Source organism: Ruegeria sp. D3, assembly GCF_056534465.1.
Genome location: NZ_JBQFPK010000017.1, coordinates 1 through 95,662 on the forward strand (window position 1 = coordinate 1; position 95,662 = coordinate 95,662).

At 56.0% G+C, this 95,662-nt stretch carries 83 protein-coding genes; 45 read left to right on the plus strand and 38 right to left on the minus strand.

The window, feature by feature from the left end; genetic code table 11:
• Nucleotides 1–85: 85 nt before the first annotated feature.
• Together ACR0DX_RS19695 and ACR0DX_RS19700 are read right to left on the minus strand one after the other, a co-directional pair.
• Nucleotides 86–973 (minus strand): FAD:protein FMN transferase, encoded by an 888-nt coding sequence (locus ACR0DX_RS19695; RefSeq protein WP_170356423.1) that lies wholly within the window; start codon nucleotides 971–973, stop codon nucleotides 86–88.
• Complete coding sequence (locus ACR0DX_RS19700; protein WP_170356424.1) at nucleotides 973–3,036, minus strand: 4Fe-4S binding protein; 2,064 nt, start codon at nucleotides 3,034–3,036, stop codon at nucleotides 973–975. Before ACR0DX_RS19700 ends, ACR0DX_RS19695 begins: the two co-directional genes overlap by 1 nt.
• A gap of 199 nt (nucleotides 3,037–3,235) precedes the next feature.
• On the opposite strand from ACR0DX_RS19700, the gene pqqA reads away from it, so the two are divergent.
• From pqqA to ACR0DX_RS19765, 13 genes are all read left to right on the plus strand, one after another.
• The gene (gene pqqA / locus ACR0DX_RS19705) at nucleotides 3,236–3,343 is read left to right on the plus strand and encodes a pyrroloquinoline quinone precursor peptide PqqA (protein WP_170356425.1); all 108 of its coding nucleotides are present in this window, start codon (nucleotides 3,236–3,238) and stop codon (nucleotides 3,341–3,343) included.
• 26 nt (nucleotides 3,344–3,369) lie between these two features.
• Entirely contained in the window at nucleotides 3,370–4,257 is an 888-nt protein-coding gene (gene pqqB, locus ACR0DX_RS19710) for a pyrroloquinoline quinone biosynthesis protein PqqB (protein ID WP_170356426.1), read from the plus strand.
• Nucleotides 4,254–4,982, plus strand: coding sequence for a pyrroloquinoline-quinone synthase PqqC (gene pqqC / locus ACR0DX_RS19715; protein WP_170356427.1), 729 nt, complete (start codon nucleotides 4,254–4,256; stop codon nucleotides 4,980–4,982). The genes pqqB and pqqC overlap by 4 nt, the downstream gene beginning before the upstream one ends.
• The gene (gene pqqD, locus ACR0DX_RS19720) at nucleotides 4,979–5,266 is read left to right on the plus strand and encodes a pyrroloquinoline quinone biosynthesis peptide chaperone PqqD (protein WP_170356428.1); all 288 of its coding nucleotides are present in this window, start codon (nucleotides 4,979–4,981) and stop codon (nucleotides 5,264–5,266) included. Before pqqC ends, pqqD begins: the two co-directional genes overlap by 4 nt.
• A complete protein-coding gene (gene pqqE, locus ACR0DX_RS19725) occupies nucleotides 5,263–6,357 on the plus strand; it encodes a pyrroloquinoline quinone biosynthesis protein PqqE (protein ID WP_170724818.1) in 1,095 nt (364 codons plus the stop codon). Before pqqD ends, pqqE begins: the two co-directional genes overlap by 4 nt.
• Before the next feature lie 149 nt (nucleotides 6,358–6,506).
• Complete coding sequence (locus ACR0DX_RS19730) at nucleotides 6,507–7,028, plus strand: DUF4142 domain-containing protein (protein WP_170356430.1); 522 nt, start codon at nucleotides 6,507–6,509, stop codon at nucleotides 7,026–7,028.
• A gap of 101 nt (nucleotides 7,029–7,129) precedes the next feature.
• Nucleotides 7,130–7,369, plus strand: coding sequence for a plastocyanin/azurin family copper-binding protein (locus ACR0DX_RS19735; protein WP_170356431.1), 240 nt, complete (start codon nucleotides 7,130–7,132; stop codon nucleotides 7,367–7,369).
• A gap of 139 nt (nucleotides 7,370–7,508) precedes the next feature.
• Entirely contained in the window at nucleotides 7,509–8,489 is a 981-nt protein-coding gene (bioB, locus tag ACR0DX_RS19740) for a biotin synthase BioB (protein ID WP_170356432.1), read from the plus strand.
• Nucleotides 8,486–9,619, plus strand: a complete 1,134-nt coding sequence (locus ACR0DX_RS19745) for an 8-amino-7-oxononanoate synthase (protein ID WP_170356433.1) — start codon at nucleotides 8,486–8,488, stop codon at nucleotides 9,617–9,619. Before bioB ends, ACR0DX_RS19745 begins: the two co-directional genes overlap by 4 nt.
• Entirely contained in the window at nucleotides 9,616–10,236 is a 621-nt protein-coding gene (gene bioD, locus ACR0DX_RS19750; protein ID WP_170356434.1) for a dethiobiotin synthase, read from the plus strand. Before ACR0DX_RS19745 ends, bioD begins: the two co-directional genes overlap by 4 nt.
• Entirely contained in the window at nucleotides 10,233–11,519 is a 1,287-nt protein-coding gene (bioA, locus tag ACR0DX_RS19755; RefSeq protein WP_480847122.1) for an adenosylmethionine--8-amino-7-oxononanoate transaminase, read from the plus strand. The genes bioD and bioA overlap by 4 nt, the downstream gene beginning before the upstream one ends.
• Nucleotides 11,516–12,136, plus strand: coding sequence for a pimeloyl-ACP methyl esterase BioG family protein (locus ACR0DX_RS19760; RefSeq protein ID WP_170356436.1), 621 nt, complete (start codon nucleotides 11,516–11,518; stop codon nucleotides 12,134–12,136). Before bioA ends, ACR0DX_RS19760 begins: the two co-directional genes overlap by 4 nt.
• Entirely contained in the window at nucleotides 12,133–12,891 is a 759-nt protein-coding gene (locus ACR0DX_RS19765) for a methyltransferase domain-containing protein (protein ID WP_170356437.1), read from the plus strand. The genes ACR0DX_RS19760 and ACR0DX_RS19765 overlap by 4 nt, the downstream gene beginning before the upstream one ends.
• Nucleotides 12,892–12,954: 63 nt before the next feature.
• Here ACR0DX_RS19765 and ACR0DX_RS19770 read toward each other — a convergent pair whose 3' ends face one another.
• Complete coding sequence (locus ACR0DX_RS19770) at nucleotides 12,955–15,744, minus strand: bifunctional aconitate hydratase 2/2-methylisocitrate dehydratase (RefSeq protein WP_170356438.1); 2,790 nt, start codon at nucleotides 15,742–15,744, stop codon at nucleotides 12,955–12,957.
• A gap of 139 nt (nucleotides 15,745–15,883) precedes the next feature.
• Nucleotides 15,884–16,729 (minus strand): Rossmann-like and DUF2520 domain-containing protein, encoded by an 846-nt coding sequence (locus ACR0DX_RS19775; protein ID WP_170356439.1) that lies wholly within the window; start codon nucleotides 16,727–16,729, stop codon nucleotides 15,884–15,886.
• Between the two features lie 160 nt (nucleotides 16,730–16,889).
• On the opposite strand from ACR0DX_RS19775, the gene paaA reads away from it, so the two are divergent.
• From paaA to ACR0DX_RS19800, 5 genes are read left to right on the plus strand one after another with little or no spacing between them, the layout of a single operon-like run.
• Nucleotides 16,890–17,885 (plus strand): 1,2-phenylacetyl-CoA epoxidase subunit PaaA, encoded by a 996-nt coding sequence (gene paaA / locus ACR0DX_RS19780; RefSeq protein WP_480847125.1) that lies wholly within the window; start codon nucleotides 16,890–16,892, stop codon nucleotides 17,883–17,885.
• A 3-nt stretch (nucleotides 17,886–17,888) separates the two neighbouring features.
• Entirely contained in the window at nucleotides 17,889–18,179 is a 291-nt protein-coding gene (gene paaB, locus ACR0DX_RS19785; RefSeq protein ID WP_170356441.1) for a 1,2-phenylacetyl-CoA epoxidase subunit PaaB, read from the plus strand.
• Nucleotides 18,179–18,943 carry a 1,2-phenylacetyl-CoA epoxidase subunit PaaC gene (gene paaC / locus ACR0DX_RS19790; RefSeq protein WP_170356442.1) on the plus strand — a complete coding sequence of 255 codons (765 nt, stop codon included), beginning with the start codon at nucleotides 18,179–18,181 and terminating at the stop codon, nucleotides 18,941–18,943. Before paaB ends, paaC begins: the two co-directional genes overlap by 1 nt.
• Nucleotides 18,944–18,945: 2 nt before the next feature.
• Complete coding sequence (gene paaD / locus ACR0DX_RS19795; protein WP_170356502.1) at nucleotides 18,946–19,407, plus strand: 1,2-phenylacetyl-CoA epoxidase subunit PaaD; 462 nt, start codon at nucleotides 18,946–18,948, stop codon at nucleotides 19,405–19,407.
• Between the two features lie 9 nt (nucleotides 19,408–19,416).
• Nucleotides 19,417–20,484 (plus strand): 2Fe-2S iron-sulfur cluster-binding protein, encoded by a 1,068-nt coding sequence (locus tag ACR0DX_RS19800; RefSeq protein WP_480847128.1) that lies wholly within the window; start codon nucleotides 19,417–19,419, stop codon nucleotides 20,482–20,484.
• Here ACR0DX_RS19800 and ACR0DX_RS19805 read toward each other — a convergent pair.
• Genes ACR0DX_RS19805 through paaI form a run of 3 tightly spaced genes read right to left on the minus strand, consistent with a single transcriptional unit; the run spans nucleotide 20,463 to nucleotide 22,832 of the window.
• A complete protein-coding gene (locus ACR0DX_RS19805; RefSeq protein ID WP_170356444.1) occupies nucleotides 20,463–21,089 on the minus strand; it encodes a TetR/AcrR family transcriptional regulator in 627 nt (208 codons plus the stop codon). The two genes, ACR0DX_RS19800 and ACR0DX_RS19805, sit on opposite strands and share 22 nt — an antisense overlap.
• A 4-nt stretch (nucleotides 21,090–21,093) precedes the next feature.
• Nucleotides 21,094–22,395, minus strand: coding sequence for a phenylacetate--CoA ligase PaaK (gene paaK, locus ACR0DX_RS19810; RefSeq protein ID WP_170356445.1), 1,302 nt, complete (start codon nucleotides 22,393–22,395; stop codon nucleotides 21,094–21,096).
• An 11-nt stretch (nucleotides 22,396–22,406) separates the two neighbouring features.
• Nucleotides 22,407–22,832, minus strand: coding sequence for a hydroxyphenylacetyl-CoA thioesterase PaaI (gene paaI / locus ACR0DX_RS19815; RefSeq protein WP_170356503.1), 426 nt, complete (start codon nucleotides 22,830–22,832; stop codon nucleotides 22,407–22,409).
• Nucleotides 22,833–23,202: 370 nt separating this feature from the next.
• Between paaI and paaZ the strand changes: the two genes are divergently transcribed.
• The 4 genes from paaZ (at nucleotide 23,203) to ACR0DX_RS19835 (ending at nucleotide 27,965) form a co-directional block, all read left to right on the plus strand.
• Nucleotides 23,203–25,242 (plus strand): phenylacetic acid degradation bifunctional protein PaaZ, encoded by a 2,040-nt coding sequence (paaZ, locus tag ACR0DX_RS19820; protein ID WP_480847131.1) that lies wholly within the window; start codon nucleotides 23,203–23,205, stop codon nucleotides 25,240–25,242.
• 83 nt (nucleotides 25,243–25,325) lie between these two features.
• A complete protein-coding gene (locus tag ACR0DX_RS19825; protein WP_170356447.1) occupies nucleotides 25,326–26,063 on the plus strand; it encodes a hypothetical protein in 738 nt (245 codons plus the stop codon).
• 131 nt (nucleotides 26,064–26,194) lie between these two features.
• Entirely contained in the window at nucleotides 26,195–27,058 is an 864-nt protein-coding gene (locus tag ACR0DX_RS19830; protein ID WP_480847134.1) for an SGNH/GDSL hydrolase family protein, read from the plus strand.
• Between the two features lie 22 nt (nucleotides 27,059–27,080).
• Nucleotides 27,081–27,965: an SGNH/GDSL hydrolase family protein gene (locus ACR0DX_RS19835; RefSeq protein ID WP_170356449.1), complete on the plus strand. Its 885-nt coding sequence runs from the start codon at nucleotides 27,081–27,083 to the stop codon at nucleotides 27,963–27,965.
• A gap of 33 nt (nucleotides 27,966–27,998) precedes the next feature.
• On the opposite strand, the gene ACR0DX_RS19840 is transcribed toward ACR0DX_RS19835, so the two are convergent.
• From ACR0DX_RS19840 to ACR0DX_RS19855, 4 genes are all read right to left on the minus strand, one after another.
• A complete protein-coding gene (locus tag ACR0DX_RS19840; RefSeq protein WP_170356450.1) occupies nucleotides 27,999–29,531 on the minus strand; it encodes a sensor histidine kinase in 1,533 nt (510 codons plus the stop codon).
• Nucleotides 29,516–30,208: a response regulator transcription factor gene (locus ACR0DX_RS19845; RefSeq protein ID WP_170356451.1), complete on the minus strand. Its 693-nt coding sequence runs from the start codon at nucleotides 30,206–30,208 to the stop codon at nucleotides 29,516–29,518. Before ACR0DX_RS19845 ends, ACR0DX_RS19840 begins: the two co-directional genes overlap by 16 nt.
• A gap of 12 nt (nucleotides 30,209–30,220) precedes the next feature.
• Nucleotides 30,221–31,747, minus strand: coding sequence for a DUF4153 domain-containing protein (locus tag ACR0DX_RS19850; RefSeq protein WP_170356452.1), 1,527 nt, complete (start codon nucleotides 31,745–31,747; stop codon nucleotides 30,221–30,223).
• 144 nt (nucleotides 31,748–31,891) lie between these two features.
• Nucleotides 31,892–32,269 (minus strand): DoxX family protein, encoded by a 378-nt coding sequence (locus tag ACR0DX_RS19855; protein ID WP_170356453.1) that lies wholly within the window; start codon nucleotides 32,267–32,269, stop codon nucleotides 31,892–31,894.
• A 277-nt stretch (nucleotides 32,270–32,546) separates the two neighbouring features.
• On the opposite strand from ACR0DX_RS19855, the gene ACR0DX_RS19860 reads away from it, so the two are divergent.
• The 3 genes from ACR0DX_RS19860 (at nucleotide 32,547) to ACR0DX_RS19870 (ending at nucleotide 36,713) form a co-directional block, all read left to right on the plus strand.
• A complete protein-coding gene (locus ACR0DX_RS19860) occupies nucleotides 32,547–33,590 on the plus strand; it encodes a zinc-dependent alcohol dehydrogenase family protein (RefSeq protein ID WP_170356454.1) in 1,044 nt (347 codons plus the stop codon).
• Nucleotides 33,591–33,714: 124 nt separating this feature from the next.
• Complete coding sequence (locus tag ACR0DX_RS19865) at nucleotides 33,715–34,728, plus strand: helix-turn-helix domain-containing protein (RefSeq protein WP_480847138.1); 1,014 nt, start codon at nucleotides 33,715–33,717, stop codon at nucleotides 34,726–34,728.
• Between the two features lie 365 nt (nucleotides 34,729–35,093).
• Nucleotides 35,094–36,713 carry a choline dehydrogenase gene (locus ACR0DX_RS19870; protein ID WP_170356456.1) on the plus strand — a complete coding sequence of 540 codons (1,620 nt, stop codon included), beginning with the start codon at nucleotides 35,094–35,096 and terminating at the stop codon, nucleotides 36,711–36,713.
• Nucleotides 36,714–36,777: 64 nt separating this feature from the next.
• Here ACR0DX_RS19870 and ACR0DX_RS19875 read toward each other — a convergent pair whose 3' ends face one another.
• The 5 genes from ACR0DX_RS19875 to ACR0DX_RS19895 all read right to left on the minus strand — a co-directional run bounded on the left by ACR0DX_RS19875 (nucleotide 36,778) and on the right by ACR0DX_RS19895 (nucleotide 43,225).
• On the minus strand, nucleotides 36,778–37,245 hold the full coding sequence (locus tag ACR0DX_RS19875; RefSeq protein ID WP_170356457.1) for an acyl-CoA thioesterase: 468 nt from the start codon (nucleotides 37,243–37,245) through the stop codon (nucleotides 36,778–36,780).
• Between the two features lie 138 nt (nucleotides 37,246–37,383).
• The gene (locus ACR0DX_RS19880) at nucleotides 37,384–38,442 is read right to left on the minus strand and encodes an acyl-CoA dehydrogenase family protein (protein WP_170356458.1); all 1,059 of its coding nucleotides are present in this window, start codon (nucleotides 38,440–38,442) and stop codon (nucleotides 37,384–37,386) included.
• Nucleotides 38,443–38,445: 3 nt separating this feature from the next.
• A complete protein-coding gene (locus ACR0DX_RS19885; RefSeq protein ID WP_170356459.1) occupies nucleotides 38,446–39,633 on the minus strand; it encodes an acyl-CoA dehydrogenase family protein in 1,188 nt (395 codons plus the stop codon).
• 2 nt (nucleotides 39,634–39,635) lie between these two features.
• Nucleotides 39,636–41,696, minus strand: coding sequence for a 3-hydroxyacyl-CoA dehydrogenase NAD-binding domain-containing protein (locus tag ACR0DX_RS19890; RefSeq protein ID WP_480847141.1), 2,061 nt, complete (start codon nucleotides 41,694–41,696; stop codon nucleotides 39,636–39,638).
• Between the two features lie 377 nt (nucleotides 41,697–42,073).
• Nucleotides 42,074–43,225, minus strand: coding sequence for a porin (locus ACR0DX_RS19895; protein ID WP_170356461.1), 1,152 nt, complete (start codon nucleotides 43,223–43,225; stop codon nucleotides 42,074–42,076).
• Nucleotides 43,226–43,713: 488 nt separating this feature from the next.
• Here ACR0DX_RS19895 and speD point away from each other — a divergent pair, with 488 nt between their 5' ends.
• Nucleotides 43,714–44,112, plus strand: a complete 399-nt coding sequence (speD, locus tag ACR0DX_RS19900) for an adenosylmethionine decarboxylase (protein ID WP_170356462.1) — start codon at nucleotides 43,714–43,716, stop codon at nucleotides 44,110–44,112.
• Here the strand turns inward: speD and ACR0DX_RS19905 are convergent.
• The 5 genes from ACR0DX_RS19905 to ACR0DX_RS19925 form a co-directional block, all read right to left on the minus strand.
• A complete protein-coding gene (locus ACR0DX_RS19905) occupies nucleotides 44,059–45,600 on the minus strand; it encodes a polyamine aminopropyltransferase (protein ID WP_170527346.1) in 1,542 nt (513 codons plus the stop codon). The two genes, speD and ACR0DX_RS19905, sit on opposite strands and share 54 nt — an antisense overlap.
• Complete coding sequence (locus ACR0DX_RS19910) at nucleotides 45,597–45,821, minus strand: DUF350 domain-containing protein (protein ID WP_170356464.1); 225 nt, start codon at nucleotides 45,819–45,821, stop codon at nucleotides 45,597–45,599. Before ACR0DX_RS19910 ends, ACR0DX_RS19905 begins: the two co-directional genes overlap by 4 nt.
• 176 nt (nucleotides 45,822–45,997) lie before the next feature.
• Nucleotides 45,998–47,299: a DUF4178 domain-containing protein gene (locus ACR0DX_RS19915; protein WP_170356465.1), complete on the minus strand. Its 1,302-nt coding sequence runs from the start codon at nucleotides 47,297–47,299 to the stop codon at nucleotides 45,998–46,000.
• On the minus strand, nucleotides 47,299–47,814 hold the full coding sequence (locus ACR0DX_RS19920; protein ID WP_480847145.1) for a DUF4178 domain-containing protein: 516 nt from the start codon (nucleotides 47,812–47,814) through the stop codon (nucleotides 47,299–47,301). The genes ACR0DX_RS19915 and ACR0DX_RS19920 overlap by 1 nt, the downstream gene beginning before the upstream one ends.
• A gap of 171 nt (nucleotides 47,815–47,985) precedes the next feature.
• Nucleotides 47,986–48,876 carry a LysR family transcriptional regulator gene (locus ACR0DX_RS19925; RefSeq protein ID WP_170356467.1) on the minus strand — a complete coding sequence of 297 codons (891 nt, stop codon included), beginning with the start codon at nucleotides 48,874–48,876 and terminating at the stop codon, nucleotides 47,986–47,988.
• A gap of 112 nt (nucleotides 48,877–48,988) precedes the next feature.
• Between ACR0DX_RS19925 and ACR0DX_RS19930 the strand changes: the two genes are divergently transcribed.
• From ACR0DX_RS19930 to ACR0DX_RS19980, 11 genes are all read left to right on the plus strand, one after another.
• Nucleotides 48,989–50,539, plus strand: coding sequence for a proton-conducting transporter transmembrane domain-containing protein (locus ACR0DX_RS19930; RefSeq protein WP_480847147.1), 1,551 nt, complete (start codon nucleotides 48,989–48,991; stop codon nucleotides 50,537–50,539).
• 14 nt (nucleotides 50,540–50,553) lie between these two features.
• Nucleotides 50,554–52,962 (plus strand): YbcC family protein, encoded by a 2,409-nt coding sequence (locus ACR0DX_RS19935; RefSeq protein ID WP_480847149.1) that lies wholly within the window; start codon nucleotides 50,554–50,556, stop codon nucleotides 52,960–52,962.
• Nucleotides 52,963–53,192: 230 nt separating this feature from the next.
• On the plus strand, nucleotides 53,193–54,224 hold the full coding sequence (locus ACR0DX_RS19940; protein WP_170356470.1) for an NADP-dependent oxidoreductase: 1,032 nt from the start codon (nucleotides 53,193–53,195) through the stop codon (nucleotides 54,222–54,224).
• Nucleotides 54,225–54,443: 219 nt separating this feature from the next.
• On the plus strand, nucleotides 54,444–56,501 hold the full coding sequence (locus ACR0DX_RS19945; RefSeq protein ID WP_170356471.1) for an adenylate/guanylate cyclase domain-containing protein: 2,058 nt from the start codon (nucleotides 54,444–54,446) through the stop codon (nucleotides 56,499–56,501).
• A gap of 124 nt (nucleotides 56,502–56,625) precedes the next feature.
• Nucleotides 56,626–57,678: a quinolinate synthase NadA gene (gene nadA / locus ACR0DX_RS19950; protein WP_170356472.1), complete on the plus strand. Its 1,053-nt coding sequence runs from the start codon at nucleotides 56,626–56,628 to the stop codon at nucleotides 57,676–57,678.
• 8 nt (nucleotides 57,679–57,686) lie between these two features.
• The gene (locus ACR0DX_RS19955) at nucleotides 57,687–59,249 is read left to right on the plus strand and encodes an L-aspartate oxidase (RefSeq protein WP_480847152.1); all 1,563 of its coding nucleotides are present in this window, start codon (nucleotides 57,687–57,689) and stop codon (nucleotides 59,247–59,249) included.
• Nucleotides 59,246–60,094: a carboxylating nicotinate-nucleotide diphosphorylase gene (nadC, locus tag ACR0DX_RS19960; RefSeq protein WP_170356474.1), complete on the plus strand. Its 849-nt coding sequence runs from the start codon at nucleotides 59,246–59,248 to the stop codon at nucleotides 60,092–60,094. Before ACR0DX_RS19955 ends, nadC begins: the two co-directional genes overlap by 4 nt.
• Before the next feature lie 402 nt (nucleotides 60,095–60,496).
• Nucleotides 60,497–62,047 carry a sugar ABC transporter ATP-binding protein gene (locus ACR0DX_RS19965; RefSeq protein WP_170356475.1) on the plus strand — a complete coding sequence of 517 codons (1,551 nt, stop codon included), beginning with the start codon at nucleotides 60,497–60,499 and terminating at the stop codon, nucleotides 62,045–62,047.
• A gap of 40 nt (nucleotides 62,048–62,087) precedes the next feature.
• Nucleotides 62,088–63,371 carry an ABC transporter permease gene (locus tag ACR0DX_RS19970; protein ID WP_480847155.1) on the plus strand — a complete coding sequence of 428 codons (1,284 nt, stop codon included), beginning with the start codon at nucleotides 62,088–62,090 and terminating at the stop codon, nucleotides 63,369–63,371.
• An 85-nt stretch (nucleotides 63,372–63,456) separates the two neighbouring features.
• Nucleotides 63,457–64,413, plus strand: a complete 957-nt coding sequence (locus ACR0DX_RS19975) for a substrate-binding domain-containing protein (protein WP_170356476.1) — start codon at nucleotides 63,457–63,459, stop codon at nucleotides 64,411–64,413.
• Nucleotides 64,414–64,527: 114 nt separating this feature from the next.
• Nucleotides 64,528–65,340 (plus strand): IclR family transcriptional regulator, encoded by an 813-nt coding sequence (locus tag ACR0DX_RS19980; RefSeq protein WP_170356477.1) that lies wholly within the window; start codon nucleotides 64,528–64,530, stop codon nucleotides 65,338–65,340.
• A gap of 105 nt (nucleotides 65,341–65,445) precedes the next feature.
• Here ACR0DX_RS19980 and ACR0DX_RS19985 read toward each other — a convergent pair whose 3' ends face one another.
• From ACR0DX_RS19985 to ACR0DX_RS20065, 17 genes are all read right to left on the minus strand, one after another.
• The gene (locus tag ACR0DX_RS19985) at nucleotides 65,446–66,582 is read right to left on the minus strand and encodes an NADH:flavin oxidoreductase/NADH oxidase (protein ID WP_170356478.1); all 1,137 of its coding nucleotides are present in this window, start codon (nucleotides 66,580–66,582) and stop codon (nucleotides 65,446–65,448) included.
• A 119-nt stretch (nucleotides 66,583–66,701) separates the two neighbouring features.
• Nucleotides 66,702–67,421: an FCD domain-containing protein gene (locus tag ACR0DX_RS19990; protein WP_170356479.1), complete on the minus strand. Its 720-nt coding sequence runs from the start codon at nucleotides 67,419–67,421 to the stop codon at nucleotides 66,702–66,704.
• A 2-nt stretch (nucleotides 67,422–67,423) separates the two neighbouring features.
• Nucleotides 67,424–68,257, minus strand: a complete 834-nt coding sequence (locus ACR0DX_RS19995; protein WP_170356480.1) for a sulfite exporter TauE/SafE family protein — start codon at nucleotides 68,255–68,257, stop codon at nucleotides 67,424–67,426.
• A gap of 3 nt (nucleotides 68,258–68,260) precedes the next feature.
• The gene (locus ACR0DX_RS20000) at nucleotides 68,261–69,010 is read right to left on the minus strand and encodes a DUF1028 domain-containing protein (RefSeq protein ID WP_170356481.1); all 750 of its coding nucleotides are present in this window, start codon (nucleotides 69,008–69,010) and stop codon (nucleotides 68,261–68,263) included.
• Complete coding sequence (locus tag ACR0DX_RS20005) at nucleotides 69,011–70,804, minus strand: gamma-glutamyltransferase family protein (RefSeq protein ID WP_170356482.1); 1,794 nt, start codon at nucleotides 70,802–70,804, stop codon at nucleotides 69,011–69,013. It abuts the gene before it with no gap.
• A gap of 15 nt (nucleotides 70,805–70,819) precedes the next feature.
• On the minus strand, nucleotides 70,820–71,683 hold the full coding sequence (locus ACR0DX_RS20010; RefSeq protein WP_170356483.1) for an ABC transporter permease: 864 nt from the start codon (nucleotides 71,681–71,683) through the stop codon (nucleotides 70,820–70,822).
• Between the two features lies 1 nt (nucleotide 71,684).
• Nucleotides 71,685–72,629: an ABC transporter permease gene (locus tag ACR0DX_RS20015; protein WP_170356484.1), complete on the minus strand. Its 945-nt coding sequence runs from the start codon at nucleotides 72,627–72,629 to the stop codon at nucleotides 71,685–71,687.
• 60 nt (nucleotides 72,630–72,689) lie between these two features.
• A complete protein-coding gene (locus tag ACR0DX_RS20020) occupies nucleotides 72,690–74,201 on the minus strand; it encodes an ABC transporter substrate-binding protein (protein WP_170356485.1) in 1,512 nt (503 codons plus the stop codon).
• Complete coding sequence (locus ACR0DX_RS20025) at nucleotides 74,198–75,295, minus strand: dipeptide ABC transporter ATP-binding protein (RefSeq protein ID WP_170356486.1); 1,098 nt, start codon at nucleotides 75,293–75,295, stop codon at nucleotides 74,198–74,200. Before ACR0DX_RS20025 ends, ACR0DX_RS20020 begins: the two co-directional genes overlap by 4 nt.
• Nucleotides 75,283–76,350 carry an ABC transporter ATP-binding protein gene (locus tag ACR0DX_RS20030; protein ID WP_170356487.1) on the minus strand — a complete coding sequence of 356 codons (1,068 nt, stop codon included), beginning with the start codon at nucleotides 76,348–76,350 and terminating at the stop codon, nucleotides 75,283–75,285. Before ACR0DX_RS20030 ends, ACR0DX_RS20025 begins: the two co-directional genes overlap by 13 nt.
• A 265-nt stretch (nucleotides 76,351–76,615) precedes the next feature.
• Nucleotides 76,616–77,230 (minus strand): rhodanese-like domain-containing protein, encoded by a 615-nt coding sequence (locus ACR0DX_RS20035; RefSeq protein ID WP_170356488.1) that lies wholly within the window; start codon nucleotides 77,228–77,230, stop codon nucleotides 76,616–76,618.
• Nucleotides 77,227–77,427 (minus strand): YgaP family membrane protein, encoded by a 201-nt coding sequence (locus tag ACR0DX_RS20040; RefSeq protein WP_170356489.1) that lies wholly within the window; start codon nucleotides 77,425–77,427, stop codon nucleotides 77,227–77,229. The genes ACR0DX_RS20035 and ACR0DX_RS20040 overlap by 4 nt, the downstream gene beginning before the upstream one ends.
• Nucleotides 77,428–77,492: 65 nt before the next feature.
• On the minus strand, nucleotides 77,493–78,134 hold the full coding sequence (locus tag ACR0DX_RS20045; RefSeq protein WP_170356490.1) for a Crp/Fnr family transcriptional regulator: 642 nt from the start codon (nucleotides 78,132–78,134) through the stop codon (nucleotides 77,493–77,495).
• Between the two features lie 134 nt (nucleotides 78,135–78,268).
• Entirely contained in the window at nucleotides 78,269–78,985 is a 717-nt protein-coding gene (locus tag ACR0DX_RS20050; RefSeq protein ID WP_170356491.1) for an MbnP family protein, read from the minus strand.
• 10 nt (nucleotides 78,986–78,995) lie between these two features.
• Nucleotides 78,996–80,162 (minus strand): cytochrome-c peroxidase, encoded by a 1,167-nt coding sequence (locus ACR0DX_RS20055; protein WP_170356492.1) that lies wholly within the window; start codon nucleotides 80,160–80,162, stop codon nucleotides 78,996–78,998.
• Nucleotides 80,119–81,417 carry a hypothetical protein gene (locus ACR0DX_RS20060; RefSeq protein ID WP_480847162.1) on the minus strand — a complete coding sequence of 433 codons (1,299 nt, stop codon included), beginning with the start codon at nucleotides 81,415–81,417 and terminating at the stop codon, nucleotides 80,119–80,121. The genes ACR0DX_RS20055 and ACR0DX_RS20060 overlap by 44 nt, the downstream gene beginning before the upstream one ends.
• A 280-nt stretch (nucleotides 81,418–81,697) precedes the next feature.
• Entirely contained in the window at nucleotides 81,698–82,492 is a 795-nt protein-coding gene (locus ACR0DX_RS20065) for a FadR/GntR family transcriptional regulator (RefSeq protein WP_170356493.1), read from the minus strand.
• 351 nt (nucleotides 82,493–82,843) lie between these two features.
• Between ACR0DX_RS20065 and ACR0DX_RS20070 the strand changes: the two genes are divergently transcribed.
• The 8 genes from ACR0DX_RS20070 (at nucleotide 82,844) to lpdA (ending at nucleotide 95,560) form a co-directional block, all read left to right on the plus strand.
• Nucleotides 82,844–83,893 carry a TRAP transporter substrate-binding protein gene (locus tag ACR0DX_RS20070; protein WP_170356494.1) on the plus strand — a complete coding sequence of 350 codons (1,050 nt, stop codon included), beginning with the start codon at nucleotides 82,844–82,846 and terminating at the stop codon, nucleotides 83,891–83,893.
• 114 nt (nucleotides 83,894–84,007) lie between these two features.
• A complete protein-coding gene (locus tag ACR0DX_RS20075; RefSeq protein ID WP_170356495.1) occupies nucleotides 84,008–86,071 on the plus strand; it encodes a TRAP transporter large permease subunit in 2,064 nt (687 codons plus the stop codon).
• 14 nt (nucleotides 86,072–86,085) lie between these two features.
• Nucleotides 86,086–87,273: an alpha-hydroxy acid oxidase gene (locus ACR0DX_RS20080; RefSeq protein ID WP_170356496.1), complete on the plus strand. Its 1,188-nt coding sequence runs from the start codon at nucleotides 86,086–86,088 to the stop codon at nucleotides 87,271–87,273.
• The gene (dld, locus tag ACR0DX_RS20085) at nucleotides 87,270–88,961 is read left to right on the plus strand and encodes a D-lactate dehydrogenase (RefSeq protein ID WP_480847166.1); all 1,692 of its coding nucleotides are present in this window, start codon (nucleotides 87,270–87,272) and stop codon (nucleotides 88,959–88,961) included. Before ACR0DX_RS20080 ends, dld begins: the two co-directional genes overlap by 4 nt.
• 162 nt (nucleotides 88,962–89,123) lie before the next feature.
• Nucleotides 89,124–89,846, plus strand: coding sequence for an acetoacetyl-CoA reductase (gene phbB, locus ACR0DX_RS20090; protein ID WP_170356498.1), 723 nt, complete (start codon nucleotides 89,124–89,126; stop codon nucleotides 89,844–89,846).
• A gap of 33 nt (nucleotides 89,847–89,879) precedes the next feature.
• Nucleotides 89,880–92,534, plus strand: coding sequence for a pyruvate dehydrogenase (acetyl-transferring), homodimeric type (aceE, locus tag ACR0DX_RS20095; RefSeq protein WP_480847168.1), 2,655 nt, complete (start codon nucleotides 89,880–89,882; stop codon nucleotides 92,532–92,534).
• A 27-nt stretch (nucleotides 92,535–92,561) separates the two neighbouring features.
• Entirely contained in the window at nucleotides 92,562–93,815 is a 1,254-nt protein-coding gene (gene aceF / locus ACR0DX_RS20100; protein ID WP_480847171.1) for a dihydrolipoyllysine-residue acetyltransferase, read from the plus strand.
• An 11-nt stretch (nucleotides 93,816–93,826) separates the two neighbouring features.
• Complete coding sequence (gene lpdA / locus ACR0DX_RS20105) at nucleotides 93,827–95,560, plus strand: dihydrolipoyl dehydrogenase (RefSeq protein ID WP_170356501.1); 1,734 nt, start codon at nucleotides 93,827–93,829, stop codon at nucleotides 95,558–95,560.
• The last annotated feature ends 102 nt before the right edge of the window (nucleotides 95,561–95,662 follow it).

The following is a 95,662-nucleotide window of genomic DNA, read 5'->3' on the forward strand; positions in this document are numbered from 1 at the left end:
CACATCTGGTCAGCGTCATGACCAAACGCGCCGTCCAAGCCTGTAGCTAAATCAAACGTCAGCCCTGAAAAAAACAGGGCTGACTTTAGGAGTAAAATACCGATACTTCGCCGCTTTCATGGGTGCAAATGGCTTTGGGATTGCCCTTTGAAAGCGATAGTATCTCTGCAATTTCACTAGCTGGGACATGGCACAACGCTGTGGAGAGCGCGTCGGCCATTGTTGCGTTTGCGGCTTCCACACTGACAGTCGACCATAGTGCAGGACGTTCGTTTTTTGCGTTCAGGATATGGAGATGAACAGGGCTCAAACGAAGCACAGAGGGGCTGGAAGTTGCGATAGCCCGATCCCGAAGCCTGACGGTTTGAACGATGCCATGCACCGGGTCTGAAACTCCCAGCCTCCAGATTCGGCCAGCGGCGTAATACTCACCGATATTTACCAGCACATTGGTCCAGCCTGCGTTCCGCAAAGTGTTGGCCACAAGGTCCGTGACAAAACCCTGAGCGATGCCGTTCAATGTAAGTTGCTGACCCTGCCCCAGAATAATTCTGTCTTCAGAGATCCGGACCCTATCCCAACCGATTAATTCTCGGGCAGCGTCAAGATTGCGACCGTTGGCGGCCGCCAGCCAAAGAGGTTGCACCGTGGGGTCAAACCGCCCCCCCGTCCGGCCATGTGCCCAATCACAAATACTTAACAACTCCAACATTTCCGGCGCTGGGTTCACTAATATCCCGGTTTGGTTCAGGCGAACCAAATCAGAGTCCGGCCGATACAGACTGAACAGAGACTCGGCCCGATCCAGGAGAGCCTGCACTTTAGTGATCGCAGACGCGGCTGCCTCAGGATTGGCATCGAAGGTCAGGCTGACTTCGGCACCCATTGCGTGACCACGCCACTGAGTCGGCTGAGCCGTAGCGGGAGCCCCAAGAGCCGCCGCTGATACGGCCAGGAATCGTCGGCGGTTCATCATTCTGCAGCAACCCTTCTGGATTGACGGCGTGCGGCTAGAATCAATGGGACACATTGGTTTCGGTCATCATGGATGGCAACGCAATCAAGACATTGGAAACACTCATTATATTGAATTTCCCCAGTCTGCTTAATAGCCCCGTACTTGCACTTGACCTTGCACAGTTGACACGGTGACCCGCATTCAGCTCGTCTTTCAATCCAATCGCGGCCACGAAGAAGGCCTCCAATCGCCATGACCGCCCCCAACGGACAAACATAGCGGCAAAACCCTTTGAACATTACCATGCCCAGAATAAGCCAAAAAATGGCATATGCGGCATAGTACCACTCGCGGATAAAGAAAGTAGTGATGGCGGTTTTGAAAGGTTCAACCTCAGCCACTTTGTCAACTTCGTCTGGGGCCAGAAACAGGACGCCAATCAAGCCACCAAGAATCACATATTTCAGCCATTTCAACCGTTGGTCCCACGCCCGCGATGGCTCGATCTGGGGCAAGCGGAGCGCTTTTCCCAGATGATGTGCAAACTCTTGAAGCGCGCCGAACGGGCAGAGCCACCCGCAGAACAAGCCCCTGCCCCAAGCGATTAACCCGGCAATCGAAACCGCCCAGATCAAAAGCGAAAACGGGTCGTACAGCAAAAACCCATAGCTGCCCCCGTCAATAGCTGTTCGGATAACACCCAACACGGTGACAATGGACAGTTGTCCCTGTCCCCACCAACCAATGAATCCCACGATGACCGCGAGAATAACGAGCCTATATGGTGTGAACAGCGGTTGCGCAGCAAAAGAATTCATCCGCAAACCGAGCGTCAGCACTAGACCGGCAAGCAATGCAGACAAAATGATCATGTCTGGCTGACGATTTCGCAGGGCCTCTAACCATGGTGGGGCGGGCGTGATCTGGACCGGACGCTCAAAGAACCGATCGGGCGTTACATGTCTCACTTCCAGTGTCACCGACCCCGTCTCGGGCTGGAACATGCCGTGTTCGCGAACGGCAAGAACCTTCAGAACCCACTCGCGTGAAGGATCAAAACCCAAACGACGGTCGGTGCGCAGGATCATTGCGGCGCCGTCTGGCATTCCATCGGCCAATTCGACAAGCAGATCGGCGTCGCGCAATGCGACCGGTAACCCGTCTTGCTCTGCAGAAATCCAATCGGGTGCTGTGTTTCGCACGAACTTTTCGCTGACCAGCCCATGACGCGCAGTTTCGATCAGAAGGATTGGTTCATCATTGTCGGAAATCTCCAGAAAACCCTGCAGCTCGTCGAAACTGTCTTGGGACAATGCCGCGCGCGCAATGGATTTGGGCCCCAGATCGACCACCCACAAATCCAGATAAGCCTCGTCCGGATAATCCTGTGCCTCGGGATCGTCATCTTCCCACAATGTCCCCTCAAAAAGGGCGTCGACATCTGAATTCTTTATGATCTTGTTGGTTGCGATTCCCTTAGCGACCAGATCCTCCCAGCTGAGGGTTTCGTCATAGTCTGGGTTCGGAAAAGCGGGTGGCGCGGTTGCCAACCCTTGCATCTTTTCGCGCGCAACGGCCAGCGCCGCCCCCATGACGGATTCATGCGCTATACGGACACTGGCCGTGGCCTTCGTTACGCCATCCAGATAAACTAGCTGTGAACCGGACGCGGCATCGCCGTACGGCGTACCAACAACGATCGAGTCCGATATGGACAGCCCTCCATATTGCTCAAAGAACTTGTGGAACGGTGCCTGACCCAAACCAGACACAAATATGGGTTCGTTATGTTCAATCAGCTGGACGTCCATGAACCGTCCTTCAAGATCCAAGACAACCAGCACGTTGATCGGGGCACCGGAGAACCCAGGCAAAGGCGCTAAGGGTTCAGTTTCAAACACATAACCCGCCTCGATTCCGCCTGAGTTCAACAGCGAATAAACCCCGTTTTCGTTGAGGCGCTCCCCCAGAGAAAACGGGGCGCGGATAAATGTCTCGATGCGTTCGCGCGGCAGCGGCTCGGCCGCAGCCATCAGGCTGCCGAGCATCAGCAGGATCATTGCTATAAACGCGCGCATGGCCGCAAGACTATAAGCCCATCTAACCCGACGACATTCGACAAAAGTCCTAAGCTGGCAATCTACGACCTAAAGCCTGTTGACCTCGGCCGAAATGGGTTCAAAACTACCGCTCGAACCGTACGACCAAAGAAGCATTTTCTGAATCTGGCCCGAGATGTACGGTCTCACCAACGCCAGTGATTTATGGGAGGTAGCAATGACCTGGAGCGCACCTAAGCTGAAAGAAGTAAATTGCGGCATGGAGATCAACATGTATTCTCCGTCCGAGGATGAAGGCCGCGAGCACGAGCGCGACCTGTTCTGATTACGTAAACGCAGCGGAGGCCCGAGGTGCATTTTCTGGTTCTTGGGGCTTCTGCAGGCGGCGGACTGCCGCAATGGAATTGTGGATGCCGGAACTGCGAGGATGCCCGTTTGGGAGTCATCCCGCCGTCTGGCCAATCATCTTTAGCGGTCTCGCCCGATGGTGAAAGTTGGAGCATACTGAACGCTTCACCTGACATCCGGCAACAAATGCTGGACTGCCCCAAACTACATCCCAGAACACTGCGCGATACGCCTGTGGCTTCGGTACTGCTGACAAACGGAGATATCGACCACATTGCAGGGTTGCTTAGCCTGCGTGAACAAACCCCGTTTTCGTTGTTCGCCACAGGGGATATTCTGAACGTGCTAGCGCAGAACCGTATTTTTGATGCGGTCAATCGCGACAAGGTTTTGCGGACCCCGATTTCACTTGATCAGGAATTCGCCCTGCAGCCCGGCCTCAGCGCGCGCTTGTTCGCCGTGCCCGGTAAAGTGCCGCTTTTCATGGAAGGTGATACCGTTCAAACCGATCTGATCGGAGAGCAAACAGTGGGCGTTCGCCTGACTGCAGGCGACAAGATTGCCTATTATATTCCTGGTTGCGCCCAAGTGACCCCTGCCCTGATGGATCAACTCTCGGACGCGGATCAGCTGTTTTTTGACGGCACGCTTTGGGACGATGATGAGATGATCCGCTCGGGAACAGGGGTGAAGACAGGGCAGCGAATGGGGCATATCTCGGTCAGTGGCCCGGACGGTTCGGTCGCGCAATTGGCCGGGATCGACGCGGCCAAAACCTTTATCCACATTAACAACACCAACCCGATGTTGCAGCCCGATGGACCCGAGCGCGCCTTTGTCGAATCTGCAGGCTGGACCATTGCCTATGACGGGCAGGAGATCACGATATGAGCCGCGAAACTCTCGAAGCACGGCTGCGCCAGATCGGGGCCGAGCGGTATCACGACCAACATCCGTTTCACCACCGGCTTCATAGCGGTCAATGCTCCCCGGATCAGGTGCGCGCATGGGTGATCAATCGTTGGGCATATCAGGCGGCGATCCCCATGAAAGACGCTGCTTTCATGTCGCGTTGTACCGACCCAGATATCCGCCGCGAATGGCGGTCCCGGATCGAAGATCACGACGGGGACGTGAAAGAGGGCGGCGGCATCCGACGGTGGCTGAAACTGGCCGAGGCGGTCGGGTTGGATCCCGACTACGTCGCCTCGGGGCGTGGTGTTCTGCCCGCAACTCAATTCGCCGTTGATGCTTATGTGCATTACGTCCGCGAAAAGCCAATGCTTCAGGCTGTAGCGTCCTCACTGACAGAACTGTTCGCCCCAAAAATTCATGAAAAACGGATCGAAGGTCTGCTCGAGCACTACGACTTCGCCAATGCGGACAGTTTGTCTTACTTCCGTAAACGACTGTCGCAGGCACCTAAAGATGTGGCTTTTGGCCTAAATTGGGTTTTGGATCACGCCAACACATCCGAGAAAGAGGATATGGCCTGCGACGCCCTTATTTTCAAAACCAACGTGTTGTGGGCACAGCTCGACGCGCTGTGGTCTGCCTATGTCGAACCCGGTCTGATCCCGCCCGGTGCCTGGCAACCCGGGGAAGGCATGAAATGACGCTGGTTTTCTCTGCATCGGACCGCCCTTATCTGCCGCGCGGCGTGCGGATTCAACGCGACGCAGTACGTGATCGCACCGTTCTGATGGCACCAGAGAAAGTGATTGAACTGGACGATATTGGCGTCGCAATCCTGTCGAGGGTCGATGGGCAAGCCCGGTTTGGCGATATCATCGCGGATTTGGCTGCTACATTTGGGGCTCCTGCCGAGACCATTGAGAAAGACGTGCAGCAGTTTTTACAAACTTTGCGCGGGCGTCTGTATGTGATGGTAAAGCCATGAGTATCGCACCGCCTATCGCACTGCTGGCCGAGCTGACCCATCGATGCCCCCTTAGTTGTCCCTATTGCAGCAATCCGGTCGAACTTGAACGCAAAGAGACCGAGTTGGACACCGACAAATGGAAAGATGTCTTCTCGCAAGCGTGTGACCTTGGCGTTCTGCAACTGCATCTGTCTGGAGGCGAACCAGCCTCGCGCCGTGATCTGGAGGACCTGACCCGTCATGCAGCCCAACTGGGTTTGTACACCAACCTGATTACGTCCGGCGTGGGATTGACACCCAAACGGCTCGATCGGCTTGAGGACGCGGGCCTGGACCATATACAGTTATCGCTGCAAGGCACCAACGCGGCACTTGCCGATCGGATCGGAGGTTATCGCGGCGGGTTCGACCGCAAGATGAAAATCGCCCGCGAAATCCGCGATCGGGGCATTCCGCTGACTCTGAACGCCGTGATGCACAGCCAAAACCTGGACGACCTGGATCGGACGATCGAAATGGCTGTCGACCTCGGTGCCCGCAGGCTAGAGGTAGCCTGTGTGCAGTTTCACGGGTGGGCCTTGAAAAACCGACACAATCTGATGCCGTCGTTTGAACAAACCTTGGCTGTGAAAAAAACGGTGGCGAAGGCCGCACAGCAACTGCAGGGCGTTTTGGCATTCGACTTTGTCCCGCCTGACTACTATGCAGATTATCCCAAAGCGTGCATGGGTGGATGGGGGTCAACCGGGCTGAACGTAACTCCGAATGGTACGGTACTGCCCTGTCATGCCGCACAAACCCTGAGCCATCTGCATTTCGACTCTGTAAGGGATCGGCATCTGAGTGACATTTGGTATGATAGCACGGCCTTCAATGCGTACCGAGGCACCGACTGGATGCCTGAGCCATGTAAAAGCTGCGACCGCAAAGAGGTGGACTTTGGCGGGTGCCGATGCCAAGCGCTGGCATTGGCAGGCGACGCGTCCGCGACTGATCCAGTTTGCCAAAAATCCCCAGAACACGCTCGGATCAAGGCGATTTTACAAAACGCATCGCCGCAGCAGGACCGCGGCTTTGTCTATCGAACACTGGACCCGACCCGGACTTGACCGCACGAGCACATAAAGTCCGGGTCACAACCGCGCGATAGTTCCTGTTCGTGGACGATCTGTCAGGTTATTCGGACGCCGAGCAATGTCGAATAACAAGAGAACGTCGATACTCGGAGATACAAACCATTCGCAATGGAGTATCTTTGATGAACCGCTTCTTCTCTGCCGTCGCCACCGCTTTGATCTTGTCAGTACCAGCCTATGCTCAGGACGTTTCTGGCATGAACGATCTGGAATTTGCTCATATCGCTTATACTGCTGATGTCATCGACATACGGTACGCTCATCTGGCGCTGGCGCTCTCGGACAACCCCGACATCCATGAATTCGCCAATACCATGATCCGCGACCACACCGCCGTGAACGAAGCGGCGCTTGGGTTGCTGAACAAACTCGGCGCGTCGGCGCAGGACAATGCCTTCAGCCAGACTCTCAATGCCAACGCGGAAGAGATCATCAACACGCTATCACAGCTACGCGGTGCAGAATTTGATGCGGCATATGCAGCAAATGAACTTGCGTACCATCAAGCGGTTAATGATCTGGTCGAGGGTAGCATGATCCCGAACATCGACAATGCAGAGGTCAAAGCGCTGTTTGAACAAGGCTTAGAGATTTTCAAGGCACATGAAGTTCATGCCGAAAAGATGGTAGAGTCGCTGAATTGATTCAGCGCTTGCTATCGCGACGTCAGGTTGTGACCCAAGCGGCTGCGTCAGCAGTCGCTTGTAACCTGCCCGCGCAAGCATCCCGAGCATCTGTACTACATATGGTCAGGATTCACCGATTTGAGTTTCAGCCCGCGCTGGTAAAGGTCCACATTGGAGATTGCATCAAATGGACCAATCTGGATATCGCGCCACACACAGCCACGGCTGACACACATGGCTGGGGCACGCAGGAGCTGTCTAAAGGTCAGAGTGCAGAAATCCTTGTAACCGAGGGTATGGAGCTTGAGTATTTCTGCGCCTTTCACCCCCATATGAAGGGCACCATTGAAATTATCTGATTTCAATACCGGTTTTACGTGATCAAATCTGCCTGAGATGGTCGGAAACCCGCCAAATGCCCGGGTTGAGACTTGTTATACAAATTTTTATCTATAAACATCCACATTAGCCTCAAGATGATGAGATTTTATCTATAAAATGACTGTTGCCACGACGAACTGGACCCGCGAAGACGCTCAGACCCTGCATGATCTGCCCCTTATGGACTTGATGTTTCGCGCTCAATCCGTTCACCGCACGCATTTTGATCCCAATAAGGTGCAGACCTCCAAGCTCTTGTCGATCAAAACAGGTGGATGTGCCGAGGACTGCGCGTATTGTTCTCAGTCCGCACGGAACGGATCAAAACTTTCCGCCTCCAAACTGATCGAGGTCGAACGTGTTCTGACCCAAGCTCGACAAGCCCGCGACGGCGGCGCAACCCGGTTTTGCATGGGCGCAGCATGGCGCGAACCCAAGGATCGCGACATGGATGCACTGGTTGCCATGGTCGAAGGCGTTCGGGCACTGGGAATGGAAACCTGCATGACGTTGGGAATGCTGGACGACAATCAGGTAATCCGTCTTCGCGATGCCGGGTTGGATTATTACAACCACAACATCGACACGTCGGAACGATATTACTCCGAAGTGATCACGACGCGCACGTTCTCGGATCGGATCGACACGATGAACCGCGTGCAAGAAGCTGGGATCAAAGTGTGTTCGGGCGGCATCCTCGGCATGGGCGAGGAAACGCAGGACCGCGTCGACATGCTGGTAACTCTGGCAAATATGAACCCGGCTCCGGACTCGGTCCCGATCAACATGTTGATGCCGCAAGAAGACACACCCTTGGCCGATGCCAAACCGATCGACCCTATTGATTTCGTCCGTGTGATCGCAACAGCTCGGATCATGATGCCAACCTCATATGTCCGATTGTCCGCCGGGCGCAGCGACATGAGCGATGAACTGCAGGCCATGTGTTTCTTTGCGGGTGCAAACTCGATCTTTGTAGGAGAGACCCTTTTGACGGCCGAAAACCCCGAAGAGGATACAGATGCAATCCTGTTCGCAAAACTCGGCATGCAGTCAGAGACCGTAGCAGGACAAAGCAGCAGGGAAGCGGCTGAATGAAAGCACATCATCGCCTTGACGCGATGCTTGGGACCCTCACGGAACGGCATCGCAGACGTAGCCTGACCGCAGCGCAGGGTTTAGACTTTGCCTCCAATGACTACTTGGGGCTGGCCCGGTCCGAGTTTCTGGCCGACGCCGCGCGCAACGCGCTTGCCCGCGAAGTGCCTGTCGGGTCGGGCGGATCGCGCCTGTTACGCGGCAACCACCCGGAACATGAGGCACTTGAGCAGTCAGCAGCCCGTTTTTTCCAGTCCGAGGCTGCTCTGTTCATGGGCGGCGGCTTTCAGGCAAATCAGGCAATATTTTCGACCCTGTCCGCAGCCGAAGATCTGATCCTTTACGATGCGCTTGTTCATGCCAGTGCACACGAAGGAATGCGTCTCGGCCGCGCTGAAACCCGGGCTTTCAAACATAATGACGTGGAAGAAGCCCGGCGTATCCTTGAGGAGTGGCGCGCGAAAGGCGGGACCGGACAAATCTGGATCGCCGTAGAAAGCGTCTATTCGATGCAAGGTGATCTGGCACCTCTGACAGCGCTAGCTGATATCGCTGTTGCGTTCGATGCCGTTCTGGTTGTCGACGAAGCCCATGCGACCGGAGTATTTGGACAGAACGGACGTGGGCTGGCCCATGGTTTGGAAGCAGAGCTTGTCACGCTGCACACATGCGGTAAGGGTTTGGGGGTTGCAGGCGGACTGATCTGTGGCCCTCGGGTGATGATTGACACGCTGATCAACCGTGCCCGACCCTTTATTTTCGCGACTGCGCCCTCTCCGCTGAATGCCGCGCTGCTGCAAGCTGTGCTTGAACAATTGCAATGTGAGGCGACTCTTACGCAGTCGGCCGTCTCCAGAATGCAATTCGCGCATGCCTGCGCCCGGCGCATCGGCCTGCCCAACGCCAACCTAAACAGCCAAATCATCCCGATTATCTTGGGCGATGACGCTTTGACAATGCGCATCGCGTCCGAGCTGCAAGCCCACGGGTTCGACGTTCGCGGAATTCGTCCACCGACGGTTCCACGCGGGACATCTCGCTTGCGTATCTCCGTCACCGGCAATGTCAGCGATGCAGATATCACTGCCCTTTTCGACATTTTGTCCAACCAGTTGAAAGCAGCCGCATGAGCGCCATTATCGTCACAGGAACTGATACCGGCGTTGGCAAGACAGTTTTTGCAGCTGGCCTGACGGCCGCACTTGGCGCGCGGTATTGGAAACCTGTTCAATCCGGCTTGGAAGACGCGACCGACACAGAAACCATACGCGCTTTGTCTGGCGCTGAAACTCTGCCCGAGGCGTACCGGCTATCCCTACCCGCTTCGCCACATTTGTCGGCCGAAGATATGGGCGTCGAAATCACGCTCGACCAGTTGGCACTGCCGCAGGTCGACGGCCCCTTGGTTGTCGAAGGCGCAGGCGGCGTGATGGTGCCGCTGAACCGTGAACATTTTTATCTGGATCTGTTCGCGCAATGGAAAGCCCCGGTTGTTTTGGTCGCCCGCACAGCACTTGGCACGATCAATCACACCAGCCTGTCCGTGATGGCGTTGCGGAACGCAGGATGCAATTTGGTCGGCGTTGCATTCGTGGGCGAAGCTGAACCGCCTGTCGAGCAGACCATTGCCCAGATGTGCTCGATCCGGCATCTGGGCCGGCTTCCGCATTTGCCATCATTGACACCCCAAACACTGTCGGACGCGTTTGAAGCCATCGACACCGCCACAATCCGGAGCGCTTTGTGACCCCGCTGGAATTTGACGCCAACCACCTGTGGCACCCGTACACGAACATCGCAAATCCCGGCCCGATGCATCTGATCACAGAGGCAGAAGGCGTCTGGCTGACCCGAGACGATGGGGCAAAAATGATCGACGCCATGTCTTCATGGTGGTGCGCTATCCACGGCCATCGTCATCCGGCACTGATCGCGGCGATGCAGGCGCAACTAGATCAAATGCCCCACGTCATGTTCGGTGGGCTGACGCATACCCCCGCGATCGAGCTGGGGCGGAAGCTGGTCGATCTGCTGCCTGATGGGCTAGACCGAATTTTCTACTGTGACAGCGGATCGGTTGCTATTGAGGTCGCACTCAAAATGGCGGTGCAGTACCAGATGGCGCAAAACCGCACCCAACGCACCGAGTTCGCCACCATTCGCGGCGGATATCACGGCGACACATGGAAAGCGATGAGCGTTTGCGACCCGGTCAACGGGATGCACGGCCTGTTCCGAGGCGCGCTGTCAATTCAGCATTTTCTGTCGCGTCCGAAAATCCGGTTCGACGAAGACTGGTCCGAAGACGACGATACCAACGGCCTCAATGAGTTAAAGGAATTACTGTCTGAACAAGGTGACAAGATCGCCGGGCTTATCCTTGAACCCGTGGTCCAAGGCGCAGGCGGAATGCATTTCTACCACCCCGAATGGCTGCGGCGCGCGCACGCGTTGTGCCGCGAGCATGACGTCTTGGTCATCTTCGACGAGATCGCTACGGGGTTCGGACACACGGGAAAACTGTTTGCGATGGATCACGCTGGGGTAGTCCCTGACATCCTGTGTCTTGGGAAAGCCTTGACCGGGGGGCACATCACGCTGGCAACGACGATCACGTCGCGGAACGTCGCACATCGTATCGGACAAAGCGAAGCCGGTGTTCTGATGCATGGACCGACCTATATGGCAAACCCGCTGGCTTGTGCTGCGGCTTGTGCCAGCCTCGATCAGATCTCGACCCGGGATTGGCAGGGGGAAGTTCAATCCATCACGGATCAGCTGACACAAGAATTGGCCCCCGCGCGAACCCTTCCCGGTGTTGCGGATGTTCGCGTGCTGGGTGCGATCGGTGTTATCGAGATGACATCGCCGGTTGACCCTTCGGTTGCACATCAACTGGCTCCGGAAGCGGGCGTTTGGCTGCGCCCCTTTGCACGCAACATCTATTGTATGCCGCCTTATGTAATTTCCTCGGACGAACTGAGCCGAGTAACACAGACCATGGTTTCCCTGGCCCGGGGACACTCATGAAAAAGCAATGGCTGGCACGCTCTGGCACGGCAGACTTGATCCTGATCTTTGGGGGATGGGCTTTGGGCTCTGCCCCGTTTCAACAGCTTTCCAGCGACCATGATCAACTGTTTGTCGACGATTATATCCGTCTGGACGACCCCCTGCATGAAACCTCAGACTATGATCGGGTCACACTGGTTTCATTTTCCTTCGGAGTCGTTTCGGCCGCCCATTGGGTGAACGACTTTAATGTCAGACCGACAAGGCTTGTTGCTATTGGCGGTACTTTGTACCCAGCAGATCCGCGCTGGGGCATAGCACCCGAGATGATTAGGGCAACTGCCGACAACTTGACCGAAGCGAGCTTTTCCAAATTCTGCCGCCGCGCGGGATTGGGCATGCCCGTCCCCATTCTCGACGTTCCTCAGGCCCGTGCTGAGCTAAACGCAGTTATCGCACGGGGGCCAGCGCCAGAGCTTTCGTTCGACCGTATCTGGGTTCCGCAGCGCGACCGGATCATTCCAACCTCTGCACAAGAAGCCGCCTGGAAGGACCAGGCAAGCGTGGTGCGCGGCGTGGATGCGCCACATGTCCCTTTTCATAAGGGTCAAAACTGGACGGAGTGGTGTTCATGACGTTTCAAGCCACAGATCGGGTGCAGCGCAGTTTCAGCAGAAGTTTTCATTCCTATCACGGAGAGGCCAGCCAACAGGCACGAGTCGCGGATCGTTTGGTGACAGCCCTTGGAGCGGCAGGCGCGCCTGAACGATTCAACAAAACGCTCGAACTTGGATGCGGCACAGGTCACCTTACTCGACGCCTGCTTGAAACCTTTGATTGTGGCGCTTTAACGCTTAACGACCTTACCCCCGCCGCCGCAGAAACCGCAAACCGTCATCGCGCCAAGTTTCTGTGCGGCGATGCTTCAAAAGTCAGCTTGCCGACGCAGCCTGACCTAATCGCGTCGGCCTCGATGATACAATGGCTACAGAACCCCGCAGAATTTCTGCGTCAGGCTGCCAACGAATTGTCGCCCGGTGGATGGCTTGCCATTTCCGGGTTCGGGCCATTCCAATACACCGAATTGGCACAGATTGGTTCGTCTGCGGCCGCACCTGGCCTGATGGATCACTCGGATATGGCGTCGGCCGTCACCGAGTGTTTGGAGGTCATCAATACCGGGGAAGCATTAGAGCGCGTGTTCTTCGCAACTCCAAGAGATGTCCTGCAGCACCTTCGGAAAACCGGAGTAAATGGCCGGGCCCAAAAACCATGGACCAAAGCCACGCTCAGACAGTTCAGCGATGACTATGAAAGGCTGCACCGGACTCCGGAAGGGGTCTGTCTGACGTATCACGCAACATGGATTGTTGCGCGCAAAGCGCGCTGAACGTCGAACTAGACAGGGGAAAAAACGGGCCGGATCACCAGTTTGGTGACCGGCCCGCCGTGTTTAGAAATGAGCCGAGCGGCTGTTGGCCAGTTTTTCAACCGGAGGCGCAAACCGGGTCAGGTCAATGCCTTCGACTGCGGCTTTGTACTCGTCGATCTTGGGCGTACGACCCAGAATGGCCGACAGCACCACGACCGGGGTCGAGGCCAGCAAGCTTTCGCCTTTCTTGTCCGGCGCATCGGCCACAACGCGGCCTTGGAACAGGCGTGTAGACGTCGCCAGAACCGTATCGCCTTTAGCGGCTTTCTCTTGGTTGCCCATGCAAAGGTTACAGCCCGGGCGTTCAAGATACAGGATGTTTTCGTACTCGGTGCGTGCCTTTTCTTTCGGGAACAGGTCGTCGAATTCGAAGCCCGAATACTTCTCGAGCACGTCCCAATCGCCTTCTTCCTTCAACTCATCGATGATGTTGTAGGTCGGGGCGGCCACCACCAGCGGGGCTTTGAACTCTACCTTCCCCGACACTTTTTCGAGGTTTCGCAGCATCTGCGCAACAATCTTCATGTCACCCTTATGCACCATGCAAGATCCTACGAAGCCCAGATCAACTTTCTTGTCACCACCGTAGAAAGATACCGGGCGGATCGTGTCGTGTGTATAGCGCTTGGACACGTCCGCATTGTTGACATCCGGGTCCGCGATCATCGGCTCGACGATCTGATCCAGATCCACGACCACTTCGGCGGAATACTTCGCGTTGTCGTCGGGACGCAGGGCGGGTTTTTCACCGGACTTGATCTCGGCAATGCGGGCATCCGCAATCGCGATCAACTTCTGCAGCATGCCACTCTCATGCTCCATACCTTTGTCGATCATGATCTGGATACGCGATTTAGCCAGTTCCAGAGAACCGATCAGAGTGTCGTCATCCGAAATACAGACCGAGGCTTTGGCCTTCATCTCGGCAGTCCAGTCAGTGAAGGTAAAGGCCTGATCCGCCAGCAGCGTTCCGATGTGCACCTCGATCACGCGGCCCTGGAAGACATTGTCGCCATGTTGTTCCAACATCTGCGCCTGTGTGGCGTGTACCACGTCGCGGAAGTCCATATGGTCCGCCATTTTGCCCTTGAAGGTCACTTTTACTGACTCGGGGATCGGCATCGAGGCTTCACCGGTCGCCAGTGCCAAAGCCACGGTGCCCGAGTCCGCGCCGAACGCCACACCTTTGGACATACGGGTGTGGCTGTCCCCACCGATGATCACCGACCAGTCGTCAACAGTGATGTCGTTCAGAACCTTGTGGATCACGTCGGTCATCGAATGATACACGCCCTTCGGGTCGCGACCGGTAACAAGGCCGAAATCATTCATGAACTTCATCAGACGCGGCGTGTTGGCCTGAGCTTTGGCATCCCAGACCGACGCAGTGTGACAGCCCGACTGATAGGCACCGTCAACACTGGGCGCCACAACCGTTGCGGCCATCGCTTCGAGTTCCTGCATGGTCATCAGGCCGGTGGTGTCCTGCGAACCGACGATATTGACCTTTACACGGACGTCCGAACCAGCGTGCAGGGTCTTACCTGGGGTCGCCCCAACTGCGTTCTTGTTAAAGATTTTCTCAACCGCAGTCAGGCCCTGACCTTCATGGCTGACTTCCTTGGACGGTGCAAAGACCAGCGGGGCCTCGACACCCAGCGTCTCGGCGGCCAAAGTCTGCAGTTTTTTGCCAAAGACAATGGCGTAAGAGCCACCGGCTTTCATGAATTCGACTTTTTGCGGAGTGAACGAGGCCGACACATCCACCAGCTCATCGCCATCTTCGCTCAGCAGTTTGTGGCTTTTGGTGTTGATCTTCAGAACGGTACCGGTCGCGACCGAATACTGCTCTTCAAGGATCGGGTTGCCGTCATTGTTCAGGATGGCATTACCGTCTTCATCGACCTTCTTGACCCAGTTCTTCAGGTCCAAACCAATACCGCCAGTCACGCCGACGGTGGTCAGGAAGATCGGGGAAATGCCGTTCGTACCCGCGACAACAGGCGCGAAGTTGACGAAAGGCACGTAGGGGCTCGCCTGCTTACCCGTCCACAGGGCCACGTTGTTGACGCCCGACATCCGAGACGACCCAACACCCATGGTGCCTTTCTCGGCAATCAGCATCACGCGCTTATCGGGGTGTTGCAGTTTCAGCGCCTCAACTTCTTGCTGCGCCTTGTCTGAGATAAAGCACTTGCCGTGCAGTTCCCGATCCGCGCGCGAGTGCGCCTGATTGCCGGGCGACAACAAGTCGGTCGAGATATCACCTTCTGCTGCAACATAGGTGACAACTTCGATCTCTTCGTCGATTTCGGGCAGTTTGGTGAAGAATTCAGCCTTGGCGTAGCTTTCCAGAATCTCTTTAGCGATGGGATGCCCGGCTTTGAAAGCCTCTTTCAAGCGATCTGTATCGGCGTCATACAAGAAAACCTGAGTCTTCAGGACTTCGGCTGCCTGCTCGGCAATTGCTGCATCTTCGCCCAAAGCAAGGTCCAACAAGACCCGCACCGACGGGCCACCTTTCATGTGTGACAAAAGTTCAAACGCGAAAGGAACCGAGATTTCGTCGACCACAGTGTGACCCAAGACGATTTCTTTCAGGAACTCAGCCTTTTCACCTGCGGCGCTCGTGGTTCCGGGCAGGGTGTTGTAAATGAAAAAGTTCAGCGAGTCCTCGCGATGCACGTTTCCGGCATCTTTGATCTGCTCAACGATCTCTTTGACCAGCGCGCCATCATCAATGGGCTTGGGGTGCAGACCCTGTTCTTTGCGCGTTTCAATTTCACTGAGGTAATCTGTGTAAAGGCTCATGGCGGTCCCGACGATTAGGCGTTAGAAGAAGCTTGAGACCCGGCAAAGACTGGTTTTCCAGACCCACAGGATGCTCTTTGTATGCGGCGGTATACTATTTTCCACTGAGGATCAATAGACCAAAGCAGTGGTTGTGGCGCTAACGGGTTTTGCCGCTTGATTTAAGGGACCGCGCCAGATCACTTAGTTGTGCATACAACTCCCCAGCTGTCGGGTGCCAACCAGCCACGACTCTGTTTTGTTGAGCAACGACGTCAGTATCCCCGCGTGCAGCGGGACCAGTCAACGCGACCTGTGGCCCCTGCGCGGCTACGTTTTCGCAAGTTCCGGTCAACAGCTTTTCATTCAGGCGTGCTGCCATATCCTCGGAAACGCCCGCTTCGGCCCACGCCTCACGCGCCAAGGCTTGCAGGACTACCGTGAAGTTATTCGAGATTACCGCAGCAGCATGATACAGGCTTTTCGCATCCGACCGGATGGAAAAGCACTCGGCGCCCAATTCTTCGAACAACGAAGCAGCGATCCCTGCCGCATATGGGTCACCTTCGATGCCACAAGGGACACAGGAGAATTGCGATGCTGCAGTTTCGGGATCTGAAAAGGAAAGCACTGGATGCGCACTCGCCAAACCCCACCCATATTCGTTTAAGGCATCCATTTGGGCGGCCGGGTAGAATCCACTACAATGTAGTGCAACAGGGCGCGATCCCTGCAACACACTATCTGGGTTCGAGTCGCTTAAGGTTCTGGCCACCTCGGCGATTTTCGTATCGGGTACGGCAAGTATCCAGATGTTTGCTGGCCGCATATCGGCCAAGTGCTCAACAGCCCGCGCGTTACGACCGAATGCGGCAGCATCCGTAGCGGATTTAAGACGACGGCTGCTTACATCCTGCAGAACATAAGACTGCGTTGCCGGCAATACACGAGCCAGTGTCTGGCCAACCCGTCCTGCCCCGATGAGATTAACAGTCGTATTGCCCAATTCTGAGCCCCCCCTTTATGGCGCACAACAGCTATTAAAATGATCGCCAATTATCTCAAAGGAATTGATCAAGCAAAATACGTTACAGTTTGCTTGTTGTTTTATTTTTCTGTAACATATTGATCAAGGCAAGCGGAATGGGTTTGAGGAGGACAAGGCCATGTACGCCCAAATGGTAAAATCAACGGGCAAAGGGGTGCAATCTCGTGACGAGATGAGCCCCGAAGATCGGGCATTTCAAGATCGCATCGACCGCGGTGAAAAGATCGAACCCAAGGACTATATGCCTCCAAGCTATCGAAAAACACTGATCCGTCAGATCGGCCAGCACGCGCATTCTGAAATTGTAGGTCAACTGCCCGAAGGCAATTGGATCACCCGTGCGCCCACTTTGGAACGCAAGGCCAACCTTCTGGCCAAAGTTCAGGATGAGGCAGGCCATGGGCTGTATCTTTATTGCGCCGCTGAGACACTGGGCGTCAGTCGGGATGAGCTGGTCGAGATGCTGCACTCCGAGCGGATGAAGTATTCGTCCATCTTCAACTATCCCACCCTGACTTGGGCAGATATGGGCGCGGTCGGATGGCTGGTTGATGGGGCTGCGATCATGAATCAGGTGCCACTGCAGCGCACCTCGTATGGCCCCTATGCGCGGGCAATGGTGCGCATCTGCAAAGAAGAAAGCTTTCACCAACGCCAAGGCTATCACATCATGATTAGGATGGCGAAAGAAGGTACTGACGATCAAAAGCGCATGGCGCAGGACGCTCTAAACCGGTTCTGGTATCCTGCCCTGATGATGTTCGGTCCGTCGGACAAGGACAGCGTACATTCCACCCAATCGATGGCTTGGCGGATCAAGATCAACACAAATGATGCGCTGCGTCAGAAATTCGTCGATGAAACCGTTCCGCAAGCCGAGTTTCTGGGCTTGTCAATTCCTGACGAGAACCTGCGCTGGAACGAAGAAACCGGGCATTATGATTTTAGTGAACCAGACTGGTCCGAGTTTTTCGATGTCATCTCGGGCAATGGCCCCTGCAATGCCGAGCGTCTGACCGCCCGCCGTAAGGCTTGGGAGGATGGCGCCTGGGTCCGTGATGCCATGCTGGCCCACGCACGGAAAGCCCAAAACAAATCCAAAGCGGCGGAGTAGTCGATGTCACACCAAAACGAATGGCCCCTGTGGGAAGTCTTTATCCGAGGCCAACACGGCATGAGCCACCGGCACGTCGGCTCGTTGCACGCGGCGGATGCCGAGCATGCCATACGGAATGCGCGAGACGTTTATACGCGCCGCAACGAAGGCGTCAGTATCTGGGTGGTCGAGGCTGAAAAGATCACGGCCTCCAGCCCTTCGGACAAAGGGCCTCTGTTCGACCCATCCCGCGACAAAGTTTACCGGCACCCCACTTTCTACGATATTCCTGACGAAGTTGGGAAAATGTGATGCACGCGGCGCAAAAACCACTGCTCGAGTTTCTGCTGAGACAAGGCGACAACGCTTTGGTTCTGGGGCATCGAACCTCGGAATGGTGCGGGGTCGCTCCGATTTTGGAAGAGGATATCGCGCTGGCCAATATGGCCTTGGATCAGATCGGGCAAACCCAGTTGTGGCTGGGATATGCGGCTGAGGTCGAAGGGGCCGGACGCTCTGCCGACGATCTGGCGTTTCTACGTGACGTTTATGATTTCCGGAATTTGCTGATGCTTGAGGTCCCGAACGGCGATTTCGGGCGCACTCAGATGCGGCAATTCCTGTATGACGCCTTTCAAGTACCATGGTTGACGCAACTGGAAAATTCCACCGACACCCGAGTGGCTGAAATCGCCGCAAAATGCTTGAAAGAGGCCCTCTATCACTTGGATAGGTCTTCTCACACGGTAATCGCCTTGGGGGACGGCACCGCGGAAAGCAACAAGCGCATGGATGAAGCGCTTACTTTCCTGTGGCCGTATAGTGGTGAAGTCTTTGTCGATGACGAAACCGATCATGCCATGGCGGCAGCGGGTGTCGCGCCATTGCCTTCAGAAATAAAACCTCTGTGGCTTGAAACCGTACAGACGGTGCTGGCGCAGGCGTGCTTGACTTTGCCGGAAGGCGACTATGCCCAAAAAGGAGGGCGAACCGGATTTCGACACACTGAACACCTGGGCCATATGCTGGCCGTGATGCAAACCCTTCAACGCTCGTATCCAGGCGCAACGTGGTGACGATGATGGCGGTGACCGAGGCTCAGGTCTGGGATTGGCTCGACACCGTGCCTGACCCTGAAATCCCAGTCATCTCGGTTGTGGATCTGGGCGTGATCCGCGAGGTGCAGGTCGCGCAGGACCATGTGACTGTGACGATCACACCGACCTATTCCGGCTGCCCGGCCATGGCTGTTATCGCGCTGGACATCGAAACCGAACTTGCAAAAAACGGCATCGGCAAGCTGGACATTCAAACCCGCATCGCACCGGCGTGGACGACTGACTGGTTATCCGAAAAAGGCCGCGCCCGACTGGAAGAATTCGGGATTGCCCCACCCCAAGCTGCGGGTGGTCCCAAACGATGCCCCCATTGCAAATCCAAGCGGGTAGAAAAAATCAGCCAGTTCGGTTCGACCCCCTGCAAGGCCCAATGGCGATGTCAGGATTGCATGGAACCCTTCGACTATTTCAAGTGTATCTGAGGTCCCAATATGACCAACTTCCACCCTCTGAAAGTCACCGATATTCAAAAGACCATCCGCGACGCCGTCGTAGTCACTTTGCAAGCTGAAAACGTGGCAGAGTTTGGTTTTGCACCTGGTCAGTACCTGACGTTCAAAAGGGATTTCGAGGGCGAGGAACTACGCCGGTCATACTCTATCTGCGCGGCACCGCATGAAGGCATCCTGCAGGTTGGGATCAAAAGTGTGGATGGCGGGGCGTTCTCAACATGGGCCAATACCGAACTGCAGGTTGGGGACGTAATGGACGCCATGCCTCCCATGGGCAACTTTCATGCCGCAGTCGAAGACGACGCGCCGCACTATCTGGCGTTTGCTGGCGGCTCGGGCATCACTCCGGTCCTGTCCATTCTCAAGACCGCCCTGTCCGAGGACGCGTCTACGCGGTTCACTTTGGTCTACGCAAATCGCACACCAAATACGATCATGTTCCGGGAAGAGCTTGAGGACCTGAAAAACCGCTACCTTCATCGGCTGAACATCGTCCACGTTCTTGAGGATGACAGTCAGGACATTGAATTGTTCAAAGGCCGGGTCGATCAAACCAAATGCGCCGATCTGTTTCGACACTGGATCGACATTAAATCGGTCTCGATGGCTTACATCTGCGGGCCCGAGCCAATGATGCTGGCCATTTCACAGGCGCTTAAGGATCATGGATTGCGAAAGGACCAAATTCGTTTCGAACTTTTCGCGTCGTCTCAACCCGGGCGCGCCAGAAAACGCGCTGTCTCAAAAGCCGCCGAAACTGGCGGTGTCAAAGGTCGCGTCACATTGGGCGGAGAAACCAGAAGCCTTGTCATACCTAAAGACACAAGCTTGCTGGAAGCGGCTTTGGCCGAAAACTTGGATGCGCCCCACGCCTGTAAAGCGGGTGTTTGTTCGACCTGCAAGGCCAAGGTCCTTGAAGGTGAGGTTGAAATGGTCGCCAACCACGCCCTTGAGGATTACGAGGTTGAAGCCGGTTTTCTTCTGACCTGTCAGTGCTTTGCAGTGTCAGAGAAAGTTGTTTGGGATTATGATGAGGCCGGGCATTGAACGTTGCTTAACACTCCGGGCAAGCCCGCCACGGTGAAACGGGCAACCGTTTTGGCATATCCTTCGCGATCAGCACGTGTCGCCTTTGGATGCCACATGTAATACCAGTTCAGCATTCCGAACACAGACATGGTCACCTCACGCAGCAGGCTGCCATCGTCTTGCAGCTTGCCACCACTGATCGCGTTCAGAATGTTGCTCATCTGCGCTACCATGTCTTTTTGATAGGCTTTAAGCACCTTCTGCATATGCTCGGGCAGCAGAGAGACACCTTCGCTTTGAATGGTGTGTTCGTAATCCATCCCTTCATAGGCCAGCAGATATTCGCGCAGGATCAGATGCAACTGTTCTTCGGGTGGATACCCGTCCAGATCAATTGCGGAGACGCGGTTCTTCAACTCGGACAGATAGGTATCCAGAATGTCGAACAGCAGTGCTTCTTTGCTGTCATAATAGTGGTAAATATTCGCCTTCGATATACCCGCGGCTTTGGCGACTTGATTCATCGAAGCCCGTGCGATGCCTTCATGGGCGAACACATTGGCAGCCACCGCGAGGATGCTCTGACGCTTCTTGTCATGGTCCTTAGCGATCGTCCGCGCCACGGGTTTACTCCTTTGGCCTGTTGTCAACTACTCGACGGGCTTTGCCCTGGCTGCGCTCGACACTGCCCGGAGCACCAACGTTCACCGATGCGCCGATCCCTATGGTATCTTTAATCTTCTTGGACAAGGCCCCGGCAATACCTTCGCGCATGTCCTCTGGCGCGCCGGTTTCAACGCGTACCGTCATATCGTCCATCCGGCCCGTGCGGGACAGCTCTATCTGGAAATGCGGCGCCAGATCCGGGGCTGCCAGAACAAGCTCTTCGATCTGGGTCGGAAAGACGTTCACGCCCCTGAGGATGATCATGTCATCGGATCGGCCGGTGATTTTCTCCATTCTCCGCATTGATCGCGCCGTTCCGGGCAAAAGCCGCGTCAGATCGCGAGTGCGATAGCGGATCATTGGCATGCCCTCTTTGGTCAGCGTCGTAAAGACCAACTCACCCAACTCGCCATCTGGCAACACTTCACCCGTCTCCGGGTCAATGATTTCCGGGTAGAAGTGGTCCTCCCAGATATGCAGCCCGTCCTTGGTCTCGACGCACTCATTTGCAACGCCTGGCCCCATGATTTCGGACAGGCCATAGATGTCGACTGCATGCATGTCGAAGGCATCCTCAACCTCTGCCCTCATTGCGTTCGTCCAGGGTTCGGCGCCAAAGATTCCCACATCCAACGTGGAATCGCGCGGGTCGATACCAGCCGTGTGAAACTGCTCCAGTATGTTAAGCATATAGGACGGAGTGACCATGATCGTGCTGGGTTTGAAGTCCTGTATCAGCATCACTTGGCGTTCTGTCATACCGCCGGAAACCGGAACAACCGTGCAGTTCAGAAGCTCGGCCCCGTAATGCGCGCCCAACCCCCCTGTGAACAGGCCATAGCCATAGGCGATGTGCACTATTTCTCCTGGTTTGGTACCGCTGGCCCGCATGGATCGCGCCACAAGTCCGGCCCAGTTATCAATATCTTTCGGCGTATAGCCCACCACTGTTGGTTTACCCGTCGTCCCGGATGATGCATGGACCCGCACGATTTCTTCCCGAGCAACAGCGAAAAGCCCAAATGGATAGTTGGCACGCAGATCGTCTTTGTGAGTAAACGGGAATTTCGACAGGTCGCTTAGAGATCGCAGATCATCCGGATGGACCCCCGCCGCGTCGAACCGTTGGCGATACATCGGAACGTTTTCGTAAGCGTGGCGCAGAGACCATCTCAGACGGTCCAACTGCAGGCTTCTAATTTCGTCGATGGAAGCAATCTCTATCGGATCAAGCGTGTTTCGGGCTGGTGTTAGGTCTTTCATAAACTCCTCCGCTATTCCTCGAACACGTGACCGTGCACCGCCCGAGAGCAACCGCGAAACACTGCTACAACTGTGTTCGTCTGATTGACCACTGTCACATCATAAATACCGCTCCGCCCAGTCAGGCTGACCTCGGTTGCTGTTGCGGTCAGGCGATCGCCCAACTGACCGGGCGCGATGTAGGTAATTGAGTTGTGTTGCGCGACCGTCGATTGGTTCCGGCTGTTGCATGCAAACGCGAATGCACTATCGGCCAGCATATAGATCACGCCTCCATGACAAATGCCGTGCCCGTTGGTGTGGTGCTTTTCTACTGTCAGCGTCAGAACCGCCTGCCCTTCATCCACTGCTTCGATCTGCATTCCCACCCAAGGACTTGCCTGATCATTACCCCACATCGTTCGGGCCGCCTGTTCCGCACGTTCCTTGGGCGTCATAACTGTACCCTTGGGCTTTTGGCCGTATTCGTCACCACTACGATACCACACGCGAAGGCGATGATCGTCTTGTCCTGACAGCCAAGCTGTTTACGGCATAGGCGACTGGTGCAATGTGCTGCTGCCTCGCCTCACTGATCAAAACGTTGTGCGCAGCATTCGCGCAATTCAAGGCATCGCGAAAGGTACGGTGCATTTCATTGGTAAAATTGCTCATCTGATCAGGTCGATTCACAGTGAACCCGTCCCAACCTGCGTGTCGCGTGGCAAGCACTGTATACTCCTTGATCTTAAGCAACCTTCAATTTAAACATTTCATAAACCGTCCGGTTGGTCAATTAATGAACGACACCATTGTAGAGGTCCCGAAATGGCAGTTCAGAACGTTGAAAGTTATGTAGCCGGTCATTGGATTGGCTGTGACAGCGCCGCGCGGGATATCCACTCGGCGGTGACCGGAGATTTGATTGCACGGGCAGGCAACAGTGCTTTGGACACCGAAGCCATGCTGGAATATGCGCGTGCCAAAGGCGGTTCGGCGTTGAGGGCCATGACTTTCCATGATCGAGCCCGCATGCTGAAGGCACTTGCGCTGCATTTGGGCCAGCACAAAAAGGCACTTTATGACGCCTCTTTCGCGACCGGGTCTACGCACAAGGATCACCTGATCGACATTGATGGGGGGATCGGCACGTTGCTGGTCTTTGCCAGCAAAGGTCGGCGTGAGATGCCAGATGATACGATCTATCTGGACGGCAATATCGAGCAACTGTCCCGCAGTGGAACCTTTTTGGGGCAACATATCTGCACCTCGTTGACGGGCGCCGCTGTCCACATCAATGCGTTCAATTTTCCGGTCTGGGGCATGCTGGAAAAGCTTGCGCCCACCTTACTTGCCGGGGTGCCGGCAATCGTCAAACCGGCGACAGCCACCTGTTACGTAACCGAGTTATGTGTTCGCATCATGCTCGAAAGTGGCTTGTTGCCAGATGGTGCAGTACAGCTGATCTCGGGCGATATTGGTGCTCTGCTAGACGACGTCGGATCGCAAGATGTGATCAGCTTTACCGGCTCGGCGCAAACGGCTCTTAAACTGCGTAGCACACCGAGCATTTTGCATAACGCAACCCGTTTTATTGCCGAGCAAGACAGCCTGAATGCCTCAATTCTCGGACCCGATGCGGAAGTAGGCACGCCCGAATTCGACCTATTCATAAAGGAAATTACCCACGAGATGACGGCAAAGGCTGGGCAGAAATGCACTGCCATTCGTCGGATTATTGCGCCTGAACCACAGGTCGAAGCGGTGATTACAGCGTTGCGGGAAACCCTTGAGCGGACAATTATAGGCGATCCCTCGGACACGGCGACGCAGATGGGGCCGCTGGTCTCTCAGGCGCAACGCCGGGACGTTTTGCAGAAGGCCGCCCTGATCGAGCAGGATGCGACTCGCGTATTTGGCCACCCAGAAAAGTTTCAGGTTTCGGGTGCGGACCGCAAAAAAGGCGCGTTCGTGCCACCCATGCTGTTTTATTGCGAGACCCCAGATACAGCGCAATACGTTCATGATGTCGAAGCCTTTGGGCCGGTTTCGACCGTCATGCCTTACCGCGATCTTGATCATGCCCTTCGCCTGACCAACAAGGGCAAAGGCAGCCTTGTTGCCTCGGTCATCACCAACGACGGCGACTTTGCCCGACAAGCCGCCTTGGGTGCGGGCGCGTTTCACGGGCGACTGTACTTCAACAACCGACAATCTATGAACGAAAGCACGGGCCATGGCTCTCCGCTACCGCACATGGTGCATGGTGGCCCAGGACGCGCGGGCGGCGGCGAAGAGCTGGGAGGCGTTCGGGGCGTACTGCACTACATGCAGCGCACTGCGGTTCAGGGCAGCCCCGATATTCTGACGCGGATTAACCGAAAATGGACGGCCGGCTCAGCAGAAGTCACCCGCGATGCCCACCCCTTTACCCGCACCTTCCATGAACTGGAAATAGGTGAGACATTACACACCGCGTCCCGAGAAATCTCTTTGGCCGACATTGAAACTTTCGCACATTTCACCGGCGATACGTTCTATGCACACATGGACGAAGCTGCCGCGAAGCGGAACCCATTTTTCCCGGGACGGGTTGCACATGGGTATCTGTTACTCAGCTTCGCTGCGGGGTTGTTCGTGCAACCAGATGAAGGGCCAGTTCTGGCGAATACCGGGCTCGACAATCTGAGGTTCCTTAAGCCCGTGCAAGCCGGAGACAGCATTCAAGTTCATCTGACGGTCAAGCAGAAAACTCCGCGCAACCAAGACTACGGAGAGGTTCGCTGGCATGTGACACTGACAAACCAGAATGGCGACCGGGCAGCCGAGTACGATCTTCTGACAATGAATGCATATTCCCGCGGTTGAGCATCGGTTTTCCGTGGCCACACAAGACATTGGCATGATATCCAATAGGCCAGCCTGCGAACCGGCCATTTGGAAACCTAGATTTGAATTCAGCCGAAAAACTGATTGAAGAACTTGTTGCGCTAGAACCGATCAAGACCTGGTCGCTGATCGTTACCCTTTTCGGTGACATGAATGGCAAAGAAATTACAGGCAAAGACTTGGGGCTGCTACTTGGTCGTGTTGGGATCAAAACCGAAGCCATGCGTGTCGCCTTGCACCGCCTTAGAAAAGACGGCTGGATCGAGTCAACAAAATCGGGGCGCGAAGTTACCTATCGCCTATCTTCACATGGCCTATCAGAAACCCGGGCCGCCCATGAGGATGTATATCGTCAAGACGCCAAATACCCCGAAGGCTGGGTAACCTGCTGGGTTCGTCAAGGATTCGCAGCGCCACCCTTATCGATTCCAATCGACAAAGCGCTGGTTCTGATGCCCGCCTCAGCTGCTGCCAAAGCCGAAAACGTCGTGACGCTAAAGTTTGATGACTACCCTCCGCCCGAGTGGTTCTCGAGCGGTCTTGTGCAGGACAATGTTCTACGTCAGGCGTCGCGCATCTTTGACCTTGCAGCTTCTGCCGAAATTCATCGCATGCAATCCTTGCCCCAAGCTGCGATACGACTGATGCTTTTGCACCACTGGCGGAAAATGGCACTGCGCCCTGCAGTATGGGCCCATATTTCCCTAAACCCAAAAGGACCGCTGGCACTGTGCCACGGCAGGGTCACCGATCTACTGTCCGCGTTGCCCAACTTGTCGCCCGAACGATTTTCCCGATAACTCACGTTCCAATCTGAGTGGCTCCGCTAACTGTAACCGGGTCTTGATTGGTATTTCATCGCCGGTTAGGCCATGTTTTACCGATCAGTTAGGATTTGGATGCACAGTTGGTTCTCATCGAAGGTAGCCGCGTGACACACATGGGACGATCAATCTTGCGCACTGCGCTTGTGGCGATACTGTCGCTGGGTTCAGTGCCTGCGCTGGCGCAACCCGACATTTTGGTGCTGGGCGACAGTCAGATCTCTTTTGGGGCAGGAAAGGAATACACCCGGTTCTTCCAAGACTTGCCACAACGCTGCAATATGACAGCAGAACGCACTCGGTTGCTGGAAAAGCTTGGCGCACGTCAAACGGCTGCGATCGGTGTACGGTCCACCTCGTTGCAATCTTGGACATCCGTCAGCGGGCCGACACGCGGTGCAATCTGCGATGTAGACAAGAAATTTGGTGTTAACGCTGGTGCCTATGGGATCGATGGAAACCCTGATCGTGTTTTCATCCAGATCGGAAAAGGTCCATCTTATCAGTTCTGCAAACCCAAACAGACCGCGTTTGAGGCTATGTTTGCCGAAAACTACTATGATCCTGGCTTGTTGGTCCTGACTTTTCTGGGCAACTCGGCCGATCGCTGGGCAAACTCACCAGAAGCGGTCGCACAGGATGTGTCCAAGACTCTGGCACAGGTGCCCAAGGATATGCCTTGCGTCTTTATCTCAAGCGCGCCGGTCTACCTCAAAAAAACAAATGACAAGCGGATGAAAGCTCAAACGGCCATTGCCCGAGCGTTCGAGCGTGCCGATGCCCAGTGTATCGCCGTCGAAGGGTTCAATGCAAAGACGCGCGCGGCCATTGAGGGCAAACCAAAATATTTTCGCCGCAACGAAGCCGGTCGTGTCAAAGATCCGCATCATCCAAGTCCGGCTGCAATTCGCCAGTTTTTGAAGATCAACACGGTCGATTTCTGCGATGCGATCTTCGAAGCCCTGAAATAGAGAAACCGCATAAGGGGGAAACATGCAGTTTCTGAACAAAGCCGCGGGCATGGCCATTGCCCTTCTTTTGCAAGCACTTCCGGTCAGTGCCGAGCCGTTTGACTCGCCTGAAATACTGATCATCGGGGACAGTCAGATATCGTTCGGCTCGGGGCCTGCATTCCTGGAGTTCTTCAGTAATATCAAAACTCATTGCAAACCGAACGCCGAGCAAAAGCAGCATCTTGAGCAACTTGGAAAAATGCGGGTCGGTGTAATCGGCGTGCGCTCCAGCTCTATACCATCGTGGACGGCACGATCTGGCAAGGGTAAGGATACGATCTGCAAGGTTGATCCCAAATGGCGGGTTAATGCGGGGGCTTATGGTTTCGTAAACAAGTCCGGCAACAAATACGTCCAGATTGGCGAAGGGCGCGACTACCAGTTTTGTGCAGCAAACACGTCCCCGCTGGAAGAGATGTTGCGCGACGATTACTACGACCCAAAGCTGATCCTGATGTCTTTTCTGGGCAATTCCGCCAAACGCTGGGCCAACAGCCCCGAGGCTGCAATCCGCGATGTTCAAAAGTTGAAAACCCAGCTTCCACCTGACCTGCCCTGCATTTTCATGACCACCGCCCCGGCCTACAAAAAGAAAATAGTAGACCTGAGGTTGCGGGCGCAAAAGAACCTAATGGACGCCTTCAAAACATCAGGCTTGCGTTGTTCGTTTGTGCCGGGATCCACGCCGGAAACTGTCGCCGCCAATCAAGGGAACAAAGAGTATTTTCGTCTGAACAAAAAAGGCATGGTGAAAGATCCGTATCATCCGAACGAAGCTGCAGCCAAAAACTTCTTTGCCCTAGAAATGGATCAGATTTGTACGGCGATCTTCACGCAAATTTCGCCGACGAAGGAACAAAGCTGAATCCTAATCGTGCTCTTTAGCGCGACAGTCGAGTCAGCCGAAGGTCAAGAGAAAACATGCCCCGCGACTGGATGGGTCCAGGCTTAGGCGTCCACCGATCGCCTCGGCGGTTGCCGTCACAATATTCAAACCCATACCCGTCCCACCACTGTTTCTCCGCGTGGTGAAAAAGGGCTGCATTATCTTTCCTGCATTCCCATCGCTAACCCCCGTGCCGTTGTCTGCAACGCGCAGGGTGGTCGCATCGCTGCCTTGACCTGCTGTCAGAACGATTTCGCTGGCGTCGTGTTGTTGTGCATTTTCAAGCAAATGCGTCAGTATAATCCTTAGCGTTTCTTCAGCCACGGGCAGAGGGAGATCTCCGTTTTCGACTTGCACCGAAAGGTTGGGAAAGGTCTCGGTCACGAAGGGAACGACATCATCCAGACGGCAACTTCCGGTCAAAGCACTTTGATCGGCAAGGCTGAACGCACGCATATGGGCCAGCAAGTCCTCCATACGCTTGCCGCCTTTATCTACGGTATCCAGAAGCTTGTTCCGTTGTTCCACAGTCAAGCTGTTGTCCCGCAGCAGCTCGGTCGCACCTTTGAGGGCAGTCAGAGGAGACTTCAACTCGTGCGTGACATGGGCGGTATAGGTTTTTAGCGCGTCTTGTTTGTTTTGCAGACGTGTAGTGAGAGACTGAAAACTCTGACTCAGCTCCTCAATTTCGCGGGTTCCTAAATGCTCTGGTGGCTCCCACGCGTCAACGCCATAGCCTGCCGACTGCGTCCTTTCTATCAAAAGGCGGATGGGCCGTGTGATAAAGCGCCAGAACACAAACCCGATCAACGCAGTGGACAAAGCCACGAATACGGCCGCTTTCGCCAAATTAAAGCGCTCGCCATAAAGAAATCGGAAGATATGGTTTGGGGTCCGGCTCAGATAGACAGCCCCGATCTGCGCCTCTTCTACGAACACCGGCATCGCAACAAACACGCGAACACGGGCTGCCCTGCTGAGTGTATAGACCGCAGGCGTTCTGTCCTCGCGCAGACGCGTTCGAGCGACCGACGAGATGTTCCCCTGCATAGCTTCCTGTACTTCGGCCACCTGCCCCAGATTCTCTCCGAGTTCGGCGGTTCCGGCGAAGACATTTCCGAACGTATCCAGAAACCGATACCCCACCAGCGTTTGCGTCTGTGCGCCAGCCGCGATCCGCGATAAAGGAGCCGCTATTTGCTTATAAACGCGGCCGGGGTCCAGCTGCATTGCCTGCGCATCAGGGCGTGGAGGCAAAACTGTTTCCCGATTTACAGACAATGCTGGAAAGACTGCCCGATCGACCGAAATCGCGCCGCGCTTGGGCGGATCAAGCCCTGCTGCCTCAGCATATAGCTCGGAATAGGTCGCCGAGAGGACAGCAGCTTGTGTCAGCAGGCTTTCTTCGGTTTGCTGGACCAACTGGCTGTCGTAAAATCGGAACAATGCCAGCCCCGCAAACGGCAGACACAGAACAATCGCTAGAACAAGCAAGACAACAGTCCAGAGCTTGGGACGTTTTCTAGGCTTTACCCCGCCTTGCATGGTCCCATCCTCAGGCCAACACCATGCACGGTGATAATTCCGTCGGTGCAGCCGGCTTGTGACAGCTTGGCGCGGATATTGCGAATATGACTGTCTATTGTTCGGTCCGACACGTGGATGTTGTAACCGTACAGCGCATCCACCAACTGAGGTCGGGACATAACGTGATCCGGTCGAGACATCAAAGTTGCCAACAACCGAAGCTCTGATCCTGTCAATACCACCTGCTCTGCGCCGTACAGGCACGAATGGCGACGCGCATCCAGATTCAACTTCCCTTGCACGAGGACTTGTTCGGCCGGGGTGGCTGGCGGGACGCTGCGTTTGAGGATGGCTTTGATACGTGCCACCAGTTCGCGCGGGGAAAAGGGTTTGGTCAGATAGTCGTCTGCTCCGATCTCAAGCCCGACGACCCGGTCAACCTCATCATCCCGAGCCGTAAGAAACAGGATCGGGACATCAGAGGACTTGCGAATTTCGCGACACACTTCAAGCCCGTCACGTTCAGGCAGGCCGATATCCAATACGATCAGTTCAGGTTGCTCTTGTCGAGCAGCGTCAAGTGCGGCCAAACCGTCACTGGCAAACATCGTTTGAAAACCCGCGTTTTCAACTGCAAACCCTGTCACTTCAAGAATGTCCGGATCGTCGTCGACGATGAGAATACGTGCGGGCATCAAATAGGGTCCTCAGCTCTGAGCCTGATAATAGGCTTGGATGCGCCACCTGCGAAAGCCCCATTCTCGCCAGTTGGAAATGGCATCCTGGGACATGAGATAGTCCAGTCTTTTACCGCAAATACGCTCGCCGGTTTTGGCTTCAAAAGCGTGTATGGCAGGGTATGCATCGGGACCTAATCCGCAGATGTAGTAGGTATCGCGAAGCGCCAGATCCTGACCGTGCGTCAGGTTATAGCCAGCGATCAGGTGCGCGAAATTGACAAAGCAGCAAACATAGACTGTGACGACAACGGTGGCCAGGCACCGTCGCAATAGCCAATCAACTCCCAACCCTCGATGAACTTGAATGACCGTCAGCACCAAGCCGATCAATACAAGGCCCATCCAGATAAAGGCGGCAACGCGCAGATAAGTTAGTGCATACGCCTCGACATACAGCATTAGGCGGAAGGCTGCGGTCATCACCAAAAAGATATTCTGAGCCAACCAAAGATAAACCAGATTCCGCAGGACCCTATCCTGCGCGATCATGCTGCGTGTCAACAGGACGAATACCCCTGCTAGCAATGCCGTCACGACCAAAGGATAGGCACCGCGATGGGCATAGGAAGCATAAGTCATACCATCGGGCAAGGCGACACCGCCGGTAAAAATCCCGATATCCATACCTGTCTGCACTAAGAACAACAGGTTGAACAAAAACAGCGAATTCCGAACAGAAAGAGGGTTGATCAGAAATGTAACCCGTCCGGGCCCGGCCCTCTGGAAAGAGGGTTTTTGCGCTCCGGAACCTAACCAAGACTTACTAAGGTTCAAACACGCCCAAACTTGAGACCCGATCAGACACCAGAACAAGACGCGCAACCAAAAATCGGCTGTGAACAAATGAGTTGGGTCCAACCCTTGCAGGTAGCCTTCCAGAACTGGGTTTGCGGCGGCCAGCAGCATCAGGAAAATGATGCCCATCATGAAGGGAAGCACGGCCGAAGATGCCTGACGACGAATGCCCTTGCCCATATCTGCCTCAGGCAAATCACGCAGCGCGGCCCAACTCAGCAACAAGTTTCCGATTGTAGGCAATCGTATCGCAACCCTAAAAAACAAGCGTTCGTTCAACGGCAATCCGTAGACCGACCACCCCACCAGCAAAACCAACCCGGCCAGACTAAATAACACCGACAAGAATTGCAGGTCGATGCACAACGGCAAATTGCACACTAGGGCAAAGCCCATGGCCCCGACCCGCTCGCGCCGATTGGTCCGAGGGGTCTTCAATGCCACTATTGCTGCCGAAAGGATCATCGCAAACACGGCAAGAGAGATTCCAATCGGCTGGTGCCAGAACAGCCAATCTGCCAGTGTCACCAAAACGCCAAGCAAAGGTATCTTGTGCCCCATTCCAAGTGAGGAAAACAGCGATTTATCGCTTTGCGCCCGTGGGGTTGTTTGCGCGGATGTTGTCTCTGACATGCTTAGCCACCACGCATCTCGTTTAAGGCTATCCGGCACTCCGTGGATTATCAGCTCCTGCCTCATTACGCGCCTCCTGATTGCGGTTGTTCTTCCCATCAGGTTGACAGACGCAATTGCAGAGCTGGGGCAAGTCCTGAACAGGTTTTGAAAGGCTATTGTGCAGATTTTGCGCACACCTTTGACGACTCCACCCAGTTGACCAAACGATCAGACCCAGCGACGGTCGCGTGTCGACCACCAGATACAAACCAACAGTAGGACTTGAATAACTAGGCGTAAGTTCAGCTGCCATTCGGTAGCAAATGGGTAAAGCTCAGGGTTCAGTGACATATGAATGTTGGCCGGGGTCACGGCCAATGTCAGTAAAATCAGACAATTCCCAGCCAGTTGGCGGGCTTGCGGCAATAGAATGCCAATCGCCCCCAAGATTTCCAGAACTCCTGACACGTAAACCACCGCCAACGGCCAAGGAACATAAGGTGGCGTAATACTTAGGAAGAACTCTGACACGACAAAATGCCCGATCCCGCCGCAAAAAAACCAAAGGAAAACGAGCAAAAGACCCAAGTAATAAAATCTGACCATGTTCCCCTCAGACTCGCAAGCGTATCGGTTGTCGGGAAACCGCCAGGCATTGGGGAACTCCAAGCTGAACCAAGTCGGTTTGAGGCAACGTCATTGTAGGTCCAAGCTGTTTGCGACAATGGCACAGGACCTATTTTCATCGATAAATGTCCGCAACCGGAGGCCACAGTAAATTGAACACCAAAACCACTGATCAAACGACGCTTGGCAGAGCTTTTTATCGCATGAAAACCTGACTACCATGCTGCCTGAGCAACCACTACCGCGGGACTGACCAATGAAAGCCGTTCTCTACGAAAATTTCTCGCAGCCTCCTAAGCTGGTCACAATAAGCGACCCCTCACCGAATGCAGATGGTGTTGTGATCCGCGTTGAGGCGTCGGGTGTATGCCGCTCGGACTGGCACGGTTGGATGGGGCATGACGACGATATCGAATTGCCACATGTCCCCGGCCACGAACTGGCCGGCGTTGTGGAAGCCACAGGCGTAAACGTCAAGAAATGGAAACCAGGTGACAGGGTAACAGTCCCCTTTGTCGCAGGCTGCGGCTCTTGCCCGGAATGCCACGCGGGACATCAACAAGTGTGTCTGGATCAACATCAACCCGGCTTTACGTACTGGGGCTCATTCGCCGAATATGTTGCGGTTCATCAGGCCGATCTAAACCTTGTTGCTTTGCCCGAGGGCATGGAATTTGCAACCGCGGCCAGTCTTGGTTGCCGCTTTGCGACGTCGTTTCGCGCCGTTGTCGATCAAGGGAAAGTCGGCGCAGGTCAATGGGTCGCCATTCACGGGTGCGGCGGGGTCGGTCTGTCTGCCGTGATGATCGCCAGCGCGTTGGGCGCTCAGGTCATTGCCGTGGATATTGATGACCGAAAGCTTGACCTAGCTCGGAACCTGGGCGCGGTAACCGCAATCAATGGCACCGGGACAGATGTCGCAGCAGAAGTTATCGAATTGACCCGTGGCGGTGCTCATGTCTCAGTTGACGCACTGGGACATCCGGCGACCTGCTTCAATTCCATCCAGAACCTACGACCCCGAGGGAAACATGTGCAGGTTGGGCTTATGCTGGGCGAACAAGCGCAACCTCAGGTGCCAATGGCAAAAGTTATCTCGAATGAGCTTGAAATCTTTGGCTCTCACGGGATGCAGGCCCATCGATACGGCGCGATGTTGGAAATGATCGCTTGTGGCAAGCTAGCGCCAGAAAAACTGGTAGGCAAAACGATCAACCTGTCTCAGGCGCCGCAGGCCTTGATGGAAATGGACCGCTTTCAGTCCATCGGTGCGACAGTCATCACTGATTTCGACCATTAACGCGACTAGCTCTTGTCGATAAAAACGGATTGTTATCACCAAGATTCTTGTGTGATCAGATAGATATAGGCCATAGTCTTGCTCAACCCGGTTGCGAACGCAGTGGAACCGAGTGGGAGGAGTTTTGAAAGAAAGGCATTATACAGCCGCAAAACTGAATGCGGCGCTTCGGGTATTGGATCGCTATCAGATTCAATCTGATGGTGTTTTCGAACGAACAGATATCGACCGAACTCGCTTAAAAGACACAGAGTATCGTGTCTCGCTGCGTCAGATCATCGATGTGCTGAATAATATCGCGCAGCAGCGCTGGCACCCCGAATTACCTTACGATATCGGAAGAAACCTCCACATCTCGGATTACGGGCTTTATGGATATGCTGTTCTAAGCAGCACAAGATACCGGGATACTGTAGATTTCGCGCAGAGGTTTCACTATCTTGCGGCGCCTACAGCCGAAATGTCCTTTGACTTTGATAAGGACAACCCCGGTTGGGAATTTGAACCGGTCTCGGTGATCGAACAATCGCCTGACTTCTATTCCTTTCTGACCAATCTGCAGGCCGGAATATTTGCCTCACTGCATCAGGACGTGATTGGTCAGGATTTCCAGTGCAATTTGCTTGAGTTGCGATACCCAAGGGACAGTTATTACACCATTCCGGCACACGCCGCAGATGTCATCAAATTCTCGGCTGAGAAGAACCGGTATAGTGTTCCTCCCAAATGGATGGACCAAAGATTGGAACTGGGAAACCGGATGACCTTTCAGCAAATCGTCCAGATTTGCGAACAGGAGTTGTCCGAATTGCTCAGCCGCGATGAGGGGCGCGTGTCTGGAGAAGTTCGAAAAGCGCTTGTTCAAAGCCTCTCTTTTGGGGCCAATATGGAACTGATTTCACGTCAGATTGGATTGACTAGCCGAACCCTGCGCCGCCATCTGAAACGAGAAAACACGACGTTCAGCGATATCGTCGATTCCACGCGGTCTGAACTAGCACTTCGGTATCTTCGGGATGCCGAACTCAGCACACAGGAAATCGCCTATGTGCTAGGTTTCTCAGATTCTGCCAGCTTCGTGCGCGCCTTCAGAAGGTGGGCAGGAAAAACACCGAAACACTATAGGGTCGGTTTCTGAAGGCGGAATCTGACGCTACGTTGTCCTCGATTGTCAATCTTATGACCCGATGTGGGGTTTACGCACTGGGGTCGACTGGCAATATTTTCCACTAAGTCGAAACATCCGCAGATCAGTCTTTCTGTTGGGTATCGAGTTGTTGCTGGCTAGGAGAGAGGCTGGGGCATCCGAGAAACGGCCGGAGGATAACTATGTAATTGCTACGAACAAAACCTCATCCAACAAATTGGCTTGGCTTTAAGAGTTTGTTCTTGCCGGGAAATCCCGAGTGGCGGGCGCACCCTGGTCCGAACCGGATCAGCTTATGCACTAATCCTCGCGCCACATATAACCCGCAAAAGAGCAGGTAAACTGGAAGGAAATCTATGCAGTTCGATTACGTCATAGTAGGTGGCGGCTCCGCCGGGTCGGTTCTTGCCGCACGCCTTAGCGAAGATCCGAAAGTTTCGGTTTGCCTGCTCGAAGCCGGCGGGGGTGGCAACGATATATTCGTACGTATGCCTATGGCAGTCGCAGCCATGGTCCCAAGCAAGCCGATAAAGATCAACAATTGGAGCTTTGAAACGGTCGAACAACCCGGCTTGAACGGGCGCAAGGGCTATCAGCCGCGCGGGAAGTGTCTGGGCGGGTCCAGTGCGATCAATGCCATGCTTTATGTCCGCGGCCAACGAGAGGATTACGATGCTTGGGCCGATCTGGGCTGCGAAGGATGGGATTGGGACAGTGTGTTGCCCTATTTCCGAAAAGCCGAAAGCAATGAACGCGGCGAAGATGACATGCATGGCGGCAGCGGACCGCTGCAGGTGTGTGACCAGAAATCCATCCATGTTTTATCTGAAGCCTTTGTTGATGCCGCCACGCAGTTGCAACATCGCAGAACTCGCGATTTCAACACGGGCGACAACGAAGGGGTTGGATTTTATCAGGTCACACAGTTCTTTGAAAAAGACAAAAACGGTGAACGCTGCTCGGCGGCCGCGGGCTATGTGTTTCCCAATGCCGACAGACCCAACCTTACGATTGTGACCCGCGCTCATGCACGTCGCGTCACCTTTGAGGGGAAACGTGCCACAGGCGTGATTTATCAACACAAAGGCCAAGACATTACGATTACCGCAAAACATGAAGTCTTACTTTGTGGGGGGGCCTTTCAGTCGCCGCAACTGTTGCAACTGTCTGGGATCGGTAATGGTGCAGATCTGTCCAAGTTGGGCATTCAGGTCAGACATGATCTACCGGGCGTCGGCCAGAATTTGCAGGACCACCTGGATTTTATTCTTGGCTACAAGACCAATCGGCACGACAACCTTGGGATCAGTTTGAGAGGCGGTATCCACATCGTCCGCGAAATCCTGCGGTGGCGCAAAGACGGAGTTTCTCTTGCCGCGTCACCCGTTGCCGAAGCTGGCGCATTCTTAAAGACCGATCCGGCGCTGGACCGGCCGGATATTCAGTTTCACTTTGTGCCAGCCTTACTCGACGACCACGGGCGCAAACAACATCTGGGACACGGCTACAGCTGTCATGTCTGCCAAGTACGACCGTACAGCCGCGGCTCGGTCTTTTTGCATAGCACGAACGAGCTGGCTGCACCGGGTATTGATCCATCTTTCCTGTCCGATCCTCGCGACATAAAAGTCATGGTCAAAGGCGCGAAGATGATGCGCGACGTCCTTGAGACAGAAACTATGACCCAACACCGAAAAAAAGAGATGTTCGGATCTGATAAATTGAGGACTGATGAAGATTGGGAAAACCACATCCGGTCTCGCGCAGACTCAATCTATCACCCCGTCGGCACTTGTAAAATGGGCGTGGATGAGATGTCGGTCGTTGACCCTGAACTACGCGTGCATGGGATTCAGGGGTTACGTGTAGTTGACGCTTCGGTCATGCCCAATCTGGTGTCCGGGAACACCAACGCCCCTACGATTATGATCGCCGAGCGCGCCTCGGATCTGATTAAGGCTGCCCGCGCAGCCTGATATCTGAGTCCAAAAGGCACTGGTCGAAACGCGGACCTGTGCCGGAACTCACTCGTGCATAATTCTAACGCTGAACCGAGACTTTCACGTCATAGGCCGTCTTGAATATCTCTGGCATTCGTGTGGGGCGACCGGTGCTCAGTTTGGTGCATACGTAGTGGGATTTTGCCCGCAGGATCGTTTTCATGTCTTGCAACCGGATCACCTGAAAAGACCGGCTGGCGCGCAACCGTTGGTCGTTGGCAGAGATCCAGTTGTAAACAACGATCTCATCTCCCAGAAAAGCAGACGCGATGTAGTCGATCTCGTGACGCGCGGCCGCCATGCCGCGGTCTAGCTCCAGGCAGGCACGTTCACCCAACCCCACGGCTCGCGTGTGCTCCCATACTGTCGCGTCCAGCCACTTCAAATAAACGGCATTGTTGACATGGTTAAAGCCATCGAGATCGTCTTTCGTTACGACAAAGCGTTTCCAAAACGCATCAGGACAATCTGACAAGGTCGACAGGTCTTGGTCGTGACGGGCATTCATGAAATAGCCTTTGCGTTCAAATAGGGTTCCAGACTTTTGTGGTAGAACACGTCAGGAAACAAGACCCAGTACCCGATAGTTTTGATACATCTTAGCTAAGCACCTACACGATGCCTTTACCCGCAGTCAAAACGCTGGTTACATCTCGATCACGCGCTGCAATTGCGCGTAGCGATCGCCCAGTTGATGGTCGATCATTACCAATCGTTTGGCATAATGTGATCCCGGGTATTCCCATGTCATTCCGATACCCCCATGCAACTGAATACTTTCTTCGGCGATCATGGTGCCTGCACGTCCAATGAGGTTTTTCGCCATGGCGACGTATTTTTCAGCTTGATCGGTTCCCAGCTTACTGGCCGCCAGAATAGTAATCGACCGACATTGTTCGATCTCGATTGCCATATCTACAGCGCGATGCTGCAACGCCTGAAAGCTGGCGATTGGGCGTCCGAACTGTTTTCGCTGTTTCAAGTATTCCACAGTCATGTCGACAAGAACCTGCATAACGCCAACCGCCTCGGCACAGAGTGCCAGACGGCCCGCATCCAAACTCGCTTTGATGCTCTGGGTTGCGTCTTCGACCAGACAGGTGGCCGGAGTATTGTCCAAAATCAACTCGCCTGCACCGCCACCGTCAATCATGGCATAGTCGATGGTCTCGGGCGTCTCGACCAGAAACAGCCCGATTTCCGCTTCGACACGCGCTGCCACCAGTACGCCATCTGCGCCGGGCAAGCCGTACACCACAGATTTTCGACCGTTCAGAACCCAACCCTCATCAGACTTGTCAGCACTTGCCCGGATCAAAGAAAGACCATCAGCATCCGGCTCGAACACCGCAAAGGCGAACCTTCTGGTGCCCATGATCATCTCATCAACCAACGTCTGCGCCCCGCAATCGGCAGCGACACGCGCGCTCATCAACGCGGCCAGCATCGGCTCGGGGCACAGGCCCCGTCCCAGTTCCTCGAAAACGGTGGCTATATCGAAACCAGTGCCACCGAAACCGCCTTTGTCTTGGGCCACAAAAGCGGCGATCAGGCCCAGTTCTGACAATTCCTCCCATTTCTCAGCAGAATGGTACGGAGCGGACGCAGTCGCTGCGGCCCGGACTTTGAAATCATATTGGTCCGCCAAATAGCGGCGCACAGTATCGGACAGCATCTGGCGGTCTTCGGTCAGGTTGAAATCCATGTGTCAGCCTCCAAAAAGATCTTTGGCGATAATGTTGCGCTGAATCTCGTTTGACCCACCAAAGATCGAAAGCTTGCGGTTGTTGAAGTAACTGGCTGCAGCACGCGCTGCTTCTTCGGGCACGGACAGCACGTTCTCTGGCAACTCATCTGCAGGGAATGGGGCAGCCGCAGACCCAAGCGCTGAACGGGTCAAGCTTAGAATTCGTTGGCGGATCACGGTTCCCTTGATCTTGAGCATCGAGCTTTGTGTTCCGGATGCAGCACCTTCTTTGGCCGCCGACAGCATACGCAGGTTCATAATTCTCAGCGCCTCGAGGTCAATTTCGACCTCGGTCATTTCCGCCGCAAACAACGGATCCTGGGACAATGGCCTGCGCCCCCGAACAAGGGTTTGGGACAGCATTTTCAGCTTATCAAGGTCGCGGGTGGAAAACCCGACACCCGCAATATTTGTCCGCTCATGTGTCAGAAGGTATTTGGCGATGGTCCAACCTTTGTTTTCCTGACCGACCAGATTGGCCACGGGCACATGCACGTCGGTAAAGAACACCTCGTTCACCTCGTATCCGCCTTCCAACAATCGGATCGGACGCAGTTCAACCCCCGGTGTGTCCATATCGACCAGAACGAAGCTGATACCTTCCTGCGGTTTCCCTTCATTCGACGTCCGCACGAGGCAGAAAATCTTGTTGGCATACTGCCCCAGCGTCGTCCATGTTTTCTGCCCGTTGATTACATAGGCGTCACCTTCCCGCACAGCACGGGTCTTGAGGCTAGCAAGGTCGGAGCCCGCGCCGGGCTCGGAATAGCCCTGACACCACCAATCTGAGCCATCCAGAATACGTGGTAAAATTTCAGCTTTTTGGGCTTCGGTTCCGAACTTGATCAGAACCGGCCCTAACATGTTCAGGCCGAAGGGAACTGTACGAGGGGCATTGGCCAGAGCGCATTCTTCCTCGAATATATGGCGCTCGACCGCACCCCACCCGGTGCCGCCATATTCCAAAGGCCACGTTGCAGCCAACCAGCCTTTTGTGTTCAGCTTCGCATGCCAATCTTCCATATCCGCTTTGCTTAAAGCTGCAGAATTACGGTTTTTTCGAACAAGATCATCAGACAGGTTATCATCCAGAAACGCGCGTACCTCTGCACGAAACGCTTCTTCTTCCGGGGTAAATCTCAGGTCCATGTTCACGCCCCTTTGTTAAGATCGCCGAAGGTTTTACCCGCTTCGGCCAGTTCGCGCAGCAGGTCTGGAACCTGCCAGTAGTAAGGGTCTTCTTGCGCGTATGCCTCAATGCGTTGCACCAGAACATCCAGCCCCGTCATATCGGCATATTGCATAGGTCCACCCCATACGCGCGGAAAGCCGTAACCGAATAGAAATACAGCATCTACATCAATGGGACGCAGGGCTATTTTGTCTTCAACAACCCGAGCGGCTTCGGACACCATCGCCGCCATGTATCGGTCGACAATTTCCTGATTGGTAAAGCTGCGCCGAGTGATCCCTTTGGCATCACGTTCAGCCTGCGCAAATTCGGCCACCGCTGGATTAACGCTGCGGGTTTTGCCGTCGTACAAGTAGAACCCTTTGCCTGTCTTGCGTCCGAACCAACCCTGTTCGCAAATACGGTCGGCAATCTCGACATATCGTTCCTGCGACGGACGGAAGGCAGCTTTGCGTTTCCGCGTGGCCCATCCAATATCCAAACCAGCAAGATCCGAGACAGCGAAAGGTCCCATAGCGAAACCGAACTCTTCCAACGCAGTGTCGATTTGATCAAACGGCGCCCCATCAAGATGCATGTAAGACGTTGATTTCAGGTAATGCGCCAGAATTCGGTTTCCGATAAACCCGTCACACACCTCGGCCCGAACCGCAATCTTTCGGAGTTTCTTCGCAAGTTTGAAACAGGTGGCGACCGTCTCGAGCGCGGTTTCTTTACCAACCACAATTTCAAGCAATCGCATGACATGCGCAGGTGAGAAAAAGTGCAAACCGATGACATTCTGAGGCCGCGTGGTCGTTGATGCGATTTCATTGACATCAAGATAGGAGGTATTGGTGGCAAGGATGGCACCGTGTTTGCAAACCTCATCAAGTTTTCCGAAAACCTCCTGCTTGACCTCCATGGATTCAAAAACAGCCTCGATTACAACGTCCGCATCTGCCAGCGCGGCCATATCCGTGGTACATGTCAATGCGGCCAAGGCCGTGTCCCTTTGTGCCTCGGTCAGTTTGCCGCGCTGGACGGCACCGGCAAGATTTTTGGTGATCGTATTGCGAGCGAAATCCACACGATCCTTTTCCATCTCAACCAGCGTAACGGGCATCCCGGCCAGAAGCATCGCCGTAGCAATGCCCGAGCCCATGGTACCACCCCCAATCACCCCGCCCGAGGTCAGCTCTCTTGCTTCGGCCTTGGCTTCGGGAATATGGGCAACTGCCCTTTCCGCGAAGAAGGCATGCTTCAGCCCTTTGTGTGCGTTGCTACCCATCGCTTCCACAAAAAGCTCACGTTCAATCTTTAGACCTTCGGCGAGCGGTAGGTTACTTGCTTCAGCAGCCTTTAAGGCGCGTTCAGCGACCTCACCGGTGATCTTGCCGCGAAAGGCGTCGATTTCATCAGCGCTGAGGCGGTTGTCCTGATCGGCAGTTGCGCGGGTTTTCAGGGTGCCGTCCAACACCTTTTGCCCTGCAGCCAACGCTACCGCTTCTGGATCACCCTCTTGCAGATCATCCAGTAACCCTGCATCCAGCGCGACGTTTGCCGATACCGTTTTACCAGAGGTGATCATTGTAAGCGCCGTTTGCCCATCAACCAGGCGCGGCAGGCGTTGCGTTCCGCCCGCACCGGGCAACAGGCCGAGGTTAACTTCCGGTAGGCCCAGTCGAAGACCCTTTATGCCGACCCGCGCGTGACAACTAAGCGCGATCTCAAGCCCTCCACCCAGTGTTGTTCCATGCAGAACGCATACAATAGGCTTGGCGCTGGTTTCCAGTATCTCACAGACTTCGGGCAAAACCGGCTGTTTCGGCGGCTGGCCGAACTCGCGAATATCAGCACCGGCGACAAAAGTCCGCCCCGCCGCATAAAGTACTATAACGCGAACGGTTTCGTCCCCGGCCAGATCACGGACTGCGTTCACCAGCCCGATACGCACACTATACCCCGCCGCGTTGACCGGCGGATTGTCGATTTTTACGAGCGCTAGGCCATTGTCTTTGCGTATTTCAACTGACGCCATGGGTTCCTCCTGATTTCACTCGCATACGCCCAAAGCCTCCGTTGCCTTGTGTGCTGTCATTGCGAGGTGTCAGCCCTAAACTTCTGCTGCATTCTGTCAGCACCCACAAAACAAGTTTTGGAGTTTCGACACCAGAGGGTTTCTCGTCAGTCACTGATTTAAGAAATGAAGAGCAGCGCGGCCAAAGGCACGAAAGAACCCGTGTTAATCGTGATCGGATTCAATACACCTTCAGTAGCTCCAGCGATAGCTGAAGCAGAGTAAGCAATTTTATCCGCGCAAAGCGCCTTGGGATAGTCCGGAAACAGGGCCTATATTCGTTCGATGTCATCCTTTTGCGGGCCAGTCAAAGAAGGGCCCGCAAACATGAATCGGCTTCAAAAGCGCCAGCGTGCGCCCAAGACGACTGTGGACAGGTCATCAAACTCATCGGATGAGTCGTCATAGGCATAATCCTGGTACGAGAAGTAAGCTTCCATATTGTACTGGTCGATTTTTTGGACGACACCAATGCCCCAGACCTCAGAATCCGAACCATCCGCGTTAAAATCTGAGCCGTCCCAGTAATGAAGCCCGACACCGGTTTTGCCAAAGTTGAACCAGTCGCCCTCGTAGCCGATTTTGAGATAGTAAAAACTGGGATCTGCCGAGGCATCATCGTCCACATCCCTCTCACCGATGGCGACCGCGAAGCTTAAGCCGTTATCCAACAGAACCGAGGCAGATCCAACAACGTCCTCACGCTTTTCGCTTTCACTGCCGCCTGCACCGCTGTTGCCGGATCCACGTACCTGATAGGCTAGTCCGGCAGCAACTTCGACACCGTTGGCAAACGTGTTTCGGTAGTAGGCTGCAAAGTCATAATAGTCGCGGTCATCGTTGAAATCTTCTTCCAACACGTTCTGGCCATAAGACAGACTGAACGAAAACCCATTAAACGACGGCGTGTCATAGCGCACCCGTGTGCGCCGCGCGCCATCAAAGTTATCGGTTGTTCCCGAGACCGTCGGCCCACTCAGAATGCCGCCATCGTCACGGAACAGGAAGGATGCGTTTGAATCCGCGGTGAACGAATACAAGACCAGAGCAACCAGCGACAAATCCTGTTCGGCGACACCGTCAGCGGCCATGCTACCCTGCCCGGCCGAGAAAGTGCCCCAGTCTCCCTCTAGGGACAAATCTACATGCCGAATGTCTTCGCGTGTCCAGCCGCTGAAGTCGTTGCCGTTCTGATCCGTTTCGGTCGAATTTGGCAAACCTAGTGCAGTTTCAAAGCGGAACCGGAACGTGTTGGCGCCGTAGGGTTGCTCAAGCCGCAGTCCAACACGGCTGTTGGAGGCGTCAAAGTCGCGAACATTGGTTTCGGTCTCTTCTCCGTCATCAACCGAGATGATAGCGGGGTTCAACTGTCCATACAGCACAACAAAACCGCCCGAGTTGTTATCGTACTTTAACTCGGCCGTAGCCGGCAGTGCAAAACCCAGAGCCAGAACGGCAGCCGAAGATATCAATCTGGTTTTCTGTGTCATCTGTCATTCCCTCATTTTTAAATATTGCAACGCACCGGATCACTTCTTCGTTTGTTGTCCGGTCAGTGTCAGAAAAAGGTGCGCAGCGGATGTGCAGATATGTCTTGTCTGAATTGCGGCTCCTCCGTGTTTCAATGAAACACCGCGCCTGCTTCAGAACTCCACTCGTTGCCGAAGCCACAGAGTTCCTGATACAGGCAACAGCTTAAATGCCGTGGCCCATTGCGCTGCTCCTGTGGGAATTTCCTCAGAGTCCCAACGGGCGACCGCATATTATATGCCTTCGAGTATTTACGTATTATGTTTTTTAGTTTCGTTTTGAGATAAGCTAACCCAAGCGCTTCCGGTGTGTCACGTGATTTTTCGACACGCCACGTCAGAGAAAATCGGACTTTGAAAACAGGCGACCGCTCGCCATGACCAGACATGCCCCCGAGCTAGGCAACCGGGGGTTTTCGTGGCCCGCTTTTTCCGTGTAAACGCAAGACATGATCAAGAAGAATCCCGTTGGGACGCACATACTATTGGACCATCATGGCGGGTCGAGGCTGACGGACTCCTCGTATCTAGAGAGCGCGCTGAAATCTGCGGCCCACGCTGCAGGGGCGACAATCCTTTCAAGCAGCTTTCACACTTTCGGAGGCCATGGCGGCATTACGGGCGTTCTGTTGCTGGCTGAGTCTCACATCTCGATTCACACATGGCCCGAGAAATCGTATGCCGCGATCGACATTTTTATGTGCGGGGGCACCTGTCCCGAACGCGCCGTCGACTGCCTTGCAGAATTGCTGCACCCCGAGAGTGTGGACATCACTCGTATTCACCGAGGTGCCTTAACGGAACCAGAAATCCCACCCGTCCAAATAGTAGCCGACCAAAGCATGTGACTGCAGCGTATTCGGATCAGCCGCGATACGCGCGGTATCGGCTCCGAATACCTGCGTTGCACGCCAAACATCTTCATCAAGATATCGCAACCCCGCCGGCAACAAGATCTTTCGGCCTGACACAGGCTCTGGCGAGGCCAACACAAACCCCCACTCACCGAAACTGGGCACGTAGCTGTGATAGGGCAAAACACTTAGCCCCTGCCCCGGTTGCTGAGGATTTCGGCTGGACTCGATCGTTCCAACAACGGACCAAAACGCCTGTCGGGCAAAAAAAGGTGAACCGGCTTGAGTCACAAGCATTCCTTGGGCGCTGAGACGTTCGACCAGAATGGAATAGAATTGCCTAGTATACAGGCGTGACAAGCTTATGGATTTCGGGTCAGGCAAATCTACAATGATCACATCATAAATCTTGTGATCCTGTTCCAGGAATTTCCACGCATCATTGCTTAGGATCGTTACGCGAGGATCACTTAAAGCATAATCATTCAAACTCGATAATGCAGGATGATCGCGAAACAACTCGGTGACTCTTGGATCAAGGTCCACCAAAGTGACATTGTGAACATCTGGGTAGCGGAGCACCTCTCTGACGGCCATTCCGTCCCCCCCGCCCAGAACCAGCACCTGAGCCCTGCGCGGTGCCAGGGCCATTGCAGGATGAACCAAAGGTTCGTGATACCGATGTTCGTCAAGGCTGTCGAATTGGATTGAGTGGTCCAGAAACAGCCGCACTCTGTCTCGATACCGCGTAACAGTAACCTGTTGATATGGAGTGTTTTCCGACAGGACTATGTCATCTTCAAACAACTCAGCCTCGGTTATGGAGACCAACCGTTCGGATTGCCATAGGCCCGCAACCGTGGCCAGCATGGCCAACGTCCAGACTGTGACTTGCCTGCGGGTCGCCAGCTCCCGAAACACCAGCAATGACAGCCCCGCAACCGCAAGATTTAACGCGCCGAATGCAAGACTTGCGGACATCAATCCCAAATGCGGAATAACCAACAACGGAAATGCCAGTGAGGCCACCAAAGCCCCCACGTAATCCACGCTCAACACGTTTTCGAAACGGAACTTTAGCGCCCCGATCTCCTCCAACACACGCGCGATCAAGGGCAATTCCATGCCCGACAAGATCCCGATCGCAACCAGTGCCGCGTACAAAGGCAAGGCCACCTGACCTATCCACGCGTAGTTCAGGAACAGAACCGGGGCCATGAAGCCACCGACAATGCCCAACAGAATTTGCGCCCAAACAAACCCCGAAAAGGCATGAGTAACAAAGCGCGACAGCCACGCGCCAACCCCCATTGCCGACAGGAAAATCCCGATAACCAGCGAGAACTGACGCACCGAGTCGCCCAGCAGATAACTGGAAAGAGTTGCGGCAATCAGCTCGTAGATCAGGCCAGCCACGGCCACCAGAAAGGTCGCCGCAAGCAACCAAACCGCCCGTGCCTGAACCGCCGGAGCGGGTGTCATGACAGGATGACAGCTGCGATGATAATTGAGACGGCCACGAATAGCAGACCGATCAGAATTGCCAGCGCAATGTTCTGGTCCTTCTCGATCTCGCGCACGATGGAAAACGGCGTCAGCCAGTCGATCACTTTCCAGACACCCCACATCAGCGAGACACCAAGAACAGTGTAGAAGATGGTGCTTACAATCTCGGCGATCTGAATCGCTGCCAGATATTCCATTGGTTTTCCCTTATTTTACACGACCTGTTCGATAATATCCGCCGCCACCGCTACCGACGCGAACCGAAGTATCCAAATCCCGGCTCTCGGCGCCATAGCCGTGCCATGCGACGTACCCCACTGAAGCGATTGCGGTGGTTGAAATGACAATAAAAATAGCTCGGAACAGGTTCACGTTAATCCTCATCCACCCAATCGGTTCCGGACCAACGGGCGCGCTGGTGCAGCCATTTACGTCCGAATTGCAGCAAGAACAACAACCCGAAGCCTCCGGCCAACGCAAGCGTCCACAAGCTGCTGGACAGACCGGAACGCACATTGATCGTGAGCTGGTTGAAAGGATAACTCGGAACCGAGGATGCTCCCGGCCCGGTCCAGACCCCTTGGTCGGGCACGTCCACTGTTAGTGTGTAATCGCCTGTACGTTCTGGCCGAAACGACAAGTTGGCGCGTCTTGTTCCTTCGCTCCATGATCCGTCGGCGTCGCGGCCCGAATAATACTCGATGGTCCGGCCTGCGAGGAAGACAGGAGTATCGTCTGGATCCAGCAATTCCAGATCCAGATACGCCCAGCTGTTGCGAACATCGGCCGAAAAAGAAATACGCGTAAGCTGACTGTTGGCTTCCAGCGGGAACGTGATTTCTGCGGGAAAATCCGCCCGTGTCAGGACATGCGCGCCCAGCACATCTTCACCCGTGCGGCTGGCAAAAACAAAGGACATGACAAGGCAGATGATCGCAAACACGCACGAGGCAACCAGTACAAAGCCAAAGTTCGGTCCGGCGACAAATGGCTCAAGCGGGTGAACGCGAAAAGGTTTCTGATCAAGCTGAACATCGAATGCGTCTTCGACTGTTTTTCTGGGGACATAAATCGAACGATAGCTCTCGCGTTCAGAGCCAGTCGTAGAAAATCCCAGCATCGCCGCATCAGACATCGCTGAGATGGTTGTGGTTTGCTCGCCTATTTCTGGCCGCCACGTGAATTCGCCTTCGACATAGGTGATCGAGCTTGTCGTCGTTTCGAAATAGACAAACCGCTCTCCATTTACGCGAACAATCGGCGGATATTCTGATATTTCCACTGCCTGCTCAGATATCCATCCTGGCCCACGGTGGCGTCGGGTAAACACCAAATGGCCAGCTTCCAGCGTTAGCCACGCATAACCATGTGTGGGCGAATAAAGCTGGTGATCAATCCACGTGTAAAACCGCCCGCCCCACCGCTCTGAGTGTTCAATCAACCCGATAATGGTGAAATCGACCCCATAGAGCGCGCCGGTCATCCCGATCGAAAACGGTGTCTTGGGACGCGTAAGTCCCTTGAACTGCCTGAGAGTTCTGTAGTTGTCCTGCGCGTCCAGTTCGCTACCGCAATAGGGGCAGATTTGTACCACGACACGACCGCCACCCAACACGTCCAGTCCTGCGCCGCAGCTCGTGCAGTTGATCGACAGTATCTCGGGGTTTCTGGTCATTACTGGCGCTCGACCTGTATGTCGAAAGGATCGTACCAGCGACCATAGAACCAAGCGGCGGGCTGACCCCAAAATTCACCGGACAGCAACGCTTCGTCACCGGCAGACGCGTTTACGAATTGATAGGTTTCTCCCACGTTCAGGGCTTCGTCGAACTGCCCGCGCAACGCGATACATTCGGCACTTTCCACTTCTGTCACCGTAAACGTCGCCGAGTCGAAGTATAATGTTTCGCCGGGTTTAAAGGGCGGTTGGTTCTTTGGCGCGTCGTCCGCCTGCAAACGGGTTTGCCGCACGACGTCGCCCTCGTCGACCGAAATCCAGCAGGTTTTTCCGGCTTCATTCACACCGCAGAACTCATCCCAAAACCCGCGACCGTAAGAATATCGGGCGTGACCAAGAATTCGGGTCGAAGTCCGGCCCATCACCACCCGATCGCCAACCCCGAATAAGAGTGGTGCATCATGCATCACGCCTTGGTCACCCGCGACCGAGGCCGTTTCGTCGTTCAGCATCAGCGTGGTTCCGCAAGACGGACAAACAACGACCTCAATCAACGTCAATGAAATCGGGCAGTCCGTCCCGCAATTCGGACAGTTCAAATTCTCCATACCGTCAAGTTGCTTATGGGTTGCCAAAGCGCAAGAACAGTCGGACAGAGCAAGATGACGAGTGTTGCTTTTTGATCAGGTCAGGAATGCAGAGCCGGAATTCTGCTCCAAAATCTGCTGCACCAAAGGATTTGCAAACCGCCTTCGTAGAGTGACCGCGTAGAACGTTTCCTTGATCCGGGGATGCTCTTTGGCCTCTTTCAATCGACCCGAAGTCAGTTCGTCTGTCACAACGATAGGCGCCACAAGCGCAAGGCCAATATCTTCGCGCGCGAGCAGTCGCATCATCGCCATATCATCCACCTCGGCGGCGATCTGTGGACGGATCGATAACCGGCTGGCCAGCGCGTCAAAGGCCGTTCGAACGCTGCTGTCAGTTGTCGGCAGAATAAACGGCTGTTTATGCAACAACTCGCGCAAAGGTGCATCAGACTGCAACCGTGCCGGAGTACCCACTATGCTGACCTCTTGCTCACCGATCGAGTGAATTTCGAAAGGGGTCAGACTGTCATCAGGGGGGGGCCTGTTCATCAAGACAAGGTCCAGATTGTGCGCCTCTAACCCCTCTAACAATTCGGTCGGGCTGCCCGATCTTAAGATCACCTCTACATCCATACGAGACAAGATGGGCCTTAAAAACCCAATCTGAAAGTTTCGTGACAGGGTCGCCAGCGACCCCACCCTAAGTGCCTTTCGGTTCTGAACTGTTCCTTCCATCGTGGCCACAAGCTCTTGCCCCGTGGCGAAAATCGCGTCTGCATGGTCCAGCGCGATGCGACCAGCCTCGGTCAATTGCAACTGCCGACCGCGGCGTTCAAACAAGGCGTGACCCAGACGTTCTTCCAGTTGTTTGATTTGTACAGAAAGAGCCGACTGAGACAGGTTCAGACGCTGCGCCGTGCGGGTCAGGTTACCGTCATGCGCAACGGCCCAAAAATATCGGAGATGGTGATAGTTCAATGGCATATTGTTCTATTTATTAGAACGTAATCTTACAAACAATGAATTTTTATTGTCACAAATTTTGTCCTATCTGCCGCAAAAGGCCCTTTGGCCGCGAAACAGAAGGAAATTGACTATGGCTTACGTTTTTTTGCCGCTTCTTGGCCCGCTCGTTTTACTTGGGGCAGCTTGGCTTGCGTCGCGGCAACCGGGAAAACGGCCGGGAAGCATAGCAGGTCTGACTGAAGTTGCCGCATTCGCGGCCTTTGTTTCCTCGATCCTTGCAACCATATTTCTGATGATAAACGGGCCCGGCACATCGGCATTGATCGGGATGTTCGGCGTCGGCCTCTCGGTTCACCTGGATGCGGTGAGTTCCGTGATGCTGCTGCTAGTCAGCTTCATCGGCTGGATCGTGATCCGCTATTCCAGAACTTACATGGATGGCGAAGACCACCAAGGTGCCTTCGCGGGCTGGATGTCAGTCACACTGGCGTCGGTTCTTCTATTGGTCATGTCCGGCAACCTTGTGCAGTTCTTCGTGGCTTGGGTCGCGACCAGCCTGGCATTGAACAAATTGCTGCTATTCTATCCGGAACGCGCCACCGCGCAGCGCGCAGCACGTAAAAAAGCCTTCGTTGCACGGCTAAGCGAGGCGACCTTGGCATTGGCTTTTGCGCTGCTCGTTGTCGCCACCGGGACTACAGACATAAAAACGATCCTTTCGGTCGTAGAACCAAACTGGCTGACGATTTCCGCTGCCTTTCTGATTGCCGTGTCTGCTGTCCTGGCTTCAGCCCAGTTCCCGCTGCATGGATGGCTGACCGAGGTTATGGAGGCCCCAACGCCCGTTTCGGCCCTGCTGCATGCAGGTGTCATCAATGCTGGCGGTCTGCTGCTAATACGTTTCGCCGACGTAGTGTTGCTTGCGCCGGGTGTGATGGCTTTGTTGGTCATGTTGGGAGGGTTCACCGCCTTGTTCGGCGGGTTGGTGATGCTGACTCAACCAGCAGTAAAGACATCGCTTGCATGGTCGACCATTGCCCAGATGGGCTTCATGGTCATGCAATGTGGCTTGGCGCTGTTCCCGCTGGCATTGCTGCACATTGTGGCCCATTCGCTGTATAAGGCACATGCGTTCCTAAGTGCGGGCGAAGCAGTACGAAACGTCGCTGCAATTCGCCGCCCCGGACCGATTGCCGTCCCAAGCGCGCGTAACGTGTTGTTGTCTTTTGTGATCGCGATAGCAATCTACGGACTTGTTGGCATGGTCGTTGGGTTTGACGGAAAGTCGGTTCAGGCCATTGCACTGGGAGTTATCCTGATTTTCGGCGTTGCTTATCTGTTGGCCCAAGGGTTTGCTGATGCTGCCCCACGCGCGTTGATGCAACGCACCGTCGCCTATGCTCTGGTCACTTCGGTCAGCTATTTCGCCCTGCAGGTCATCGCACAGAAACTGACTGCGGGAACCCTGCCAACTACTCCGGCCCCCGGCCCGCTTGAATGGGCGTTGATTATCCTCGCATTGATCAGCTTTGGCTGTGTTGCTGTGGCACAGGCAACGTTCCCCTTATGGGCCTCGCACCCAGCAGCGGCAGGACCAAGGGTTCACCTGACCAATGGTCTCTATGCAAATGCAGTTTTCGATAAGTTGCTGGACGGTTGGTCCAAGCGTTCGATCGTGTGAAAGGAACTTTCCTCATGTTTGCGAAACTTGAAACCTACCCCGCCCCTTTGTTGGAACTTGTGACCGAGGCCAACGACGCCTCCAAAGCGATCCCGCCCCTGTTCCCGCTTTCCTCCAGCGTTGCGGTGAACCCCTTTCTTGGCCAGATTGATGAGCCACTTTCTGTCACCGCGGCTCGCCTTGCACGGGTTGCCGGAACACGGATCACCCCTGCTCGCGAATACTGGAAAGCCAAATTTGAGAGCGACGAAATCTCGCAAGAAGATGTGCGCGCCGCTGTGTCGGCGGTTGAAGAGCAATTTAACGCACCAAGCCTGCAAGACGTACTGGACGCATTAGACACACCTCAGGACACGCCGCAGCCACTGGCAACCGTCGCCGAACTTGCTGCCGATGTTTCTGGTATTGATTGGCCTGGCTTGATCGAGGATCGCATCGGCGCCTGGGCTGCGGGTCATTTTGATCAGGGTCAGGCGCTCTGGCAGCAAGCCGATACAGGCGGCGTATTCCAGTCGTGGCGGGAATTCGCCACGCGTGACCTGACGCCTGAAATCCACGGTTTGAAAGGCTTTTGCGCCTTTGTCACTCGAACCAACAGGTCGCATTGGCGCGCCATAGGACGGGCGTCCGAGCGGTTGGGCGTCGACACTGAGGCCGCCAAAACGACGTTCCATCGCTGGTTGATAACCTTGGGAGGTTGGGCGCAGTACGGCCGGTATCATTTGTGGCAGGCCGAATTGGACGGACGCCCGGACAGCACTGTGGCCGAGTTGCTGGCCGTTCGCATGGTGTTTGATGAGGCGCTATATGACCTCTACCAAGACCAAATCGCCGCCCGTTGGGCCGAGGTCGTAGCCAAGCACCGCACACCCGTCACGCCGTCCAAGTCCGAGGTTATCGACGCTGTCCTGCAGGATGCAGCTGAACGCGCACAACAACGCGCTTTGGCTATTAAACTGAAAAAAAGCGAACCCGTCGCCTCCAATGGACGCCCTGACATACAGGCAGCGTTCTGCATCGACGTCCGCTCTGAGGTTTTCCGCAGGGCGCTGGAAGCGCAGGATGCCAAAATCGAAACCATCGGCTTTGCCGGGTTCTTCGGTTTGGCCAGCGCACACAAGGCCGCAGGGTCGGACGTGACCGAGTTCAGGGGTCCGGTTCTATTGAGAGCCGGGGCAACCTCGGAAGCTGTTGAACCTGTCAAAGCGGACTTGAACCGCCGCTACACGGCGCGCGCAAAACGCGCATGGGGCCGGTTCAAGCTGGCCGCCGTGTCGTCCTTTGCCTTTGTCGAGGCCACCGGCCCGGTTTATGCCGGTAAACTTGTGCGGGATTCGCTTGGTCTGGGTGACAAGGCCAAACCGGAACCGGCGCCAAAACTGGACCCTTCCCTAAGCTTTGAAACGCGGGTCGGTATGGCCAAGTCTGTTTTGTCGGCTATGTCGCTGACCCATAACTTCGCACGAATTGTCATGTTGGCGGGCCACGGTGCCGACGTCACAAACAACCCCCATGAAAGCGCATTGCAATGTGGGGCCTGTGGTGGCTACGCCGGAGATGTGAACGCTCGCCTTTTGGCTGGGTTGTTGAATGATCCAGACATTCGAAGCGGTCTTCAGGCTCAAGGGATAGATATACCCGAAGACACCATGTTCTTACCTGCGTTGCATCACACGACGACTGATATGGTTACTTTGTTCGACCAGGATTTACCATCAGGCACCGCAGCGGCAGAGATTGCGCAGCTCAAAACCTGGTTGGATGCCGCAGGGGATCTGTCCCGCGCAGAACGCGCGCAACGCCTGCCGCGTGCAAACGTGTCTGCAGCGGTTCTGCGTCGTGCACGTGATTGGGCTGAAACGCGGCCCGAATGGGGTCTTGCCGGGTGTCGTGCGTTTGTCGCCGCTCCACGTGACCGGACCAACGGCGCGGACTTGTCCGGGCGGGCATTTCTGCACAACTACAACTGGCGACAGGATGATGGGTTTGGCGTCCTTGAATTGATCATGACTGCTCCGGTTGTCGTGGCCGGCTGGATCAGTTTGCAATATTACGGTTCGACCGTTGCGCCCGACTTGTTCGGAGGAGGCAACAAGCTTCTGCACAATGTAGTTGGCGGTTTAGGCGTTCTGGAAGGCAACAACGGCGCCCCCAGGCCGGGCTTGCCATGGCAGTCCGTGCATGATGGCAACGGATTCCAGCATGATCCTCTGCGCTTGACGGTGGTCATCGAAGCCCCGCGCGAGGCGATGTCAAACATCCTGGCACGTCACCCTGACGTCAAAGCGCTTTTTGACAATGGGTGGCTTCACCTGATCGCCATGGATGACAGCGGACAACTGGCTTGGAGATACGACAGCGACCTTGAGTGGTCCCCAATCCGCGAAATTCCAGACACCTCAGGCGCAATCGCAGCAGAATAAGAACAGAGCAGCAAGACACAGTAATTTTGGCGGTTAGGTCCATTTGAAATTGGACTTAGCCAGCCTGTCTATTTTGCCTGGCTTGAAACAAGACGACGAGGGCAAAGAGGCTAAATATCCAGAGTATTCTTGGCCAGTCTCTGCCGGTTTCCCCTTTTACCTGCATTGTTTCCCTTGCACCTTGCTCGCTTAAGGTTTCTGGTGCGGGTAAATATTTGCAAGAGGTTCCAATGCCCCAAACATCCGACACCAACCGTCGTATCGTTCTTGCTGAACGCCCTGTTGGTCAGCCCGACGAAAACACGCTTCGGCTTGAAACCACAGATATCCCGTCACCGGGCGCTGATGAGATGCTAGTGCGAACGGTCTTTATGTCGCTCGACCCCTACATGCGCGGCCGCATGAACGACGCAAAATCCTATGCCGAGCCCGTCGAAATTGGCGGTGTCATGACCGCTCAGGTTGTGGCCCAAGTGATCGATTCGAACCTGGATGGGTACGAGGCCGGTGACTATGTCTTGAATATGAGCGGCTGGCAGGACTACGCGATTTCGAACGGAGAGCAGGTGGTCAATCTGGGCAAAACACCAGACAATCCATCATGGGCTTTGGGTATTTTGGGAATGCCCGGCTACACGGCCTATGCAGGTTTGTTGAAAATTGGCGAGCCCAAGCCCGGTGAAACCGTCGTTGTTGCAGCGGCTGCGGGACCGGTCGGAGCAACTGTGGGACAGATTGCCAAGCTTAAAGGATGTCGCGTCGTCGGCATCGCAGGCGGGCCGGAAAAATGTGCGCATGTTGTCCAGAACCTTGGCTTTGACGCCTGTATAGACCACAGATCCGACGATATGGCAGCTCAACTGCGCGATGCATGCCCAGATGGCATCGACGTCTATTTCGAGAATGTTGGCGGTAAGGTGCTTTATGCAGTTCTGCCGTTGCTAAACCCGTTTGCACGGGTCCCTGTCTGCGGAATCGTAGCGTGGTACAACCTGCCCGGTTTGCCGGAAGGGCCGGATATGGGCCCTGCGATCTTGGGCACCTTGCTGCGGATGAAAGTCAAAATGCAGGGGTTCATCATTTTCGACAATTTCGGCCCCGAGGTTTATCAGGAATTTGTACGAGACATGACAGGCTGGCTTAAGGACGGCTCGGTATCGTACAAAGAACACGTAGTGGATGGGCTGGAAAACGCGCCAGAGGCCTTCAATCAACTACTCGCTGGTGGTAATTTCGGCAAAATGGTTGTGAAGGTCGGCTGATTGGCATTCGAAAGCAGGCGTTGCGCCTTTGATGCGCAACGCCAGTAAACATCCGGCGAATTGTCGGCCGGTCGCCGTTTTGGCCGCTCACGTTTCCGCCAGTCGATATGGCATCAACCTAACAGATGCGTGAATTTTCGGGCGTTTAGCAAAGCAACCTTTGCGCTTGGCAAATTCTCAATCCAATACTGCTTTACCGGTCATTATTGTGGAGATGTGATGCGGATAAGTGTAGGCATCGCTGTATCTATCCTGGTCGCCGTGTCCATTGGCGTGTCAACTTTTATTGTTCATACACTTTGGTGGACAACGGCACGGGACAACAGCCGTATGCTGGCTGCTGAAATCAACACTCAGATCGCCAATACCGTCCGTATCGAGGTCGGCGCGACACTCAGCTCGGCCGAAGCGGCCTGGGCCGCAGTGCGCACCATTTTCGTGCAAAATGTCATCGCCACACGCCAGGCAGACAAGCGAGAATTCGTATTCCTGTCGCAACTACAAGCGCAGCCCAATATCTCGTGGATATTCTTCGGCTGGCCCGACGGCAATTTCTTCGCCTCGCACCGCCTTGGGGATGGCGGCCTTGAGATGGTCGAAATCGATAGGAACATCCGCGATCGGCAGTTGCGAACCGACCAATACATTTTCATTCCAGGTGACATCCAGTTCGAAGAGCGAAAATTCCGTGAAACAGAATATGATCCACGCGACCACGCCTGGTTCAATAACTTTATGAGCCTGAACTCATCGGGATGGATCGAAGCGCGGGATCTGCCAGGAAGTGAAAAAACGGTCTATGCTTATGCCGGTCCCATTGACGTCAACCGCGGGCGACAGGGTGTTCTAGCGGTCGCAATCGAAACCGACCGTTTGTCGCGGTTTCTTGCGACCTTACATCCGGGCGAGTTCGGAGCAGCCTATATTCTGGATGCTGATGGCAAGGTGATCGCCGTTCCCGACGCCATGGCAGATGAAACGACACCGGCCCGAATGGGCGAAGGCGAGTTGTACGAAGCCGCCATGATATCGGGCGAACGGCTTTTGGGTGACCCTGCCAAAAATCCTGCCGGCGGGGCAACGACCCGGGTTGTAATAGACGGCGTTCCCTATGCAGTTGCCCTGACCCCGTTGGGATTTTATGGCTGGCGCGTTGCTACCGTAATACCGGAATCCGCATTCCTGTCTGGGATCGACAAAACTCTGATCAACCTTCTTTATATTCTGATTGGAGTAGTCGTTTTCGCCACCGGGTTAGCCATCTGGCTGGTCCGTAGGGTTGTGGCGAACCCTTTGGCGCGGATCGCCGAAGACCTTAACAAGATCGAACGTTTCGATGTTGAGCGTATTTCACGCAGGCCCTCAAAGCTGTCAGAACTGGCTAACCTTTCTGCGGCAACGGCCAGTATGGCTGCGGGTCTGTCAGCGTTCCGAAAATATGTGCCAACCGATTTGGTTCGCATGCTGGTTGCCGAAGGCATCAAAACGCAGCCGGGCGGTGATATGAAGCAAATCTCGGTTTTGTTTTGCGATGTGACTGGCTTTACCGGACTGTCCGAGAAACTGGGCCCAGGAATTGTTCAGTTGATGGAACCGTTCTTCACCGCCGCTTCGGCCGCGATTGCAAGGCATGACGGCACTATCGACAAGTTCATGGGTGATGCAGTGATGGCTTTTTGGGGGGCACCACGTCAGGATAAAAACCACGCGGAAAACGCCTGTCGTGCGGCGCTGGATCTTGTCAAAACCGTCGACGCGGCAGGCATCAAGGACAGTCAGGGTATTCCTCTGCGGCTACGGATCGGGGTGAACAGCGGCGAGGCGCTTGTGGGGAACATAGGATCCGAACAGCGCCTGAACTATACGGCGATCGGCGATGTGGTGAATGTCGCAAGCCGACTGGAAGGCGCGAACAAAGTCTACGGCACCCTTATCCTGATCGGCCCAGAGACCCGACGCGAAGCCGGCGATTCTGTAATTGTGCGCGAATTGGATACGCTCACAGTGTTCGGCCGCAGCGAAGAGCTTGTGGTTTATGAACTGATTGCAATGACCGAAGGATACAACCCCTCACGCGATTGGATCGAGGCATATGAACGCGGCCTAACGCTTTATCGCGCCGGGCAATTCGAAAATGCCCTGTCAGAATTTGAAACCGCTGACCAAATCCGTGGCGGGGACCTTGCCTCGCTCGCGATGGCCGACAAAATGCGAGAACTTCTGGCAAGCCCACCCGCTGAGGGATGGAAGCCCGTAACCATCACTGAAAAATCCTAAATAAGTCAGCTGGTTCTACAGAAGCTGCAAAAAACAGCACATTTTCCTTTATTGACTGGTGTTCAATATAAACGAAATCCGATAGTCAGAGCGCCAAAAGATTGTAAGGCAGAAAAACAGCCCCGTGTTCGACCTACCCGCGCAGCGCGCGCACCTCTCCGAAAAATACGACCTGACCCCGTCGCCCGAGCTTGCCGCAAGCATGAGCGATATATATGACCGCATGTCGCGTGTGGTCTCACCGGCGGATTGGGCGATTTATGCGCCATATGTAAAGGCGATCAATGAACTCAAGGTAAACCGCAACGCGGTCATCTTGGGACACAACTACATGACGCCCGAGATTTACCACGGTATTTCCGATTTCGGCGGTGACAGCCTACAACTGGCGATCAAGGCCACCGAGGTCGAGGCCGAGGTGATCGTTCAATGCGGCGTTCATTTCATGGCCGAAACGTCCAAAATTCTCAGCCCCGAAAAAACGGTTCTGATGCCGGATATGGAGGCAGGGTGCTCTTTGGCGGAATCGATCACCGCCGAAGGCATCGCGGAAATGCGCCGCCGATATCCCGGTGCACCGGTTGTGTCCTATGTGAACACAACAGCCGAGGTAAAGGCAGCCTCGGACATCTGTTGCACCTCGTCGAATGCGGCACAAATCGTGGCAGCACAGGACAGTGAGACCGTCATCATGACGCCCGACCAGTATCTGGCGCAGAACGTGGCACGCGAAGTTCCGCAGAAAAACGTCGTGTGGTGGGAGGGCTCGTGCATCGTTCACGAGCAATATTCGGCCAGTGACCTGCGCGACTTTCGCGAATGGAACCCCGGAACCCGCTTGATCGCGCATCCCGAATGCCCGCCGGACGTGGTGGCCGAGGCCGACTTCTCGGGTTCAACCAGCGGTATCATCAAATATGTCACTGACGAAAAGCCAGAGAAAGCACTACTGATCACCGAATGTTCGATGGCGTCCAACATCGCGGACGAACTGCCCGAAGTCGAATTTGTCGGCCCATGCAACATGTGCCCCTACATGAAGAAAATCACGCTGGAAAAAGTGCTGTTCGCACTGGACACAATGACCGGTCAAGTCGAGGTCGACGCCCAGGTCGCCGAAAGGGCACGTCTTTCGGTTCAGCGTATGATCGACCTGTCGCGCCAGTTGGGCATTTGACACAGCAGATGCAAACCATCGAAACATCGCGAGTGGTTATCATTGGCGCTGGTTTGGCCGCCGTGTATGCGGCTCTCAAGCTGGCGCCCTGCCCGGTCGTGATGATTTCGCCTGAACCGCTGGGCTCTGGCGCAAGCTCAGCCTGGGCGCAGGGTGGCATCGCCGCCGCCATGGCGCGGACAGACAGCCCAAAGGCCCATGCGGACGACACGATGCGCGCGGGTGCGGGCTCGGTTTTGCGCGAAGTGGCCGAGGTTGTGACGCAAGCTGCGCCAGAGCATATCCTCGACCTTTCTGCGCTTGGCACCGGATTCGACCGTACTGCAAGCGGCGATTTTGTTCAGTCGCGTGAGGCTGCTCACTCCGCTGCTCGGGTTGTGCGGGTCAAAGGTGATCAGGCCGGGGCCGAGATTATGCGCGCGTTAATCAAAGCCCTGCGCGAGACACCTTCAATCCAGGTTATCGAGGGCGCGCAGGCCGTGGCGCTGGAAAGCGACGGCGCGCAAGTAACGGGCGTCTACCTTACAGGTGCACTTGGGTCTGGCCCGGCGCAGCTGCTGCTGCGCGGGGCCGCTTATCTTTTGGCAACGGGTGGATCTTCGGGCCTTTATGCGCAAACCACCAACCCAACGCGCATTCGCGGGCAAGGGATTGGTATGGCTGCCCGTGCTGGTGCGCGCATCGCGGACGCAGAATTTGTACAGTTCCATCCCACCGCAATCGACGTAGACTCTGACCCCACCCCGTTGGCAACCGAAGCACTGCGCGGCGAGGGGGCCGTTCTTGTCGACAAGAACGGGCATCGGTTCATGCCCGATTTCCACCCCGATGCCGAGCTTGCCCCCAGAGATACGGTTGCGCGGGCCGTTTATCTGCAAGCCAAAGTTGGCATGCGGCCAGCGCTGGACACGCGGGGCGCGATCGGTGCCGATATCAGCATTTTTTTTCCCGGTGTAACACGCGCCTGTATGCGTCATGGCGTTGACCCAACACGGGACCCCATCCCTGTGACCGCGTCAGCGCATTACCATATGGGCGGCGTAGAAACAGATTTGTTCGGGCGAAGTTCGTTGGCCGGGCTCTGGGCCTGTGGCGAGGCGGCGTCCACCGGGCTACATGGCGCCAACCGGTTGGCATCAAACGGGTTGCTTGAAGCTTTGGTGTTTGCCCGATCCTGTGCCCGGGACATTGCGGGCCAAATCACCGTGAAGAGCGCACCCGAAGTCGAAATCCGTTTGGCACCCTGCACAACTGACAATAAGCACGATTTGATGCTGTTGCGCCGCATAATGACGGAACATGTCGGCGTGGTACGGGAAGAAGCTGGCCTGAGCCAAGCCCTATCCGGAATTGCCGCGCTTGAGGCCCAGCACTTTAGGTCAGATCAGTTTCTCAACATGACCGCCACGGCCACCCTGATCGCCGCCGCGGCGCTGCAACGCCGCGAAAGTCGCGGCGCGCATTACCGGTCCGATTTTCCGGGTCCCAATCGTGGCCCCGGTCAACGATCCAGCCTGACACTGACGCAGGCGCTCACCTTGCGAGATCGCATAGCAAAGGACGCAGCATGACCCACCCCGCTTTGCCAGACATGATCCTGGAACCTCTGGTCCGGTCCGCGCTGACTGAAGATATGGGTACCTGTGGCGATATCACCACTCAGACCGTGATCCCTGCGGACGCCACCTATTCCGCACGGTTGGAGGCGCGTGAAAATGCTGTGGTTTCAGGGATGCAAGTGGCTGCGCTGGCGTTCCGTCTGGTCGACCCCTCGTTGCTCATCACAACCTACACCGAAGATGGCCAGAGCTGCGCCAAGGGCGACACACTGATGAAAATCCAAGGCCGAGCCGCCTCAATCCTGTCAGCCGAGCGCGTGGCGTTGAATTTCGCCCAGCGGATGATGGGTGTTGCAACGGCCACTTCGGAATTAGTGGCTGAAACCAAAGGCACCAAGACGCGTATCACCTGCACGCGAAAAACGACACCCGGGCTACGTCTGGTGGAAAAGCAGGCCGTGCTGCACGGCGGCGGTTTCAACCATCGCTTCTCGCTATCGGATGCAATTCTGATCAAGGACAATCATATCGCAGCCGCTGGCGGTGTGCGGGCTGTGCTTGATGCAACAAAAGCCCGCGCGTCGCATATGATGAAAGTCGAAATCGAGGTCGATACGCTGGAGCAACTGTCCGAGGTGATCCAGGTCGGCGGTGCTGACGTCGTGCTACTTGACAACATGCCGCCAGACGTTCTGACGAAGGCAGTCAAGTTGGTGGACGGCCGATTGGTGACCGAGGCATCGGGCAATATCAGCAAGGCTACAGTTGCGGCGGTAGCCGCGACAGGGGTTGATTACATCTCGTCCGGTGCTTTGACGCACTCGTACCGATCGATTGACATCGGACTGGACTTCTGAGCCGTTCGACACCCCCAAAGCTACCAAAAATTGTTTTTCAGCGCGCGCAAAGTCAGCCACATTCGTCGCGCTGACCCCGGATCAAGGGGCCGTCATTAACCGTTCGAAACGGCGATTCATGCCGACTCAAATGCGCTTGGAATAGGGAAGATTCTTAACGAACACGCCACCCGTTTTGCATGTAAAACGGTCGCTCAAGCGACCTGCAAACGTGGAAATGGCAGAGCCGATGGGTCTGTAGAGAGTCTTATAACCTTATATTTTTACACACTTTATTTGCACTCCATCCTACCTTCAAATTCAAATTCAAAAATACCTCTTGACGCTCTGTAGACCTACGTGGTTTCGTATATAAAACCGTTTTGCGGTAAATCGTTAAGATCAACGAAGGGAGGCGTTGTGATGGCGAAGCAAGAATCTGCTCTGCGCGCACAACAGGGAACGGAAAGCCAGGTTACGGTTTCCCTCAATGGCATCGGTATGTCATTTTCTGGTGTATCCGTTCTAAGGGATGTCGACCTGGTCATTGACGGTGGTGAAATTCACACGCTGATGGGCGAAAACGGTGCGGGCAAAAGTACGCTGGTGAAGATCATCAGCGGCGTGCAAAAACCCACATTCGGGACATTTCAGATCGACGGCGAAACCGTGGAATTTGATGCGCCAAGGGACGCTGAAAAGCATGGTATCGTCATCATGCATCAGGAACTCAGCCTGATCCCGGAAATGACCGTGGCCGAAAATGTTCTGCTGGGCCACGAGCCCCGGAAATTTGGGACGTTCATCGACCGCAAAGCGCTGCGGGAAAAGGCCAGCAAAGCGTTGGCCCGCTTTGGCTTCACTCTGGATATCGACACGCCGGTCAAGGATTTGCGTGTTGGCGAGCAGCAGTTGGTAGAAATCGCCCGTGCACTGCTGATGAATGCGCGCCTTCTGATCATGGATGAGCCGACCTCGGCTTTGTCGCAAGCCGAAGCTGATATTCTTATGGAAGTCGTCCGCGATCTGGCGCTGCAGGGTGTTGCGGTTGTGTATATCTCGCACCGGATGGACGAAGTGTTCGAGATTTCTGACCGCGTTACAGTTCTGCGCGATGGCAATCTGATCGGGACCCGGCTGGCCTCGGAAACCACTTCCGCCGAACTGATCAACATGATGGTTGGGCGCACGGTTGAAATCAATCCGGTCGAACGCCATGCACCGGCGACCGACGAAACCGTTCTGCAGGTGGCAAACCTGTCCGCCTGGGAAGGCAAGCGCAAAGTTCTGGATGATGTTTCCTTCGAGCTTAAGCGCGGAGAGGTTCTTGGGGTCGGCGGCCTGTTGGGCGCAGGCCGGACCGAACTGTTGGAAACTCTGTTTGGCGCGCGTGGCGCCAGCTATCAGGGCGAAATCACACTTGAAGGCAATAAACTAAGACCAACCAAACCCCAGGACGGGGTGCGCAACGGGCTGGCATTGATCACAGAAGACCGTAAAGGCAACGGCTTGATCCTTGACCGCTCGATTGCGTCCAATGTTGCTTTGCCGCTGATGCCGCTGCAATCGCGTTTTGGTCGGTTTTCCGAAGCTGAACAACGCAAGCAGGCTCTGACCGCGATTGAGACCTTGAAGGTTGCCGCAACCGGGCCCGAACATCCGGTCGGGAAACTCAGCGGCGGTAACCAGCAAAAAGTCGTGCTGGGCAAATGGCTTGCGACGCAACCGCAAGTATTGCTTTTGGACGAACCCACTCGTGGCATCGATATCGGTGCCAAAGACGAAATCTACGATCTGGTCGGACGACTGGCGGATCAGGGCATCTCGGTGCTGTTTGCCAGCTCGGAACTGTCCGAATTCATCGCTGTCTGCGACCGCATGATCGTTTTGTGTGAAGGCCAGTTGGCCGGTGAGCTTTCGCGCGATGAGATGACCGTTGATTCAATCAAGGCCCTGGCGATGCAGTTCCGCTGACTGCACACACCGTTAGAACTGGCCCAACCAGAGAAAAGACATGACCGTTATGGAACCCAATAGCCCGACAGTGAAACCCGAACGCCCCAGCGCGGCGACGTTAATGCGCCTGTTGGGCAAGACCAAACTATATTGGGGCCTGTTCGCTCTGATCCTGTTTGGGGCGCTGACCTCGCCGCTGTCGTCCAAAGGCAACAACATCTTTCTGTCGTTGGGCAACCTGACCGACATTTTGCGTCAGGTCTCAGTCACCGGGATTGTCGCGGTGGGCATGACCATGGTGATCTTCATTGCCGGAATCGACTTGTCTGTGGGTTCGGTCATGGCGTTGGGAACCGTGATCTGCGCCATGCTGCTGACGCAGGAAGGCTGGACGGCTGCCAGCTATTTCGGGGTTCCGGCTACCGGGATCGTACTGTTCGTCTGTATAGCAGCGCTGATCTATTTCGTGCAAAACAACCTGAGCCGCAGCTCGGACAATCCGACCGAAAGCGCGCCCTCGCGGATGCTCAGCCGTCTGGTCGCCGCCGCCATTGCCATCGGTGTAATGGTCTGGCTGGCCGGTCAAGTGATGCCTAAATTCGGCGTTCTGGCAGTGCTGATAGTTGTGCCCTGCATTGGGGCCGTGATGGGCACGGTGAACGGTGCGCTAATCGTATATGGCCGTCTGCAGCCCTTTATTGTGACACTGGCCATGATGGTGGGCGCGCTGGGTCTGGCCCGCGTGATCGCCGGGCAGGATACGGCCGTATATCCGGTTTATACAGGGTCGAATGCGACCGAGAATTTTGAAGTGCTGCGTGAACTGTTGTGGGGCGTCGTCCCTGTACCAGGCCTGTTCTTCCTGGGTGTGTTGCTGGTATTCTTCCTTGTCACACGCTTCACCACCTTCGGCAGCTATCTGATGGCCATCGGCGGCAATGAAGAGGCCGCGCGTCTGGCGGGCATCAATGTGGGCCGCAACAAGATCATCACCTATGCGCTGGCGGGTGGTCTGTCCGCGCTGGCCGGGGTGCTCTATGTGGCGCAGTTCCGTCAGGGTAAACCGGATGCGGGTCTTGGTCTGGAACTGGACGCAATTGCGGCCGTGGTCATCGGCGGCACCAGCCTGATGGGCGGGCGCGGTGCAATCATGGGGACGTTCGTTGGGGTGCTGATCTTTGGCTTCCTCAGCAACATCCTGCAACTCAACAACATCGACAGTAACACGCAGCTGGTGCTGAAGGGCATCATCATCGTGGTCGCCGTCCTGCTTCAGGAAGGGCGATTTGAAGAGATCTTTGTCATGGCGAAAGAGCGCCTGGGCAGAGGGAGGAGGCTCTGACCTGAAGGTCTTGGTGGACAATAGGTCAGAGCAATCAGAACGCGGGAACATTGGAGAAACCCGCATCATGACTAAGGAGTAGACTATGAAAAGAAGAACATTTGGCAAGGGCCTGATGGCCGCCACCGCGCTCGCAACCTCGTTTTCGGCATCCATGGTACTGGCCGCTGACAACTATGTGATCGGTTTCTCGCAAGTTACGACGGTTGAACCCTGGCGCGTCCAGTTCAACAAAGACCTGCGCGCCGAAGCGGACCAGCACGACAATGTCGAGCTGATCATCGCAGACGCCAACGACCGCACAGAAAAGCAGGTTGCAGACGTTGAAAACTTCATCCGTCAGGAAGTCGACGCGATCCTGATCTCGCCGAAAGAATCCGCTGGCCTGACCGGCGTGGTCGAGCAGGCAACCGACGCGGGTATCCCCGTCTTTGTTCTGGACCGTAACGTCGACACCGACAAATTCGTTCAATGGGTTGGCGGCGACAACGAACTGATCGGTCGTGAAGCTGGTAAATTCGCGGTTGAGCAGTTGGGCGGTGCAGGTAGCGCCAAAGGCACCATCGTTGAAATCTGGGGTGGTCTGGGTACGCAAGCCGCACATGACCGTGCCAACGGTTTCCACGAAGCCTTTGAAGGCGAAGACGGCGTAACCTTCCTGCTGGATCAGCAGTCGGGCGACTGGAAGCAGGATCAGGCGTATGACATCATGTCGACCGCCCTGCGCAACTACGAAGACATCTCAATGGTTTATGGTCACAACGACCCCATGGCCTATGGCGCATATCTGGCCGCCAAAGATGCTGGTCGTGCGGACGACATCATCTTCATCGGTGTTGACGCTCTGCCCGGCGAAGGCGTGACCTGGGTTGCAAACGGCGAACTGTCGGCCACCTTCCTGTACCCGACCCCCGGTGCAGAAGGCCTGCGTCAGGCACTGAAGCACTTGAAAGGTGAAGAAGTACCGAAATCGGTTGTTATGGGCACCGAAGCGATCACCTCTGAGAACGCTGGTGAAGTCCTGAAAAAGAACGGTCTATAAAAGACTGTTCAGGTCGGCACCCTTTCTCCTCCCTGTCGGGATGGTCGACCGGACACGCAGGGGCTTGCGCCCCTGCGGTTTTTTTTGAGAAAGCACCGATAAAAAGGAAACCCGATGTCCGAAGAAAAGACCAAGCTTCAGAAATACTCGGCTCCCGCCTTGGAAAAAGGGCTGGATATTCTAGAGTTTTTGTCGCTTTCGGATGTCTTTCCCACCCTGTCACAATTGGCGCAGGGAATTGGGCGTTCAAAAAACGAAATCTTCCGCATGATGATCGTGTTGGAAGAGCGCGGATATATTGAGCGTCAGGAAGGCGATTTGTTTCGCTTGACCGGTAAACTGGCGCTGTTGGGCGGAGATCGCACGGATAACAGCAAACTCGCCGAACTGGCCGAACCCTATATGGAACGTCTTGCCGAAGAAACCGAACTGTCCAACCACCTTTGGGTGCCCAGCGGCTCCGGCGATCTTGTCGTTATCAACAGTGTTTCGTCTTCGCAAAACTACGGTGTGACAGTGCAGGTCGGGTATAACAGCCCAATCTTCCCAACCTCAGCCGGGGTCTGCTTCCTGTCAGAACTGGAAACAAAAAAAGCGCGGCTGGAACTGCTGGAGAGACTTTCACCCGGCCATGGCGAGGAGCACCTGAACGAGTTCGCTGATCTGGCCGCAGCGTGCGAGGTTCAGAACTATGTCTCTTTAAGCAGCCCTGAAAGTCAGGCTATCAACGAGATTTCGGCTCCGGTGAGGCATGCTCCGGGCAAAGCGGTCATCGCAGCCCTAACCATTCCTCATTTCGCAACGGCCCTGATCGACAACCGAAGAGAAATGGTCGTTGACGCCCTGAGGTCAACGGCAGCACAACTGCAGGAAAGCATCGCGACCCGAATGCCATTGCCCCGATCGTCTTGGCATCAAATGATCTAAAGCAACCTTTCGAGGCTTCACTGAACCTTGTCCGTGCTTCTCAAGAACAAGCGCTGGAACATCAGCGGACGGAAGTTTCGCGGGTTCCAAAGCGGAAAATTCAAATTATCTCAGACCGAGTTTCGACAGCAAACGATCGCGTTTCATCAACCACCATCCTGACTCAACCGGCCACAAGGTATGGTCAGCGTTCCGCCCAAGCTGGCTTGCCGCGTGCAAGGGCCAGTTCGGATCATCAAGCAACTCGCGCGCGAGGGCGATCATGTCCGCGTCTCCGCGGTCGATCAACGTGTCGCACGCAGCGGCATCCCAAATAAAACCGACTGCCATAGTCGGAATGTTGGCCTCTGACCGTACCTGCGCTGCGAACGGCACCTGAAATCCGTGTTCGATGGTCATACGTTGCGGCCGGTCCTTACCTCCGATCCCGCCCGAACTGCAGTCGATAAGGTCTACCCCAGCTGACTTGAGCGCTATGGCGATGTCCACCGTGTCTTCCGGAGTAAGCCCATTGTCCATCCAATCACTGGCAGATAACCGAAAAGCAAGCGGCAGATCCTCCGGCAAGTTCCGACGGATTTCACGCGCGACCTCGACCGCAAAACGTGCCCGGTTCTCAGTGTTGCCGCCCCACTTGTCTTGCCTTTGGTTGGTGATTGGAGACAGAAACTGGTGCACCAGAAAGCCATGCGCGGCATAGACCTCAATGACTTTAAAACCCGCAGTTTTGGCCCGCTTGGCTGCTGCCCCAAAAGCTGAGATGACGGCCTGTATATCGTCGTCTGACATTTCGCGCGGCGTAGGCCATCCCTCGGCATAAGGCAAAGCAGACGGCGCCATAGCTGGCCACGCATGTTCGCTGCGAACCGCTGCGTCTTCATCGTCCAACGGCGTTTCACCATGCCAAGGTCGTCGCTCAGACGCTTTTCGACCTGCGTGACTAAGTTGAATACCCGGAACTGCCCCTTCGCGTGTTATAAAATCAGCGATCCTTGCCAAGGGCTCGATTTGGCTGTCGTCCCACAACCCAAGATCGCCCGGTGTCCGGCGCCCATCGCGCGTGACCGCTGTCGCCTCGGCATAAATCAGCGCTGCACCACCCATCGCAAACCGCCCCAGATGCACAAGATGCCAATCGTTTGCGAGACCATCTTGCGCCCGGTACTGACTCATCGGAGAAACCGAAACACGGTTTTTGAACGTCACGCCTCGCAATTCAAAGGCGCTGAAAAGTGAAGGCATTTAGGTCACTCCAACGGGTCGTAAATTATAATAGCTTCGGCCTTGCCCGCATCCTAAATGAATCTTGGACCAGCGAAGTCACATCTCCATGAGATCACATGCTGGTTCAAACCGTGAAATCACTCTTCAGCCAAATCTGAGAGGGTTTGGGTCTGCCCATATGTTCTCTCTCGCAGCATGGCATTCGAAACCGACAAAAGATGCGACTGCATGATTTCTGCTGCTGCCTGACTGTCGCGTGACGCAATGCTGCTGAACAGTTGCTCGTGTTGTTCTCCCAAACGGGTAAGGGTCGACGGTGAATATTGCGTTTCCCGTTGCCGTGTCCATTCCGCTTGCTTCCTGACCGCTCGGATCGAGTCGTACACAGTCAGAAACAACGGATTGTGGGCAAGTTCCGCGATTTTGTAGTGGAACACATCATCCGCAACCCCATAGGCTTGCGTATCCGCCGCATCCAACGTCGCGCGCATCAATTGTTCCAGCGTTCGCAGCTCTTTGACCGAGGCGCGTTGCGCTGCCAACGCCGCCAGCGCAGGTTCGATTTCCAAGCGGACTTCCATGACATCACGCGGCATTACCTTGGCCGCGACAGCCCGGAAGGGGCTTGCTCGAACAGCAGGTGGTGGCGACACAAACGTCCCCTGCCCGTGCCTGCGAAAAACGGTACCGTCTTCCTCCAACCGATCCAGAATACGTCGCATGCGGGCCCGCGTTACGGCCAGCGCCTCGGCCAAGGCTCGCTCTGGCAGCAGCTTTCCGTTTTTTAGGAACGCGCCGGATTCGATCCCTGCGCGCAATGCTGCGGTCAGCTCTGTGTCTGTTGGACAGGTCCCCAAGGTCAGAACGCTCCGATCAAGTCATAAAACATGCGCAGGGACGTAAGCATCAGGAACGCACCAAAAGCAAGCCGTAACGCACGTTGCGAAATGGTGTGTGCAATGCGGACTCCGACATGCGCAAAGCTGGTCGTCAGCGGAATGATCAACACGGCGGCAATCAAATTGACGTAGCCGATGGAAAAAGGGGGCAATCCCGTTTGCCCCAGGCCCGTGCCCGCATAAATCAAAGCTCCGGGCAGACCTATGACAAATCCGATCGCGGCGGACGTACCGACGGCACGACGTATATCGTAACCCAGAAAGTTCAGCACCGGGACACAAACCGTACCGCCGCCAATGCCCATCATCGCCGATATCCCCCCTGCGGCAACGCCCGTAGCCGCCCACACGCGTGGTGAAAAGCTGCGCGGAGGTCCATCTCCACCGGGCTTGCGAAAGATCATGTCCAACGCAACCAACGCTGCCACGGTAGCAAAGACAGCAACAAGGATGTAGCCACTGACCACTCCACCCAACAAGCCACCAATAACCACTCCGATCAAAATGGCGGGGGCCCAGCGTTTCAGCAGCGCCATGTCCAGCGCACCGCGTTTGTAGTGGCCCCAACTTGAAGACAGCGAAGTGAAGACAATGGTGGCCAGCGATGTACCAACCGCCACCTGCATGGTTAGCGCAGGATCACTGCCTGTCAGCGATAACGCAAAGTACAGCGCAGGAACGATGACAATCCCGCCTCCAACCCCCAACAGCCCGGCCAAAATACCGCCGAACACACCGGCCGCTGCGGCAATTGCGACCAGTGTTGCCAATGTGGAAAGGTCAATCCCGCCCATGCATCACTCCGGATCGGTGGCCAGTGAACGGCTAACCCGTCCTTCAGCCTGACGTTTGGCCTCGGCCTCGGCAATTGCGGCGTCCAATGCAGTGCGATCAGGATTGCCCGAGAAGTTCCGTTCACTCGGCATCGCCTCGGCGAAATGCAGATAACGCTCACCGGCTACGTCGTAGAGGCGTCTCAACTCGGCCAGCGGATCGGCATGGTCATCGCTGCGCATATCCAACCAGGAATGTGCCTCGCCCCGATTGATGACCAGACCGGCGGCTTGCTTGCCACGCCTGTCGCCACCTGCGCGCTCTCCTGCCTCCATCGCGGCCATCAGACGTTCGGGAAACGGCAGCGCGGTTTCAGAGGCATAGGTTTCAAAGGTCGCATCCACAACCTCTGGCCCAACCAGCATGTTGCCGGCGACTGAATGTGTTTGACCGATCCGGTGCCCCGCCCACTCGACGCAGGCCGACCCGGTATAGGCCGCAAAGTTGCCCTGCGCATCCATCAGATGCGCTTGTCGCGCATCGCGGCCGATATCACGAGCAACCAGATCATCCAGTACCGATTGCGCAGTTTCTCCGGCTTCAAGACGCCGCAACCCCTCGGTGCCCCAAACCGGGTTTGAGAATGCTTGCGAGGCTATGGCACAGTGCGGACCAACATTGGGCACACGCGCACCACAGGCAAAAAAGCGGCTGGCCACAATCAGGCCGATAGCACCGGTTTCTGGGTCTTTTGCAATCAAAGAATAGGTCATTTAACGTCCTACCGCATAGGCCTGCATCAAACGCGGCGTTGCCGCCGCGCGCATAGATCCGTCTTTTTCCCGCAAGGCCGCTGTCAAGCGTCCAACCGTCCAGGGATCAGCCACAGTGATCTTGTGGCCACGTGCGCGCAGATCCTCAATAACGGCATCGCCAAAGGTTGACTCGATCATCATCTCACCGGGCGCTGCGGCGCGCGGGTAGAATGACCCCTGAAAATGCATCGAATGGAACAGCGGCGCGTCCATGCATTCCTGCAATCCCAGCCCGAAATGCACGAACCGCAGGAACCAGATCAGTTGCCATTGATCCTGTTGATCTCCGCCAGGCGTCCCGAAGACCAGCTGGACGCCGTCCTTTTCAGCCAAACTGGGCGTCAGTGTCGTTCGGGGCCTGCGTCCCGGTGCCAGTGAGGTCGGCAGGCCGGGTTCCAACCAGAACATCTGTGCCCGGCTATTGAGCGGAAATCCCAGACCCGGAATGACCGGAGAGCTTTGCAACCATCCTCCCGATGGCGTGGCCGCAACCATATTACCCCAACGGTCGATCACATCCAGATGCACCGTATCGCCACGTTTTTCAGACAGGTGAGACATCGTCGGCTCGCCCGCGCTCGCTCCGGTTCTGGCCGAAAAGTCCTGCGTCGCGCGGGCGACATAGGCATCCGCCAAATGTTCAAACCCAGGGACGCGACCCGGGCGGTGGTCTTGCGAAGCATCTACGCCAATCATCGCACGACGTTCTGCGGCGTATTCGTCGCTCAGCAGATAGACCATTGGAATATCACTGTGATCGGGGTCGCCGTAATAGGCCTCGCGATCCGCATAGGCGAGCTTCATCGCCTCGATCACCGTATGGACGAACTCTGACCCGTTCGGGTCCATCGATCCAAGGTCTATCCCTTTGAGGATCGCCAAAGTTTGCAAAAGGACCGGACCCTGGCTCCAGGCATGTGTCTTGTGGACCGTCCAACCGTGGTATTCATAGGTCAGCGTGTCCTCATAAGTTGCCTCCCAATTCGCCATGTCAGCACGGGTCATGACCCCTGCATTGCGTTGACCTGAGACATCCATGACCTTGGCGTCGCTCAGGTAGTCGAAAATACGATCGGCGACGAATCCTTCGCGCCATACCCGTCGGGCGGCATCAATCTGTTCAGTGCGATCGCCATGCGCGGCTTCGGCATCAGTCACTATTCGCTCATAGGTCGCCGCCAGATCGGGATTGGCGAAAATACTGTGCGGCTCGGGCGTTTTGCCATCGGGCATCCAGGTTTCCGCCGAACTGGGCCATTCGTCTTCAAAAAAATCTGAGAGCCCGTCGATTGTATGTGCAACACGCGGCAGCACGGGATGACCATCCCGCGCATAAGCGATGGCAGGTTCCATGACGTCCCGCAGCGGTAGCGAGCCGTGATCGCGCAGCATAAGCATCCAGCCATCGAAAGCTCCGGGGATGACTGTGGCCAACAGCCCCGAACCCGGGATCAGGTTCAGGCCCAACCCTGTGTAATGTTCAATCGTGGCTGCGGCAGGTGCAGGCCCTTGGGCGCACAGAACCTGCGTTTTGCCAGTTTCGGCCGAGTGGAAAATGGCAGGCAAATCGCCTGCGGGCCCGTTCAGATGGGGTTCGACCACTTGCAGTGCCATCGCGGTGGTTACGGCAGCATCAAAGGCGTTGCCGCCTTTTTCCAGAATGCCAAAGCCCACAGCCGAGGCGATCCAATGGGTCGAGGTGACGACGCCAAACGTGCCTCGGATCTCGGGGCGGGTGGTGAATTCAGTCATTCTTAGTCTCCGAAATCAATGTTCGCGCGGGTCCAGCGCATCGCGCAGCCCATCGCCCAGAAGGTTGAATCCCAGCACCACAAGAAAGATTGCAATGCCCGGCCACATGGCCATCCACGGGGCCTGGTTGAGGAAGTTTTTCGCCGTGTTCAGCATCGAGCCCCAGCTGGGCGCAGGTGGCTGCTGCCCAAGGCCAAGGAAGGACAGCGACGCCTCGGCAATGATAGCGGTGGCGATGGTCAACGTGGCCTGCACCAGAACCGGCGGCAGCACGTTGGGAAAGATGTAACGGCTGAGGATTTTCGAGGTCGGCAAGCCGATGGCGCGGGCTGAGGTGACGTAGTCCTCGGCCCGGACCGATAGCACTTGCCCACGGGTCAGGCGTATGAAGACAGGGGTCGCAGATAGGCCAATGGCGATCATCGCGTTGGTCAGGGACGGCCCCAAAAACGCCGCCAGAGCGATGGCGAGGATCAGGAACGGAGCCGCCAAAAGGGCCTCAGTACAGCGAGAAATGATGGCGTCGATCCAGCCGCCGAAATACCCAGCGATAATGCCCAGCGGAACGCCCAGCAGCACCGCAATCCCGACCGAGACAACACCTGCCAGCAGCGACGCCTGCGCGCCCCAGATCATGCGTGACAGTACGTCTCGGCCAATTTCATCGGTGCCGAATGGATGCGCTGCGGTGGGTGGTTTGCGCACCGCACCCCAGTCGGTCGCCGCCGGGTCGGGAACCGGCAGGATCGGGGCCAGAAGGGCAATCAGCACGAAAAACGTAACCAGAAAACCGCCCAACATGGCGCTTTTATGCGTGCGAAATTTCTTCCAGACCCGGTTTTCCGGGCGGCGAGAGAGGATGGGATCAGCTAGAGCCATGTCACGCGTTCCTCAGACGGGGGTTCAACAGCACATAGGCCACGTCAGCCAACAGGTTCATCACGATGAACCCCACGGCTGTGACCAGCACGATGCCCTGCACCACAGCGTAGTCGCGGTTGAACACAGCATCGACAACCATCTTGCCGAAACCGGGGATGGTGAAAATCTGCTCGGTCAGAACGGCACCTGCAATCAACTCTCCGAACAGCAGGGCTGTCAGGGTCACAATCGGGGTCAGCGCGTTGCGGAAGGCGTGTTTCAGCACCACGCGGCGTTCGTACAAACCCTTGGCACGTGCAGTGCGGACATAGTCGGATTTCAGCACACCCAGCATCGCCGATCGCGTATGTCGCATAAGTGTCGCGGCCAGCGCGGTGCCCAGCACAAAGGCAGGCATCAGCATCGTAGTGATGGATTTAACAGGATCCTCAGACAAGGGCACATAGCCTGAGGCTGGCAGCAGGTTCAGTTTCACGGAAACCAGCAGGATCAGCATGATCCCCAGCCAGAAATTCGGAATGGAAAGCCCGGACAGAGCCACGATATTAGCAATGTAGTCCGTAATAGTGCCTTTCTTGACCGCCGACAGAATGCCCGCCGGTATCCCGATCACCAGCGCAAACAGGATCGCCATGATGGCAAGCTGGATCGTCACCGGCAGCTTTTCCGCAATCAGCTCGGTCACGGGCTGATTGGTGCGCAGCGAAATGCCCAGATCCCCCTGCAATGCATTCCCGACCCATGTCAGATATTGCACCGGAATGGGGTCGTTCAGACGATATTTCTCGCGCAGGAATTCCAGCACTTCGGGGTCGCGCTCTTCGCCCGCCATGGCCAACACAGGGTCGCCGGGCAACAGCTTTTGCAGGCTGAACACGAAGATCGAGATCAGCAGGATCGTGGGGATCGCAATCAGGATGCGACGCAGAATGAAAGACAGCATAACAGGGGCTTTCGGTTAAAATACCCGCCCGGCTGGAGGGCCGGGCGGGCCGTGAGTGGCTTATTTCTCCAGTTTCACGCCTTCCAGCCGGATCATCCCATCCGGATAGGGGGTGAAGCCCGAGAGGCCATCATCAAGCGCCCAGATCCATGTCTGGTGATACAGGTACACAATGGGCATATCTTGGGCCAGAATGTCCCGTGCCGCGTCATAGTCCGCCTTGCGTACGTCGAAATCGGTCGAGGCGCGGGCGTTGTTCAGCATCTCGTCCACTTTCGGGTCCGAGTAGTGGCTGTCATTGATGCCGCCACCGGTGGTCATGAACTGGTGGATGTTACCATCGGGGTCGACGCGACCTGACCACCCGATCTGGCTGGCCTGATAATCACCGGCGCTTTGATCGGCCAACAGGGTGGCAAATTCCTTGGACGTGATCTCGATTCTGATCCCGGCCTCGGCCGCCATGGCCTGCACGACCTGCATCAGTTGTAGCGGAACGGTGGTGTTGGGCACCTGAACCTCAAGGTCGATCCCGTCGGGGAAGCCCGCCTCGGCTAGCAGGGCCTTGGCTTTTTCCACGTCACGCGCGGGCACCGGGTGATCGGCGTCATACCAGGGTGATGTCGGCGGGAAGGGCTGGTTGCCCGGCGCAAAAGCACCTTCGAACACGACCTGATTGATCGCATCACGGTCGAGCGCATAGCTGAGCGCCTGACGCAGACGTTTGTCATTGCCCCACGGGTTATCGCCCTTTTCGCCATTGTTCACATTGATGGTAATACCTTGATATCCAAGCGAAACGGCGCGTTCAACGTTGATCCTGCCATCGCCTTCGGCCTGCGCGAGGTCCGTCGCGGCCAGACGTTCCAGCATGTCGATGTCACCCGATTGCAGGTTGGCCAGACGAACGGTGGTGTCCGGGATCGGCAGGAAAGTGACGCTGTCGAAATGGATCTCATCCGCGTTCCAGTAGTCAGGGAACCGCTCGAGCGCGATACGATCCTGAGCGACACGTTCCTTGAACTTGAACGGGCCCGAGCAGACCGGGTTCAGACCAAAATCCGCCCCTGCCGCCTTGGCTGCCGTCGGAGAAACCATCATGCCTGAGCGGTCGGCAAATTGCGCCAGCAGGGTCGCGTCGGGCGCGGCCATGTTAAAACGAACAGTGTAGTCATCGACCACATCGACACCGGTCACGGACTTCAGCTCGGACTTACGGCGCGATTCCTCAAGGTTCTGCGACCGGTCGATATTGTCGGCCACGGCCTGTGCGTTGAACGGCGTGCCGTCATGGAACACCACGCCTTCGCGCAGGGTCATGGTCAGGGCTTTGCCGTCCTCGCTCCATTCCCAGCCGGTGGCCAGTTGCGGGATCAGCTCAAGGTCAGGGGTGATGTCGACCAGCTTATCACACATCGAGGCATACACGATGCGGCCCACAAATGTGCGCGACTGATCGGGGTCCAACACATCTGCGTCGGATTGCAGAGCAATGCGCAGGTCGGCGGCTTGCGCGCTGAGCGCGGTTGCACCGAGCAGTCCGGCCAACAGACCGGTTTTCAAGACATTCATGGTGTTTCCTCTCTGTTTTCGGCAGAAGCCGGGGGCGTTTGGACAGCCGCGCGATACAGCGCGAACCGCTCTTCTGCTCCGGCGCTGCGGCGTCGGGGCGGGGCCGGTTTTCCGGCCTCTGGTATGGTTTTCCAATGATGGCAGGCGACGTGATGGCCCCTGCCTGCGTCCTCCAGAACTGGGGGTGCCGTCCGGCAATTGTCCTGCGCAAAGGGGCAGCGGGTATGAAACCGGCACCCTGCCGGTGGCGCAGACGGGCTGGGTGTTTCCCCGTTCAGCGCCATGTGATCACGTTCGCGCCCCGGCTCGGGTTCCGGGATCGCGGATAGCAGTGCGTGCGTATAGGGGTGGCGCGGTTCCTCGAACACCTGATCGGCGGGGCCGGTTTCAACTACCTGCCCCAAATACATCACAGCGATGCGGTCGCTCATATGCCGGATGACGGCCAGATCATGGGCGATGATGACCAAGGTCAGGTCTAGATCCTCTTTCAGATCGTTCAGCAGATTGACCACCTGCGCCTGTACCGACACATCCAAAGCCGAGACCGGTTCATCCCCGATCAGCAGCCGAGGACCCGAGGCCAGCGCACGGGCAATTCCGATCCGCTGGCGCTGGCCACCCGAGAATTCGTGCGGATAGCGGTTGGCGTGATCTGGAAGTAACCCGACCTGCGCCAATAGCGCGGCAACCTTTTGGCGACGCGCGCCCTCATCAAGCTCGGGCGCGTGCACTTCTAACGGTTCGCCGACCAATTTGCCCACCGTCATTCGGGGGTTCAGGGACGAGAACGGGTCCTGAAACACGAATTGCATCTGTTGGCGCAGCGGGGCCATGTCACGGCGGGGCAGGTCCTGAACCTCTTGCCCGTCAAACAGAACCTGACCCGAGGTTGGCCGATCCAGCCGCATCAACAGCCGCGCAAGCGTTGACTTGCCACAACCGGATTCTCCGACAATGGCAAAGGTCTCACCCTTGTGGACCGACAGCGAAACACCATCGACCGCACGCACTTTGGTTTTGCGCTCGAACAGGCCGGTGCCCAGTGTGAAATGACGGGTGAGGTTCCGTGCCTCAAGGATTACATCGCGCATTTGACCCCCTTGAGTTGTTCCAGGGGGGCATAGTGGCAGGCCACCGCATGGTTCTGCCCAACGTCAGACAATGCCGGGCGATTTGCGCAGTCATCAGTCGCAAAGGGGCAGCGCGTGCGAAACCGACATCCTAGCGGCATGTCCGCCAGCGAAGGCACGGTGCCGGGCACGGTGATCAGCCTGTCGCGCGAACCGCTCATGCGCGGGACCGAGCTCATGAGGCCGATGGTGTAGGGGTGTTGCGGGTCATCGAACACAGCATCCACTGGACCGCTTTCCACGATTTGCCCGCCATACATCACCGCCACATTCGTCGCTATTTCAGCGACAACGCCCAGATCGTGGGTAATGAAAACGGCACCCATTCCTGTTTCAGCCTGAAGTTCCCGGATCAGGTCAAGGATTTGGGCTTGGATCGTGACGTCCAGGGCCGTGGTCGGCTCATCCGCGATCAGCAGCGAGGGATTGTTGATCAATGCCATCGCGATCATCACCCGCTGCCGCATCCCACCAGACAACTGATGAGGATACTCGTTCAGCCGCTGCTCAGGGGCCGGGATACCTACGCGCCGCAGCATAGTCAGAGCAGCTTCATCGGCCTCGGCACGGCTATAGTTGCGGTGGTACAGAACGGCCTCTGTAATCTGATCCCCGATCTTGAAGGCGGGGTTGAGCGATGTCATCGGTTCCTGAAAGATCATGGCCATCCTGTCGCCCCGGGTGGCGGCATCAAGCTGTTCTGAACGCAAATCGTAGCTGCGTCCTTCGAAGTCCAACCGCCCTGATGGAATTTCGATGACGTCCCGCGGCAACAGACCCATCAAGGCCATGGCGGTTACGGACTTACCGCAACCGGACTCGCCTACAATGCAAAGCGTTTCACCCGCTGAGACACTCAGGTTCAAGTCGTCGACTGCAGCGGTAGGCTGGCCACGAAACGACAGGCTGAAGGCGGACAGCTTCAGGATTTCGACGCTTGTGTCAGGCGTGGTGCGGACACTTGGTGTGGGCACAGGCGCAACCTTTTCATTAAACCAATGTGCAATTGGTTGCATCTTTGAAAAATACTTGTCAACGCTTTGATGCAGGTTTTCCAGCCGTCAGACGCGATCCACGAATTTGCGCCCGCCTTTTAAGCACTCATAACTCCCACAAAACGGCGGACTTAAAACCCAAACTGATCTTTTGATTAAATTTGAACCAAACGCCGCACCCCGGTCCTTGGCTTCACACGACAAAAAGGTGTGGCCTCGCATTTAGTTTCGACGCCACACTTTGTGGTTAGGGACAGGCAGCCCTAAACATGTTGCAACAACAAGGTTAAATCGCGCCCTGCCATGCAACGCCGGGGCCCAAACGATACCCCCATGGCAATCCCGCATTGCGCCAACCATTAAGCGCACGTACGCCGCGAGCGTCCTTGTCACCCTCAAACCCTTCGATCAGGTTCCAGACATTTGTATAACCCGCCTTGGCCAATTGACGGGTTGCGACAGCAGACCGCGCCCCTGACCGACAAGTGACAAAAACGGCATCCTGCCGCAATCTCCCCTGCTGCTTCAACAAAGCATCAAACTCGGGCACCAGATTACGATTATTTTTCATTTGGTACTGACCGCTTTGCGGATCGACTTGGTGAGTAACAATGCCCAGTGGGATGATCTTGTCCAACCCCTCGGGGTGGCCCACAAAAGAAACCTCGATCGGGTCGCGTACGTCGACGAACAAGATGTCACTATCCCGCTGCAGGGCCGCAAATGCAGCCTGCGGCGTCAAATACAAGCCCAATGGTGTCCGTTGCCGGTCTGATAGGCGCGCTGGATCGACCGAAGTTTCAATCGAACTGGCACCTGAAACCAATGACGGTAAGGCCAGCGCCGTCGCGATCCCCATACCCAGAACGGCCCTGCGTGACGGAGGTGTGCGCAGGGTCATTGGTCGACCTTTCCACAGGTGCATAGACCCAGCATCGCGTAGATCGGACAGAACTTGACGAAAGCTGTTACGACAAACACCGCGCCCAGCCAGCCCCACAGGCCAACAGTGTCAGTCAAAGCCAAGAGGATCAGCGCTGTCCCCAGGATCAGACGCAATGCGCGGTCGATAGAGCCTACGTTGGATGTGAATTGCATGATCGAATCTCCTTGATGATCTGGGAAGAGATTCGCAGCTTTTGGCTTGGCTATATGTGACGAGGTCACACAGACCCGGATTTTGCGTGCAACTGCAATGCAGAACGATTCTGCAGGTGGATTACACCCCGTTCCAACGCGACCCATCCCCGGTGTTCGAAATCCTTGAGAATACGCGACATCACCTCGCGTGCGCTGCCCAGCTCAGTGGCAATTCGCTGATGAGTGGTGTGAATGTCGGGGACATCTTTGCCTTGATCCAGCAACCACTGCGCCAGCTTCTGATCCATACGGTTCAGCAAAAGGTCGTCGATGACTTCGGACAGTTCGACGATCCGTTGAGAAAATGCCATGAAAACCGCAGCGCGAAACGCCGAGTCCATAGCCAGTAGCGCGTTGAACCGGTCCCGGCCAATCGCCAGTGCGGTCACTGCCCCTTCGGCATAGCCAAAACCGGAATATGGAATGTCGGACAACATACAAGATGTCGTCATCACACAGCTATCATTGGGACCAACGCGGTACAGCACCACCGTGCGACCAGACGGGCTGGTTTGTTCAACGCGCACGATCCCCGACCGGACAATCAGAAAAACCTGTCCGTAGGCACCCGGAGCAAACAACTGCGCTCCGTCAGGGATTGTCATGCGCGTCCCTTCAGCTTCCAGCCGGTCGAGTATGGCTGTGCTCCAACTTTGATGCGTCACGTAGGTAGCTCCGATTTGCGATGACTCGAACTTAAGCGCTGGCCGCTTTGGGAAAAACCCATACCGCCTGTGACAAATCCACGTCTGGCGGGGCAAGTGACTCAAATTCCCAAATGGGACTGCCCTTGCGAGCCCTATTTCCGCTGCTTCACCAAACCGGCAAAATTGTCAGCCAACGCTGAGGCATCATCCCGATCCATTTTCACAGTCGGCAAGGCCGAGAGATCAAGCCGGGTTCCGCCGTCGAACAACGCCATTATATCAACATCAAATGCAATTTCGCGCGCGCCGCTCTCAAGGTTTAAAGCAAGGCTTTGCTCACGCATATTCTCGTCAAACCCGACATGGTAGACCAGAGGAATAAGCCCATCCTCCCCGCGCAGAGCGCCTTCGGCCAGTACGAACTTGTAGCCGATCTCCCAATTCCACGCCATGCGGCTGTTCGGGTCTACATCTCCGCGCGGCGTGATCGACCCGTTGGTCTGAGCATCCAGACCGATGGCGAAGGAGATTTCCGAGACGGTCTGCAAGGGCATTTCCGGGATAGTTACCTCATATGTTTGGCTACGGCCATCAAACCTGATCAGGTAATAGCTTTCGGGAACCGCAAATTGCCGGGTGCCATCGGAAAACACCACATTGCTTAGAAAAAATCGAAAGTCGCGCAGGCGAAAAGGTTCCCCCCCAATTGGATCGGAATGGACAAATTCATCGAAAATGAAAGGCGCGTCACCGTTCATCGCGTGGAATTCAAGCGTCATCGGAGATTGAGCCGCAACCTGCGCGCTCCACAAGGTCAGACCCAACCCTGCCCCCATCAGCTGTCGTTTTGCCGTTAGAAGATTGATCATGAACAGCACCTTAAAATGGGTTCGAAAACTTTGGATTTGACAAGAATGCTTCGTCCGTGAGCGTGTGCAGAAAGGCGATGATTGCATCTATTTCCACTTCGGTCAGTTGCAGCCCCAATGCCTGTGTCGGGTCGGCCACTTCATTATCTGCCTCGAGGATCAGCGGGCTAAGCGTACTGCTGAGGACGATACCTTCATTGTAGTGGTTCAAAACCTCTCGCAATGTCTCAAAACGCCCATCATGCATATAAGGACCGGTGACTGCGATATTGCGCAGGCTGGGTACTTTGAACTTTCCATGGTCACCATCGTAGTCGGTCGTGGCACTCAGGCCGGGCTTTAGGTCTGTATCGGGGTCTAAACCGTTGTTGCTGAACCCATCAAACCCTTCGGCAAATCCGGCGGTGACAAACTGACTATGGCAATCGATACAGTTCCCTCCGCGCAGTGACGTTTTCACATCCGGATGCGCCATGAACAGTTTGCGCCCATGCTCCTCCTGATCGTTCAACTTGATTTCACCCCGCAGGTAACGATCATATTTGCTGTCGGCGGAAATCAACAGTCGAACAAATGTCGCCAGCGCTTTGGAAACGGCCTGTTCCGAGATTTCGCCGTAAGCAGCGTCAAACATTTCTTGGTAGTGGGCGGAAGCACTCAACTCATCCAACAACGCGTCCAGAGGCTGATTCATCTCAATCGGGTTAAGCAAAGGTTGCAGGGCCTGATGTTCAAGGCTTGGGCTGCGTCCATCCCATAGAAACAGTTGCGGCCCCCAAAGCAGATTGCCTAGGGCCATTGCATTGAAGTCCAGTTCTTCACCGTTATGCCCAACCGACCGCGCGCGGCCATCTGTGAACCCACGAGCCTGTTCGTGACAGGTTGCACAAGACATCGTGTTGTCACCCGACAGGATCGGGTCGTAAAACAGATTTCGACCCAGCTCAAAGGCTTCTTCCGTCAGCGGGTTGTCGGCGGGTACCGTGAACCGGCCAAATACAAAGGGTGCTTGAAAGCCCTCTATCGGCGTAGGATCGGCATGGCCCTGACCATCAAATGAACCAAAAAGCACCGAAGCCAAAACGGCCGTTAGCCCGGTGCAAACGGCCTTTTTGGACTTGGAAGAACGCAGCCTAGTGGTGATGTACGAAGCCCGAGCCAAACAGGCCTTCGACATTTTCGACCCCTTTCCGGTACGTTTCTTTGAAATTCACCGTGCCCAGACGTTCTCCGGTTTCCAGATCATGGACGGTAATTGTGTTGGCATTGACCGACGCGATAAAATCGACATCCGTCGGATCATTCGCTTCAGCATTTCCAAGGTTCAAAAGGTTGTTCTGAACGGCGATCAGATCGCGTCCAGACGCCGAAGTGAAAAAGATCATGTGATGCGCACCTGGATCGGCAACGATATCAGGACCAGACGAGACAAGCTGAGGCAGCTTCGACAAGTCGTAGCGCTTTACGACACCCGGCAGAGCGTGACTGATAAACAGCTCATCCTCGGTTCCATAGAACTCAAGTGGCACGCCTGTGCCGTTTTCAGTGCCGGAATAGATCACTTTGCCTTCGCCAAACGTCTTAGTCTCCGCATCGTAAGGGATGGACCAGGTTTCAAAGCCAAACATCGTATTCACCATGACCGCTGGTTCGATCTCTGGGTGGATCGACGGGCGGGCAAAAAGCACCTCGACCGGAGATGAAGGAAAGCCAATCGGTGTCTCACCTTCGACCGTAATTGTCTGGATAGGTTCAAGCGTATTGAGATCGATTACCGTGATTGAATTGCCAACTCCGGTCGCCAGGTCAGGATGGACTGTTGACGAGATCACCATACGATCTTCAAACGCCGAAATCCCGTGGGGATACATGATGTAAGGCGCACCCTCAGCGATCTCGCTCTTACGGGCCTCAATGACTTTTACGACTTCATTCGTCTGTGGATCAAACACGCCTAATGACCCACCGTCGTCGCCCCCAAGGCCACCCATGAACGTGACAAACATGTACTCGGACCCATTCGACGTGGTCCACATGATGTCTTCACCGACCATCTGGCCTGCGGTGTCTAGACATTCAAAACCTGAGACCTGTGGCGCACCGCTGGAACCGCGGACAAGACCGATTTCTGCCAAACTGCATGTTGGGTCCAGCCCGGTGGCATACAGGCGGCCGTTCGGGCTGTAATACAAGTGATGAAACGGCTCAGCCATATCAGGTTGTTCGGCTTCGCTGAGTATTTTCCCGAAGTTTTCGGATTCCGGATCAAGCTCGACAATCGCGACACTGTGCGACGTGTCCAAAGTTGGCAGTCCGCGCAGCAAAACCATACCCTGACTTTCTTCGCGAGCACTTTCAGCCAGTAGAGATGTTCCGCCCGCAGCGATTAAAATCGGCAAAGCAAACGCGCTGAGTATCCTTGATGTTTTCATATTGATTTCCCCCCCAATATTTACACGAAAACAAACGTAAAACCCTCCTTCTAAGGGCTGCACGGAACATTTGCCTGACCGCCAGTGATCGCATCTTCAACACACCGAAAATGCTGGCACATGTCTAAGACGATAGCGTCTTGCGATTATTCTGTGCACACAAACCTTAACGCACCCCACTCAAAATTTCGAGGTTGCCGCGTGAACGTTGGCTGTTTTAATGCAAACCTTAGCTACTAAATCGCGAGTTTTGCCCGAAATGTACGGGCTGCGCTTGCTCTCAGGAATTGGGTGTCGGCTTAGAACTTGAAAGCATACGTCGTTTCTCGGCCATTGTCTCTCGCCGGCGTCTTTCAATTCCCAGGCGGAAAGACTCCTCTACAAAATCAATATGGTCGAATGCGGCCTGTTCGGCACGCGCCTCGTCGCCCGCAATGACAGCCTCACCCAGTTCTTTGTGCTGTTGCACCAATCGCTCGCCGGTTCCGTCAATGGTTTTCAGGAACTCGCGGTTGTAGAAAACGCCTTGGCGAGTCAATTCATAGATTGAGGCCATCATGTGAATAAGCGTGGCATTCTGGCTTGCGTCGACAATTGCTGCGTGCAACGCAAAATCAGCTTCCCGAGAAGCAGCCGGATCATTCGCGCGCCAAGCTCGGTCGTCTTCGGCCATAATTTCCGTGATCCGTTCTTTGTCGGCCTTAGTCGCGCGGCGCGCGGCCAGTCGCGCAGCAAAGCCTTCTTGTTCGCGGCGATACTCAAGATAGTCGAAAAAGGCAGGCTCGTGGCGTTCGTACAATGCCAGCAAAGCAGGCATCATTGCCTGCCCCGTCAAAGCGGCGACAAAAGTGCCTTCGCCGTGTTGGGTTGTGACCAGACCACGCTCTTCCAGAACATGTAGCGCTTCACGCAGTTTAGGCCGGGACACGCGCAACATCTCTGCCAAATCGCGCTCGGAAGGCAGTTTGCGGCCCTGCTTGAGAATACCTGAAGCAATAAGATCCTCGACCTGGGCAACCACCGCATCTGCAAGCGATTCGTGGCCGATTGGTTCAAAAATCGCAGTTGGTGTCATCACGCGCGGCCTTTTGTGGTTTGGGCTCAGTCGTTCTTACTGGTAAATTAAAATAACCTTTGAGACACCAAACTTCAACTAGTTTCTGCGCACACAGGCTCACCTGACAAATTACCTTAATAGTCTGTTTTAAATTATTTTATTCTGAATTCCTGAACTTCTCGCCCAAAGTCAGAAATTATCTACCGATCGAGACGCAATGCAGTTTATGCCTGCGGCCACATGATCCAGTGGTAAATATAGTTGTTGACTGGATATGTTGGTAAACTTTATTGACCACTTAAGGCGCCGGATAACCTAGCGTCACAGATTGATTGGACTTTGCGTCCGAACCATCCCGGAGGAGAATTCATGAAAAAGACCCTGACGAGCCTTGCAGTCGCTGCCAGCTTGATCGCCGCACCCGCGCTTGCCGCCGACAAGCTGCTGCTGAAAACACCGATCGCCTTCTCGACCGAGCTGCCAGGTCTGGGCTCGCCGATTCCACGCGTGGCCGAGCAGCTGCAGCTGATGTCGGGCGGTACGCTGAAGATGAAGGTCTACGAGCCGGGCAAGCTGGTTCCGCCATTTGAGATTCTGGATGCGGTGTCGACTGGTAAGATCAACTCAGGTTACACCACCGCTGGCTACTGGGCGGGTAAAATCCCCGCCGCACCGCTGTTCTCGGCCGTTCCGTTTGGCCCCGAAGCCGGCGAATACATGGCCTGGATGTATTACGGAAATGGTCGCGCGCTGTATCAGGAAATGTACGACCAGGCGGGCTATAATGTACACGTCATGCCCTGCGCCATCATTGCCCCGGAAACCTCGGGCTGGTTCGCAACCGAGATCAACAGCCCCGAAGATCTGGACGGCCTGAAGATGCGCTTCTTTGGCCTGGGCGGCAAAGTCATGCAGAAGCTGGGCGTTGCAACCTCGTTGCTGCCAGGTGGTGAGATCTTCCCCGCACTGGAAAAAGGCGCAATCGACGCGACCGAGTTTTCGATGCCCGCTATCGATGCTCGCCTGGGCTTCCACAAGCTGGTCAAGTACAACTACTTCCCCGGCTGGCACCAGCAGGCAACCGTGTTCGAATTGATGATCAACAAGGATGTCTGGAACGAAGCCAGCGATCAGCACAAGGCGATCATCGAAAATGCCTGCAAAGCGTCGATGACAGACAGCTTTGCCGAAGGCGAAGCCATTCAGCACGCCGCGTTGCTCGACAACGTCGAAAATAACGGCGTCACCATCAAGCAATGGTCGCCCGAGATGCTGGACACCTTCCGCGCCACTTGGGAAGAAGTTGCTGCTGAAGAAGCTGCAAACGACGCCTTCTTTGCCAAAGTCATGGCCGACATGACTGAGTTCCGCGAAGGCTATGACCTGTGGAAAACAAACGCGTTCCTCCCTCGTCAGTAAATTGAACGACTGACGCGTCCGGGGCGGCGGGCTCCTCCGCCCCGGATATCCAAAGGACCACTGCCTGCAAAGCCTTGATCGCGCCCGCGCCGATCAACCGAGGGAGGATTACCCATGGCCACGCCAAAGAACGTCAATGATCCGGTCGAAGCCTATGAAGGCCTCCTGGAACATCCCGATACAGACCGCCAAAAAATTGCTGTTGCCCTAGACACCAGCGTAAAGGCCGTTGGCCATGTGGTGATGTGGGCCAATGTGCTGCTGATGGCCGCGATTTTCACTCAGGTTTCACTGCGCTATTTGTTCAGCCAGAACTATCCCAAACTGGACGAGATCCAATGGCATTTCTACGGCATCGTGACGATGATCGGTATCTCCTACGCCCTGATCACCGACAGCCATGTGCGTGTGGACGTGCTGCATATGCAGCTTTCCCGCCGCGCTCAGCGGGTGATCGAGGTGATCGGCATCCTGACGCTGCTGACCCCGTTCATCTATCTGATGATCGACCAGGGGTATGATTATTTCTACGAAAGCTTCCGCGTCAACGAACGGTCCGACAGCCCGACCGGCCTGCCAGCACGGTGGGCGTTTAAAGCGGTCATTCCGATCAGTTTCGTACTGCTGGCGCTGGCCGCCCTTGCCCGGCTGATCCATGATGGTCACGCGCTGATCTACGGACCCGAGAGCGAACGCGAAGGCGCGCCGCTGCGCCGTGTCCTGCTGGTTCTGGCCGTCTTTGCCGCGATCTGTGTGGGCCTGACGTTCCTGGTGGAAACCACCGAGGAAAAGCTGGTCATCGCCATGTTCCTGACCTTCATAGCGCTGCTGTTCACCGGCTACCCGGTGGCATGGGTGCTGGCCGGTGTGGGTGTGGCCTATTGCGGGTTGGCCTATCTGTTCGACAACGACCTGATGCTTTGGACGGGGCTGGAAAGCACCTTTACCGGGCTGGACTATCTGACGTTGGGCGCGGTGGTAAATCGGGTCTATGCGACCATGTCCAACGCGGTTCTGGTCGCCCTGCCGATGTTCATCTTCATGGGTCTGATGCTGGACGAATCCGGCGTGGCCGAGCGCCTGATGTCCTCGATGCAGCGCCTCTTTGGCACAGTGCGCGGAGGTTTGGCGATCACCGTGACCCTGATCGGGATCATCCTTGCGGCTTCAACCGGGATCATTGGTGCGTCTGTCGTGTTGCTGGGCGTGCTCTCGCTGCCCTCGATGATGCAGCAGAAATATCAACCGACACTGGCCGCTGGCGTGGTTTCCGCGTCCGGTACGCTGGGCATTCTGATCCCGCCCTCGATCATGTTGGTGATCATGGCCGACCAGATGGCGCTGTCGGTGGGTGATTTGTTCATGGCCGCCGTCTTCCCGGGTGTGATCATCGGTGGGCTGTATTTGAGCTATATCTTCATCCTTGCGCTGATAAAACGTGACGCGGCCCCTGTACCCGAAGGCGCCAAGGCCCCCGATTGGGTCGCCGTCAAGGACGTGCTGATCGCGGTCATCCCGACACTGATGCTGATCCTCGCCGTGCTCGGTTCGATCTTTGCGGGCCTGACTACGCCGACCGAAGCGTCGGGCATCGGGGCACTGGGTGCGACCCTGCTGGCCTTGGGCTATCGCAAGCTAACCTTCCAAAAGCTGTGGAACGTCCTGGTGTCGACCTTCAACACAACCGCCTATATCTTTGCGATTTTCCTAGGCGCGACCGTGTTCTCTTATGTACTGCGCGAACTTGGCGGCGATGAGCTGATCGAACATGTGGTTCAGTCCACCGGCTTTGGAGCCAATGGCACGATCCTGTTCATCCTGTTCATCGTTTTCCTGCTGGGCTTTGTGCTGGACTGGATCGAGATCACCCTGATCGTCCTGCCCCTGATGCGCCCGATCGTGAATGGGCTGGGCATCGACATCCCCGGCTTTGGCGTCTTGGACGAACCCGCGCTGGTCTGGTTCGTGATCCTAGTGGCAGTCACGCTGCAAACCAGCTTCCTGACACCTCCGGTTGGCTTTGCCTTGTTCTATCTCAAAGGTGTTTGCCCGCCAGAGATTAAACTGACCGACATCTACAAGGGCATCATCCCGTTTGTCCTGCTGCAACTGACCGGGCTAGCGTTGGTCTTCCTGTGGCCCACATTGGCCACCTGGCTGCCATCCGTCGCGTATTGATAGGAGGAAGAGACATGCGTCTGACCGATTGCCATAACTTCCACGATTTCCGCCAACTGGCCAAGCGCCGCCTGCCGGGACCGATCTTCAACTATATCGACGGCGGCGCGGATGATGAGGTGACGTATCGCGAGAACACAAACGCCTTTGATCGCTGCGATCTGCTGCCATCGGTGTTGCGCGGGGTGAAGGACGTGGACATGTCCGTCACCGTCATGGGGCAAAAGCTGGACATGCCGATCTATTGCTCGCCCACCGCGCTGCAGCGCCTGTTCCACCATCAGGGCGAGCGCGCCGTGGCGGCAGCGGCCGAGAAATACGGGACTATGTTCGGCGTATCCTCGCTGGGCACCGTTTCGCTGGAGGAACTACGCCAGAAACACAAAAACCCGCAGGTCTACCAGTTCTACTTCCACAAAGACCGGGGCCTGAACTCGGCCATGATGCAGCGCGCCAAAGAGGCGGGTGTCGAGGTGATGATGTTGACCGTAGACAGCATCACCGGCGGCAATCGCGAACGTGACCTGCGCACGGGATTCTCGATCCCGTTCCGGCTGACGCTGGGCGGCATGATCCAGTTTGCGATCAAACCGATGTGGGGCATCAACTATGTCACGCACGAGAAATTCCGCCTGCCGCAACTGGATGAACACGTGGACATGAGCGGCGGAGCCAGCTCGATCGGTGGCTATTTCACCGAAATGCTGGACCCATCGATGAACTGGGACGATGTGGCCCAGATGGTACGGGAATGGGACGGTCAGTTCTGCCTTAAGGGGATCATGACCGTCGAGGACGCCCGCCGCGCGGCCGAGATCGGCTGCACCGGGATCATCCTGTCGAACCATGGCGGTCGCCAGTTGGACGGCTCGCGCACACCTTTCGACCAACTGGCCGAGATCGTGGATGCGGTGGGTGACAAGCTGGACGTGATGATGGACAGCGGCATTCAACGCGGCACCCATGTGCTGAAGGCGCTGTCTATGGGGGCCAAAGCGGTTGGTGTCGGACGGCACTATCTGTATCCGCTGGCGGCTGCTGGACAGCCCGGTGTCGAACGCGCGTTGGGGCTGATGCGGGCCGAGATCGAGCGCGACATGAAGCTGATGGGCGTCACGCGGGTTGATCAACTGTCGCGCGCCAATCTGCGGTTTCGCGACCCGGTGACGGTTCAGGGGTTGGCGCATCGGAACGCAGCATGACCAACGATGCCCTCATATCCGACTTCCGCGCAATCGTCGGGTCACGCCATGTGCTGACTGGCGCACGCGCCACCGAGCGGTTCCGCCGCGGGTTCAGGTCGGGTGAGGGCGAGGCGCTGTGCGTCGTGCAACCCGGCACCCTGCTTGAGCAGTGGAAAGTTCTTCAAGCCTGCGTTGCCGCCGACAAGATCGTCATCATGCAGGCCGCCAATACCGGCCTGACAGAAGGGTCCACACCCTCGGGTCGCTATGACCGCGATGTGGTTCTGATCAATACCCGTCGCATGGATACTCTGGTTCCGCTGAACGGCGGCGAACAAGTCATCAGCTTTCCCGGCGCCACGCTCTTTGCACTGGAAAAGTTGCTGGACCCAATGGGGCGTGAGCCGCACTCGGTGATCGGATCTTCGTGCATCGGGGCCTCGATTGTGGGCGGGGTCTGCAACAATTCGGGCGGTTCATTGGTTGAACGCGGGCCGGTTTACACCGAGCTGTCGGTCTATGCCCGCATCACCGAAACCGGCACGTTAGAGCTGGTCAACCATCTGGGCATCGATCTGGGTGAGACGTCGGAACAGATCCTGTCAAATCTCGATGCTGGTCAGTTCGAGCGCAATCCGGGGGCCACGAATAAACGCGCCTCGGCCAATGACTATGCGCAGATCGTGCGCGACGTGGATGCCGAAACGCCCGCACGATACAATGCGGACAAGGCGAAGCTGTTTGAATCTGCGGGTTCAGCCGGAAAAATGGCTGTGTTTGCCGTGCGTCTGGACACTTTCGCCAAGAACGAGGCTGAACAGGTTTTCTATATCGGAACCAACTCCCCAGACGATCTGGCCGAGTTGCGCCGGCATATACTGTCGCAATTCGCGTCCCTGCCAGTCTCGGCCGAGTACATGCAGCGCGACGTGTTCGACATCACTAAGACCTACGGTAAGGACACAGTGTGGATGATCGACAAGCTGGGCACGGACCGCTTGCCGATGTTCTTTGCGCTGAAGGGCGCGGTGGATGCACGTTTGCGGCGCATTCCTTTTCTGCGCAATTTCACCGACCGGTTCATGCAGGCCGCAGTCAGCCTCCTGCCGCAGGTCCTGCCCAAGAGGATGACCGAATACCGAGACGCCTATGAACATCATCTGATCCTGAAGATGAAGGACGAGGGCATCGAGGCGATCCGCGACTGGTTGCCCGGCTTCTTCGAAGGACGCGATGCAGGTTTCTTCGAATGCACGCCACACGAAGCCAAGATCGCGGGCCTGCACCGGTTTGCTGCTGCGGGCGCTGCGGTGCGCTATATGGCGATCCACGCAGATGAGGTCGAGGACATCATCGCGCTGGACGTAGCCCTGCGCCGCAATGATCGTGATTGGCTTGAGGTTTTGCCGCCCGAGATCAGCGATCAGATTGTACACAAACTCTACTATGGCCACTTCATGTGTCACGTGATGCACCAGGACTATGTGGTGCGCAAAGGCGCCGATCCCAAAGCACTGAAAGCTGCGATGCTAGAGCTGTTCGACGCGCGTGGTGCCGAATATCCGGCGGAACATAATGTCGGGCATCTCTATAAGGCCAAACCCGACCTTGCGGCGCATTACACGTGTTGCGATCCGACAAACTCTTTCAATCCGGGGATCGGCAAAATGTCAAAATCCCGCAACTATGGCGAAGGGATCAAGTAAATCGCCCAAGGCTATGCGTGACCCTTTTTCAGATAGTTTAACGTTAAACTTTTCCTGAGACGCATAGCTGGTATTCCGCTCAGGCCTATCCGTACGCTGAAAATTACGCTACGTAACAAGGCGAGTTAGGTCACAGTTACTGACTAATTGGAGGAATTGAAAATGACACGTACTGCCCTTGTAACTGGTGGTAGCCGGGGTATCGGCGAAGCGATTTCCAGAAAGTTAAAGGCTGAAGGATATAATGTCGCCGCGACTTATGCGGGCAATGATGAAAAGGCCGCAGCCTTCACCGCCGAAACCGGTATCAAGACTTACAAGTGGAATGTAGCCGACTACGAAGCCTCGGCCGCAGGTATCGCCCAAGTCGAAGCGGACCTTGGACCCATCGACGTTGTCGTGGCCAATGCAGGCATCACCCGCGATGCACCATTCCACAAAATGACCCCGGACCAGTGGAAAGACGTGATCGACACCAACCTGACCGGTGTGTTCAACACCGTCCACCCCGTCTGGCCCGGTATGCGCGAGCGCAAATTCGGTCGCATCATCGTCATCAGCTCGATCAACGGCCAGAAAGGTCAGTTCGCGCAGGTGAACTATGCTGCGACCAAGGCGGGCGATCTGGGTATCGTAAAATCGCTGGCGCAGGAAGGCGCACGCGCGGGCATCACCGCCAACGCGATCTGCCCCGGATATATCGCAACCGAGATGGTCATGGCCGTACCCGAGAAGGTGCGCGAGTCGATCATAGCCCAAATCCCGGCGGGACGGCTGGGCGAGCCCGAGGAGATCGCCCGCTGCGTGGCCTTCCTGGCCTCGGATGACAGTCAGTTCATCAACGGCTCGACCATCTCTGCCAACGGCGCGCAGTTCTTCAGCTAACGCCCGGACATACACAGGAAAGGACCCTGCCACATGAAAGACCTTGAACCCGACATCGACCCAATCGAGTCTCAGGAGTGGCAGGACGCCATCGAAGACGTCATCGAACGGGATGGCGCCAATCGCGCACATTTCCTGCTGGACAAAGCGGTGCAAAAGGCGCGCGCTGCTGGGGCGACCCTGCCGTTTTCGGCAACCACGCCCTATCAGAACACCATTCCTGTCGATGATCAGTATGCCTTTCCCGGCGATCAGGACATGGAATGGCGCATTCGCACGATCAACCGCTGGAACGCGATGGCCACCGTGGTGCGGCGCAACAAGGTCAGCAGCGAATATGGTGGCCACATCGCCTCATTCGCGTCGTCGGCGGTCATGTATGACATTGGCCTGAACCACTTTTGGCGGTCGAAATCAGCGATCCATGGCGGCGATCTGGTGTTCTTTCAGGGCCACGTGATCCCCGGCATCTATGCCCGGTCCTTCATGGAGGGTCGCATCAGCGAAGAGCAGTTGGAAAACTTCCGCTCGGAAGTCAGCGGAGGTGGTCTGTCCAGCTATCCCCACCCGTGGCTGATGCCGGATTACTGGCAGTTCCCGACCGTTTCGATGGGTCTGGGCCCATTGATGGCGATCTATCAGGCACGATTTATGAAATACATGCACAACCGGGGCCATATCGACATGGCGGACCGCAAGGTGTGGTGTTTCCTGGGCGATGGCGAGATGGACGAACCCGAAAGCCGGGGTGCGATCGACCTTGCCGTGCGCGAAGGTCTGGACAACCTGATCTTTGTCATCAACTGCAATCTGCAACGCTTGGATGGCCCGGTACGCGGCAACGGCAAGATCGTGCAAGAGCTTGAGGGCGACTTCCGCGGCGCAGGCTGGAACGTCATCAAACTGCTCTGGGGCAAAGGCTGGGATCAGCTGTTGGAGAAAGACACCACCGGCCGACTGCGCCAGTTGATGGATGAGACGGTCGATGGGGACTACCAGACCTTCAAATCCAAGGACGGCGCTTATATCCGCGAACATTTCTTTGGCAAATACCCCGAGACTGCCGCTTTGGTCGAAGACTGGACCGACGATCAAATCTGGGCGCTGCGCCGGGGCGGACACGACCCTGAGAAAGTCTTTACCGCGTTCAAACGCGCAACCGAGAATGAGGGCACTCCAACCTGCCTGTTGGTGAAAACCGTAAAAGGCTATGGCATGGGCTCGGCTGGTGAAGGTCAAAACACCACGCACCAGCAAAAGAAACTGGCCGAAGATCAACTGCGCGCCTTCCGCGACCGGTTCCAAATCCCGGTTAGCGACGAAGATCTGCCAAACGCGCCATTCGTGTCGCTGAACAATGCACAGAAGGCTTATCTCGCAGACCGGCGCAAAGCTTTGGGGGGGGAATTCCCCAAACGCGACAGCACCGCACCCGCTCTGGATATCCCGGACCTGTCCAAGTTCGAAGCGCAGCTCAAAGGCACCGGGGAGCGCGAGATTTCGACCACCATGGCCTTTGTCCGCATCTTGACAACGCTGCTGCGTGACAAAGGGATCGGCAAAAACGTGGTTCCGATCGTGCCCGATGAAAGCCGCACTTTCGGGATGGAAGGGCTATTCCGCTCGGTTGGCATCTACAACCCGGCGGGTCAGAACTATACCCCCGAAGATGCCGATCAGATGATGTTCTACAAGGAAACGACCAACGGTCAGGTCCTGCAGGAAGGCATCAACGAGGCTGGAGCCATGGCCGACTGGATCGCGGCGGCGACGTCCTATTCCAACCACGGCGTGGCGATGATCCCGTTCTTCATCTACTACTCGATGTTCGGGTTCCAGCGGATTGGCGATCTGGCCTGGGCTGCGGGTGACAGCCGCGCGCGGGGCTTCATGCTGGGCGGCACTGCCGGACGGACCACGTTGAACGGCGAAGGGTTGCAGCACGAGGATGGGCACAGCCATATCCTTGCGGGCACCATTCCGAATTGCATCACCTATGACCCGACCTTCAGCTATGAGGTCGCAGTGATCATCCAGAACGGCCTGCAACGGATGTATGGTAATCAGGAGGATATCTATTTCTACCTGACCCTGATGAACGAAAACTATGCCCACCCCGACATGCCAATGGGCGCGGAAGAAGGCATCATCAAGGGGCTTTACCGGTTCCAGGAGGTCAAAAAGCCCGGCAAGAAGCACGTCAATCTGATGGGCTCGGGCACCATTCTGGTTCAGGCGATGAAAGCCGCCGAGATGCTGAAGAAAGATTTCGGCGTGACCTCGGATATCTGGTCGGCAACCTCGTTCAACGAACTGGCCCGCGATGGTCAGGACGCGGCGCGCGCCAACCGTCTGGACCCGCTGGCCGAAGAACGTGTGCCTTACGTGACCGAGCGGCTGTCCAAAGCCAAGGGCCCGATCATCGCAGCCACCGACTATATGAAGAACTACGCCGAACAGATCCGCGCCTTTGTGCCGGGCCGCTACACCGTGCTGGGCACGGATGGCTATGGCCGCTCGGACAGCCGGGTGAACCTGCGCCGGTTCTTCGAGGTCGACGCCAACCACATCGCGGCGACCGCCATGGTCGATTTGTACCGCGAAGGTGCCGTGACCAAGGCCGAGCTCGAGAAAGCGCTCAAGACATATGAAATTGACGGCGACAAGCCGAACCCCCGGTTGGTTTAAGGCCACGGGGCACGAGGAGACATAGACATGGCAATCGAAGTAACAGTCCCGGATATCGGGGATTTCTCGGACGTTCCCGTCATCAGCATTCTGGTCTCGGTCGGTGACACCATCGCCGCCGAAGATCCACTGATCGAGTTGGAAAGCGACAAGGCAACAATGGAGGTTCCCTCCCCGGCCGCTGGTGTCGTCAAGGAAATCAAAGTGGCCGAGGGCGACAACGTGTCTGAGGGAGCGCTGATCCTGCTGCTGGAAGGCGAAGGGGCCTCTGCCCCTCCGGCCGAGACTGCGCCCGCACCTGCTGCCGCACCTGCTACCGCTCCGGCAGCGCCTGCTGCCTCGGCACCCGCACCCGTTGTGGATGGTGGGTTCGGCAAGGCCCACGCCTCGCCATCGGTGCGCGCCTTTGCGCGTCAGTTGGATATTGACCTGTCCAAGGTCAACGGCTCAGGCCGTAAGGGTCGTATCTTGCGCGAAGACGTCACCAAGTTCCTGAAGACCTCAACCGCGGCGGGCCCGGCGGCCGCCGGGGCCGCAGGCGGAATGGGCATTCCGCCGATCCCGGTTGTCGATTTCTCGAAATTCGGCCCCGTGGAAGATGTGGAGATGCCGCGGATCAAAAAGCTGTCGGGCCCTGCCCTGCATCGGTCCTGGCTGAATATCCCGCATGTGACGCATAATGACGAGGCGGACATCACTGATCTGGACAAGTACCGCAAGGAAATGGACACGATGGCCAAGGAAGAAGGCTATCGCGTTACCCTGCTCAGCTTTGTCGTCAAAGCCTCGGTCAGTGCGTTGAAACAGTATTGGGAGTTCAACTCGTCCATCCACCCCGATGGCGACAAGCTGATCCGCAAATCCTACTACAATATCGGTTTCGCGGCTGACACGCCCAACGGGCTGGTGGTTCCGGTCATCAAGGACGCCGACCGTAAGGGGATTGTCGAGATTTCCAAGGACCTGATGGAGCTGTCTGGCAAGGCCCGCGCAGGTGAGCTGAAGTCAAACGACATGCAGGGCGCGACCTTCACGATCTCGTCGTTGGGCGGTATCGGCGGCACGCATTTCACGCCCATCGTCAACGCACCCGAGGTGGCTATCTTGGGCCTGACCCGCTCGAAAATGGCGCCAGTCTGGAATGGCGAGGAATTTGTGCCGCGCCTGATGCAGCCAATGTCGCTTAGCTATGACCACCGTGCCGTCGATGGCGCCTTGGCTGCGCGCTTCTGCGTAACGCTCAAGACGCTGTTGGGCGATATGCGCAAGCTGATGTGGTAAGGAGAGATCAGATGGACGTCAAAGTACCCGATATCGGTGATTTCTCCGATGTACCCGTGATCAGCATTCTTGTCTCGGTCGGCGATACTGTCGCCGCCGAGGACCCACTGATCGAACTGGAATCCGACAAAGCCACGATGGAGGTCCCCTCCCCCGCCGCAGGCAAAGTGGTTTCGATTGCCGTGTCCGAAGGCGATAACGTCTCGGAAGGTGCGTTGATCCTGACATTGGAAGCCGCCGATGGGGCCGCGCCCGAAGCTGCTCCGGCAGAGGCCCACGCCGCCGCGCCGCAAGCCGTGGCCGCCACCGGCACGGCGACTGGTCAGGGCGATGTGCATGCCGAAGTGGTTGTGCTGGGCTCTGGCCCCGGTGGTTACACCGCCGCTTTCCGTGCTGCCGATCTGGGCAAGAAGGTGGTCATGATCGAACGCAACCCGACACTGGGCGGCGTCTGCCTGAACGTGGGTTGTATCCCTTCGAAGGCGCTGCTGCACGTGGCCAAGGTCATCACCGAAGCCGAAGAGATGGGCGCACACGGGGTTAGCTTCGGTAAACCGAAGATCGACCTGGACGAGCTGCGCGCCTTCAAGGACAGCGTTGTCGGCAAGCTGACCGGCGGACTGGACGGCCTGTCCAAAGGCCGCAAGGTTCAGATCGTGCGCGGCTATGGCCGTTTCTCGGGCCCGAACATGATCGAAGTTGTGGGCGATGATGGCATGACTACCGTTTCCTTCGAACAGTGTATCATCGCTGCGGGCTCTGAACCGGTTGAATTGCCTTTCATCCCGCATGACGACGATCGCGTGATCGACTCGACCGGGGCGTTGGAACTGGCGGATGTGCCCAAACGGATGCTGGTTCTTGGTGGTGGTATAATCGGTCTGGAAATGGCTTGTGTATATGACGCTTTGGGGTCGAACATCACCGTGGTCGAACTGATGGATCAGATCATCCCCGGTGCCGACAAGGACATCGTCAAACCCTTGATGAACCGCATTAAGGGCCGGTACGAGAACATCTTCCTCAAGACTAAAGTGACCGCGATTGAGCCTCAGAAAAAGGGCCTGAAAGTCACGTTCGAGGATGACAAGGGCGAAAGCTTCACCGACACGTTCGACAAGGTGCTGGTCGCCGTGGGCCGCAAGCCCAATGGCAAGCTGATCGACGCAGAAAAGGCGGGTGTTGCGGTGGATAAACGTGGCTTTATCGCCGTGGACAACCAGCAGCGCACAGGCGTGCCGCATATTTTCGCCATCGGTGATCTGGTCGGCCAGCCCATGCTGGCACACAAGGCAGTGCATGAAGGTAAGGTCGCCGCCGAAGTGGCCGCTGGTCACAAGCGGTTCTTCGACGCCAAGCTTATACCCTCGGTCGCTTATACCGACCCCGAGGTCGCATGGTGTGGCCTGACCGAGACCGAGGCCAAGGCCAAAGGCATCAAGGTCGAAAAAGGCGTGTTCCCTTGGGCTGCATCAGGCAAATCCCTGTCCAATGGCCGGTCCGAAGGCATCACAAAATTGCTTTTCGATCCCGAAGATCAACGCGTAGTGGGGTCCTGCATCGTGGGCACGAACGCGGGTGACTTGATCGCCGAGACAGCTCTGGCCATCGAGATGGGCGCAGATGCGGTCGATCTCGGTCACACGATCCACCCTCACCCGACGCTCAGCGAGACGGTAAATTTCGCGGCCGAAATGTTCGAAGGCACGATCACCGACCTGATGCCACCCAAAAAACGCCACTAGGACCTGACCCATGAAGCTAGGCACACCAAAGGAAATACTGGACGGTGAGAACCGGGTCGCGATGACGCCCGAGTCCGCTTTGCAGTTGCAGAAACTTGGCTA

Bases quoted from the DNA above. Each gene is read 5' to 3' on its own strand.
- ACR0DX_RS19695 (WP_170356423.1), bottom strand. From the start codon at position 973: ATGAACCGCCGACGATTCCTGGCCGTATCAGCGGCGGCTCTTGGGGCT.
- ACR0DX_RS19700 (WP_170356424.1), bottom strand. From the start codon at position 3,036: ATGCGCGCGTTTATAGCAATGATCCTGCTGATGCTCGGCAGCCTGATG.
- pqqA (WP_170356425.1), top strand. From the start codon at position 3,236: ATGACCTGGAGCGCACCTAAGCTGAAAGAAGTAAATTGCGGCATGGAG.
- pqqC (WP_170356427.1), top strand. From the start codon at position 4,254: ATGAGCCGCGAAACTCTCGAAGCACGGCTGCGCCAGATCGGGGCCGAG.
- pqqD (WP_170356428.1), top strand. From the start codon at position 4,979: ATGACGCTGGTTTTCTCTGCATCGGACCGCCCTTATCTGCCGCGCGGC.
- pqqE (WP_170724818.1), top strand. From the start codon at position 5,263: ATGAGTATCGCACCGCCTATCGCACTGCTGGCCGAGCTGACCCATCGA.
- ACR0DX_RS19730 (WP_170356430.1), top strand. From the start codon at position 6,507: ATGAACCGCTTCTTCTCTGCCGTCGCCACCGCTTTGATCTTGTCAGTA.
- ACR0DX_RS19735 (WP_170356431.1), top strand. From the start codon at position 7,130: ATGGTCAGGATTCACCGATTTGAGTTTCAGCCCGCGCTGGTAAAGGTC.
- bioB (WP_170356432.1), top strand. From the start codon at position 7,509: ATGACTGTTGCCACGACGAACTGGACCCGCGAAGACGCTCAGACCCTG.
- ACR0DX_RS19745 (WP_170356433.1), top strand. From the start codon at position 8,486: ATGAAAGCACATCATCGCCTTGACGCGATGCTTGGGACCCTCACGGAA.
- bioD (WP_170356434.1), top strand. From the start codon at position 9,616: ATGAGCGCCATTATCGTCACAGGAACTGATACCGGCGTTGGCAAGACA.
- ACR0DX_RS19760 (WP_170356436.1), top strand. From the start codon at position 11,516: ATGAAAAAGCAATGGCTGGCACGCTCTGGCACGGCAGACTTGATCCTG.
- ACR0DX_RS19765 (WP_170356437.1), top strand. From the start codon at position 12,133: ATGACGTTTCAAGCCACAGATCGGGTGCAGCGCAGTTTCAGCAGAAGT.
- ACR0DX_RS19770 (WP_170356438.1), bottom strand. From the start codon at position 15,744: ATGAGCCTTTACACAGATTACCTCAGTGAAATTGAAACGCGCAAAGAA.
- paaA (WP_480847125.1), top strand. From the start codon at position 16,890: ATGTACGCCCAAATGGTAAAATCAACGGGCAAAGGGGTGCAATCTCGT.
- paaB (WP_170356441.1), top strand. From the start codon at position 17,889: ATGTCACACCAAAACGAATGGCCCCTGTGGGAAGTCTTTATCCGAGGC.
- paaC (WP_170356442.1), top strand. From the start codon at position 18,179: ATGCACGCGGCGCAAAAACCACTGCTCGAGTTTCTGCTGAGACAAGGC.
- paaD (WP_170356502.1), top strand. From the start codon at position 18,946: ATGATGGCGGTGACCGAGGCTCAGGTCTGGGATTGGCTCGACACCGTG.
- ACR0DX_RS19800 (WP_480847128.1), top strand. From the start codon at position 19,417: ATGACCAACTTCCACCCTCTGAAAGTCACCGATATTCAAAAGACCATC.
- paaK (WP_170356445.1), bottom strand. From the start codon at position 22,395: ATGAAAGACCTAACACCAGCCCGAAACACGCTTGATCCGATAGAGATT.
- paaI (WP_170356503.1), bottom strand. From the start codon at position 22,832: ATGACGCCCAAGGAACGTGCGGAACAGGCGGCCCGAACGATGTGGGGT.
- paaZ (WP_480847131.1), top strand. From the start codon at position 23,203: ATGGCAGTTCAGAACGTTGAAAGTTATGTAGCCGGTCATTGGATTGGC.
- ACR0DX_RS19835 (WP_170356449.1), top strand. From the start codon at position 27,081: ATGCAGTTTCTGAACAAAGCCGCGGGCATGGCCATTGCCCTTCTTTTG.
- ACR0DX_RS19840 (WP_170356450.1), bottom strand. From the start codon at position 29,531: ATGCAAGGCGGGGTAAAGCCTAGAAAACGTCCCAAGCTCTGGACTGTT.
- ACR0DX_RS19845 (WP_170356451.1), bottom strand. From the start codon at position 30,208: ATGCCCGCACGTATTCTCATCGTCGACGACGATCCGGACATTCTTGAA.
- ACR0DX_RS19850 (WP_170356452.1), bottom strand. From the start codon at position 31,747: ATGAGGCAGGAGCTGATAATCCACGGAGTGCCGGATAGCCTTAAACGA.
- ACR0DX_RS19855 (WP_170356453.1), bottom strand. From the start codon at position 32,269: ATGGTCAGATTTTATTACTTGGGTCTTTTGCTCGTTTTCCTTTGGTTT.
- ACR0DX_RS19860 (WP_170356454.1), top strand. From the start codon at position 32,547: ATGAAAGCCGTTCTCTACGAAAATTTCTCGCAGCCTCCTAAGCTGGTC.
- ACR0DX_RS19870 (WP_170356456.1), top strand. From the start codon at position 35,094: ATGCAGTTCGATTACGTCATAGTAGGTGGCGGCTCCGCCGGGTCGGTT.
- ACR0DX_RS19875 (WP_170356457.1), bottom strand. From the start codon at position 37,245: ATGAATGCCCGTCACGACCAAGACCTGTCGACCTTGTCAGATTGTCCT.
- ACR0DX_RS19880 (WP_170356458.1), bottom strand. From the start codon at position 38,442: ATGGATTTCAACCTGACCGAAGACCGCCAGATGCTGTCCGATACTGTG.
- ACR0DX_RS19885 (WP_170356459.1), bottom strand. From the start codon at position 39,633: ATGGACCTGAGATTTACCCCGGAAGAAGAAGCGTTTCGTGCAGAGGTA.
- ACR0DX_RS19890 (WP_480847141.1), bottom strand. From the start codon at position 41,696: ATGGCGTCAGTTGAAATACGCAAAGACAATGGCCTAGCGCTCGTAAAA.
- ACR0DX_RS19895 (WP_170356461.1), bottom strand. From the start codon at position 43,225: ATGACACAGAAAACCAGATTGATATCTTCGGCTGCCGTTCTGGCTCTG.
- speD (WP_170356462.1), top strand. From the start codon at position 43,714: ATGATCAAGAAGAATCCCGTTGGGACGCACATACTATTGGACCATCAT.
- ACR0DX_RS19905 (WP_170527346.1), bottom strand. From the start codon at position 45,600: ATGACACCCGCTCCGGCGGTTCAGGCACGGGCGGTTTGGTTGCTTGCG.
- ACR0DX_RS19910 (WP_170356464.1), bottom strand. From the start codon at position 45,821: ATGGAATATCTGGCAGCGATTCAGATCGCCGAGATTGTAAGCACCATC.
- ACR0DX_RS19915 (WP_170356465.1), bottom strand. From the start codon at position 47,299: ATGACCAGAAACCCCGAGATACTGTCGATCAACTGCACGAGCTGCGGC.
- ACR0DX_RS19920 (WP_480847145.1), bottom strand. From the start codon at position 47,814: ATGCTGAACGACGAAACGGCCTCGGTCGCGGGTGACCAAGGCGTGATG.
- ACR0DX_RS19925 (WP_170356467.1), bottom strand. From the start codon at position 48,876: ATGCCATTGAACTATCACCATCTCCGATATTTTTGGGCCGTTGCGCAT.
- ACR0DX_RS19930 (WP_480847147.1), top strand. From the start codon at position 48,989: ATGGCTTACGTTTTTTTGCCGCTTCTTGGCCCGCTCGTTTTACTTGGG.
- ACR0DX_RS19935 (WP_480847149.1), top strand. From the start codon at position 50,554: ATGTTTGCGAAACTTGAAACCTACCCCGCCCCTTTGTTGGAACTTGTG.
- ACR0DX_RS19940 (WP_170356470.1), top strand. From the start codon at position 53,193: ATGCCCCAAACATCCGACACCAACCGTCGTATCGTTCTTGCTGAACGC.
- ACR0DX_RS19945 (WP_170356471.1), top strand. From the start codon at position 54,444: ATGCGGATAAGTGTAGGCATCGCTGTATCTATCCTGGTCGCCGTGTCC.
- ACR0DX_RS19955 (WP_480847152.1), top strand. From the start codon at position 57,687: ATGCAAACCATCGAAACATCGCGAGTGGTTATCATTGGCGCTGGTTTG.
- nadC (WP_170356474.1), top strand. From the start codon at position 59,246: ATGACCCACCCCGCTTTGCCAGACATGATCCTGGAACCTCTGGTCCGG.
- ACR0DX_RS19965 (WP_170356475.1), top strand. From the start codon at position 60,497: ATGGCGAAGCAAGAATCTGCTCTGCGCGCACAACAGGGAACGGAAAGC.
- ACR0DX_RS19970 (WP_480847155.1), top strand. From the start codon at position 62,088: ATGACCGTTATGGAACCCAATAGCCCGACAGTGAAACCCGAACGCCCC.
- ACR0DX_RS19975 (WP_170356476.1), top strand. From the start codon at position 63,457: ATGAAAAGAAGAACATTTGGCAAGGGCCTGATGGCCGCCACCGCGCTC.
- ACR0DX_RS19980 (WP_170356477.1), top strand. From the start codon at position 64,528: ATGTCCGAAGAAAAGACCAAGCTTCAGAAATACTCGGCTCCCGCCTTG.
- ACR0DX_RS19985 (WP_170356478.1), bottom strand. From the start codon at position 66,582: ATGCCTTCACTTTTCAGCGCCTTTGAATTGCGAGGCGTGACGTTCAAA.
- ACR0DX_RS19995 (WP_170356480.1), bottom strand. From the start codon at position 68,257: ATGGGCGGGATTGACCTTTCCACATTGGCAACACTGGTCGCAATTGCC.
- ACR0DX_RS20000 (WP_170356481.1), bottom strand. From the start codon at position 69,010: ATGACCTATTCTTTGATTGCAAAAGACCCAGAAACCGGTGCTATCGGC.
- ACR0DX_RS20005 (WP_170356482.1), bottom strand. From the start codon at position 70,804: ATGACTGAATTCACCACCCGCCCCGAGATCCGAGGCACGTTTGGCGTC.
- ACR0DX_RS20010 (WP_170356483.1), bottom strand. From the start codon at position 71,683: ATGGCTCTAGCTGATCCCATCCTCTCTCGCCGCCCGGAAAACCGGGTC.
- ACR0DX_RS20015 (WP_170356484.1), bottom strand. From the start codon at position 72,629: ATGCTGTCTTTCATTCTGCGTCGCATCCTGATTGCGATCCCCACGATC.
- ACR0DX_RS20020 (WP_170356485.1), bottom strand. From the start codon at position 74,201: ATGAATGTCTTGAAAACCGGTCTGTTGGCCGGACTGCTCGGTGCAACC.
- ACR0DX_RS20025 (WP_170356486.1), bottom strand. From the start codon at position 75,295: ATGCGCGATGTAATCCTTGAGGCACGGAACCTCACCCGTCATTTCACA.
- ACR0DX_RS20030 (WP_170356487.1), bottom strand. From the start codon at position 76,350: ATGCAACCAATTGCACATTGGTTTAATGAAAAGGTTGCGCCTGTGCCC.
- ACR0DX_RS20035 (WP_170356488.1), bottom strand. From the start codon at position 77,230: ATGACCCTGCGCACACCTCCGTCACGCAGGGCCGTTCTGGGTATGGGG.
- ACR0DX_RS20040 (WP_170356489.1), bottom strand. From the start codon at position 77,427: ATGCAATTCACATCCAACGTAGGCTCTATCGACCGCGCATTGCGTCTG.
- ACR0DX_RS20050 (WP_170356491.1), bottom strand. From the start codon at position 78,985: ATGATCAATCTTCTAACGGCAAAACGACAGCTGATGGGGGCAGGGTTG.
- ACR0DX_RS20055 (WP_170356492.1), bottom strand. From the start codon at position 80,162: ATGTCGAAGGCCTGTTTGGCTCGGGCTTCGTACATCACCACTAGGCTG.
- ACR0DX_RS20060 (WP_480847162.1), bottom strand. From the start codon at position 81,417: ATGAAAACATCAAGGATACTCAGCGCGTTTGCTTTGCCGATTTTAATC.
- ACR0DX_RS20065 (WP_170356493.1), bottom strand. From the start codon at position 82,492: ATGACACCAACTGCGATTTTTGAACCAATCGGCCACGAATCGCTTGCA.
- ACR0DX_RS20070 (WP_170356494.1), top strand. From the start codon at position 82,844: ATGAAAAAGACCCTGACGAGCCTTGCAGTCGCTGCCAGCTTGATCGCC.
- ACR0DX_RS20075 (WP_170356495.1), top strand. From the start codon at position 84,008: ATGGCCACGCCAAAGAACGTCAATGATCCGGTCGAAGCCTATGAAGGC.
- ACR0DX_RS20080 (WP_170356496.1), top strand. From the start codon at position 86,086: ATGCGTCTGACCGATTGCCATAACTTCCACGATTTCCGCCAACTGGCC.
- dld (WP_480847166.1), top strand. From the start codon at position 87,270: ATGACCAACGATGCCCTCATATCCGACTTCCGCGCAATCGTCGGGTCA.
- phbB (WP_170356498.1), top strand. From the start codon at position 89,124: ATGACACGTACTGCCCTTGTAACTGGTGGTAGCCGGGGTATCGGCGAA.
- aceE (WP_480847168.1), top strand. From the start codon at position 89,880: ATGAAAGACCTTGAACCCGACATCGACCCAATCGAGTCTCAGGAGTGG.
- aceF (WP_480847171.1), top strand. From the start codon at position 92,562: ATGGCAATCGAAGTAACAGTCCCGGATATCGGGGATTTCTCGGACGTT.
- lpdA (WP_170356501.1), top strand. From the start codon at position 93,827: ATGGACGTCAAAGTACCCGATATCGGTGATTTCTCCGATGTACCCGTG.